This is a genomic window from Pseudomonas bijieensis (assembly GCF_013347965.1).
GTDB lineage: Bacteria > Pseudomonadota > Gammaproteobacteria > Pseudomonadales > Pseudomonadaceae > Aquipseudomonas > Aquipseudomonas bijieensis.
Window position 1 is genome coordinate 5,592,718 of the sequence record NZ_CP048810.1, and the last position, 114,148, is coordinate 5,706,865.

Annotated in this window: 102 protein-coding genes, 1 tRNA gene and 9 pseudogenes (2 of these 112 running past the window's edge); 54 read left to right on the forward strand and 58 right to left on the reverse strand. The window is 60.7% G+C overall.

Annotation, left to right across the window (positions count from 1 at the left end):
• A protein-coding gene (locus GN234_RS24660) for a hypothetical protein (RefSeq protein WP_176689206.1) crosses the window boundary here: on the forward strand, positions 1-292 show its 3' portion. 65 nt of this gene lie to the left of the window's left edge; only the last 292 of its 357 coding nucleotides appear in the window; the start codon falls outside the window, past its left edge; its stop codon occupies positions 290-292.
• Positions 293-501: 209 nt separating this feature from the next.
• Here the strand turns inward: GN234_RS24660 and GN234_RS24665 are convergent, their stop codons facing one another.
• The 7 genes from GN234_RS24665 to GN234_RS24695 form a co-directional block, all read right to left on the reverse strand.
• On the reverse strand, positions 502-870 hold the full coding sequence (locus tag GN234_RS24665; protein ID WP_109753781.1) for a DUF6124 family protein: 369 nt from the start codon (positions 868-870) through the stop codon (positions 502-504).
• Positions 871-1,213: 343 nt separating this feature from the next.
• A complete protein-coding gene (locus tag GN234_RS24670; protein ID WP_109753782.1) occupies positions 1,214-2,545 on the reverse strand; it encodes a DUF58 domain-containing protein in 1,332 nt (443 codons plus the stop codon).
• A gap of 169 nt (positions 2,546-2,714) precedes the next feature.
• Positions 2,715-3,719 (reverse strand): AAA family ATPase, encoded by a 1,005-nt coding sequence (locus GN234_RS24675; protein WP_109753783.1) that lies wholly within the window; start codon positions 3,717-3,719, stop codon positions 2,715-2,717.
• Positions 3,716-4,879 (reverse strand): DUF4350 domain-containing protein, encoded by a 1,164-nt coding sequence (locus tag GN234_RS24680; protein WP_109753784.1) that lies wholly within the window; start codon positions 4,877-4,879, stop codon positions 3,716-3,718. Before GN234_RS24680 ends, GN234_RS24675 begins: the two co-directional genes overlap by 4 nt.
• Positions 4,876-6,426: a DUF4129 domain-containing protein gene (locus GN234_RS24685; RefSeq protein WP_176689207.1), complete on the reverse strand. Its 1,551-nt coding sequence runs from the start codon at positions 6,424-6,426 to the stop codon at positions 4,876-4,878. The genes GN234_RS24680 and GN234_RS24685 overlap by 4 nt, the downstream gene beginning before the upstream one ends.
• Positions 6,413-7,387, reverse strand: coding sequence for a stage II sporulation protein M (locus tag GN234_RS24690; protein ID WP_109753786.1), 975 nt, complete (start codon positions 7,385-7,387; stop codon positions 6,413-6,415). Before GN234_RS24690 ends, GN234_RS24685 begins: the two co-directional genes overlap by 14 nt.
• Entirely contained in the window at positions 7,384-8,109 is a 726-nt protein-coding gene (locus GN234_RS24695) for an RDD family protein (protein ID WP_109753787.1), read from the reverse strand. Before GN234_RS24695 ends, GN234_RS24690 begins: the two co-directional genes overlap by 4 nt.
• A gap of 406 nt (positions 8,110-8,515) precedes the next feature.
• Here GN234_RS24695 and sbcB point away from each other — a divergent pair, with 406 nt between their 5' ends.
• On the forward strand, positions 8,516-9,952 hold the full coding sequence (sbcB, locus tag GN234_RS24700; RefSeq protein WP_176689208.1) for an exodeoxyribonuclease I: 1,437 nt from the start codon (positions 8,516-8,518) through the stop codon (positions 9,950-9,952).
• An 81-nt stretch (positions 9,953-10,033) separates the two neighbouring features.
• Here the strand turns inward: sbcB and mvaT are convergent, their stop codons facing one another.
• Entirely contained in the window at positions 10,034-10,411 is a 378-nt protein-coding gene (gene mvaT, locus GN234_RS24705) for a histone-like nucleoid-structuring protein MvaT (RefSeq protein ID WP_003205091.1), read from the reverse strand.
• Positions 10,412-10,718: 307 nt separating this feature from the next.
• Between mvaT and purU the strand changes: the two genes are divergently transcribed.
• Both purU and GN234_RS24715 read left to right on the forward strand, forming a co-directional pair.
• On the forward strand, positions 10,719-11,567 hold the full coding sequence (gene purU / locus GN234_RS24710) for a formyltetrahydrofolate deformylase (RefSeq protein ID WP_003178545.1): 849 nt from the start codon (positions 10,719-10,721) through the stop codon (positions 11,565-11,567).
• Between the two features lie 227 nt (positions 11,568-11,794).
• Positions 11,795-11,968 (forward strand): hypothetical protein, encoded by a 174-nt coding sequence (locus GN234_RS24715; protein ID WP_176689209.1) that lies wholly within the window; start codon positions 11,795-11,797, stop codon positions 11,966-11,968.
• 4 nt (positions 11,969-11,972) lie between these two features.
• Here the strand turns inward: GN234_RS24715 and GN234_RS24720 are convergent, their stop codons facing one another.
• Genes GN234_RS24720 through GN234_RS24730 form a run of 3 tightly spaced genes read right to left on the reverse strand, consistent with a single transcriptional unit; the run spans position 11,973 to position 14,852 of the window.
• A complete protein-coding gene (locus tag GN234_RS24720; protein ID WP_176689210.1) occupies positions 11,973-12,980 on the reverse strand; it encodes a lysylphosphatidylglycerol synthase transmembrane domain-containing protein in 1,008 nt (335 codons plus the stop codon).
• Positions 12,977-13,744 carry a DUF2334 domain-containing protein gene (locus GN234_RS24725; RefSeq protein WP_109753791.1) on the reverse strand — a complete coding sequence of 256 codons (768 nt, stop codon included), beginning with the start codon at positions 13,742-13,744 and terminating at the stop codon, positions 12,977-12,979. Before GN234_RS24725 ends, GN234_RS24720 begins: the two co-directional genes overlap by 4 nt.
• Before the next feature lie 16 nt (positions 13,745-13,760).
• Entirely contained in the window at positions 13,761-14,852 is a 1,092-nt protein-coding gene (locus GN234_RS24730) for a glycosyltransferase family 4 protein (RefSeq protein WP_176689211.1), read from the reverse strand.
• Between the two features lie 263 nt (positions 14,853-15,115).
• Here GN234_RS24730 and GN234_RS24735 point away from each other — a divergent pair, with 263 nt between their 5' ends.
• Positions 15,116-16,603: a helicase HerA-like domain-containing protein gene (locus tag GN234_RS24735; protein ID WP_116833334.1), complete on the forward strand. Its 1,488-nt coding sequence runs from the start codon at positions 15,116-15,118 to the stop codon at positions 16,601-16,603.
• Between the two features lie 272 nt (positions 16,604-16,875).
• Here the strand turns inward: GN234_RS24735 and GN234_RS24740 are convergent, their stop codons facing one another.
• Complete coding sequence (locus GN234_RS24740) at positions 16,876-17,331, reverse strand: DUF721 domain-containing protein (protein WP_064107032.1); 456 nt, start codon at positions 17,329-17,331, stop codon at positions 16,876-16,878.
• A 307-nt stretch (positions 17,332-17,638) separates the two neighbouring features.
• On the opposite strand from GN234_RS24740, the gene secA reads away from it, so the two are divergent.
• The 4 genes from secA (at position 17,639) to GN234_RS24760 (ending at position 23,450) form a co-directional block, all read left to right on the forward strand.
• Positions 17,639-20,374, forward strand: a complete 2,736-nt coding sequence (gene secA, locus GN234_RS24745; protein WP_109753794.1) for a preprotein translocase subunit SecA — start codon at positions 17,639-17,641, stop codon at positions 20,372-20,374.
• 122 nt (positions 20,375-20,496) lie between these two features.
• Positions 20,497-21,714, forward strand: a complete 1,218-nt coding sequence (argJ, locus tag GN234_RS24750; protein WP_109753795.1) for a bifunctional glutamate N-acetyltransferase/amino-acid acetyltransferase ArgJ — start codon at positions 20,497-20,499, stop codon at positions 21,712-21,714.
• Positions 21,715-21,876: 162 nt separating this feature from the next.
• Positions 21,877-22,509, forward strand: coding sequence for a glutathione S-transferase family protein (locus GN234_RS24755; protein ID WP_176689212.1), 633 nt, complete (start codon positions 21,877-21,879; stop codon positions 22,507-22,509).
• Complete coding sequence (locus GN234_RS24760; protein WP_176689213.1) at positions 22,506-23,450, forward strand: Nudix family hydrolase; 945 nt, start codon at positions 22,506-22,508, stop codon at positions 23,448-23,450. Before GN234_RS24755 ends, GN234_RS24760 begins: the two co-directional genes overlap by 4 nt.
• Positions 23,451-23,565: 115 nt before the next feature.
• Here GN234_RS24760 and GN234_RS24765 read toward each other — a convergent pair whose 3' ends face one another.
• Genes GN234_RS24765 through GN234_RS24775 form a run of 3 tightly spaced genes read right to left on the reverse strand, consistent with a single transcriptional unit; the run spans position 23,566 to position 27,150 of the window.
• Positions 23,566-24,147: a cob(I)yrinic acid a,c-diamide adenosyltransferase gene (locus tag GN234_RS24765; RefSeq protein ID WP_109753798.1), complete on the reverse strand. Its 582-nt coding sequence runs from the start codon at positions 24,145-24,147 to the stop codon at positions 23,566-23,568.
• 2 nt (positions 24,148-24,149) lie between these two features.
• Positions 24,150-26,186, reverse strand: coding sequence for a sensor histidine kinase (locus GN234_RS24770; RefSeq protein ID WP_109753799.1), 2,037 nt, complete (start codon positions 26,184-26,186; stop codon positions 24,150-24,152).
• Positions 26,187-26,232: 46 nt separating this feature from the next.
• Positions 26,233-27,150, reverse strand: coding sequence for a putative 2-dehydropantoate 2-reductase (locus tag GN234_RS24775; protein ID WP_116833330.1), 918 nt, complete (start codon positions 27,148-27,150; stop codon positions 26,233-26,235).
• A gap of 142 nt (positions 27,151-27,292) precedes the next feature.
• Between GN234_RS24775 and GN234_RS24780 the strand changes: the two genes are divergently transcribed.
• Complete coding sequence (locus GN234_RS24780; protein WP_060740892.1) at positions 27,293-27,778, forward strand: YajQ family cyclic di-GMP-binding protein; 486 nt, start codon at positions 27,293-27,295, stop codon at positions 27,776-27,778.
• 205 nt (positions 27,779-27,983) lie between these two features.
• A complete protein-coding gene (locus GN234_RS24785) occupies positions 27,984-28,826 on the forward strand; it encodes a mechanosensitive ion channel family protein (protein WP_109753801.1) in 843 nt (280 codons plus the stop codon).
• Positions 28,827-28,944: 118 nt separating this feature from the next.
• Here the strand turns inward: GN234_RS24785 and GN234_RS24790 are convergent, their stop codons facing one another.
• Positions 28,945-30,288, reverse strand: a complete 1,344-nt coding sequence (locus tag GN234_RS24790) for an OprD family porin (protein ID WP_176689214.1) — start codon at positions 30,286-30,288, stop codon at positions 28,945-28,947.
• An 882-nt stretch (positions 30,289-31,170) separates the two neighbouring features.
• Between GN234_RS24790 and GN234_RS24795 the strand changes: the two genes are divergently transcribed.
• Both GN234_RS24795 and GN234_RS24800 read left to right on the forward strand, forming a co-directional pair.
• Positions 31,171-31,596 carry an HIT domain-containing protein gene (locus GN234_RS24795; RefSeq protein WP_109753803.1) on the forward strand — a complete coding sequence of 142 codons (426 nt, stop codon included), beginning with the start codon at positions 31,171-31,173 and terminating at the stop codon, positions 31,594-31,596.
• A gap of 3 nt (positions 31,597-31,599) precedes the next feature.
• Positions 31,600-31,806, forward strand: a complete 207-nt coding sequence (locus tag GN234_RS24800) for a SlyX family protein (RefSeq protein WP_030140808.1) — start codon at positions 31,600-31,602, stop codon at positions 31,804-31,806.
• 69 nt (positions 31,807-31,875) lie between these two features.
• Here GN234_RS24800 and GN234_RS30205 read toward each other — a convergent pair whose 3' ends face one another.
• Complete coding sequence (locus GN234_RS30205; protein WP_003205048.1) at positions 31,876-32,481, reverse strand: cold-shock protein; 606 nt, start codon at positions 32,479-32,481, stop codon at positions 31,876-31,878.
• Between the two features lie 394 nt (positions 32,482-32,875).
• Between GN234_RS30205 and GN234_RS24810 the strand changes: the two genes are divergently transcribed.
• The 19 genes and pseudogenes from GN234_RS24810 to GN234_RS24900 all read left to right on the forward strand — a co-directional run bounded on the left by GN234_RS24810 (position 32,876) and on the right by GN234_RS24900 (position 47,604).
• Positions 32,876-33,346, forward strand: a complete 471-nt coding sequence (locus GN234_RS24810) for a Dps family protein (protein ID WP_003205047.1) — start codon at positions 32,876-32,878, stop codon at positions 33,344-33,346.
• A 209-nt stretch (positions 33,347-33,555) separates the two neighbouring features.
• On the forward strand, positions 33,556-33,900 hold the full coding sequence (locus tag GN234_RS24815) for a ribbon-helix-helix domain-containing protein (RefSeq protein WP_163856987.1): 345 nt from the start codon (positions 33,556-33,558) through the stop codon (positions 33,898-33,900).
• A gap of 147 nt (positions 33,901-34,047) precedes the next feature.
• Positions 34,048-34,269: an FmdB family zinc ribbon protein gene (locus GN234_RS24820; protein ID WP_003178589.1), complete on the forward strand. Its 222-nt coding sequence runs from the start codon at positions 34,048-34,050 to the stop codon at positions 34,267-34,269.
• Between the two features lie 75 nt (positions 34,270-34,344).
• A complete protein-coding gene (aspS, locus tag GN234_RS24825; RefSeq protein WP_109753805.1) occupies positions 34,345-36,120 on the forward strand; it encodes an aspartate--tRNA ligase in 1,776 nt (591 codons plus the stop codon).
• A 122-nt stretch (positions 36,121-36,242) separates the two neighbouring features.
• Positions 36,243-36,989, forward strand: a complete 747-nt coding sequence (locus GN234_RS24830) for a YebC/PmpR family DNA-binding transcriptional regulator (RefSeq protein ID WP_134925567.1) — start codon at positions 36,243-36,245, stop codon at positions 36,987-36,989.
• Between the two features lie 196 nt (positions 36,990-37,185).
• Positions 37,186-37,711: pseudogene (gene ruvC / locus GN234_RS24835) on the forward strand (crossover junction endodeoxyribonuclease RuvC).
• A gap of 114 nt (positions 37,712-37,825) precedes the next feature.
• The gene (ruvA, locus tag GN234_RS24840) at positions 37,826-38,434 is read left to right on the forward strand and encodes a Holliday junction branch migration protein RuvA (protein WP_116833326.1); all 609 of its coding nucleotides are present in this window, start codon (positions 37,826-37,828) and stop codon (positions 38,432-38,434) included.
• The gene (gene ruvB, locus GN234_RS24845; protein ID WP_109753807.1) at positions 38,435-39,496 is read left to right on the forward strand and encodes a Holliday junction branch migration DNA helicase RuvB; all 1,062 of its coding nucleotides are present in this window, start codon (positions 38,435-38,437) and stop codon (positions 39,494-39,496) included.
• A gap of 127 nt (positions 39,497-39,623) precedes the next feature.
• Positions 39,624-40,091 (forward strand): tol-pal system-associated acyl-CoA thioesterase, encoded by a 468-nt coding sequence (ybgC, locus tag GN234_RS24850; protein WP_003205037.1) that lies wholly within the window; start codon positions 39,624-39,626, stop codon positions 40,089-40,091.
• Entirely contained in the window at positions 40,081-40,776 is a 696-nt protein-coding gene (gene tolQ, locus GN234_RS24855) for a protein TolQ (RefSeq protein WP_014339916.1), read from the forward strand. The genes ybgC and tolQ overlap by 11 nt, the downstream gene beginning before the upstream one ends.
• A 23-nt stretch (positions 40,777-40,799) precedes the next feature.
• The gene (gene tolR, locus GN234_RS24860; RefSeq protein ID WP_161798348.1) at positions 40,800-41,252 is read left to right on the forward strand and encodes a protein TolR; all 453 of its coding nucleotides are present in this window, start codon (positions 40,800-40,802) and stop codon (positions 41,250-41,252) included.
• Entirely contained in the window at positions 41,252-42,331 is a 1,080-nt protein-coding gene (gene tolA / locus GN234_RS24865; RefSeq protein WP_109753808.1) for a cell envelope integrity protein TolA, read from the forward strand. Before tolR ends, tolA begins: the two co-directional genes overlap by 1 nt.
• Positions 42,328-43,629, forward strand: a complete 1,302-nt coding sequence (tolB, locus tag GN234_RS24870; protein WP_109753809.1) for a Tol-Pal system beta propeller repeat protein TolB — start codon at positions 42,328-42,330, stop codon at positions 43,627-43,629. Before tolA ends, tolB begins: the two co-directional genes overlap by 4 nt.
• Positions 43,630-43,681: 52 nt before the next feature.
• Positions 43,682-44,179: a peptidoglycan-associated lipoprotein Pal gene (gene pal / locus GN234_RS24875; RefSeq protein WP_003178634.1), complete on the forward strand. Its 498-nt coding sequence runs from the start codon at positions 43,682-43,684 to the stop codon at positions 44,177-44,179.
• A gap of 6 nt (positions 44,180-44,185) precedes the next feature.
• Positions 44,186-45,031 (forward strand): tol-pal system protein YbgF, encoded by an 846-nt coding sequence (gene ybgF / locus GN234_RS24880; RefSeq protein ID WP_176689215.1) that lies wholly within the window; start codon positions 44,186-44,188, stop codon positions 45,029-45,031.
• A 167-nt stretch (positions 45,032-45,198) separates the two neighbouring features.
• A complete protein-coding gene (gene queE / locus GN234_RS24885) occupies positions 45,199-45,846 on the forward strand; it encodes a 7-carboxy-7-deazaguanine synthase QueE (protein WP_109753811.1) in 648 nt (215 codons plus the stop codon).
• Between the two features lie 16 nt (positions 45,847-45,862).
• Positions 45,863-46,537 carry a 7-cyano-7-deazaguanine synthase QueC gene (gene queC / locus GN234_RS24890; protein WP_176689633.1) on the forward strand — a complete coding sequence of 225 codons (675 nt, stop codon included), beginning with the start codon at positions 45,863-45,865 and terminating at the stop codon, positions 46,535-46,537.
• A 63-nt stretch (positions 46,538-46,600) separates the two neighbouring features.
• A tRNA-Lys gene (locus tag GN234_RS24895) sits at positions 46,601-46,676 on the forward strand.
• 100 nt (positions 46,677-46,776) lie between these two features.
• Entirely contained in the window at positions 46,777-47,604 is an 828-nt protein-coding gene (locus GN234_RS24900; protein WP_176689216.1) for a hypothetical protein, read from the forward strand.
• 5 nt (positions 47,605-47,609) lie between these two features.
• Here the strand turns inward: GN234_RS24900 and GN234_RS24905 are convergent, their stop codons facing one another.
• From GN234_RS24905 to GN234_RS24925, 5 genes are all read right to left on the reverse strand, one after another.
• Complete coding sequence (locus GN234_RS24905) at positions 47,610-48,797, reverse strand: cyanate transporter (RefSeq protein ID WP_176689217.1); 1,188 nt, start codon at positions 48,795-48,797, stop codon at positions 47,610-47,612.
• Between the two features lie 103 nt (positions 48,798-48,900).
• A complete protein-coding gene (gene copD / locus GN234_RS24910) occupies positions 48,901-49,812 on the reverse strand; it encodes a copper homeostasis membrane protein CopD (protein ID WP_176689218.1) in 912 nt (303 codons plus the stop codon).
• Positions 49,813-49,816: 4 nt separating this feature from the next.
• Entirely contained in the window at positions 49,817-50,203 is a 387-nt protein-coding gene (copC, locus tag GN234_RS24915) for a copper homeostasis periplasmic binding protein CopC (protein WP_109753816.1), read from the reverse strand.
• Positions 50,204-50,255: 52 nt separating this feature from the next.
• Entirely contained in the window at positions 50,256-51,125 is an 870-nt protein-coding gene (locus tag GN234_RS24920) for a copper resistance protein B (protein WP_411828794.1), read from the reverse strand.
• Between the two features lie 43 nt (positions 51,126-51,168).
• Entirely contained in the window at positions 51,169-52,977 is a 1,809-nt protein-coding gene (locus tag GN234_RS24925; RefSeq protein ID WP_109753818.1) for a copper resistance system multicopper oxidase, read from the reverse strand.
• 496 nt (positions 52,978-53,473) lie between these two features.
• Here GN234_RS24925 and nadA point away from each other — a divergent pair, with 496 nt between their 5' ends.
• Positions 53,474-54,532 (forward strand): quinolinate synthase NadA, encoded by a 1,059-nt coding sequence (gene nadA / locus GN234_RS24930; RefSeq protein WP_109753819.1) that lies wholly within the window; start codon positions 53,474-53,476, stop codon positions 54,530-54,532.
• 185 nt (positions 54,533-54,717) lie between these two features.
• On the opposite strand, the gene GN234_RS24935 is transcribed toward nadA, so the two are convergent.
• The 8 genes and pseudogenes from GN234_RS24935 to GN234_RS24970 all read right to left on the reverse strand — a co-directional run bounded on the left by GN234_RS24935 (position 54,718) and on the right by GN234_RS24970 (position 64,941).
• A complete protein-coding gene (locus GN234_RS24935; protein ID WP_109753820.1) occupies positions 54,718-55,206 on the reverse strand; it encodes an RDD family protein in 489 nt (162 codons plus the stop codon).
• Positions 55,207-55,300: 94 nt separating this feature from the next.
• Positions 55,301-55,513, reverse strand: coding sequence for a cold-shock protein (locus GN234_RS24940; RefSeq protein WP_011335634.1), 213 nt, complete (start codon positions 55,511-55,513; stop codon positions 55,301-55,303).
• A gap of 395 nt (positions 55,514-55,908) precedes the next feature.
• Positions 55,909-57,033, reverse strand: coding sequence for a glycine cleavage system aminomethyltransferase GcvT (gene gcvT / locus GN234_RS24945; RefSeq protein WP_176689220.1), 1,125 nt, complete (start codon positions 57,031-57,033; stop codon positions 55,909-55,911).
• Between the two features lie 40 nt (positions 57,034-57,073).
• Positions 57,074-58,450, reverse strand: coding sequence for an L-serine ammonia-lyase (locus tag GN234_RS24950; protein WP_176689221.1), 1,377 nt, complete (start codon positions 58,448-58,450; stop codon positions 57,074-57,076).
• Positions 58,451-58,635: 185 nt separating this feature from the next.
• Positions 58,636-61,485, reverse strand: a complete 2,850-nt coding sequence (gcvP, locus tag GN234_RS24955; protein WP_176689222.1) for an aminomethyl-transferring glycine dehydrogenase — start codon at positions 61,483-61,485, stop codon at positions 58,636-58,638.
• A gap of 10 nt (positions 61,486-61,495) precedes the next feature.
• Positions 61,496-61,879, reverse strand: coding sequence for a glycine cleavage system protein GcvH (gcvH, locus tag GN234_RS24960; RefSeq protein ID WP_163857015.1), 384 nt, complete (start codon positions 61,877-61,879; stop codon positions 61,496-61,498).
• Positions 61,880-62,309: 430 nt separating this feature from the next.
• Positions 62,310-63,818: a sigma-54-dependent transcriptional regulator gene (locus GN234_RS24965; protein WP_176689223.1), complete on the reverse strand. Its 1,509-nt coding sequence runs from the start codon at positions 63,816-63,818 to the stop codon at positions 62,310-62,312.
• A 216-nt stretch (positions 63,819-64,034) separates the two neighbouring features.
• Positions 64,035-64,941: pseudogene (locus tag GN234_RS24970) on the reverse strand (LysR family transcriptional regulator).
• A 111-nt stretch (positions 64,942-65,052) separates the two neighbouring features.
• Between GN234_RS24970 and GN234_RS24975 the strand changes: the two are divergent.
• Together GN234_RS24975 and GN234_RS24980 are read left to right on the forward strand one after the other, a co-directional pair.
• Positions 65,053-65,932, forward strand: a pseudogene (locus GN234_RS24975) (MBL fold metallo-hydrolase).
• A gap of 189 nt (positions 65,933-66,121) precedes the next feature.
• Positions 66,122-66,736 carry an NAD(P)-dependent oxidoreductase gene (locus GN234_RS24980; protein WP_163857024.1) on the forward strand — a complete coding sequence of 205 codons (615 nt, stop codon included), beginning with the start codon at positions 66,122-66,124 and terminating at the stop codon, positions 66,734-66,736.
• A gap of 10 nt (positions 66,737-66,746) precedes the next feature.
• Here the strand turns inward: GN234_RS24980 and GN234_RS24985 are convergent, their stop codons facing one another.
• The 11 genes and pseudogenes from GN234_RS24985 to GN234_RS25035 all read right to left on the reverse strand — a co-directional run bounded on the left by GN234_RS24985 (position 66,747) and on the right by GN234_RS25035 (position 79,337).
• Complete coding sequence (locus GN234_RS24985; RefSeq protein ID WP_162893920.1) at positions 66,747-67,076, reverse strand: GlpM family protein; 330 nt, start codon at positions 67,074-67,076, stop codon at positions 66,747-66,749.
• A 24-nt stretch (positions 67,077-67,100) separates the two neighbouring features.
• On the reverse strand, positions 67,101-68,381 hold the full coding sequence (gene aauR / locus GN234_RS24990; RefSeq protein WP_233459560.1) for a two-component response regulator AauR: 1,281 nt from the start codon (positions 68,379-68,381) through the stop codon (positions 67,101-67,103).
• Between the two features lie 44 nt (positions 68,382-68,425).
• Positions 68,426-70,327 (reverse strand): two-component sensor histidine kinase AauS, encoded by a 1,902-nt coding sequence (gene aauS, locus GN234_RS24995; RefSeq protein WP_109753831.1) that lies wholly within the window; start codon positions 70,325-70,327, stop codon positions 68,426-68,428.
• 166 nt (positions 70,328-70,493) lie between these two features.
• Positions 70,494-71,228, reverse strand: coding sequence for an amino acid ABC transporter ATP-binding protein (locus GN234_RS25000; RefSeq protein ID WP_003204983.1), 735 nt, complete (start codon positions 71,226-71,228; stop codon positions 70,494-70,496).
• On the reverse strand, positions 71,225-71,896 hold the full coding sequence (locus tag GN234_RS25005; protein ID WP_109753832.1) for an amino acid ABC transporter permease: 672 nt from the start codon (positions 71,894-71,896) through the stop codon (positions 71,225-71,227). The genes GN234_RS25000 and GN234_RS25005 overlap by 4 nt, the downstream gene beginning before the upstream one ends.
• Positions 71,896-72,642, reverse strand: coding sequence for an amino acid ABC transporter permease (locus GN234_RS25010; RefSeq protein WP_018614191.1), 747 nt, complete (start codon positions 72,640-72,642; stop codon positions 71,896-71,898). The genes GN234_RS25005 and GN234_RS25010 overlap by 1 nt, the downstream gene beginning before the upstream one ends.
• A gap of 190 nt (positions 72,643-72,832) precedes the next feature.
• A complete protein-coding gene (locus GN234_RS25015; RefSeq protein WP_109753833.1) occupies positions 72,833-73,747 on the reverse strand; it encodes a glutamate/aspartate ABC transporter substrate-binding protein in 915 nt (304 codons plus the stop codon).
• Positions 73,748-74,197: 450 nt separating this feature from the next.
• Positions 74,198-75,737: pseudogene (gene glpD / locus GN234_RS25020) on the reverse strand (glycerol-3-phosphate dehydrogenase).
• A 324-nt stretch (positions 75,738-76,061) separates the two neighbouring features.
• Positions 76,062-76,817 (reverse strand): DeoR/GlpR family transcriptional regulator, encoded by a 756-nt coding sequence (locus GN234_RS25025; protein WP_109753835.1) that lies wholly within the window; start codon positions 76,815-76,817, stop codon positions 76,062-76,064.
• 85 nt (positions 76,818-76,902) lie between these two features.
• Positions 76,903-78,408 (reverse strand): glycerol kinase GlpK, encoded by a 1,506-nt coding sequence (glpK, locus tag GN234_RS25030; protein ID WP_109753836.1) that lies wholly within the window; start codon positions 78,406-78,408, stop codon positions 76,903-76,905.
• Between the two features lie 77 nt (positions 78,409-78,485).
• Positions 78,486-79,337, reverse strand: coding sequence for an MIP/aquaporin family protein (locus GN234_RS25035; RefSeq protein ID WP_163857031.1), 852 nt, complete (start codon positions 79,335-79,337; stop codon positions 78,486-78,488).
• A gap of 321 nt (positions 79,338-79,658) precedes the next feature.
• On the opposite strand from GN234_RS25035, the gene ybaK reads away from it, so the two are divergent.
• Together ybaK and GN234_RS25045 are read left to right on the forward strand one after the other, a co-directional pair.
• A complete protein-coding gene (gene ybaK, locus GN234_RS25040; protein WP_109753838.1) occupies positions 79,659-80,129 on the forward strand; it encodes a Cys-tRNA(Pro) deacylase in 471 nt (156 codons plus the stop codon).
• 182 nt (positions 80,130-80,311) lie between these two features.
• Positions 80,312-81,094: a PhzF family phenazine biosynthesis protein gene (locus GN234_RS25045; RefSeq protein ID WP_163857034.1), complete on the forward strand. Its 783-nt coding sequence runs from the start codon at positions 80,312-80,314 to the stop codon at positions 81,092-81,094.
• Between the two features lie 139 nt (positions 81,095-81,233).
• Here the strand turns inward: GN234_RS25045 and GN234_RS25050 are convergent, their stop codons facing one another.
• Positions 81,234-82,343: an ABC transporter ATP-binding protein gene (locus GN234_RS25050; protein ID WP_109753840.1), complete on the reverse strand. Its 1,110-nt coding sequence runs from the start codon at positions 82,341-82,343 to the stop codon at positions 81,234-81,236.
• Positions 82,340-83,260 (reverse strand): ornithine carbamoyltransferase, encoded by a 921-nt coding sequence (argF, locus tag GN234_RS25055; RefSeq protein ID WP_109753841.1) that lies wholly within the window; start codon positions 83,258-83,260, stop codon positions 82,340-82,342. The genes GN234_RS25050 and argF overlap by 4 nt, the downstream gene beginning before the upstream one ends.
• A 402-nt stretch (positions 83,261-83,662) precedes the next feature.
• On the opposite strand from argF, the gene GN234_RS25060 reads away from it, so the two are divergent.
• The 3 genes from GN234_RS25060 (at position 83,663) to grxD (ending at position 86,620) form a co-directional block, all read left to right on the forward strand.
• A complete protein-coding gene (locus tag GN234_RS25060; RefSeq protein WP_014339882.1) occupies positions 83,663-83,950 on the forward strand; it encodes a hypothetical protein in 288 nt (95 codons plus the stop codon).
• A gap of 131 nt (positions 83,951-84,081) precedes the next feature.
• Positions 84,082-86,190: a molybdopterin oxidoreductase family protein gene (locus tag GN234_RS25065; RefSeq protein ID WP_176689224.1), complete on the forward strand. Its 2,109-nt coding sequence runs from the start codon at positions 84,082-84,084 to the stop codon at positions 86,188-86,190.
• A gap of 88 nt (positions 86,191-86,278) precedes the next feature.
• The gene (gene grxD / locus GN234_RS25070; RefSeq protein ID WP_003204956.1) at positions 86,279-86,620 is read left to right on the forward strand and encodes a Grx4 family monothiol glutaredoxin; all 342 of its coding nucleotides are present in this window, start codon (positions 86,279-86,281) and stop codon (positions 86,618-86,620) included.
• A gap of 228 nt (positions 86,621-86,848) precedes the next feature.
• On the opposite strand, the gene bfr is transcribed toward grxD, so the two are convergent.
• Entirely contained in the window at positions 86,849-87,322 is a 474-nt protein-coding gene (gene bfr, locus GN234_RS25075; protein WP_109753843.1) for a bacterioferritin, read from the reverse strand.
• Positions 87,323-87,520: 198 nt separating this feature from the next.
• The gene (locus GN234_RS25080) at positions 87,521-87,739 is read right to left on the reverse strand and encodes a bacterioferritin-associated ferredoxin (protein ID WP_003178704.1); all 219 of its coding nucleotides are present in this window, start codon (positions 87,737-87,739) and stop codon (positions 87,521-87,523) included.
• Between the two features lie 314 nt (positions 87,740-88,053).
• Between GN234_RS25080 and GN234_RS25085 the strand changes: the two are divergent.
• Positions 88,054-88,657: pseudogene (locus GN234_RS25085) on the forward strand (peroxiredoxin C).
• 199 nt (positions 88,658-88,856) lie between these two features.
• On the opposite strand, the gene rnt reads toward GN234_RS25085, so the two are convergent.
• Both rnt and pyrC read right to left on the reverse strand, forming a co-directional pair.
• Entirely contained in the window at positions 88,857-89,534 is a 678-nt protein-coding gene (gene rnt / locus GN234_RS25090; RefSeq protein WP_109753844.1) for a ribonuclease T, read from the reverse strand.
• Complete coding sequence (pyrC, locus tag GN234_RS25095; RefSeq protein WP_109753845.1) at positions 89,531-90,577, reverse strand: dihydroorotase; 1,047 nt, start codon at positions 90,575-90,577, stop codon at positions 89,531-89,533. The genes rnt and pyrC overlap by 4 nt, the downstream gene beginning before the upstream one ends.
• Positions 90,578-90,768: 191 nt before the next feature.
• On the opposite strand from pyrC, the gene GN234_RS25100 reads away from it, so the two are divergent.
• Both GN234_RS25100 and GN234_RS25105 read left to right on the forward strand, forming a co-directional pair.
• Complete coding sequence (locus tag GN234_RS25100) at positions 90,769-91,746, forward strand: flagellar protein MotY (protein ID WP_109753846.1); 978 nt, start codon at positions 90,769-90,771, stop codon at positions 91,744-91,746.
• A gap of 128 nt (positions 91,747-91,874) precedes the next feature.
• Positions 91,875-93,092, forward strand: a complete 1,218-nt coding sequence (locus GN234_RS25105; RefSeq protein ID WP_053124536.1) for an argininosuccinate synthase — start codon at positions 91,875-91,877, stop codon at positions 93,090-93,092.
• 328 nt (positions 93,093-93,420) lie between these two features.
• On the opposite strand, the pseudogene GN234_RS30455 reads toward GN234_RS25105, so the two are convergent.
• A pseudogene (locus GN234_RS30455) lies at positions 93,421-93,669 on the reverse strand (hypothetical protein); the annotation flags it as partial.
• 458 nt (positions 93,670-94,127) lie between these two features.
• Between GN234_RS30455 and GN234_RS25115 the strand changes: the two are divergent.
• Complete coding sequence (locus GN234_RS25115; protein WP_109753848.1) at positions 94,128-94,754, forward strand: response regulator transcription factor; 627 nt, start codon at positions 94,128-94,130, stop codon at positions 94,752-94,754.
• 55 nt (positions 94,755-94,809) lie between these two features.
• On the opposite strand, the gene GN234_RS25120 is transcribed toward GN234_RS25115, so the two are convergent.
• The 8 genes from GN234_RS25120 to metG form a co-directional block, all read right to left on the reverse strand.
• Entirely contained in the window at positions 94,810-94,992 is a 183-nt protein-coding gene (locus GN234_RS25120; RefSeq protein ID WP_109753849.1) for a PA3496 family putative envelope integrity protein, read from the reverse strand.
• A 107-nt stretch (positions 94,993-95,099) separates the two neighbouring features.
• A complete protein-coding gene (gene nth / locus GN234_RS25125; RefSeq protein WP_109753850.1) occupies positions 95,100-95,738 on the reverse strand; it encodes an endonuclease III in 639 nt (212 codons plus the stop codon).
• Positions 95,735-96,268, reverse strand: a complete 534-nt coding sequence (locus tag GN234_RS25130; protein WP_109753851.1) for an Rnf-Nqr domain containing protein — start codon at positions 96,266-96,268, stop codon at positions 95,735-95,737. The genes nth and GN234_RS25130 overlap by 4 nt, the downstream gene beginning before the upstream one ends.
• Positions 96,261-96,872, reverse strand: a complete 612-nt coding sequence (locus GN234_RS25135) for an RnfABCDGE type electron transport complex subunit G (protein ID WP_176689225.1) — start codon at positions 96,870-96,872, stop codon at positions 96,261-96,263. Before GN234_RS25135 ends, GN234_RS25130 begins: the two co-directional genes overlap by 8 nt.
• A complete protein-coding gene (locus GN234_RS25140) occupies positions 96,869-97,855 on the reverse strand; it encodes an RnfABCDGE type electron transport complex subunit D (RefSeq protein ID WP_176689226.1) in 987 nt (328 codons plus the stop codon). The genes GN234_RS25135 and GN234_RS25140 overlap by 4 nt, the downstream gene beginning before the upstream one ends.
• Positions 97,842-98,858, reverse strand: a complete 1,017-nt coding sequence (gene rsxB / locus GN234_RS25145) for an electron transport complex subunit RsxB (protein WP_109753854.1) — start codon at positions 98,856-98,858, stop codon at positions 97,842-97,844. The genes GN234_RS25140 and rsxB overlap by 14 nt, the downstream gene beginning before the upstream one ends.
• Positions 98,855-99,427, reverse strand: coding sequence for an Rnf-Nqr domain containing protein (locus tag GN234_RS25150; protein WP_109753855.1), 573 nt, complete (start codon positions 99,425-99,427; stop codon positions 98,855-98,857). The genes rsxB and GN234_RS25150 overlap by 4 nt, the downstream gene beginning before the upstream one ends.
• A 130-nt stretch (positions 99,428-99,557) precedes the next feature.
• Positions 99,558-101,603 carry a methionine--tRNA ligase gene (gene metG / locus GN234_RS25155; RefSeq protein ID WP_109753856.1) on the reverse strand — a complete coding sequence of 682 codons (2,046 nt, stop codon included), beginning with the start codon at positions 101,601-101,603 and terminating at the stop codon, positions 99,558-99,560.
• Positions 101,604-101,943: 340 nt separating this feature from the next.
• Here metG and apbC point away from each other — a divergent pair.
• Positions 101,944-103,039 (forward strand): annotated as a pseudogene (apbC, locus tag GN234_RS25160) (iron-sulfur cluster carrier protein ApbC).
• Between the two features lie 175 nt (positions 103,040-103,214).
• Here the strand turns inward: apbC and GN234_RS25165 are convergent.
• Positions 103,215-103,974: pseudogene (locus GN234_RS25165) on the reverse strand (SDR family oxidoreductase).
• 164 nt (positions 103,975-104,138) lie between these two features.
• On the opposite strand from GN234_RS25165, the gene GN234_RS25170 reads away from it, so the two are divergent.
• From GN234_RS25170 to ltrA, 5 genes and pseudogenes are all read left to right on the forward strand, one after another.
• The gene (locus tag GN234_RS25170) at positions 104,139-104,870 is read left to right on the forward strand and encodes a HugZ family pyridoxamine 5'-phosphate oxidase (RefSeq protein WP_109753859.1); all 732 of its coding nucleotides are present in this window, start codon (positions 104,139-104,141) and stop codon (positions 104,868-104,870) included.
• 66 nt (positions 104,871-104,936) lie between these two features.
• Complete coding sequence (locus GN234_RS25175) at positions 104,937-105,413, forward strand: FxsA family protein (RefSeq protein ID WP_109753860.1); 477 nt, start codon at positions 104,937-104,939, stop codon at positions 105,411-105,413.
• Between the two features lie 243 nt (positions 105,414-105,656).
• Positions 105,657-105,950, forward strand: a complete 294-nt coding sequence (locus GN234_RS25180; RefSeq protein WP_003178744.1) for a co-chaperone GroES — start codon at positions 105,657-105,659, stop codon at positions 105,948-105,950.
• Positions 105,951-105,999: 49 nt separating this feature from the next.
• On the forward strand, positions 106,000-107,643 hold the full coding sequence (gene groL / locus GN234_RS25185) for a chaperonin GroEL (RefSeq protein WP_109753861.1): 1,644 nt from the start codon (positions 106,000-106,002) through the stop codon (positions 107,641-107,643).
• A 485-nt stretch (positions 107,644-108,128) separates the two neighbouring features.
• Positions 108,129-109,549: pseudogene (gene ltrA, locus GN234_RS25190) on the forward strand (group II intron reverse transcriptase/maturase).
• 223 nt (positions 109,550-109,772) lie between these two features.
• Here ltrA and GN234_RS25195 read toward each other — a convergent pair.
• Positions 109,773-110,516, reverse strand: a complete 744-nt coding sequence (locus tag GN234_RS25195; RefSeq protein ID WP_163857051.1) for a phosphatase PAP2 family protein — start codon at positions 110,514-110,516, stop codon at positions 109,773-109,775.
• A gap of 247 nt (positions 110,517-110,763) precedes the next feature.
• On the opposite strand from GN234_RS25195, the gene colR reads away from it, so the two are divergent.
• From colR to GN234_RS25215, 4 genes are all read left to right on the forward strand, one after another.
• Positions 110,764-111,447 (forward strand): two-component system response regulator ColR, encoded by a 684-nt coding sequence (colR, locus tag GN234_RS25200; protein ID WP_025215158.1) that lies wholly within the window; start codon positions 110,764-110,766, stop codon positions 111,445-111,447.
• On the forward strand, positions 111,437-112,711 hold the full coding sequence (locus GN234_RS25205) for a sensor histidine kinase (RefSeq protein ID WP_163857054.1): 1,275 nt from the start codon (positions 111,437-111,439) through the stop codon (positions 112,709-112,711). Before colR ends, GN234_RS25205 begins: the two co-directional genes overlap by 11 nt.
• 114 nt (positions 112,712-112,825) lie before the next feature.
• A complete protein-coding gene (locus tag GN234_RS25210) occupies positions 112,826-113,494 on the forward strand; it encodes a class I SAM-dependent methyltransferase (RefSeq protein WP_163857057.1) in 669 nt (222 codons plus the stop codon).
• Positions 113,495-113,498: 4 nt separating this feature from the next.
• Positions 113,499-114,148, forward strand: partial view of a lipopolysaccharide kinase InaA family protein gene (locus GN234_RS25215; protein WP_163857060.1) — the 5' portion only. Its footprint extends 61 nt past the window's final position; 650 of the gene's 711 nt are visible here — the first part of the coding sequence; the start codon lies at positions 113,499-113,501; its stop codon lies beyond the right edge, outside the window.

The window sequence follows — 114,148 nt, forward strand, 5'->3', positions numbered from 1 at the left end:
GGAGTACAGGTGGACTGGTAACCGATTTTATGTGGATACAAAACGCTACCGGGCAGCCAAAAACGATCGCACATCCGGCGATCTGAAAGTAGGGCTCGTTTCAGGGACTGGAAATACCGGGTGGATGGCGTTAATTAGTAACGGTAATCAAAATGGTGAGTGGCACGCTTTCGTCAGGAACCTGTCTGTGGAGGGAGATGGTCGCTCTGGAACGATACATTTCAATTGGATATACGACAGGCCTAAGGAAGACGATGTCAATATGACGGGGGAAGTAAACGTTTCCGCCTAATCCCATCAGGATTAACGACGAATTCGAAAGAAGCGTAGCCGAAGTGGCGCCACAAGAGATTAGGGATGGACTTGTGACCACCCCAATCCACTGTGGGAGCGAGCCTGCTCGCGATGGCGATTTCAAGTGTGCCTTCGCGAGCAGGCTCGCTCCCACAGGTTCTGCATTAGCTTCTAGATATTATTCAGTCGCCTATGCTTGCGCAGCCTTCAGCGCTGAACCCTCGCTTCGTTATCCAGCATCTTCTCCAGCAACAACACTCCCATCTCGCCCATCTGGTGAATCGCCAGCGCCAGGTTGCGCGGGGCGCCTTCCAGGCCTTCGGATAAATCCAGGATGAGCGTGCTCACCGAGCAGAAGGTTTCGTAGGTATGCGCGAGCATGCCTTCGGGGTCAGCGTTTGGCGCGACGATGAAGTAATCCGGTTGTTTGTAAGGTTTTTTGTCGGGTTGGCCGTGGTTGGGCTTGAGGTAGTAGTCCAGGGCTCTTTGGGCGGCTTCGTCGAGCTTTTCGGAGTCGAGGGTTTCGTGGGGGGATAGCGGGTCGGTGTGGGGCGGGTTAGGTGTAGCTTTGAACATGATTAGGTCTCCTTAATGGGCCACCAACCGGTTCGCGACTAAACGAATGTAGGGTGGCGGCTGGACGCAGGTTAGTCGACCGGCGGAGACACGAAATCCGGCGCGCCCGAGGGCGCCCTGCGTACAGCCACCATCAAGTAAGGGATAGGGAAACCCCACTGGATGACGCCTGTGCACATCGTGTCGAACCGCCGGGCGACTAAACCCGATCACTGGATATCAGCGACGCGAATCAAGTTACGGGGCAGAACCAAGGCGCACAAGCCGGCGGATTCTGGCGGATCTGTAGTCCATTGCGCAAGGCGCTGTAGTCACCCGGACCTTTGCTGGCTCGCTGTAGGACCTAGGCGGTCCCGGCCTTTTTCCAGGCCAGGTATTGGGTCACCAGGTCCGCGCCCAACTCACTGGGGCGCGAGTCCAGGGCCGGGACGCCGTGGGCGGCCAACTGCTTGTGCAGCTCGGCCCGTGCATTCAAATAATCCACCGTCCCGCAGTAGGCCAAGGCCTCGGGCACGGTTTGCACGGGTTCCTGGCGCAAGCGGTCGAGGGCCTCTTCCCGCAGGCTGGCCACCAGCACCCGATGCTGTTGGCCCAGACGTTTCACCGCGGCGAGCAGGTCCGCGTCGTCCTCATCCCGCAGGTTGGTCACCAGCACCACCAGGGCCCGGCGTTTTTGCCGGGCCAGCAGTTGGGTCACGGCCGCCTGGTAATCGGCGGGGCGTTGGCTGCTGTCGAGGTCGTACACGGTGTTGAGCAACACGTTGAGCTGGCCCGTGCCTTTGACCGGGGCGAGGTAGCGGGTTTGCTCGCTGGCGAAAGTGCTCAGACCCACGGCATCGCCCTGGCGCAGTGCGGTGTAGCTGAGCAGCAGGCAGGCGTTGAGGGCGTGGTCGAAGTGCGACAACTCGCCGTCCTGGCTGCGCATGCGCCGGCCGCAATCGAGCATGAAGATGATCTGCTGGTCGCGTTCGTCTTCGTACTCCCGGGCAATCGGCGTGCGATGACGGGCGGTGGCCTTCCAGTCGATCTGGCGCAGGCTGTCGCCCTCGCGAAATTCGCGCAGTTGATGAAATTCCTGCCCCTGGCCGCGCCGTTGCCGCTGGCGAATGCCGAGCTGGCTGAGCCAGTTGTCCACCGCCAATAGCTGGCCTTCGTAGAGCCTGGCGAAATCCGGGTAGACCCGAGTCTCATCGACCACGTCCAGCCGGCGCTTGCCGGTCCACAGGCCCAATGGGCTCGGCAGGTTGGTTTCGCACTGGGCGAAGGTGAAGTGGCCGCGCTTGAGCGGGCGCACGCGGTAGCCGACCTGGCTGTGCTGGCCGGGTTGAAGCTCGACCGACAGCGGCAGGTTTTCGAAGTCCAGGCCCTGGGGGATGTGGTCGAACATTTCGATGCTCAAGGGCTGGGCGAATTCATGCTGGATTTGCAGGTGCACTTCGCTCCAGCGCCCCAGGGCCAGGCTTCCCGGCATCTGCCGTTGCACCCGGGGCGAGGGCAAGCGCCTGAGGCGCGCCGCGTCGAGTATGGCCAGGACCAACAGGGCCAGCAGCAAGCCCCAGTTGATCGACAGCAACGTCGATGGCACCGCGATGCCCAATGCCCGCAGTGCGCCGAGCGCGATACTCACGGCCAGCAACAGGGCGAGCCAGGTCAGTAGCAGGCGTGAGGGTTTCATCGCAACATTCCCTTTGGAGGAAATGCAGAGCGAGCTTTTGTGCAGAGGGGACTCATGTGGGAGCAAAGCTTGCTCGCGAAACAGGCACCTCGATTTCTGCGAGACCGCGTCGCTTCCATCGCGGGCAAGCCTTGCTCCCACATAAATCCCCTTATCATGCTGGTGTTATTCACAACCGCGGCGCCGGCACTTGATCGAGCAGTTGCCCCAGCACCTGGTCCACCGTCAGCCCTTCGATGTCCAGCTCCGGCGCCAGTCGCACCCGATGGCGCAGCACGGCCAGGGCGCAGCCCTTGATGTCATCCGGCACGACGAACTCGCCGCCGCGCAACAACGCCCGTGCCCGGGCGCAACGCACCAGGGCAATCGAGGCACGCGGGCCGGCGCCGAGGGTCAAGCCCGGCCAACTGCGGGTGGTGCGGGCCAGGCGCACGGCGTAGTCGAGCACCTGGTCGTCCATCGGCAGATCGCTGGCGATGCGTTGCAGCGCTTGCACGTCCTTGGCTTGCAACACCGTGCGCAACGGCTGCACGTCGAGCATGTCGGCGCGGGTCGAGCGACTGACCTGGCGCACCATGTCCAGCTCCTGGTCGGCGTCGGGGTAGTCCATGCGCACCTTGAGCATGAAGCGGTCGAGCTCGGCTTCCGGCAGCGGGTAGGTGCCTTCCTGTTCGATGGGGTTCTGGGTGGCGAGGACCATGAACGGCTGGCTGATGGGCAGGGCCCGGCCTTCGAGGGTGACCTGGCGTTCCTGCATGGCTTCGAGCAGCGCGGCCTGGGTCTTGGCCGGTGCGCGGTTGATCTCGTCGGCCAGCAGCAGGTTGGTGAACACCGGGCCTTTGCGCAGCTTGAACTGCTCGGTCTGCAAGTCGTACACCGCATGCCCGGTGACGTCGCTGGGCATCAGGTCGGGGGTGAACTGGATGCGCGCGAACTCGCCGTTGAAACAGCGAGCCAGGGCCCGCACCAGCAAGGTCTTGCCCAACCCGGGAACACCTTCGAGCAGCACGTGCCCGCCGGCGATCAGTGCTGTGAGCACATCGTCGATCACGCTGGCCTGACCGACCACCGCCTTGCCAAGCTCGGTGCGGATGGCCTGGGCCAACTGACTGGCGCGCTGGCGCTGTTGGGCGGCATGGGCCTGGGCGTCGACAGGTTCGTTCTGTTCAGTCATAAGGCATTCCTGAGAGTTTGCAAATGGGCGACCTGGCGGCAGAACTCTGCGCTGGACATACGCTGTTTCGGTCGTGGGCTCAACGCCTGGCTGATGGCTCGGGTGGGTTGCCGGGTCAGGCGGGCGAGGACCTGCCATTGTTCGGCGACGGCCAGTTGTTCGAAGCCTGGATGAAGGTAGCGCGCCCGGCGCAGCAGGTCTTGTTGCAAGGCGTGCAACAAGTGTTGCTGGCCGTTGTGGCGCAGGTGGAAACCGGCGCTGGCCTGCACGTGTTCTTCCAACTGACGTCGCGCCTTGGGGGCCGGTTGTTGCAGTGGGCCATGACGCACCGCCGAACGCCAGAACCACAGGGCAATCAAGGCGAGTAGCGCCACCAGCGCCTGGGGAAAGTAGCGCAGCAGCAGGGTCAGCAGGTTGTCATGGTCGGTGTTGTACAGCAGCGTGACGTCGGTGTCGGCACTCAAATACCAGAGCAACCAGGCGTTGTCGTACTGCTCGATGTTCTCGTTCTTCCACAGCTCGGCGTCGGTAATCACGGTGATCGAGCCCAGGCCGAGGTTCAGTTGCATCATGTGGGTCGACAGCGCGCTGTTGGCCCAGGCCTGGGCCAGGTTATGCGGGTCTTCGAGGTGAAAGTCGGTGTCGAAGCCGACATACGCCGGCGCCTCTTCGTCCTCCAGGTAGAGCTTGGTCAGCTCGGGATAACGGTCCTTGATCAGTTCGGGCGCCGGCTCCTTGAGGTCCTTGCTCAACAGTTGATGCAGGCGCACGCGGTCGAGCAGCAAGTCGCCGCTGCTACCGGTGGTCTCGTCCCACAAGGCTTCGGCAACGAAGAGCAAGCGCCCGCCGGCCCGGGTCCAGTTCATCAACTGTTCGACCTCCCGTGGCGTCATGTGGGTTCGCTCGCCCAGCAATAGCAGGCTGTGCTGGCGAGGCTCCAGGGTGGGCAGTACGTTCAGGTTGTTGGCGTGCTCGACGTTGATACCCTGCTGGCGCAGGAAAAGCTCGGCGGCCAGGTAAGGATTGGCCTGGGCTTGCGGGGAGGGGCCGTGCTCGATGGTTTCCTCGTAGGGGACGGCCTTGGCGTAGAGATAGAAGGCCAATGCGCCCACCAGCGCGGCGAGCACGGCGCCGATCAGCCAGCCTGCGTGCCGACTCATCGGGCCGCTCCCGGACCGAACAGTCCGCGCCAGCCGTCACACAGTTCCTGTTGCAGGTGTGCCGGCGGAGGGCGATGCCCGTAGGCAATGTTCTGCCAATGCAAGGTCAGGTTTTTGCTGAAGCCCAGCAGGTTTTCCTGCTTGAGCTGTTCGACGCGTTGCAGCACCTGGCCTTCGGTGTCGGCCGGTTTCAGGGGGATCTTGAAGTCGTGATGCAATCGGCTGAGCAGCGCCCGGTACAGCAGGCCCAGGGCTTCACGGGGCTCTGTGGCCCACAGTTGTTCGACGCTGGCGGCCACGTCGGCGGGCAGGCTCTCTTCGCGAATATCCAGGCCGAACATGCGCGCAGGTGTTGCTCGTTCCGTTGGCGGGCGCTTCGTCGGTCGGCGATTGGCCAGGGTCTTGAATCTTTCACGGTAACGCCAGGCCAGCCAGGCGATAGCCCCCACCAGGCAAGCCCACAGCACCACCTGGATCAGTGCCGCGGCGATGTCGAAGCGTTGGCTGCCGAGCCATTTGAACAGGGCCTTGAGCCAGCTCGGTTTGGCCTCGTTCTCGGTCTCGGTCTCTGGGGATTCGGCGGTTTCTTCGCCGAAACGATAGCGGGTGACGGTCTCGGGGTTCTTGAACGGCGGGGCGTCAAGGATCGCCTTGATGCCGTCCCGGGAGGCTGCGCTGGTGAGGGGCTGGTTGAGCAGTCGTGGGCTGTCGGGGCCGCTGCTGTCCTCGGCGGCAAACGCCGGGGGCGCCAGCGGCAGTAGCATGAGCGCCAGCAGCATCAACACCGTGGCCACGCCGTTCAGGCGCTGACGCAGGCGCCGGAACACCAGCTCGATGTCCCACGCTTCGAGGATCGTGCGTCGGTTCAGGTAGAGGCTGAAGCCGCAGGCGACATACACCGGCTCCCACAGGATCAGCAGCAGCGGGTAGAGGAAGTTGACCAGGTGTTCGAACCACAACCAGTCCCGCTCCGCCGCCGACACCAACATCTCCCAATCCCATTGCAGTTCGACTTGTTGCGGCACGAACAGATAGAACAAGGCCATCAGGCCGAACCACAAGGCGGTTTCCAGATGCGCGCCGATGATGGTCAACCATTGCGCCGCGCCGCGGTTGCGTTGCAGCAATACCCGCAAGCGCTGCGTCCGCGCTTCGCCGGAAAGCCCCTCGAGTTGCACCACCGGCATCAGGAAGCTGCGGCTCAGGCTCAGCCTGCGCCAGGTCAGGCTGGCCAGCAACTGGGGCTTGAGCAGCGCCGGCCACTGGAGCAAGGCCTGCCTCAAGGTGGGGGTTTCGCCGAACAGCGCCTTGGACAGGATGTACAGCGGCAGACGCTCAAAGGCCGGCTTCAACCACCAGAACAGCATCACCACCAGCGACGGTGAATCCCACAGCAGCAGGGATAACAACAGGTACACCGGCAGCGTGATGATCGCCCAACTGGTCATCAGCAGACGTCGATGCTGCTGGCTCATCAGCACGCCCAGGTCCATGGCTTCCCAGGTGGTGCGGGGGCGGATAACGACGGTGGCGTCACTCAGGCGCATGGCGCACCCGTCCGGCAAACGACAGATAACTGATCACCAACAGCCACAACAAGGCGCCCACCGTATATTTGGTGGCGGGCGTCACGGCGCTGGAAGACCAGTAGGCCTCGATGAACGCGGCAATCAGCAGGAACAGCATCACGCCGCCGATCATCAGCACGCTTTTGCCCGCGGCGAGCCGCAAGGCCTCGCCCCGGGTCAGGCGCCCCGGCGCGATCAAGGCCCAGCCCAATTGCAGGCCCGCGGCCCCGGCCAGGGCGATGGCGGTGAGTTCGAAGGCGCCGTGGCCGATCACGAACGACCAGAACGTTCCCCCGGAGCCGATCTGGGTCAGGTGCCCGGCCACCGCGCCGATGGTCAGCCCATTGAAAAACAGGAAGAACGCGCTGCCCAGCCCAAACATCAAGCCACTGGCAAAGGTCTGAAAGGCAATGCCGATGTTGTGCATGATGTAGTAGCCGAACATGACCCAGTCCTCGCTGGCGGCCCGTTCGACCGAGCGACCCAGGTGCCCGGAGGCCGGGTCATACATGCTGCGGATCTGGCTGATTTCGTCGGCGCCGAGCACGCTGTAGACCAGTTCCGGGAACAGATAGACCAGTAGCCCGATGCCGACCAGGCTGCCCAGGAACATCAGGCTGGCAGCCAGCACGAATCGCCATTGTTCACGCACCAGGCGGGGGAAACCAACCAGGATAAAGGCCGAGAGGCTGGCCGATGGCCGGCTGCGGTCCCGGTAGAGTTGCTGGTGACCGCGCAGCGCCAGTTGTTGCAACGTGTCGACCAGCAAGCTGCTGTAGCCCCGGGCCTGGGCCAGTGCCAAGTGATGGCAAAGCCGTCGGTAGGTGGCAGGGAAGTCGCTGCTCTGGGGCACGCTGCGGCTGCGCTCCAGTTGGTCAAGTTGCCGGGACAGCTGCGCCCATTCCCCTTGGTAACGGCTTTCGAACAGGCTTTGTTTCATGTTGGCCCCAACAAGCCGCGGGCGACGCCATTGAGTTCGGCGACGGCGTGCGGCACCTGGACGTTCAGTGGCGCGGCCAGGATGGCCGCCAGCTCGTTGACCCGCGCCTGGGACAGTTCTGCCTGGCGTTCGGCGAAGCCCAGCACCGCGCGTTGTTCCTGCAGGCTCAGGGTGAAAGGCGTTCGTATCGGGGCCGCCATTGGCAATGCGGGGCGTTTGACCGGCTGCTCGCGATACACCACCAGCGTGCCGGCCGCGAGGTCGCCCAGGCGCTTGAATGCCGGGTGTTGCAGGCAACTGATGGCGCCGAAGGTGTAGCCGAAGGGCAGCATGTCGACGAAACGCAGGAGGTTGCGGATCAACGACGCCGACCAACCGATGGGCCGACCGTCGTCCTGTACCACGCGCAGGCCCATGATCTGTTTGCCGGGAGAGCGCCCCTGGTTGAGCACCTCGAACAGCACCATGTACCACCAACTGACGACAAACAGCAGGATCGATCCCAGGCCGATCCCCAGCTCGCCGAAAAACGCCAGCACCAGGAAGAAAAGCCCCAGGACCAACCCGCGTATGCCCAGGTCGATGGCGAAGGCGATTGCACGCGGCATCAATCCCGCCGGGCGCAGCGGCAGGTCGATGCCTTCGGGCGTTTCAACCTGATAGCGCGTGTCCAGGGGCGCGGGCAGCGTCGCGTTCCTTTGCAGTGCTGGTGTCTCGAGCATGGGCAACCTGTGATGGGCCAGACCGAATGTTCAATCTCGGCCCAGATGCTAGCAGTCTTCGTGCGGGCAAACGATACAACTGTGTATGTCATTTCATGGTTAGCAACGGAATTGAGAGGGCGAACACTGTCTGTTCCTGACCTACCGCCATCGCGAGCAGGCTCGCTCCCATAGGGGGGCGGTGGGCAGTGCATTCGAGGGCGCCATAGATCAACTGTGGGAGCGAGCCTGCTCGCGATGACGGCGTTACATTCAACATCAATACAAGCTGACCCACCGCCATTGCGAGCAGGCTCGCTCCCACAAGGGGGGGGGCCGCGCATTGGCATTCAAAAGTTACAGGACTGCTGGTCGCCGGCGGGTTCGAACGCCTAGACTTCGCCAGTCTTCAGTTCAGGAACAGCCCGTGACTTCCATTTTCTGGTACGACTACGAAACCACCGGCATCAACCCGCGTTGTGACCGGCCCTTGCAGGTGGCGGGTATCCGAACCGATTTCGAGCTCAATGAAATCGACGAGCCGGTGAACCTGTATTGCCGGCCTAGCGATGACATCCTGCCCCATCCGGCAGCCTGTGCGATTACCGGTATCACCCCGGCATGCCTGGTCGAGAAAGGCTTGAGCGAAGCCGATTTCATGACCCGTGTCCACGGACAACTGGCAGCGCCCGGCACCTGTGGCGCCGGCTACAACACCCTGCGCTTCGACGATGAAATGACCCGCTACAGCCTCTATCGGAATTTCTTCGACCCGTACGCGCGGGAATGGCAGGGCGGCAACAGTCGTTGGGACCTGATCGATGTGGTGCGCGCCGCTTATGCGCTGCGCCCCGATGGCATTGTCTGGCCGCAAGAGGATGGTCGCGTGACCCTCAAGCTCGAGCGCCTGACCGCCGCCAATGGCATCGATCATGGCCAGGCCCACGACGCATTGTCGGACGTGCGCGCGACCATCGCCCTGGCGCGCCTGATCCGGCAGAAGCAGCCCAGGCTCTACGATTGGTTGTTCCAGTTGCGCAGTAAACAGAAGGTGATGGACCAGATCCGCCTGTTGCAGCCCATGGTGCATATTTCCGGTCGCTTCTCGGCGGCGCGCAACTACATCGGTGTGGTCTTGCCGTTGGCCTGGCATCCGAAAAACCGCAACGCCCTGATTGTCTGTGACCTGCACCTGGACCCCCAGGGCCTGCTGGACCTCGATGCCGAAAGCCTGCGCCAGCGCTTGTATACCCGCCGGGAAGCATTGCTCGAAGGAGAGTTGCCGGTGCCGCTCAAGCTTATCCATATCAACAAGTGTCCGGTGATCGCGCCGTTGTCGGTGCTGCGTGCCGAGGACCAGCAGCGATTGGAACTGGACATGGAGGGCTATCAGCAGCGGGCATTGCGGCTAACTGACGCACAGAAAGTTTGGCAGGATAAACTTCAGGCTATTTATGCTCGCGAGGATTTCAGCGCCAGCGAGGATCCCGAGCAACAGTTATACGCAGGCTTCTTGGGCGATCGTGATCGGCGTTTATGTGAACAAGTGCGCATGGCTGATCCGGCGCAATTGGCTCAAGAACGCTGGCCGTTCGATGATGAGCGTTTGCCGGAACTATTGTTCCGATATCGCGCACGCAACTTTCCGGACACGTTGAATCCTGAAGAGCAGGGGCGTTGGAGACTTTTCTGCCAACAACGTCTGTCATCCCCGGAATGGGGCGCGCCTAATACCTTGGAAAGTTTTGATGAAGCGATGGCAGAGTGGATGACGCTGTCTACACCAATGCAGCGAGAAGTACTCGCGGAGTGGCAGGGCTATAGCCAGCAATTGCGCAAACGTTTAAGCCTTGAGCCGCGATGAAATAAAAAGATGGCAGGCATAAAAAAAGCCAGCAATCGCTGGCGTTTTTTGTTCGCAAAGAATGGTGCGAAGCGCTAAGGCTTAGCCCAGCAGGGTTGCCCAGCCTTCAACCACGTCACCGCCCCACTTGGCTTTCCACTCTTTCAGAGTCTTGTGGTTGCCACCTTTGGTTTCGATGACTTCACCGTTGTGCGGGTTCTTGTATTGCTTAACTTTGCGAGCGCGTTTGGTGCCGGTAGTTTTGACGGCACCACGTGGTGCTTTGCTCGACTTGGCTTCTGGATCCAGCAGGGCAATGATGTCGCGCAGCGACTTGGAGTATTCGCCCATCAGAGTGCGCAGTTTGCCTTCGAATTCAAGCTCGGTTTGCAGTTTGTCGTCTTGGGACAGATTTTTCAGGCGAGCTTGCAGTTCTTTGATGGCTTCTTCTGTGGCGCGGTATTCATTGATCAAGGACATGTGGACTACCTTATGTAGGACGCGGGTGACAAGGAGACAGTGCGGCAATAGTAATCAGACAGTTTCATCAAGTAAACATTTAACCGGTGTTTTATTTAATTAATTAGTGCTGTGCCACAAAAATGCCTGTTGCAGTTAAATACCGCGACAGATGCCTTCACATCTGTTCACACATATAGCCTGCTTGCCCCGACCGCGCAGGTCGTGGCCCGGGGGCGTCGCTGAGAAGGTGGCGTGTCATCGATACTGCAGTTTTGCCGCGCAATGGCTAGAATGGCCGCCTTTGCGAAGTTCTGGAGTTTCCCTAATGCGCACTTTTCGTCTGGTGATTGCTTGCCCGGACCGCGTCGGTATCGTTGCTAAAGTCAGTAACTTTCTGGCGTCCCATAACGGCTGGATCACCGAAGCGAGCCATCACTCGGACAATCAAAGTGGTTGGTTTTTCATGCGTCACGAGATTCGTGCCGACTCGCTGCCCTTCGGTATCGAAGCCTTTCGTGAGGCGTTCGCCCCCATTGCCGAAGAGTTCTCGATGGACTGGCGTATCACCGACACCGCGCAGAAAAAACGCGTGGTGTTGATGGCCAGCCGTGAGTCTCACTGCCTGGCCGACCTGCTGCACCGCTGGCACAGCGATGAGCTCGATTGCGACATCGCCTGTGTGATTTCCAACCATGACGACTTGCGCAGCATGGTGGAATGGCACGGTATCCCGTACTACCACGTACCGGTCAACCCGCAGGACAAGCAGCCGGCGTTTGCCGAGGTTTCGCGGCTGGTCAAGCAGCACGATGCCGAGGTGGTGGTGCTGGCGCGCTACATGCAAATCCTGCCGCCAGCCTTATGCAGCGAATATGCCCATAAGGTGATTAACATCCACCACAGCTTCCTGCCGTCATTCGTCGGTGCCAAGCCGTACCACCAGGCGTCGATGCGCGGTGTGAAGCTGATTGGCGCCACCTGCCACTACGTGACCGAAGAGCTGGATGCCGGCCCGATCATCGAGCAGGATGTAGTGCGCGTCAGCCACAGCGACAGCATCGAAGACATGGTGCGTTTCGGCCGTGACGTAGAGAAGATGGTGTTGGCCCGTGGCCTGCGTTATCACCTGGAAGACCGGGTGCTGGTGCACGGCAACAAGACCGTGGTCTTCTGACTACACTGCAAAGGGCCTGGACGAGCGATCGCCAGGCCTTTTTACTGAAGAACAACGATGTCCGTGGCAGGGAGCTTGCTCCTGCTGGGCTGCGAAGCAGACCAAAAAATTCAACACCGTGCATCGGGAAAGTAGAGTAGGCAGGTTTTACGACTGCTGCGCAGCCGAGCGGGAGCAAGCTCCCTCGCCACGGTGATTTTCATGCCACCTCAAGGGAGGAACGCGCCATGACCGATCCATTGGACAAAGCCACTTCCAACGCGCCGGCGACCTTGGGCGAGGGCTGCCTCAGCCGCTACGACCCCGACGCGTTGAGCCCGGAGGACGGCACTGAGTTTCCCGATGCCGCGCAATTGTGGGAGCAGTTGCATCCCCAGGACGATTCTGAACAGAAACCTTGATCTGTCAGGCTTGCCTGAGCCGAATCAGTTTCTTGATCAACGGCCGCCCGACCATCAGGAAGAACACCGGCCCACCGGCCACCAGATAAAAGTAATAGGTCACCGCCCGCCAGATCAGAATCGCCGCCGCCGCGGTGGATTTGCCCACCATGGGCGCCAGCAGCGCCGCCGAGGTCAACTCCGCCGCTCCGGCACCGCCCGGCAACAGGCTGAACTGCCCCGCGCTCAAGGACAGCATCTGGATCAGGAAACACCAGGCCCATTGCAAATCCGCCCCCAGCCCCCTCAATGCCAGGTACAACACGCTGTAGCGCAACGCCCAGTGCAGGCAGGTCAGGCCGAAGACCTGGAACAGTGTCTGTCGTGGCAACTTCAAGGTGTCGGTGAACGCCGCCAGAAAGCTCAGGATCTTGCGTGCCCAGCGTCGGCGGGTGAGGGGCTTCACACGCAAGTGACGCAGCAATCGAGCGCCCAGCAGAATCAGCTTGCGGTGATAACGGGCCACCAGTACGCAGCCGAACAGCCCGCCGAACAATGAAATCGCGCTCAACACCAGCATCCATTCCATGCGCTGGCTGAGGTTCTGGAACAGCGCGTAAAACAGAATGCCCACCAGGGCGCAGAGGAAGAACAGCAAGTCGCTCAACTGATCCATGGCAAACACCGCGCTGCCATGGGCCGGGCGCACGCCGTTGCGCGCCAGCAGGGCCATCAGCGTCAGCGGGCCGCCACTGCCTCCGGGCGTCGCGCACATGGCGAACTCGGTGGACATCACCACGCCGACGCTTTTCAGTCCGCTGATGCGACCACGATGTTCGCCTAGCAACAGGCGCAAGCGCACGGAGTTCAAGCCCCAGCACAGCACGATCATGCCGAGCATGGCCAGCAGCAGCGACAAGGGAAAACGCTGCACCCGCGACCACATTTCCCCGCCGCCCACCAGCAGCGGAACCAGCAGCGGAACCAGCAGCGCCGTGAGCAGCGCGGCGCCCAGCCAGATCAGCCGTTTCATGCGGCGCTGCGGGCCCGCAGCCCCTGGGTCGCCAGCCAGTCGAGCTTGGTCATCGGCACGCGGCCGTCGTTGAGCAGGCGTTCGAGGGTGCGCAGCCAATAGTCCCGGGAAAACGTGTGGCGCATGTCCACCGGGTGCAGGCCCAGGCGAATTACCGGTGCCTGGCGCCAGCGTTGTTCACGCTGGTCGCTGATGACTTTCGACAGGCCACGGCGCCAGGCGCTGCGAGCACTCCAGACCAGCCCCGGCGCGTCGATGGCGGTGAAATCGGGCAAGCGATAAAGGTGTTGGGTGTCGCTGGTGTAGCTCAGCGGTAACTGACGCAAGGCCTGGCGCGTACCTTCGCTCATCAGCCAGGCCGGGGCGACGAAACCTTCCAGCGGCCAGTGGTAGCGCTCGAAGGTTTGGATACCGGCGCGCAGGCGGGCGAGGGCCTGCGCCTCGGACAGATGGTAGAACTCCCCCTCATGGGTATAGACCCGGCGCATGAACCAGTCCTTGGGATGAAGGGCGACAGGGCCGTCGTCGCAATGGTAGTAGCCATGCAACACCAGTTCGTCGCCGCGCTCGACCCGGCTGTCGAGCAGGCGCCGAAAGCCGGGGTGAGCCTCCAGGTCATTGGTGCGGTGAAAGTCCGGCACTACCAGCCAGGTCATTGGCACTTGGCCGAGGGCATCAACGGCCTCGACGAAGGGCTGGTAGTCGGGCCAGGTTTGCGGTGCTACGTCGTGCAGCACCAATAGCACGCTGGGCGGTTGATTCATCGACACGGACCTCGCCTCAACCATTGGCCAGCAGCGGCATCTGTTCGCCGAGCACGGCGTAGTAATGCCCCAGCAAGCTGTTGACCACGGAGTCCCAGGCGTAACGGCGCTCCACATGCTGACGCGCCAGAACCCCACGGCGTTGGCAACCTTCGGAGAAAAGCTGCCGCACGGCGTTGGCCATGGCCTGCGGGTTGTTGGGCGTGCACAGCAGCCCGCAGTCTTCATGGACGATTTCGGTGAAGGCCCCGGCCGCCACCGCCACCACGGGAATACCGCTGGCCATGGCTTCGAGGATCACCAGGCCGAAGGTCTCCTGGTCGCCAGCGTGCAACAGGGCGTCGGCGCTGGCCATGAGCCGGGCGACTTGCGGCGCCGGGCAGAACTCATCGATTACCGTGACGTTGTCCGGCACCACGGCGGGCATCGACGAGCCCACCAACAACAGGTGGTAGCGTTCGCCCAGGCGCTTCATGCACTTGAGCAGCACCGGCAGGTTTTTTTCCTTGGAGCCACGACCGGCGAAAATCAGCAGGCGCGTGTCTTCGGCGATACCCAGCTCAGCCCGCAGCTCCGGGTCGCGGGCGGCCGGGTTGAAGGTCTGCAGGTCGACGCCCAGCGGTTGCACGTAGACGTTCTTGACCCCCAACCCGGTCAGTTTGTCGGCCATGACCTGGCTGGGTGCCAGGACCCGGTCGAAATTGCCGTACAACTTGCTGACATAGGCTTCGATGTTGGGGGTGAACCAGTTGCCCATGCGATTGCTCACCAACAGTGGCAGGTCGGAGTGATAAAAGCCGATAACGGGCACGTCGAGCTGGCGCCGTGCGTCCAGGGCCGCCCATGCGGTGAGGTAGGGGTCGCCGACTTCAATCAGATCCGGTTGCAGATCATGCAGGACATTGCGCCAGGGGGCCAGGCGAAGTGGGAAACGATAGCCCTTGCCGAAAGGCAGGGCGGGGGCCGGAACCTTGTAGATCCCATCGTGCTCGCTCAAATGCGCGCCGGGGATCAGCAGGCTGTGGCGAATCCCGGGCCGATCGCCCAGGCGTCGGTGCTTGGCATCCAGATAAGTGCGCACGCCTCCGCTGGCGGGGGCGTAGAACATGGTGATGTCCGCTATGTGCACGATGAACGTCCCTCCGGTCTGTGTTCTCCTGTGTTGACCTTTAGTAAGAATAGATGTTCGGTTGGGGTTGTGGTGACGTAGTGGCTATGCCAATGAATATGTGGCGAGGGAGCAAGCTCCCTCGCCACATGAGTGCGGTCAAATGCGGTTTTTATTTCCAGTGCCAGGGCCTTGATGCGCCAGGCATGCTTTTATATAAGCGTGCAAAATGGCGTCATATCGCAAACACCACGGGTGACCATATGCCTGACTCATCGCAACTCATTATTGGCGCCGACCTCAGTGGCCAGCCCATCGCCCAGGCCATGCGCCTGGCGAACCGTCATGGTCTGGTGGCGGGTGCCACCGGTACCGGCAAGACCGTCACCTTGCAGCGCCTGGCCGAAATGTTCAGCGATGCCGGCGTGGCGGTGTTCGCCGCGGATATCAAAGGTGACCTGTGTGGCCTCGGCGCTGCCGGCAATCCCCAGGGCAAAATCGCCGAGCGCATCGCCGGCATGCCTTGGCTCAATCACCAACCCCAGGCTTATCCGGTGACCTTGTGGGATATCCACGGCCAGTCCGGTCATCCGCTGCGAACCACCCTGAGTGAAATGGGCCCGTTGTTGATCGGTAGCCTGCTGGAACTGACGGACAGCCAGCAGTCGGCACTCTACGCGGCGTTCAAGGTGGCCGACCGCGAAGGCCTGTTGCTGCTCGACCTCAAGGACCTCAAGGCGCTGCTCAATCACCTCAAGGACAACCCCGAGTTGCTGGGGGACGACGCGGCCCTGATGACCACCGGCTCCAGCCAGGCCTTGTTGCGACGCTTGTCCACCCTGGAACAGCAGGGCGCGGACGCGTTGTTCGGCGAGCCAGCCCTGCAATTGGAAGACATCCTGCAACCGGCCAGCGATGGCCGCGGTCGCATCCACTTGCTGGACGCCAGCCGCCTGGTCCATGAAGCGCCGAAGGTCTACGCGACGTTCCTGCTGTGGCTGCTGGCCGAGCTGTTCGAGCAGTTGCCCGAGCGCGGTGATGCGGACAAGCCGCTGTTGGCGCTGTTCTTCGATGAAGCGCACTTGCTGTTTGCCGGCACCCCCAAGGCGTTGCAGGAACGTTTGGAGCAAGTGGTACGGCTGATCCGTTCCAAAGGCGTTGGGGTGTATTTCGTGACCCAGTCACCGGGGGATCTACCAGACGACGTGTTGGCGCAGTTGGGGTTGCGCATCCAGCATGGCCTGCGGGCCTTTACCGCCAAGGAACAGAAGTCGTTGCGGGCGGTGGCGGACGGTTTCCGGCCGAATCCGCAATTCGATGCCCTGGCGGTGCTCACTGAGCTGGGCATCGGTGAAGCCCTGGTGGGCACCTTGCAGGAAAAAGGTACGCCGGAAATGGTCCAGCGTGTGTTGGTGGCTCCACCGCAGTCGCGCATCGGGCCGCTGAGCGAGGCCGAACGCGCCGGGCTGATCGCCAGCTCGCCGTTGCAAGGGCGTTATGACAAACCTATTGATCGCGAATCGGCCTATGAAGTGCTGATGGGGCGCAAGGGGCTGGAGCCGCAGGCCGAAGTGGCCCCGGGCAAGCCGACGGCCGAAGAGCCGAGCTTCACGGAAAAGGCCGGGGAGTTTCTCGGTACGGCGGCCGGCCAGGCGCTTAAATCGGCGATGCGCCAGGCGGCCAATCAACTGGGCCGGCAGTTGGTGCGCGGATTGATGGGGTCGTTACTGGGGGGCAGCAAGCGCCGGTAGTCAAGACCGAGTCGCCCCCTTCGCGAGCAAGCCCGCTCCCACAGGGGATTTGTGTCAGACACAAAATTTGTGTCCGCCGCAGATCCCTTGTGGGAGCGGGCTTGCTCGCGAAGGCGTCGGCACAGGCAACATCTTCATCCGCTGGCCCACCGCTTTCGCGAGCAGGCTCGCTCCCACAAGGGATCTGTGTGGTACACAAATTTAGTGTTCACTGAAGAACCACTGTGGGAGCGAGCCTGCTCGCGATAGCGATTGAACAGGCGACGAAAATCTCAGCCCTTGGGCCGCGCATGGGCCGCCAATCGCTCCAGCGCCGCTCGCAGGTTGGGGTCGGTGATGCCGTCCGCCGTGGCCTGAATGGTCGCGGCGGCATCGGTGGACAAATCCAGCGTATGCCCCTTGGCGCCGACCTGGACGGTGGGCGGCTGGACCTTGAACAGGATTCGCGTCAGGTTGGCGAACTCTTCGAATGCCTGCAATTGGCGCAGCAGGCGTTTTTGCTGGTAGCGCAGGCGGGTGGCCCAGTGGCCGTCGGTGACGATCAGCAGCAGGCTGCCTTCGCGCCAGGACGCCACGTGGCAATGCTCGCGGGCGGCCGGCTGCAACTGGCTGTCCAGCAGGCGCTGCAAGTGACCCAGGCGTCTGGCGTGGCCAAAGATGGCTTTCAGCGGCTTGGCTTCGCGCAGCAGAACGGCGGGCGCCTTGGCTGGAAGAGGGCGAAAGGCCATGAATGAATACCGCAAGTGACAGAGGCGCCATGGTAGCAGAAAGCGCCGGATGCGCCTCGACCCTCTCGCCCTGCGGCTTTTGGCTGCACAATCAATGAGTAACTTCTGCGCTTTGTGGGTTGAAGTTCGTGCAAAAGCCCTTATTTTAGGGAGGCCCCGTCACAGCGCTGTGCCAGCATCGTGGAATAACGCCACTTTCCTCTCCATCGTTTCCGGGTAGAATGCTCGTTCGCATGCGGCCATGAGGGCTGCACGGGCGACTCACGGGGCCGCCCTCCATCCCTTTAGTGTGGAAGATCCTGCCGATATGTTTGCGCCTTTGTTAAAGAAACTTTTTGGAAGCAAGAACGAGCGTGAAATCAAGCGCATGCTCAAGACGGTACAGACTGTCAATGCCTTCGAAGAGCAAATGGTGGCCCTTTCGGACGATCAGTTACGCGCCAAGACTGCCGAATTCAAGGACCGCATCGCCAAGGGGGAAACCCTTGACCAGATCCTGCCCGAAGCCTTTGCGGTTGCCCGTGAAGCCGGCAAGCGGATCATGGGCATGCGCCACTTCGACGTTCAGTTGATTGGTGGCATGACCTTGCACGAAGGCAAGATCGCCGAAATGCGTACCGGTGAGGGCAAGACCCTCGTGGCGACCCTGGGCGTGTACCTCAATGCACTGTCCGGCAAGGGCGTGCACGTGGTGACGGTCAACGACTACCTGGCCCGCCGCGACGCCAACTGGATGCGCCCGCTCTACGAATTCCTCGGCCTGACCGTCGGCGTCGTCACGCCGTTCCAGCCGCCGGAAGAGAAGCGCGCCGCCTACGCTGCCGACATTACCTACGGCACCAACAACGAATTCGGTTTCGACTACCTGCGCGACAACATGGCGTTCAGCATGGAAGAAAAATTCCAGCGTGAACTCAACTTTGCCGTGATCGACGAAGTCGACTCCATCCTCATCGACGAAGCCCGCACCCCGCTGATCATTTCCGGTCAGGCCGAGGACAGCTCCAAGCTGTACATCGAGATCAACAAGCTGATCCCGCAGCTCAAGTTGCACGTCGAGGAAGTCGAAGGCGAAGTGACCCAGCCGGGGCACTACACCATCGACGAGAAGACCCGCCAGGTCGAGCTCAACGAGGCCGGTCACCAGTTCATCGAGGAAATGCTCACCCGCGTCGGCTTGCTGGCCGAAGGCGAGAGCCTCTACTCGGCCCATAACCTGGGCCTGCTGACCCACGTCTACGCTGGCCTGCGCGCCCACAAGCTGTTCCATCGCAACGTCGAATACATCGTCCAGGACGGCCAGGTCGTGCTGGTGGACGAACACACCGGCCGTACCATGCCGGGTCGTCGCTTGTCCGAAGGCCTGCACCAGGCCATCGAAGCCAAGGAAAACCTGAACATCCAGGCCGAGAGCCAGACCCTGGCTTCCACCACCTTCCAGAACTACTTCCGCCTGTACAACAAGCTGTCCGGCATGACCGGTACCGCTGACACCGAAGCGTTCGAATTCCACCAGATCTACGGCCTGCAAGTGGTGGTGATTCCACCGAACAAGCCGCTGGCTCGTAAAGACTACAACGACCTGGTGTTCCTGACCGCCGAAGAGAAGTACGCGGCGATCATCAACGACATCAAGGAAGGCATGGCCCAGGGCCGGCCGATCCTGGTGGGTACCGCCACCATCGAGACCTCCGAGCACATGTCCGCCTTGCTCAACAAGGAAGGCATCGAGCACAAGGTCCTCAACGCCAAGTTCCACGAGAAGGAAGCCGAGATCATCGCCCAGGCCGGTCGCCCGGGTGCGCTGACCATCGCCACCAACATGGCCGGTCGTGGTACCGATATCCTGCTGGGCGGCAACTGGGAAGTGGAAGTCGCCAGCCTGGAAAACCCGACCCCCGAGCAGATCGCGCAGATCAAGGCCGATTGGCAGAAGCGTCACCAGCAGGTACTGGAGTCCGGTGGCTTGCAGGTGATCGCTTCCGAGCGTCACGAATCGCGGCGTATCGACAACCAGCTGCGTGGCCGTGCCGGTCGCCAGGGTGACGCCGGTTCGAGCCGCTTCTACCTGTCCCTGGAAGACAGCCTGATGCGCATCTTCGCCTCTGACCGGGTGAAGAACTTCATGAAGGCCCTGGGCATGCAGCCAGGCGAGGCGATCGAGCACCGCATGGTGACCAACGCCATCGAGAAGGCCCAGCGCAAGGTCGAGGGCCGCAACTTCGATATCCGCAAGCAATTGCTCGAGTTCGACGACGTCAACAACGAACAGCGTAAAGTGATCTATCACATGCGTAACAGTTTGTTGGCCGCCGACAACATTGGCGAAACCATCGCCGATTTCCGCCAGGACGTGCTCAACGCCACCGTCAGCGCCCACATCCCGCCGCAGTCACTGCCGGAACAGTGGGACGTCGCCGGCCTGGAAGCCGCCTTGCAGAGCGATTTCGGCGTGGCATTGCCGATCCAGCAGTGGCTCGACGAAGACGATCATCTGTACGAAGAAACCCTGCGCGAGAAGCTGCTGGCCGAGCTGATCGCCGCGTACAACGAGAAAGAAGACCAGGCCGGCGAAGAAGCGCTGCGCTCCTTCGAGAAGCAGATTGTATTGCGCGTACTGGACGACTTGTGGAAAGACCACCTGTCGACCATGGACCACCTGCGTCATGGTATCCATTTGCGCGGTTATGCCCAGAAGAACCCGAAGCAGGAGTACAAGCGCGAGTCCTACACGCTGTTCTCCGAATTGCTCGATTCGATCAAGCGCGATTCGATCCGCGTGCTGTCCCACGTTCAGGTTCGCCGCGAAGACCCGGCCGAAGAAGAAGCTCGCCTGCGCCAGGAAGCCGAAGCCCTGGCTGCGCGCATGCAGTTCGAACACGCCGAAGCCCCGGGCCTGGAAGTGGTCGCCGAAGAGGGGGTCGATGTCGATGTCGCCCTGGCCACCGCGCCGGTGCGCAACGAGCAGAAGCTGGGCCGTAACGAACTGTGCTACTGCGGTTCGGGCAAGAAATACAAGCATTGCCACGGGCAGATCCAATAAACCCGTTTCAACGCTGAACCACCCGCGCCGCGACCGGCTTCCAGCCGTCGCGGCGTTTTGCCATTTGATTCGCCGTTTCGATGAGGACGGCGTCGATATACATCTAATTTAGGAGCGCATTCATGGCTGTTGGTCTTGGTCCGTTGCCAACGTTGCACCCGGTTGCCGGTTTTGAACTCGGTATCGCTTCGGCGGGCATCAAGCGCCCCGGGCGCAAGGACGTCGTGGTCATGCGTTGCGCCGAAGGTTCGACGGTCGCTGGGGTGTTCACCCTCAACGCCTTTTGCGCAGCTCCAGTCATCCTGGCCAAGCAACGCGTGCAGGGGCCGGTGCGTTACTTGCTGACCAACACCGGTAACGCCAACGCCGGCACCGGCGCGCCAGGCCTGGCCGCCGCCGAGCGCACCTGCGCCAAGCTGGCGGAGCTGACCGGCGTCGATGCCAGCCAGGTGCTGCCGTATTCCACCGGCGTGATCGGCGAACCGCTGCCGGTCGAGAAGATCGAGGGCGCGCTGCAGGCGGCGCTCGATGACCTGTCGGAAAACAACTGGGCCGCGGCCGCCACTGGCATCATGACCACCGACACTCTGCCCAAGGGCGCGAGCCGTCAGTTCCAGCACGACGGCGTGACCGTCACCGTCACCGGCATCAGCAAAGGCGCCGGCATGATCCGCCCGAACATGGCGACCATGCTCGGCTACATCGCCACCGACGCCAAGGTTTCCCGGCAGGTGCTGCAAGACCTGATGCTCGACGGCGCCAACAAGTCGTTCAACCGCATCACCATCGACGGCGACACCTCCACCAACGACTGCTGCATGCTGATCGCCACCGGCAAGGCCAACCTGCCGGAGATCACCGAGGCCAGTGGGCCGCTGTTCGCCGCCCTGAAGCAGGCAGTGTTCGAAGTGTGCATGGAAGTGGCCCAGGCCATCGTGCGTGACGGCGAAGGCGCGACCAAGTTCGTGACCGTGCAGGTCAATGGTGGTGGCAATCACCAGGAATGCCTGGATGTCGGCTACACCGTGGCCCACTCGCCGCTGATCAAGACCGCGCTGTTCGCCTCTGACCCGAACTGGGGCCGGATCCTCGCCGCCGTTGGCCGTGCCGGCGTGCCGGAGCTGGACGTGAGCAAGATCGACGTGTTCCTCGGTGAAGTCTGTATCGCCAGCCAGGGTGCTCGCGCTGCGACCTATACCGAAGCCCAGGGGGCGGCGGTGATGCAACAGGAAGAGATCACCATCCGTATCGAGCTGGGGCGTGGTGCTTGCAGCGAAACGATCTGGACTACCGACCTGTCCCACGAGTATGTGAAGATCAACGCTGAGTACCGGACTTAATACGCTCGGGTCTGAGTCGCTCCTATCGCGAGCAGGCTCGCTCCCACAGGGGAATTGTTGGGTGACATAGAAAGTGTTCACACCACCAATCTACCTGTGGGAGCGAGCCTGCTCGCGATGGCGCCATTACAGACACCCCAGAACCATAAGAAAGGAATCCACATGAGCCTGCACCTGATCATCGGCGATAAAGATCTATCCTCCTGGTCCATGCGCGGCGCGCTCGCCCTGGCACTGACCGGCGCGAAGTACACCGAAGAGCTGGTCAGGCTCGACCAACCCGACACCCGTGAGAAACTGCTCAAGTATTCGGCCACGGCCAAGGTCCCGTTGCTCAAGACCGAATTTGGCGTGATCGCCGATTCCCTGGCGATTGCCGAATACCTGGCCGAGCAGTTTCCGGATGCCGGTCTCTGGCCCAAGGATGTGGCCGCCCGGGCCCAGGCACGCTCGGCCTGTGCGCAAATGCACAGCGGTTTTTTCGCTATCCGCAGCAACATGCCGTTTGACCTGTTGCGCGATGCGCCATTGTCGCCCGTGCCGGCTGACGTCCAGGCGGAAATCGAGCGGCTGCTGGCGCTGTGGGCCGAATGCCGTGCCGCGGCAACCGAAACCGGCCCCTACCTGTTTGGTCGCGTCAGCCTGGCCGATGCGTTTTTTGGCCCTGTTGCCGTGCGCTTGCGCACTTATCAGGTGGCCCTGTCGGAGGTCGATGCGGCCTACGTCGAAACCCTTTATCAATGGCCGGCGTTCAAGGCGTGGCAACAGGCTGGCCTGGAGGAAACTGCGCGGTGAAACGAGTTCATGTGGCGGCGGCGGTCATTCGCGATGCCGCCGGCAAAATCCTGATCGCCCGACGGGCCGACACCCAGCACCAGGGCGGCCTGTGGGAATTCCCTGGTGGCAAGGTCGAGGCCGATGAGTCCGTCGAAACCGCCCTGGCCCGTGAACTTCATGAGGAGCTGGGCATTGTCGTCGATGCCGCCCGGCCGTTGATCAAGGTGCGCCACGATTACCCGGACAAACAGGTGTTGCTGGATGTCTGGGAAGTCTCGGCGTTCACCGGCCAGCCCCACGGCGCCGAAGGGCAGCCGTTGGCCTGGGTGACGGCCCGCGACCTGCCGAACCATGAGTTTCCAGCGGCCAATCAGCCGATTGTCGCGGCGGCTCGTTTACCGGGTGAATACCTGATTACCCCTGATGGCCTGGAGACGCCGGCCTTGCTGCGCGGCATGCAGAAGGCGATCGCTGGCGGGATCAAGTTGGTCCAGCTACGTGCCCCCAACGGCTACGACCCGCAATACCGCGACCTGGCGGTGGATGCGGCGGGGTTGTGCGCCGGCAAGGCCCAACTGATGCTCAAGGGGCCGTTCGAATGGCTGGGGGACTTTCCCTCCGCAGGTTGGCATATCACCGCAGCACAATTGCGCAAGCATGCAGCGGCCGGTCGAACGTTCGGCAAGGATCGCTGGCTGGCGGCCTCCTGTCATAACGCCGAGGAATTGGCTTTGGCGCAGCAGATGGACGTGGATTTCGTGACGCTCTCGCCGGTGCAACCGACCCAGACTCACCCTGATGCCCAGCCCTTGGGATGGGCAGAAGCCGCTCGGTTGATCGACGGTTTCAACAAGCCGGTCTATCTGTTGGGTGGGGTAGGGCCTGGCGAACGGCAAAAAGCCTGGGAAGCCGGGGCGCAGGGTGTGGCGGGGATTCGGGCGTTTTGGCCTGAAGCTTGATTCTGTGGTGAATGGGCAGGCCTCATCGCGAGCAGGCTCGCTCCCACAGGGGGAACTCCGCAGAGCCAGTGTGGGAGCGAGCCTGCTCGCGATGGGGCCCTGACAGGCGACTCATTCAGCTCCCAGGCTTGACCGCCGCCTCCCACAACACCTCCGCCACTCCCTGGCGCCGGGCAATCACCCGCGCCGCGACAAACAGCAGGTCCGACAAGCGATTGATATAGGCCAACCCCGGTCCAGCCAATGGCTCCACGGCGTTCAAGTGCTGGCAACGGCGCTCGGCGCTGCGGGCCAGGCTGCGGCAGACGTGGGCCTGGGCTATCAACGTCGAGCCACCGGGCAGGATGAAGTTTTCCAGGGGGCCCAGTTCCTCGTTCCACACATCGATCGCCGCTTCCAGCCGCTCGATTTCCGCCGCGTTCAACGCCTGGTACGCCGGCATCGCCAGTTCGCCACCCAAGTCGAACAGTCGATGCTGGCAAGGCCCCAGCACATCGCTGACCTCCTTCAGGCCCGGGTACCGGGCCGTTTCAGCGGCGAGCCCGGCCAGCAACAACCCCAGCTGACTGTTCAGCGTATCCACTTCGCCGATGGCCTCGACCCGTGGGTGGTCCTTTGCCACGCGGCGACCATCGCCCAACCCGGTTTCACCTTTGTCGCCGGTGCGGGTGTAAATCTTCGACAGGCGAAAGCCCATGCTCAGCGCTCCAGTTGTTTGTTTTCCTGCGCCACCATCGAGGTGCCCGCCAGGGGTAGGCGCAAGGTAAAGCAGGTGCCTTGGCCCGGCGCCGACTGCACTTCCATCTGGCCCTTGTGGTTATTGGTGATGATGAAGTACGAGACCGACAACCCAAGGCCGGTGCCCTGGCCGATCTCCTTGGTGGTGAAGAAGGGTTCGAAGGTGCGCTTGCGCACGTTCTCGCTCATGCCGATGCCGTTGTCCTCGACCTGGATTTCCGCCCACGGCGGATTCAACCGCGTACGCAGGATGATGCGCCCTGGCTCGCTGTCGTCCTGGCGTTGGTGGATCGCCTGGGCGGCGTTTTTCAGCAGGTTGAGCAGCACCTGTTCCAGCTCGTTGGCGGTGCCGGGCACCGGGCCCAGGTTCGGATCGAACTGACGGATGATCGCCTGGCCCTTGAAGTCGAAGCCGATCGCCAGGTCGAAGTCGTTACCGGCGATTTCCACCGCCTGGTCGATCAGCGCCGGTAGGTCACAGGGCGCCATCTGCCGTGTGCTGCGGCGGCTGAAGCTGAGCATGTGGGTGACGATTTTCGCGGCCCGGGCGCCGGCCTGCTGGATGCCGTCGAGCAACTGCGGGATCTCCCGGCTTTCCAGGTAGCGGTTGACCACCGGCAGTTCGATCCCCAGTTGCTCGGCCTGTTCGAGGTTCTTCGGCAATTCCGGCGACAGGCGCCGGCGGATGTTCTGCACGTTGTGCAGGATGGCGCCCAGAGGGTTATTGATCTCATGGGCCATGCCCGCCGCGAGGCCGCCGACCGAGAGCATTTTCTCCGATTGCACCATCATTTCTTCCAGCGACAGGCGTTGGGTGATGTCATCGATGCGGATCACCACGCCCCGCCCGGCGCCGCCCATCAGTGGGTAGAACGTGAGGGCGTAATGCCGGGCTTCGTCGTCCTTGGTCCAGGTGACGCGCTCGATCTTGGCGACCGTATGTTGCTCGACGGTCTGTTTGAGCTGGGGCAAATACGGCTTGAGCGGTTCGAAGGCGAGGAAGATCGGCTGGTTCAGGGCCTCGTCCAGGCGCGTGCCGGAGAGGGCGCTGGCCTCCTGGTTCCATTGGGTGACGTAGAGCTGTTCGTCGAGGGCGATCAGCGCTGACGGCATGGAGTCGATGATGCTGTTGAGGTAATTCTGAAAGCCCGTGAGTTTTTTCTCGATCTTGCTGCGCACCTGGACTTCCAGTTCCAGCTTGCGATTGGTATGGCGGGTTTCTTCCGCCAGGCCCTGGGCCTGGTCGTAGGCGGCCTGGGAGTCGTCTCGCGCGCGCTTGAGTTGCTGCTCGCGGGCTTCGATCCGCGACAACATGGTGTTGAACGCCTCGGCCAGGCTACCGATCTCATCGTGATTGCCGCGTGCGGCGCGCAGGGAATAGTTCTCCTCGCGAGTGACCTGGCGCGAGAGTTCTTCGAGTTGATGAATCGGCTGGGTGATCAGGCGTTTGATCTGCTGGGCAATGATCAGCCACAGCAATACGCTGAAAATCAGGATGCCGAGGCTGGCGGTCAGGGTGCCGGTGTAGAACGCGGTTGGCAGTTCGCTGCTGGCCACCAGTAACAGATGGCCCGGCAGCGTGCCGGGACGGGGCAGGGTGATGACCTGGTTGCTGCGAAATTCGTTCGCCTGCCAGGCTTGTATATTGCGGTAATGCTCCGGCAGCTTGAGCTTTTCGCCCTGTTGCAGTTGGGCCAGGCGTTCACCTTGGCCGTCGTACAGCGCCGCCGCCCGTAGCGGTGCGTAGCTGTTGAGCTCATCGAGCAGGCGCTGGGCACTTTGCGGCGATTGCAGGGCGTCGGAGATCAGGCTCGGGTTGGCCACCAGCCGGCCAATGGTCTGCAGGGCCTGGGGCGCCATGCTTTCCTGGGATATGTAGTAGGCGGCGCTGATAAAGGTCAGGTTGGCCACCAACAGGACAGTGGTCAACAACACCAACAGAGCGGCCAGCAGTTTCTGGCCGACCGGGAGGTTTTCAAGGCGCTGGCGCAATGGCATCAGACTCGTCGCTTAGAAGGAACACGAGGGCCAGCGTAGCCGCTGCTCAGTCGCTGGGCAATCCGAGGTTGTGCAAGTGGACAATCAGTCGCTGGCGCAGTTGTTCCAGGTGCGGCACGGTCAGCTCGTGGCGTTGGGCGACCTTGCAGGCGTAACCGAGCAGGTAGCTGATTTCGGTGCGACGCCGATTGCTGACGTCCTGGTACATCGATGAGTAGTTGGCGGCGGTGGCCTGGATCACCCGTTCGACTTCCGGCTGCAAGTCTTCGGCTGCCGCGGGCTGGCCGCAACGTTCGAGCAGGTCCGTGAGCTCCGCGCACAGGGTCGCCACTTCGCAGCGGTGTTCCTGCAAGCCGCCGTTCTTGCAGTGGTGCAGCACGGTCAGCGGATTGATTGCACAGTTGAGCGCCAGTTTGCGCCAGAGCCGGGTGAGGATGTCGGCGCTCCATGCGTGGGGAATGCCGGCGGCGGCCAGGTCGTCCAGCCAGAACGGCGCCACTGGATGGGCAGGGTCGCCGAGCCAGGTGTAGCCGTGGCCGGCGAATACCACGCGCCAGTCACCGTCGCGGAACGCGCCTTCGGTGCTGGAGGCGCTGATGCACCGGGCCTGGGGCATACAATTGGCCACTGCGTCCTGGCTGCCGAGGCCATTCTGCAACAGGATCAGTTCCGATTCGTCGCCCAGGCGATGGGCCACCGAGCTCACGGCCGCTTCCGCGTCGTAGGCCTTGCAGGCCAGCAGCAGGCGCTTGATCGGCTCCGGGCTGTCTGCCGTTTCACCGGGTATCGGGTAACACTGCGCCTGTCCCTGTTCCACCAGCGTCAGGCCACCGGCGTTTCGGTACGCCTGCAAGCGGGCGTCGTTGCGCAGCACCAGCCGTACCGGCAACCCGGCCCGGGCCAGGCGCGTGGCCCACAATGTGCCGAGACTGCCGGCACCCAGGACATGCCAGGTGGTGGACATCAGTTTTTTACTCGGATTGGCGCAGGCATCTGAGGGCTCGCAGTGTCGGCAGGAAAAGAGCCGTTATAATGAGCCCGATTTTAACCACAAGCCAAGCGCGCGCCGTTGTCACTGGCGCGCCTTTTTATTTGGAGAACACTACATGCCGTCATTCGACGTGGTATCCGAACTGGACAAACACGAAGTCACCAACGCGGTTGAAAACGCCGTCAAGGAACTCGACCGTCGTTATGACCTCAAGGGTAAGGGCAGTTTCGAGTTCAAGGAAAAGGACCTGACCGTGAACCTGACCGCCGAGGCCGAGTTCCAGCTGGAGGCGATGATCGAAATCCTCAAACTGGCGCTGGTCAAGCGCAAGATCGACGTGCAGTGCCTTGAGGTCAAGGACGCCTACGCCTCGGGCAAGCTGATGAAGCAGGAAGCCGTACTCAAGGAAGGCATCGACAAGGAGCTGGCGAAGAAAATCGTCGCTCACATCAAAGATGCCAAGCTCAAGGTGCAAGCCGCCATCCAGGGCGAGCAGGTGCGCGTTACGGGCAAGAAGCGTGACGACTTGCAGGAAGCCATCGCGGCACTGCGCGGCAAGGAATTCGGCATGCCACTGCAGTTCAATAACTTCCGCGATTGACCCACATTTGTTGTGTATAGCCGTGGCGAGGGGGGATTTATCCCCGCTGGGCTGCGTAGCAGTCCCAGAACAGTCACCTCAATTTGTCTGATCCAACGAGTTGTCTGGTTTCAGGGCTGCTACGCAGCCCGGCGGGGATAAATCCCCTCGCCACAATGTGTTTCGATTGGTCTTTTTTCGCGGTAACAGGAATAAGGAGAGGTAGATGGACTTGAACGCTGAAGTGGACAACCTGGTCAAGGCTTCCCAGACCTGGATCCCCATGATCATGGAATATGGCAGCCGTGTGCTGCTGGCGGTCATCACCCTGGCCATCGGCTGGTGGTTGATCAACAAGGTGACGCAGAAACTGGGTGCGTTGCTGGCCTTGCGTAACGCCGACCTGGCACTGCAAGGGTTTATCAGTACCCTGGCCAACATCATCCTGAAGATATTGCTGATCGTCAGTGTCGCCTCGATGATCGGTGTGGAAACCACTTCGTTCGTCGCGGCCATTGGTGCGGCCGGCCTGGCGATTGGCCTGGCCTTGCAAGGCAGCCTGGCGAACTTCGCCGGCGGCGTGCTGATCCTGCTGTTCCGCCCGTTCCGTATCGGTGACTGGATCGAAGCCCAGGGTGTGGCCGGTACAGTCGACAGCATCCAGATCTTCCATACGGTATTGCGTACCGGTGACAACAAGACCGTCATTGTGCCGAACGGCAATCTGTCGAACGGCATCATCACCAACACCAATCGCCAGCCGACCCGCAAGGTCGTGTTCGATGTAGGCGTGGATTACCAGGCCGACCTGCAAAAGGCCCGGGAGGTGTTGCTGGAATTGGCCAAGGATGAGCGCGTGCTGACTGATCCGGCACCTGAAGCGGTGATTTCCACCTTGGGTGACAGTTCCATCACGGTGTCGCTGCGCATTTGGGTCAAGACCGCGGACTACTGGAACGTAATGTTCATGCTCAATGAGCAGGCGCGAGATCGTTTGAAGGATGCGGGGATTGATATTCCGTTTCCACAACGAGTGATTCGGGTAGTTCAGGAATCGACCTCGGCGTAATGCTCGAATGGTTGTTGTTTGACCTTTAGGTCAGGCCTTGCGTAAAAAGTTGATCCAATAAAAAAGGCCCATCCGAAGATGGGCCTTTTTTTGATTACCGCAAACTGACTTTCGGCAATTACAGAACCGAAATCGGGTAGTCGACGATCAGGCGGAACTCTTTGACGTCGCCTTCAGTTTCGTCGGCGTTAGCGTAGTGCCAAGCTTGACGAATGCGGAAGGAAAGATCTTTGGCCGGGCCAGACTGAACAACGTACTTGGCTTCGAAGTTGGTTTCGTTATGTTTGCCATTGTCGCCGTAACCCAAAGCGGCGTATGGGCTGCTGGCGTCCACTTTGCTACCGTCGATATCCCAACCTTTAACGTAACGGGTCATGAAGCTCAGACCAGGAACGCCGTACTCAGCCATCTTCAGGTCGTAACGGATCTGGGCAGATTTCTCGTTAGGTGCGTTGAAGTCGGAGTACTGGATGGAGTTGGCGAGGAAGATCGAGTCGCCACCGCGGTTGGTGGAACCGCTGTGACCACCTACGCCGATGTAGTCGAACGGCGTGTCACCGTTGATTTTCTGGAAGGCGACGGTGATGGTGTGCGCTTTCAGGAACGAGAAAGCAGCGGCCAGGGAGAACGCGGTGTTGCTGATGTCACCGGCTTTGGAACTGCCGGTGTCGGTGGTACGGTAGATGTTACCGTCCAGGTTCAGCGACTGATCGCCACCCATTGGGATGGTGTAGTTCAGGTTACCGTAGTACTGGTTCCAGATGTCTTCCAGCTGGGCACCGTAGAGCGATGCGCTCAGGTTTTCGGTGATGGCGTATTTACCACCAGCGTAGTCGATGGTGTTGGCTTCTACGCCGGCATAGGTTGCATACAGGCCGCCGTTACGAGCATTTTTGTCCTGGCTGGTTGCCGAGTAGAAGTGACCGGCTTCGAGGTCCAGGTCTTTGACTTCGCTGCTCTGCAGTTGGAAACCGCTGGCAGTTTGAGGCAGGACGCGGGAACCACCTACAGCGAACACTGGAGCAGTGCTTGGCTGCATGTCACCGACTTTCAGCTCGGTCTTGGAAACGCGGAATTTGACTGCTGCACCCGCTTTACCCTGGCTGTCGTTGACGTCGCCATCGGCATCGCGGCTCATGTTGCCAGTGCCGCCAGTGCCGTCGCCACCGTCCAGCTTGACTGCCAGGTAGCCAAACGCATCAACGCCGACGCCTACGGTACCTTGGGTGTAGCCGGAGCTGAAGTTGCCCCAGATACCTTGGGTCCAGTCTTTCTGGTCGGTTGAGCCGTCTTTGCGATCACGGTTGAAATAGTAGTTGCGAAGCAGCAAGTCGAACTTGGCGTCTTCAACAAAACCTTTGGCTTCAGCCTGGTCACTTACGAAAGGTGCGGCCGAGGCCATTTGAGTACTGGCTGCTGCTGCAACGGCCAGTGCGATCATGCTCCACTTCATCACGCGCATCGTGATTTGCTCCTTTGGTTTTAGAAGAGTACTGCCGTCCCACCTGTTTTATTATCTGGGCGGCTCTTTCTTTTTGTGTCGGCGCAAACTTATATCACGCCGACCCTATTGGCGATACTTGCCCATGTAACCTTTCAGCTTCTTTACGACCATGTCGCCAATGGCTCGATCCATGTCGCATTTCAGCTGATCCGACGCAACCGTATTCACAACTTTAATGTTGTTTTTCTTTTCCGGCATCGGTGTAAAGAGTCCGTCATTACCGCGCTTGAAGCTCCTGAGGGCAGCCTTGCCACTTTAATTTGTATGTCTGAAAGGTCTCGCTTCCGGCGAGGCCTTTCAGGCGATATGGGGATGAATGCAACAAGCATGCTCAAACCCGAATTTCGTTTACATTTTTTTCACATTTTACCGCTTGTCGTGGTGAAACCTCATGAAACCGGGCTCCAAAGGCCTTGTTTTAAATAGGGTTGACTGCCGTGCGGCTCTCGTGTTTGGCATCGGCAAACGTCGCGAGACAACCCAAAACGTTACCGGTTCACCCTACCCAGTGAGTAAATCACGGATACTTTGTGCACTGAGCGTAGACGCACTGTGCTGTTTTGGTGCAAAAATTTTTCAAGCTGTACGAAAATCTTACAGCTGCGCCGCTTTGCCCGAGCCCTGGCGCGGTCCTGTCAGGGCTGTGTCGTGCCGCTTGCGCTGTGTTGGTGCGCCAGCTTGCACGGGTTGATGCCAGGCGTTGAAAAAAACATTCGAAGTGCGCCATCGAGGCGCTACGCAGTGATCGATCCGGCGTTCGGGGTTATGCTGCTAGCCTGTGTCCGGTACAGGCCTGCGGGTCGTTGCGCCGGGCAGAATCAATAACGAGGAGTACGCGCGGTGTTTGCCTTAGATCCACGACTGCAACAAGACACATTGCCCATCGGCGATTTCCCGTTGTGCCGGTTGCTCTTGTCCAATGACTCCAACTACCCGTGGTTCATCCTCGTACCGCGGCGAGAAAATATCAGTGAATTGTTTCAGTTGGATGACGCCGATCAATTGCAGTTGTGGAAAGAAACCACGGCATTGGCCGAAACCCTCAAGGATTCGTTCGATGCCGACAAGATGAACGTTGCAACCTTGGGTAACGTCGTCAGTCAATTGCATATGCATGTCATCGTGCGCAAGCGTGATGATGCCGCCTGGCCTGCGCCGGTCTGGGGCAAGCACCCGGCCCAGCCTTATAATGAAGAGCAGGTGATTGCCATTCGTGAGCGCTTGCGCGTGGCCCTGGCCGATGATTTCAAGTTTCTGGAGGGCTGAACCATGAACCTCGAAGAACGAGTAACCGATCTGGAAAGCCGCCTGGCCTTTCAGGATGACACCATCCAGGCGTTGAATGACGTGCTGGTGGAGCAACAGCGAATTGTCGAGCGTTTGCAACTGCAAATGGCGGCGTTGCTCAAGCGTCAGGAAGAAATGGCCGGGCAGTTCGAGTCTTTCGAAGAAGAGGCGCCGCCCCCTCATTACTGACCTGGCCGATTGGCAGGCAATAAAAAACCGCGAGCAGCCAGGCTGCATCGCGGTTTTTTTACGCTTGGATCAGCGGCGCGGCAGCGCGGCGATCACATCTTCGGCCTGCAGGCCCTTGTCACGGTTCATGACGGAGAACTCCACGCGCTGGCCTTCCACCAGGACGCGATGGCCTTCGCCACGAATGGCCCGGAAATGCACGAAAATGTCATCGCCGGAGTCGCGGGAGATGAAGCCGAACCCTTTGGAGGTGTTGAACCACTTCACCGTACCGGTATCGCGGTTGGACATGTCGTAGTTCTGCGCTGCGGCGGCCGGCGAGGACTTCTTGTAGAAGCTGACGGCCAGGTGCAGTGCCACGGCGAGCAGTGCTGCGCCCAGGCTGAACAGAATGGCCGGTTGACCGCCGATTTCCGGCATAGGCGCCAGCAGGGCCAGGGTTTGCAGGGCAACGGCCAGCACCAGCAGGGCGCTGACCAGATTTTGCAGTTGATGACGTGGACCTTTGTTCCAGTAAGGGATAACCGGTGCGAGGGTCAGGTTGAGCAGGCCGAAGAAGGCCAGGTACAGTGCGTCGGGGTGTTGCAGGTAAGGTGTGGCTTCGGAACCCAGGCTAGGGATGAAGGACAGCAGCAGGGCAGCTGCGCCCATTAGCAAGTGGACGATTTTCAACATTTTGATTGGCTCACGGTTAAGACAGATCACAAGGAAGAGCTGGTCGGGGGCGGTTCGCTTCGAAACAATGAGAGGCGTTGGACACGTACCCGAATCAGCCTATGCGCTACGCCCGGGAAAATAAGCGTAGCGACACACTGCCTATTTAACAGCAAAGCCCCGGCCTTCTCAAACTCGTTACGGGCGCGTACCGCGCTGTTCGTCGGCCAGGAAAGACCGCAGGTGCTTGAAGGTGCCAGGCAAACGGCGTTGAATTCCCTGGGGGGGGCGGAACCGCCCGCTGTCCCTGCTTGTCGGTTCAGGAGGGCTGGCGATCTGTCGCAGGCCATAGGCGGCCAAAACCACTAGAGTTTGGGGCGTTGTCGAATTCATCACCGTCAGGAGATCAACCAACATGGCAATTGATATCGGTATCAGTGAAGAAGACCGCAAATCCATCGTCGACGGGCTTTCGCGCCTGCTGTCGGACACCTATGTGCTGTATCTCAAGACCCACAATTTCCACTGGAACGTCACGGGGCCGATGTTTCGGACGCTGCACCTGATGTTCGAGGAGCAATACAACGAGCTGGCCCTGGCGGTGGACCTGATCGCCGAGCGAATCCGCGCCCTGGGCTTTCCGGCCCCGGGTGCCTACTCGGTGTACGCGCGCTTGTCTTCCATCAAGGAAGAGGAAGGCGTGCCTGGCGCCGAAGACATGATCCGGCAACTGGTCGAGGGCCAGGAAGCGGTGACGCGTACGGCCCGTGGCATCTTTCCTTTATTGGACAAGGTCAGTGATGAGCCCACCGCCGACCTGCTGACCCAGCGTATGCAGGTTCACGAAAAGACCGCGTGGATGTTGCGCGCGCTGCTGGAGGGCTAATAAACCCCAGGCAGGTGATGACGCGGTGTGGGCAGTATTCCCTGCCCGTGGCGTGTAGGACGGCGTAATTCGTCGCCTGCCTGCTGTTGGCTTGTCCTACGTCCATGGTCATAAAGTCGTCTGGAACTGGCCATGCCGTTGAGCTTCCATAGAGCCACAGATGGGTTGTCCCAACTGAAAGGCTCGTATGGCAAAGGAGTGTCAACGGTATGATTCAAGGAAAAGAACCGGGGGAAGGTGTGCATGGACGATTGCAGTCCATCAGCGTCGATCCATTCGTCAGGGGATTCGATATGCAGTTGGCCCGTCCCCTGGCCCGATCCATTCGTCTGAACGGGTTCGCCACCTGTCTGCGGCTGGAGCAGGTCTATTGGGATATCCTCGGCGACATGGCCCAGCTCAACAGCTGTTCCATCAGTGCGTTGCTGTCCCATGTGGACAGGGAGGTGCACCTGCGCCATGGCGGCGTGCGCAATTTCAGCGCGCTGGTGCGTGTGGTTTGCGTGGTGCACAGTTTGAAGGACACCGCGTTGGAGGTCGCGGGCAATCATTGACGGGGTACCTGCCCGGTTGATGGCTGGGCCGGACCGCAAACGGCCTGTGCGCTTACGGCTGCACAGGCCGCATTTAATGGATATAATCCCGCTCTTTGCCGCAAAGCCCAGCCTTTGCGCGAGTAACCTGATCGCCGAGACAACCCCATGCCGATGTACGACTATCAATGTGCTTCCTGTGGTCATCAGATGGAAGCCATTCAAAAGATCAGCGCGGCACCGCTGGTCGACTGCCCTGCCTGCCAGGCGCCGGAACTGAAAAAGATGCTGTCCATGCCTGGTTTCCGCCTCGGTGGCACGGGCTGGTACGAAACCGACTTCAAGACCGGCGCCAAGAAAAACCTGGCCGGTGGCGACAAAGCTGATTGAGTTGAACACGCGCGAGTTCTTGCACGGGCAGGGCCTCCAACCGAATTTCGAATTACGAGAAGTGAAACCACTACCATGATGCGCAGCCATTATTGCGGCCAACTGAACGAAAGCCTGGAAGGTCAGGAAGTTACTCTTTGCGGATGGGTCCATCGTCGCCGTGACCATGGCGGGGTGATTTTCCTCGATATCCGTGATCGTGAAGGCCTGGCCCAGGTGGTGTTCGATCCGGATCGCGCTGAAACCTTCGCCGTCGCCGACCGCGTGCGCAGCGAATACGTGGTCAAGATCACCGGCAAGGTGCGCCTGCGCCCGGCCGGCGCCAGCAACGCCAACATGGCGTCTGGCATGATCGAAGTGCTGGGCTACGAGCTGGAAGTACTCAACGAAGCGGAAACCCCGCCGTTCCCACTCAACGAATACTCCGATGTAGGCGAAGAAACCCGCCTGCGCTACCGCTTCATCGACCTGCGTCGCCCGGAAATGGCCGAGAAGCTGCGTCTGCGTTCGCGCATGACCACCAGCATCCGCCGCTACCTGGACGAGAACGGCTTCCTCGACGTCGAGACGCCGATCCTGACCCGCGCCACGCCGGAAGGCGCCCGCGACTACCTGGTGCCGAGCCGTACCCACCCCGGCAGCTTCTTTGCCTTGCCGCAATCGCCACAGCTGTTCAAGCAACTGCTGATGGTGGCCGGGTTCGATCGCTACTACCAGATCGCCAAGTGCTTCCGCGACGAGGACCTGCGTGCCGACCGTCAGCCTGAGTTCACTCAGATCGACATCGAGACCAGCTTCCTCGACGAAAAAGACATCATGGGCCTGACCGAAGGCATGATCCGCAACCTGTTCAAGGAAGTGCTGGGCCTGGAATTCGGCGAGTTCCCGCACATGACCTTCGAAGAGGCCATGCGCCGCTACGGTTCCGACAAGCCGGACCTGCGTAACCCGCTGGAACTGGTGGACGTGGCCGATCAGCTCAAGGACGTCGAGTTCAAGGTGTTCAGCGGCCCGGCCAACGACCCGAAATGCCGTATCGCGGCCCTGCGTGTTCCAGGCGGCGCCAGCATGCCGCGCAAGCAGATCGACGACTACACCAAGTTCGTCGGCATCTACGGTGCCAAGGGCCTGGCGTACATCAAGGTCAACGAGCGCGCCGCCGGTGTGGATGGCCTGCAATCGCCAATCGTGAAGAACATCCCTGAAGCCAACCTCAATGTGATCCTCGATCGCGTGGGCGCGGTTGACGGCGACATCGTGTTCTTCGGTGCCGACAAGGCCAAGATCGTCAGCGAAGCCCTGGGCGCGCTGCGTATCAAGCTGGGTCACGACCTGAAGCTGCTGACCTGCGAGTGGGCGCCGATGTGGGTCGTTGACTTCCCGATGTTCGAAGAAAACGACGACGGCAGCTTCTCCGCGCTGCACCACCCGTTCACCGCGCCGAAGTGCTCGCCGCAAGAGTTGGAGGCCAACCCGGCTACCGCTCTGTCGCGCGCCTACGACATGGTCCTGAACGGCACTGAATTGGGTGGCGGTTCGATCCGCATCCATCGCAAGGAAATGCAGCAGGCAGTGTTCCGCCTGCTGGGCATCAGCGAAGCGGAACAGGAAGAAAAGTTCGGCTTCCTGCTCGATGCCCTGAAGTACGGTGCGCCGCCCCATGGTGGCCTGGCCTTCGGCCTGGACCGCCTGGTGATGCTGATGACCGGCGCCCAGTCGATCCGTGAAGTGATCGCATTCCCGAAAACCCAGAGCGCGGCCGATGTCATGACCCAGGCGCCGGGTGTAGTGGATGCCAAGGCGCTGCGCGAGTTGCACATCCGTCTGCGTGAACAGCCAAAGGCTGAGTAAGGCTGGCACCTGAGAGGGCGCATCTTCGGATGCGCCTTTTCATTGGGGTCGATATTTCTGATTGTCGGCCACTGCGTACGCGCAGGGGCGGGCAATGTTCCAAAGAGAAACCGGAGCGAGTTATGGCAGGTCATTCCAAGTGGGCGAATATCAAGCACCGCAAAGAACGTCAGGATGCCAAGAGAGGCAAGATCTTCACCAAGTGGATCCGTGAGCTGACGGTCGCGGCCCGCCAGGGCGGCGGCGATCCGGGCTCCAACCCGCGCTTGCGCCTGGCCCTGGACAAGGCGCTGGGTGCGAACATGAGCCGCGACATCATCGACCGTGCCATCGCCCGTGGCGCCGGTGCGACCGAGGCCGACAACGTTGAAGAGCTGACCTACGAAGGTTATGGCCCAGGCGGCGTGGCGGTGATGGTCGAATGCATGACCGACAATCGCAACCGTACTGCGGCCGCTGTGCGTCACGCCTTCAGCAAATGCGGCGGCAACCTGGGTACCGATGGCTCGGTGGCCTATCTGTTCGAGCGCAAGGGGCAAATCAGCTTCGCGCCAGGCATCGATGAAGACGCCCTGACGGAGGCGGCCCTGGAGGCCGACGCCGATGATGTGGTCAGCCATGAAGACGGTTCGTTCGACGTGTTCACTTCGTTCGCCAGCTTCTACGCCGTGCGTAATGCCCTGGAAGCGGCTGGGTTCAAGCCGGCCGACGCGGAAATCGTCATGCAACCGACCACCAGCGCCGAGCTGGACCTGGAAGGTGCCGAGAAGGTGCTCAAGCTGATCGATATGCTTGAAGACCTGGACGATGTGCAGAACGTTTATTCCAACGCCGATATTCCGGAGTCGGTGGCTGAACAGCTGGGCTGATAGGTGTAATGCTGCTCACTTAAGGTTTGGTTTGAAATCATCGTGGCGAGGGGAGCTTGCTCCCGCTGGAGTGCGAAGCGCTCCCAAAAAAGGTCTGCTGCGCAGCCCAGCGGGAGCAAGCTCCCTCGCCACGGATTCACTGCAAGCCTTTGATGAGCTGTATCCTCTTGCAACCGCATTACCTTTCGCAGGCGCTATGACTTTAATCCTTGGCATCGACCCCCGGTTCGCGCATCACCGGCTACGGCGTGGTTCGCGACACCGGGCGCGGCTGCGTGTATGTGGCGTCTGGCTGCATCCGCACCGGTGCGGGTGAGCTGCACGAGCGCCTGCAGATTGTTTATCGCGGCGTGCGTGAGGTTATCCAGACCTACGGCCCAGTCACCATGGGCATCGAAAAGGTCTTCATGGCGCGCAACGCCGACTCGGCCTTGAAGCTGGGACAGGCCCGGGGCGCGGCAATCGTGGCCGGTGCCGAGGAGGCCCTGGAGATTGCCGAATACACCGCGACCCAGGTCAAGCAGGCGGTCGTTGGAACAGGGGCGGCGAACAAGGAACAGGTGCAAATGATGGTCATGCATCTGCTGAAGCTGGTCAGCAAGCCGCAGATCGATGCCTCCGACGCCCTGGCCATCGCCATTTGCCATGCCCATACCCGTTCCAGTCTGTTGCCTCACGGCCTGGGAGCCGCACGCAGTCGTGGCGGGCGCCTGCGTCTCTGATAGCATCAGCGCTTCATTCATGAACCCGAGTAAGTTGTGCCTGTGTCGTCGGCCTTTATGCTCGTGTTGATATTCGCCAGCCTGCGGGCTGGCCAGCACCCAAGGATCTGAAACGTGATTGGACGCTTGCGCGGCACCCTGGCTGAAAAACAGCCGCCGCACCTGATTCTGGATGTAAACGGCCTGGGCTATGAGCTGGAAGTGCCCATGACCACGCTGTATCGCTTGCCGTCGGTCGGCGAGCCACTGACCCTGCACACCCATTTGGTCGTGCGCGAGGATGCGCAGTTACTCTATGGCTTCGTCGGCAAGCGCGAGCGGGATTTCTTCCGCGAGCTGATCCGTCTCAATGGCGTCGGCCCGAAACTGGCCCTGGCCTTGATGTCGAGTCTGGAAGTCGACGAACTGGTGCGCTGCGTGCAGTCCCAGGACACCTCGGCCCTGACCAAGGTGCCGGGTGTGGGCAAGAAAACCGCCGAGCGCCTGCTGGTTGAACTCAAGGATCGCTTCAAGGCCTGGGAGGCCGTGCCGGCGATGTTCGCCCTGGTGCCGAACCAGCCCGACGCGCCTATGCCTGCGGTCAGCGCCGAAAACGATGCGGTCACCGCACTGATCTCCCTGGGTTACAAGCCGCAGGAAGCCAGCAAGGCGATTTCCGCCATCAAGGAAAAAGGCCTGAGTACGGAAGACATGATTCGTCGTGCCCTGAAGGGAATGATTTAAGTGATTGAAGCTGACCGTCTGATCGCCGCCACGGGCGCCCCCCGTGACCGCGAGGAAATCCAGGACCGCGCGATTCGTCCTGTCAGCCTGGCCGATTACATCGGTCAACCGACTGTGCGCGAACAGATGGAGCTGTTCATCCAGGCGGCCCGGGGGCGCAGCGAGTCCCTGGACCACACCTTGATCTTCGGCCCGCCGGGCCTGGGCAAGACCACCCTGGCCAACATCATTGCCCAGGAAATGGGGGTGTCGATCAAGAGCACGTCCGGGCCGGTCCTTGAACGGCCGGGTGACCTGGCGGCGCTGCTGACCAATCTCGAACCCCATGACGTGCTGTTCATCGACGAAATCCATCGGCTGTCGCCCATCGTCGAGGAAGTGCTGTACCCGGCCATGGAAGACTTCCAGCTCGACATCATGATCGGCGAGGGGCCGGCCGCGCGCTCCATCAAGCTCGACCTGCCGCCTTTTACCCTGGTGGGTGCCACCACCCGTGCCGGCATGCTGACCAATCCGCTGCGCGACCGTTTCGGTATCGTCCAGCGCCTGGAGTTCTACAGCAACGCCGACCTGGCGACGATTGTCAGCCGCTCGGCGGGTATCCTCGGGCTGCCGCTGGACCCGGACGGTGCCTATGAAATCGCCCGGCGTGCCCGGGGAACGCCGCGGATCGCCAACCGGCTGTTGCGTCGGGTCCGGGATTTTGCCGAAGTCCGGGCCAAGGGCCACATCACCAAGCCGATTGCCGACCTGGCGCTGAACCTGCTGGACATCGACGAGCGTGGCTTCGATCACCAGGACCGGCGCCTGCTGCTGACCATGATCGAGAAGTTCGACGGTGGCCCGGTAGGCGTGGACAGCCTGGCGGCGGCCATCAGCGAAGAGCGCCACACCATTGAAGATGTGCTGGAGCCGTACCTGATCCAGCAGGGCTACATCATGCGTACCCCTCGTGGGCGCGTGGTGACCCGTCATGCTTATCTGCATTTTGGCTTAAACATCCCGACACGAATGGGTGAGATGCCGGTGGTAGACGAATTCCTCGATGCCGTGGACGATTGAACGAGCTCTGTACGCCGACTTTTTTCCGGTTCGTGCTGTCCCAGACGACGCCTGGAGCGTCAATGCGTTCGAGAATGAAAAAACAGTTGCCTGGCCGATTGGCAACCTGAGGAGTAAGCACTAGAGTATGCGCGCGCAAAACGGGCTGGAGTCGTTCGCACATCGCTGTCGCGTTTATTACGAGGACACCGATGCTGGCGGCATCGTCTACTACGTCAATTACCTCAAGTTTATGGAACGGGCTCGAACCGAACGGCTGCGGGAACTGGGTTTCGCCCAATCCGCGCTGGCAGGGGAGGACCTGTTATTCGTCGTGCATTCCAGCGAAGCGCGCTACCACGCGCCGGCGCGACTGGACGACGAACTGGTGGTAAGTGCCGATGTCATCGAATTGAACCGTGTCAGCCTGCGCTTCAAGCAGCAGGTCAGGCGGGCTACGGATAACGTGCTGCTCTGTGAAGGGCAGTTTTTGGTGGCCTGTGTGCGCACCCATAGTTTGAAACCCCGGGCCATTCCCGAAGCTCTACGTGCGGCCTTTGCCGGCGTGAGCGGCGCGGGTACACACTCAGAGCAGGAGATAAAGCGTGGAAGCTAACGTCGTCGACCATTCCTCCATGTGGAGCCTGGTCAGCAATGCCAGCGTCGTGGTGCAACTGGTAATGCTGACCCTGGTAGCCGCATCGGTGACCTCATGGATCATGATCTTTCAGCGCAGCAACATGCTGCGCGCCGGTCGCCGTGCCCTGGAGAGCTTCGAAGAGCGCTTCTGGTCCGGTATCGACCTGTCCAAGCTCTATCGCCAGGCCGGCAGCAACCCGGACCCGGATTCAGGCGTCGAGCAGATCTTCCGTGCCGGCTTCAAGGAGTTCTCCCGCTTGCGCCAGCAGCCGGGCGTCGATCCTGAAGCGGTGATGGAAGGCGTGGCCCGTGCCATGCGCGTGGCCATTTCCCGCGAAGAAGAAAAGCTCGAGCAGGGCCTGTCGTTCCTCGCCACCGTCGGTTCGGTCAGCCCGTACATCGGTCTGTTCGGTACCGTGTGGGGGATCATGAACTCCTTCCGTGGCCTGGCTTCCGCCCAGCAAGCGACCCTGGCCACCGTGGCCCCGGGCATCGCCGAGGCACTGATCGCCACCGCCATCGGCCTGTTCGCGGCCATCCCGGCCGTTATCGCCTACAACCGCTTCGCTGCCCGCAGCGAAATGCTGACCGGCCGTTACTACACCTTCGCCGATGAATTCCAGGCGATCCTGCACCGCAAAGTGCACACCAGCGAAGAATAAGCAGGTATTTCCCAATGGCTTTAATCGCTCGAGCCCGAAAAAAGCGCAAGCCGGTTGCCGAGATGAACGTGGTGCCCTACATCGACGTGATGTTGGTGCTGCTGGTCATCTTCATGGTGACCGCGCCGATGCTCAATCAGGGCGTGAAGGTCGATCTGCCCAAGGTTTCCAGCGAAGCCTTGCCGCAGGACAACAACACCCAGGTACTGACCATTTCGATCAAGGCTGACAAGACCTACTACTGGAACCTTGGCAGCGAAGTCGATACCGAGAAGCAGCAGGACCGCGCCATGACCTTGCCGCAGATGACTGATGCGGTGACCAAGATCATTCGTGTCGGCAACGATGCCGGCAAGCGCACCCAGGTTTTCATTCGCGGCGACAAGACCGTCGACTACGGTGCGGTGATGGGCGCCATGGGCGGTTTGCAGAAAGCCGGGGTCGGTAACGTTGGCTTGATCACTGAGGCGCCCTGATGCAGCAACAGCGAGAGCCGTCCGCCTCGGAAAGCTACTTCTGGCCCAGTGTCCTGGCAATCGGCCTGCATGTGCTGGTGTTCGGCATGCTGTTCGTCAGTTTTGCCATGACTCCGGAGCTGCCGCCGGCCAAGCCGATCGTGCAGGCGACGTTGTACCAGCTCAAATCGAAAAGCCAGGCTACGACCCAGACGAACCAGAAGCTTGCGGGTGAGGCGAAGAAGTCCGCCGCGCGCCAGACTGAAGTCGAGCAGATGGAACAGAAGAAGGTCGAGCAGGAAGCGATAAAGGCAGCGGAACAAAAGAAAGAGGAAGCGGCTCAAAAGGCCGAGGAAGCCAAGAAGGCCGATGAGGCGAAGAAAGCGGAAGAGGCGAAAAAGGCTGACGAAGCCAAGAAAGCCGATGACGCCAAGAAAGCCGCCGAGGCGAAAAAGGCAGAAGAGAAACAATTGGCTGATATAGCCAAGAAGAAAGCCGAAGAAGAAGCCAAGAAAGCCGCTGAAGAAGAGGCCAAGAAAGCGGCCGCTGAAGAAGCGAAGAAAAAGATCGTCGAGGACGCGAAGAAAAAAGCGGCCGAAGACGCCAAGAAGAAAGCTGAAGCCGAAGAGGCGAAAAAGAAAGTCGCCGAAGACGCGAAGAAGAAAGCCGCCGCCGACGCCGCCAAGAAAAAGGCCCAGGACGCAGCGCGTAAATCCGCCGAAGACAAAAAGGCCCAGGCCTTGGCAGATTTGCTTTCCGACACGCCGGAGCGCCAGCAGGCATTGGCTGACGAGCAGGGCGATGAAGTCGCCGGCAGTTTCGATGATTTGATTCGCGCACGAGCGGCAGAAGGCTGGGCTCGTCCACCTTCGGCGCGCAAAGGCATGACGGTAGTATTGCAAATCGGCATGTTGCCCGACGGTACGGTTACCTCGGTCAGCGTCGCCAAGTCCAGTGGTGACGGTCCGTTCGACGCTTCGGCGGTCGCAGCGGTCAAGAACATTGGGCGATTGACGGAAATGCAAGGAATGAAACCGAGCGACTTCGCTCCCTATCGTTCATTCAAGATGACATTCACACCTGAGGATCTAGCCTTGTGAGAAACCTTCTTCGAGGAATGCTTGTCGTTATCTGCTGCCTGGCAGGGATAGCGGTAGCAGAGGAAAAGAACATCCTGGTCACCAGCGGCAGCGACCGGGCGACCCCGATCGCCGTCGTACCGTTCGGCTGGCAGGGCGGTAGCGTCCTGCCGGATGACATGGCGGAGATCATCGGCAACGACCTGCGCAACTCGGGTTACTACGCGCCGATCCCCAAGCAGAACATGATCAGCCTGCCGACCCAGGCCAGCGAAGTCATCTACCGTGACTGGAAGGCCCTGGGCGCCCAGTACATCATGGTCGGCAGCATCGTTCCGGCCGGCGGTCGCCTGCAGGTGCAGTACGCCCTGTTCAACGTCGCCACCGAGCAGCAAGTGCTGACCGGCAGCGTGTCGGGCAGCGTCGATCAGTTGCGCGACATGGCGCACTACATCTCCGACCAGTCGTTCGAGAAACTCACCGGCATCAAGGGCGCATTCTCTACCCGCATGCTCTACGTGACGGCCGAGCGCTTCTCCGAGAACAACACCCGCTACACCCTGCAGCGCTCCGACTATGACGGCGCCCGTGCGGTGACCCTGCTTCAATCGCGCGAGCCGATCCTGTCGCCGCGTTTCGCTCCAGATGGCAAGCGCATCGCCTATGTCTCGTTCGAGCAGAAGCGTCCACGTATCTTCATGCAGCACATCGACACCGGTCGCCGCGAGCAGATCACCAACTTCGAAGGCCTGAACGGCGCGCCAGCCTGGTCGCCGGACGGCTCGCGCCTGGCGTTCGTGCTGTCCAAGGACGGTAACCCGGACGTCTACGTGATGAACCTGGCTTCGCGTTCGATCTCCCGCGTCACCAATGGCCCAGGCATCAACACCGAACCGTTCTGGGGCAAGGATGGCTCGACCATCTACTTTACCTCCGACCGTGGCGGCAAGCCGCAGATCTACAAGACCAGTGCTGGTGGTGGCGGTGCCGAACGCGTGACGTTCGTGGGTAACTACAACGCCAACCCTAAACTGTCGGCGGACGAAAAGACCCTGGTGATGATCCATCGCCAGGACGGTTTCACTAATTTCAAGGTGGCGGCCCAGGATTTGCAGCGCGGAAGTGTAAAAATCCTCACTGATAGCACTCTGGACGAGTCACCTACTGTTGCGCCCAACGGCACCATGGTAATCTACGCCACCCGCCAGCAGGGCCGGGGAGTCTTGATGCTCGTGTCCATTAATGGACGCGTGAGGCTCCCGCTTCCTACCGCTCAAGGCGAAGTCAGAGAACCGTCCTGGTCCCCTTACCTGAACTGACGCGGCGCTATACGTTTTACTTAACACACTGGGGTTCATTAGGAGTTTCACGATGGAAATGCTGAAGTTTGGTAAATTTGCTGCGCTGGCTCTGGCCATGGCTGTAGCTGTAGGTTGCTCGTCCAAAGGCGGCGACAATGCCGGTGAAGGCGCTGTTGATCCAAACGCTGGTTACGGCGCTAACACTGGTGCAGTTGACGGCTCCCTGAGCGAAGAAGCTGCTCTGCGCGCAATCACCACCTTCTACTTCGAATACGACAGCTCGGACCTGAAGCCAGAAGCCATGCGCGCTCTGGACGTTCACGCCAAGGACCTGAAAGCAAACGGCGCTCGCGTTGTTCTGGAAGGCAACACCGACGAACGTGGTACTCGTGAGTACAACATGGCACTGGGCGAGCGTCGTGCGAAAGCCGTTCAACGCTACCTGGTACTGCAAGGTGTTTCCCCAGCTCAGCTGGAACTGGTTTCCTACGGCGAAGAGCGTCCAGTTGCTACCGGCAACGACGAGCAGTCCTGGGCTCAAAACCGTCGCGTCGAACTGCGTAAGTAATTCGTCATGCGAACGTGCCGTCGTGCTGTAACTGTTCTGGCTCTCAGCCTCGCGCCGCTTGCGGCGTGGGCTGCGGTTCCTGTGGTCGATAACGATGCCGGCTATAACAATAGCGGGAGCAGTTATCCGCCTGCAGGTTACGGTACGAACGGCGCCTATGCCGGGGGAAGGGTTTCGGCCCCTGTCTCGGCACAGGGCCAGCTGTTCAACCAACTGCAGCAAATGCAGGATCAGATATCGCGCCAACAGGGTGTGATCGAAGAACTGCAAAATGATATTTCGCGCATGAAGCAGGAAAACCTGGAGCGATACCAGGATCTTGATCGGCGCATAGGATCCGGCGTTGCACCTGCCGCGACTCCCGAGAATTCTCCTGCCGGTGGCGACTTGAACGCCCCCGGTGCAGCCGCTGGCGCTGGCGCTGGCGCGGGGGCTGCTGCTCCAGCAGCACCTGCCGCCGGTGGCGAGCCCGCTGATCCGGCGAAGGAAAAGCTCTATTACGACGCGGCCTTCGACCTGATCAAGGCCAAGGATTTCGACAAGGCCAGCCAGGCCTTTGCCGCTTTCCTGCGCAAATACCCAAACAGCCAGTACGCGGGCAATGCCCAATATTGGCTGGGCGAAGTGAACCTGGCCAAGGGCGACCTGCAAGGCGCTGGCCAGGCGTTCGCCAAGGTTTCGCAGTTGTATCCCAAGCACGCCAAGGTGCCGGATTCGCTGTACAAGCTGGCTGACGTAGAGCGCCGCCTTGGTCATACCGACAAGGTGAAAGGCATTCTGCAGCAGGTGGTGGCCCAATATCCGGGTACGTCGGCTGCCCAGTTGGCCCAGCGTGATCTGCAACGCATGTAAGCCAGCTTGACCTGTTTTTGAAGAAACCCGCGCCTGTCGCGGGTTTTTTCGTTAGAATTCACGCCCTTTTTATGAAACACGCTTTTTGGGATCTGCGCGTTGGCGGGGTTCCTTGAAGTGCCTGACGGAGGCGGACAGCCTGTTTAGCTGTTACGCCCGTGGCGACTATGCAAGACACATTGAGAATCACCGAAGTTTTTTACTCGTTGCAGGGTGAAACGCGCACGGCTGGGCTGCCCACGGTATTTGTGCGCCTCACCGGTTGCCCGTTGCGTTGCCAATACTGTGACAGCGCCTACGCTTTCAGCGGCGGCACCTTGCGAACCCTCGACGATATCTTGGAACAAGTGGCCAGTTATCGTCCGCGTTATGTCTGTGTCACGGGCGGTGAGCCATTGGCGCAACCCAATGCCATCCCTTTGCTCAAGCAGTTGTGTGATGCCGGTTACGAGGTTTCGCTGGAGACCAGCGGCGCCCTGGATATCTCGGCCGTCGACCCGCGCGTCAGTCGCGTCGTGGACCTGAAGACTCCAGGCTCCAAGGAAGCGCACCGCAACCGTTACGAGAATATCGAACTGCTGACACCCAACGATCAGGTCAAGTTCGTGATCTGTTCGCGGGAAGATTATGACTGGGCCGTGTCCAAGCTGATCCAGTACGGACTCGACCAGCGGGCCGGCGAAGTGTTGTTGTCGCCGAGCCATCACGATTTGAGTGCCCGGGAGCTGGCGGACTGGGTGGTGGCGGATAACCTGCCGGTGCGCCTGCAATTGCAGTTGCATAAATATCTTTGGAACGACGAGCCGGGGCGCTGATATGACTGATTCGAACATTGCGGAAAAACGTGCGGTCATCCTGCTGTCCGGTGGCCTGGATTCGGCCACTGTCGTGGCCGTGGCCCGTGCCGAGGGTTACCGCTGCTACACCATGAGTTTCGACTATGGCCAGCGCCACCGAGCTGAACTGCACGCCGCCGAACGAGTTGCCCGGGACCAGGGTGTGGTGGAGCACAAAGTGATCGGCCTGAACCTCAATGGCATCGGCGGCTCGGCCTTGACCGACAGTTCCATCGACGTGCCCGAGGCGCCTGGCGAAGGTATTCCGGTGACGTATGTGCCAGCGCGCAACACCGTGTTCCTGTCATTGGCATTGGGCTGGGCCGAAGTGCTGGGTGCCCGTGACATTTTCATTGGCGTCAATGCCGTGGATTATTCCGGTTACCCGGATTGCCGTCCGGAGTTCGTCGAAGCCTTCGAGCGCATGGCCAACCTGGCGACCAAGGCCGGCGTGGAAGGGCAGGGCTTTCGCATCCAGGCGCCGCTGCAGAATCTCAGCAAGGCCGACATCGTCAAGGCCGGTGTGAAGCTTGGCGTGGACTACGGGCTCACTGTTTCCTGCTACCAGGCCGACGATCAGGGCCGTGCTTGCGGCAAGTGCGACAGCTGCCGCCTGCGTGCGGAAGGCTTCGCGGCCGCGGGTGTAAGCGATCCAACTCGTTATTTTTGATTTATTTCAAATTAAGTGTTGAATAGTCCTTAGAAATCAGTATTATACGCGCCACCACACAGCGGGTCGTTAGCTCAGTTGGTAGAGCAGTTGGCTTTTAACCAATTGGTCGTAGGTTCGAATCCCACACGACCCACCATTTTTTGCAGTTTTAAAAGTCTGGAAGGCCCACGAAAGTGAGGATTTCCGGATTTTTTTTGCCTGCGAGAAAGTGGCCGGACGAATCCCGAATCTGGCCGGTGTCATGGCAGTCCTTGGGGGACTACGCCATTAACCTGGAAAAAATGGTCTCAGCTCCTAGACTGTTGAAGCCCGCTCCCTGTTCAAGCGCAGCGCGCATCTCGTTCATAAAGTGCGCGAGGTTCGATCAAGGAGGATTCGACATGAAGCTGCGAATTACCCAGTTTGCTCCCTTCGATCAGGTCAAGGATATCAAGGCTGATATCAAGGGCGGATGGTGCGCCGGGGTAACCGCCATGGTCGGCGCTGCCGTGGGTGCCTATGACGTGGAAGGCCAACCCGATTTTGGGCATTGGGTCGAACATGTCGCTTTTGTAAGAGCCAAGGCGGCGTTGCTGAAGATCAATTCCAGCCTCAACACGGCCGAAACGCTGCAGGCCGTCCTGGGCCGATACCAGAAAACCCGCGACGTCTGCGGTGACCTGCATAAACCCGAATATGAAGCGCGAGGTTGCAAAGTTCTCCTGAGCTTATCGGGATGGTTTCCAGTGCTGGGTTATGCGTCCTACCTGAAAAATTCCAAATGGCTGACCAATCATATCGGCTACATCATCCGAGGCGGGGACAAGCTGGTGTTGTTCGACCCCAATTACGGTATCGGTTTGTTCACCATTGAGGATGCGCTGCCGCTGAACCTGAACGAGCTGACCAAGGCGATCGGCATCCTCGCCTGGAAGAGTGGCCTTTCCAGTTACCTGCTGTCCTACACGGCGGCCACTTCCGTTGTTGACGAAGATCCCTTGCAACTGCGCTTGTCGAACGATATCGAGGAGAAAGCCCGGGCCTTGAGAGAGCTCAGCGGTCGTTTTTTTACCGGGACAAAGTAGCAGCGTTAGCGGATGTGTCGCCCATAACCCTTTGGGTCAAACCGCAATACCATCACCATCATCAACGCCATGATCGCCGTGAGCGACCACCAGGCCCACTCGAAACTGCCCAATTGATCGCGGATCATCCCGGCAATCAAAGGCGAGAGCCCGGCGATGAGATAGCCCACACCCTGCACGAACGCCGTAAGACCGCCGGCCCGGCGTGGGTTGTCCAGGTGGTCGAGGGACACGATCAGGCTCATGGGGAACAGGCCGCCGATACCCAGTCCCAGCAGGCAGGGCCAGAGCAGGCTGAAGTGTTCCGGGCTGAGGATCAGGCCGCAGAAGCAGCCGATGATCAGGGCCAGCAGGACGCCCAGGACCAGGCGTTTATCCCGGCTGCTGTTGGCTATCGCCGGAACGACCAGGCCGGACAACACTTCCATTGCCGTAAGCAATCCCAGCAGCAGGCCCGCGTGCTGTTCGCTCCAGCCCTTTTCCACGTAGTACGGCGCCAGCCAGGCCAGCACGCAAGTGTAGGAGGCGGTGCCCAGGCCAAAGAAAATCGCCAGCAGCCAGGCCCGCGCGTTGCTGGAAAACGTTTCGTGATGCCGGGACGCTTCTTCGGGCAAGGAGGTGATGCTCGAGCGTTGGCCGTACCAGCTGCCGAGGGCGATCAGCGCCAGCAATGCCCAGATTGCCAGGCCGAGGCGCCAGCTACCGGTCTGTGCCAGGACAAAAGGTGAAAACGAAGCGGCAATCGCCGCACCGCCCATGATGGACGTGACGTACAAGCCCATGAGCAGCGAGACGTTGTCGGCGAAGCGCGACTTGATCAGTGCCGGCATCACGGCCTGGATCAAGGCGATCCCGAGCCCGGCCACGATCGCACTGGCAATCAGTCCGGCGGCGCTGTCCAGATACAAGCGCGACGCCGTGGCGAGCCCAATGATCAACAGCGACAGCACGATGGTGCGGTGTTCACCGATGCGCAGGGCGATGCGCATGCCCAGGAACATTGCCAGGCCCATCGACATGACGGGCAACATGGTCAACAGCGAGGCGGTGCTGAAATTCAGGGGGACCTCGCCGCGAATGGCGGACAGCAGCGGTCCGACCGCCGCCATCGAGGGCCGTAGGTTCAGCGCCACCAACGCGATGCTGACCAGCAGCCAGGCGGCGTGGGTGCTTGAGGTTCGAACGTTTTCCATGACAGGGCCTTGGTTGGACAAGGCCCCATTTAGGCCTGGGCGTCTTGCGGCGGGCAAACTGAAAACTGGCTGGTGGTATTGAAAAATTAAATACCGCCCTCGGTTATTCCATCTCCGGGCTCAGCGTCCCCAACCACGCCACGAAGCCGAGAATGACCACTGCCACAGAGAACTCCAGGACCATGCTGCGCCGCAGGGCATTCACCGCGACCCGGTGCTCACCGGTCTGTCGGGCGTTCTCCAGGAGTGGGCTCAGGTGAAAACGGTTCAGCGCGGCGAACACCAGCATGACCGCGAACAAGGTGAGTTTGAGCGCCAGCAACTGACCATAGGTGCTGTCGAGTAGCCCCGTGATACTTGGGCCGACGATGAACAGGTAATTGATCACCCCTGTCACGCTGATGACCACCACGATCACCGCCCCGGCGGTTTCAAACCCGGTCAATGTCCGGGCCAGTACCGCCAAGCGAGGCTCGGACTGGCGAAGCAGCAGGGCGAACGCGGCCAAGGCGCCGACCCAGCCACCCGCCGCCCATAGGTGCAGGAAGTCGGTGATGAAGTGCCAACTGCGGCGTGCGCCTTCGTCCATCGCACCGTGCCCTGCCCAGGCCAGCGTCGCCAAAGCCACGGCTCCGCCCAGCAGGACCAGGCCCAGGCTGGCGGTCGGCCAGCGTTTATTGAGCGTCACGGCGAAACCGGCCAGCAGCAGCGCCACCATGCGCAGGGTCCAACTCAAGCCGACGTCGGTTTCCCATACCATCATTTCAATGTGCGGCCACAGCTCGATCCAGTCCGAAACGCCGCTCATGGCCCAGGTCATGCACACCATGGCGGCGAGGGAGAGCAACCCACCCAGCACCGCCGTGGTCGCCAGCAGCGGCGCGAAAGGCAACTGCGCACCCGACACCCGCTCCTGGCCTCGCAGGCTATAAAGACCGAACGCGGCCAGGCCGAACAGCAACATCAAATCCAGGTACAGGGCAAAGCGCAGCACAATGTTGATCGAATCGCTCATCAACTCACTTCACCTTGAACGTGACGTTGCCGGTGATCGGGTGAGTGTCGGACGATACCGCGCGCCACTGGACCTGATAGGTGCCAGCGGTGAGAGGCGTATTCGGGGTAATGACCATGGTTTTCGGGTCATCGCTGCCGGAGACCTTGGCTGGCATGGGCATCGGCGCATGGGCCGCCATGCCGGGCATCTCGGTCATCATCAGCTTGGCACCGGAGAGTTTGGTCATCAGGTTCTCGGAGAAGTGCAGTTCTATTTTTGCCGGCGCCGCCCCATCGGCGCCTTCGGCGGGGGTGGAGGACAGCAGTTTCGGATGGGCCTGGGCCAGGCCACTGAGCAACAGGCCAGTGGACAAGGCGACGGCAACGACAGCGTTTTTGATGAGTGACATGCAAGGACTCCTACAGCTCGGTTTTTAGTTTTTAGTGAAAAAGGTCAGCGGGTCAGAACCACATGCGCAGGCCCAGTACCAGGCGTGCCTCGCTGCGGTCTTCGCCTTCTTCCCGGGCGTAATCGGCGGTGTTGCCGTAGACGCGGTTCCAGGTGACGCCAATGTAGGGCGCGAATTCGCGGCGTATTTCATAACGCAGCCGCACGCCGAGTTCGCTGTCTGACAACCCTGAGCCGATGCCTCGGGCGGGATCGTTCTTGCCATAGAAGTTGACCTCGGCGGTGGGCTGAAGGATCAACCGATTGGTCAGCAAGATGTCGTAGTCGCCTTCCAGGCGCGCCGCGCTCTGGCCGCCTTCACCGATGAACGCGGTGGCCTCGGCTTCGAAGTTGTACAGCGCCATGCCTTGCACGCCCAGGGCGGCCCAGGTTTGCGGATCGCCTGGCTTGAAGTCCTGGCGCACGCCGGCCACCACGTCCCACCAGGGACTGATGGCGTGGCCCCACAAGGCCTGGAGTTCGGCTTCTTCAGTCTTGCCGTTGAGGCGTTCGCCTTCGGAACGCAGCCACAGACGGTCGATGTCACCGCCGATCCAGCCCGAGGCATCCCAACTCAGGGCGCTGCCATCGTCGGCGTCCTGCCACTCCAGTTGGTCGATGAGAAAGAACGAGTTGATGGCGCTGTCATGTACCGCGTGTCCACCGTGATCCTCGTAGACGGCGGCGCGGTCGGCGGCGGTCAGTTCCGGGATCGGCGTGCGACTGGTGGCAGGGGGCGATTGCATGGACTCCATGCCCTGCATCGAGTCCATGCCTTGCATCTGGCTATGGTCCATTCCCGGCATCTGGCTGTGATCCATGCCCGGCATGTCGTTGCTCGCTGCCCAGGCCGAGATGCTGCTGCCAAGGGCAAGGATGGCCATGGGCAGGGCGGGGTACTTCACAATCATGGTCATGGTCGCTTCCTCATTCCTGCACCCGAACTTCACGAAACATCCCCATTTCCATGTGAAACAGCAGATGGCAGTGATACGCCCAGCGCCCGAGGGCATCGGCGGTGACCCGGTAGCTGCGCCGGGAGCCCGGTGGCACGTCGATGGTGTGCTTGCGGACCATGAACTGGCCGTTCTCATCCTCCAGGTCGCTCCACATGCCGTGCAGGTGGATGGGGTGTGTCATCATGGTGTCGTTGATCAACACGATGCGCAGTCGTTCGCCGTACTTGAGCAGCAGCGGTGCGGCGTCGGCAAACTTCACGCCGTTGAACGACCAGACGAATTTCTCCATGTGCCCGGTCAGGTGCAGCTCGATCGTGCGGCCAGGCTCGCGGCCGTCGGGGTCAGGAAAAGTGCTGCGCAGGTCTGAGTAGGTCAGCACTTTGCGGCCGTTGTTGCGCAGCCCCATGCCCGGGTCGTCGAGCTTGGGCTTGACGCTCATGGCCTGCATGTCCACCAGGGGGTTGTCTTTCTCGGTGTCGGGGTGCGAGAGCATGCCGTCCATGCCCTGCATGGCACCGTGATCCATACCGGCCATGTCACCCATACCCTGCATCTGGCTGTGATCCATGCCTTGCATCGGGCTGTCGTCCATCCCCGCCATGCCCTGCATCGAGCCATGGTCCATGCCACTCATTTGCCCCATGCTGCCGTGGTCCATGCCTCCCATGCCCATGTCGTCCATGGTCACCAATGGCCGCGGGTCCAGTGGCGGCACTGGCGCTGACAGCCCGGCCCTGGCCGCGAGGGTGCCACGGGCGTACCCGGTGCGGTCCATGGACTGGGCGAACAGGGTGTAGGCCTCTTGGGTCGGTTCGATGATGACGTCATAGGTCTCCGCCACGGCGATCCGGAACTCATCGACGCTCACCGGTTTGACGTATTGGCCGTCAGACGCCACCACCGTCATCTTCAAGCCGGGAATGCGCACATCGAAATAGCTCATGGACGAGCCGTTGATAAAGCGCAGGCGAAGACGTTCGCCTGGCTTGAACAGGCCGGTCCAGTTCATGTCCGGCGCCTGTCCGTTCATGAGGTAGGTGTAGGTGGCGCCGCTGACGTCGGCCAGGTCAGTGGGATTCATCTTCATCTCGGCCCACATCTTGCGATCGGCCACGGTGCTGGCCCAGCCGTTCTTGCCCACATCGTCTATGAAGTCGCCGACGGTGCGCTTGTTGTAGTTGTAGTAGTCCGACTGTTTCTTGAGCTTGCGAAGGATGTCGCCGGGCTCTTCATCGGTCCAGTCGGTGAGCATCACGACGTAATCGCGTTCGTACTGGAAAGGCTCGGGTTCCCTGGCGTCAATCACCAGCGGGCCGTAGACCCCGGACTGTTCCTGGAAACCGGAATGGCTGTGGTACCAGTAGGTGCCGTTCTGTCGGACCTTGAACTGATACACGTACATGCCGTCGGGTTCGATGCCTTTGAAGCTCAGTCCCGGAACGCCATCCATGTTGGCCGGCAGCAAAATACCGTGCCAGTGGATGGAGGTGGTGTCCTTCAAGCGGTTGCGCACCCGCAGGGTCACGGTGTCGCCTTCACGCCAGCGCAGCAGGGGGCCGGGGATGCCGCCGTTGATGGTCTGGGCGGTGCGTGGGCTACCGGTGAAGTTGACCGGGCTTTCGCCGATGAACAGGTCGAATTCGGTGCCTGTCAGCACGTTGGGCTGGCCGGGGCTGGTGACTGCCCAGACGGGCGCGCGCCATAACCCCAGGCCACCCAGGATGCCACCGGCGGTCAGGCCTTTGACGAAGGTTCGCCGGGAAGTTTTTGTTTGCATCGATGGAAGTCCGTCAGTCGATTCGCAGCGAGCACAGGAACAGTTCCCTGTGCAGGTTTGAAAAGAAGATGACATAAGCCAGCGCGACAAGTGATTACATTTCAGTCAGCTTGGCAGGGGCAGAAGTCAGCCATTGCCTTGGTGAATACAAAACTTGTGGCGAGGGGATTTATCCCCGTCGGGCTGCGAAGCAGCCCCGGAAAAAGGTGAATGCAACTGCCCTGATACAGCGCGCTGATTGGGTTTAGGACCGCTTCGCGGCCCAGCGGGGATAAATCCCCTCGCCACAGATTTTGTGTTCGACCTTATAGCCTTGATGCGTCTGCCAGGACGCAGGTCAGAATGATCTTTTGCAACGGCGGGATATTCTGTAGCCTTGCCGGCTTCACGCTGTCCCGTGCCTGATTGATACCCACTTTCCCGGCGGTACCCGAGTGGTCCGGAGCCGGGTGTATACTCGACTTTCGCGCTAAACGCGCTTGCAGGTCTTGCGAACATGACGCAAATTTCCGAACGCCTTCTGGTCCAGGCCCATCTCGACGCCAAGCAGCCCAAGCCGCTGAGCGCCGAGCAAGAGGCCTGGTACCGCGCCGCCATCGCTGCCGAGCTCAAGGCTCAGGACGCAGTGCTGGTCGCGCACTTCTATTGCGACCCGGTCATCCAGGCCCTGGCCGAAGAGACCGGTGGTTGTGTGTCCGACTCCCTGGAAATGGCCCGCTTCGGCAATGCTCACCCGGCCAAGACCGTGGTGGTGGCGGGGGTCAAGTTCATGGGCGAGACCGCCAAGATCCTCAACCCCGAAAAACGTGTGCTGATGCCGACCCTGGAAGCCACCTGCTCCCTGGACCTGGGCTGCCCGGTGGACGAGTTCTCGGCGTTCTGCGACCAGCATCCGGAGCGCACCGTGGTGGTGTATGCCAATACCTCGGCGGCAGTCAAAGCCCGGGCCGACTGGGTAGTGACCTCCAGTTGTGCGCTGGAAATCGTCGAGAGCCTGATGGACAACGGCGAAACCATCATCTGGGGCCCGGACAAGCATCTGGGGACTTACATCCAGCGCAAGACCGGTGCCGACATGCTGCTCTGGGACGGTGCCTGTATCGTCCACGAAGAGTTCAAGTCCAAGCAGTTGGAGGACATGAAGGCGCTATACCCGGATGCCGCGATCCTGGTGCACCCGGAGTCGCCGACATCGGTGATTGAACTGGCCGATGCCGTGGGCTCCACCAGCCAGTTGATCGCCGCGGCCCAGACCCTGCCGAACAAGACGCTGATCGTCGCCACCGACCGGGGTATCTTCTACAAGATGCAGCAGCTGTGCCCGGACAAGGTCTTCATCGAGGCTCCTACCGCTGGCAACGGCGCGGCGTGCCGCAGTTGCGCACACTGCCCGTGGATGGCGATGAACACCCTGGAGCGCACGCTCAAGAGCCTGCAGGAAGGCGCCAATGAGATATTCGTCGACCCGGCTTTGATTCCCCAGGCCATTCGCCCGCTCAAGCGCATGCTGGACTTTACCCAGGCGGCGCGGATGAAGCTGGCGGGGAATGCTTGAGGCTGAATAAGATTTTCAGGCGCGTAGGGCTTTCTGTGGCGAGGGGATTTATCCCCGCTGGGCTGCGAAGCGGCCCTAAAACCTGACACCGCGGAGTGTCAGAATGAACAAATGGGGCCGCTACGCGCCCCAACGGGGATAAATCCCCTCGCCACAATGTAATCCGCTTACCTGCTTTGGCGGTATCACTTGGTCTTCTTGGGAATCCGCACCAACTGCGTTTCCGAGTAGATGTCATGCCAGCTGCGTTTGCGCTTGTCGAACAGCGCCCAGATGAAGCCCAGCCCCACCAGCAGCAATGACGCAATCGACACCACGAACCGCAACAGCGCCTGCCACAGGCTGATGGCTGTGCCATCGGCGTTCTGTACACGGATGCACCACACCTGCATGCCCAGGGTCTGGCCGTTGTGGGTCCAGAACTTGGCGAAAAAACCGAACAACACGAACAGCAGCACAGTGGACAGCAGCGGGTCACCGTCCAGTGCCCCGGCTTCGGTCAGGGCGCGCATTTTTTCTTCGCCGATGATCGCCATCTGGATCATCTTGTAGGCGCCGCTGGTGACGATCAGCAGCGCCGTGCACAGCAGGAAGTCATAAAACATCGCAGCCAGGCGACGACCCAGGCCGGCGGGAGGAAAGTCCCCCTGGGGAGTGAGCAGGTGTTTCGGCATGACGGCCTCGGACAGAAAAAGAAGCCATTTTACGGATTTACGCCCATAAAAAAGCCCCTGATATCAATCAGGGGCTTTTTCGTGTGGGAAAGCTTCAGGCTTCGGCGATAACTTCGTCAGCCTGCATGCCTTTCTGGCCTTGGACGGCAACGAAAGTGACCTTCTGGCCTTCTTTCAGGCTCTTGAAGCCGTTGCCCTGGATGGCGCGGAAATGCACGAACAGATCCGGACCGCTTTCAGGCGTGATAAAACCAAAACCCTTCTCGTCGTTGAACCACTTGACGGTACCGCTCTGACGTTGAGACATTTTCTTATTTCCTTTGACGCTAAAATTGATGACAGCCTCTTTCGCATGAAAGAGTACTGGGGCTGGGTTGCAGGAAAGTAAGAGACGTCGAACGGGATGTAGCGAACTTCATAAGCTACTGCCCAGGTCACGATTCCAAGCGACCCATGCAAACACAGTGACCAAACTCTACGCCAACTACGAATGAAAAAACAACCCCCCGGGGAAGCCCGTATTTACTCAGCTTGCAGGCATTTACATGCCCCGTCGGGGGCGCTTATTCGATAGGCTAGTTCAATTGTTTGCCGCCGTTATAAGCGCTGTTGAGTGCCTAAAAGATATGCACCTTTTTATGGCGGTTGCGTTACACATTAGTGCACGTATAACGCAATCGCGTTACTTATAGAAACAGTCAATCAACCGCGGTAGTAGCGTTGTGGAACAAATGGCATTTTGCTTACAAGCAAAGGCACTTTTTTCCCACGCACGATGGCCCAGACTGGCGTATCCAGTGCGACATAGGCGCTATCCAGGTAACCCATTGCCAACGGCCCGCCCAGGGTCGGGCCGAAACCGCCGCTGCACACCGTACCGATAATCTCGCCCGCCTCGTTGACGATCTCTGCACCTTCGCGCACGGGTGTGCGTTCCTGGGGCAGCAGGCCCACGCGTTTGCGCTTCACGCCGCCCTGTTGTTGGGCGAACACGGTTTCAGCCCCGGGGAAACCACCGGCCCGGGCGCCATCGGCGCGGCGGACCTTGGAGATCGCCCACAGCAGGCTGGCTTCGACCGGCGTCGTCCCGGTGTTCATGTCATGGCCATAAAGACACAGGCCGGCTTCCAGTCGCAGGGAGTCGCGGGCGCCGAGGCCGATGGCCGCGACTTCCGGTTCGGCCAGCAGGGCGCGGGCGAGTTTTTCCGCGTCGGTGGCGGGTACCGAGATTTCGAAACCGTCTTCACCGGTGTAGCCAGAACGACTGACGAAGCAATCCACGCCCAGCAGTGTGACGCGCTGGAACTGCATGAAGGTCATTTTCGCCACCTCAGGTGCCAGGCGGGCGAGCACGGTGACGGCTGCCGGGCCTTGCAGGGCGAGCAGGGCCCGGGCTTCGAACAGCGGCTCGATGTCGCACTGCGCACCAATGTGGGCCCGCAGGTGGGCCAGGTCCTGGTCCTTGCAGGCGGCGTTGACCACCAGGAACAGTTCGTCGTTGCCCAGGTTGGCGACCATCAGGTCGTCGAGGATGCCGCCGTTGTCGTTGGTGAACATGGCGTAGCGCTGCATGCCCACCGGCAGGTCGATGATGTCCACCGGCACCAGGGTTTCCAGGGCCTTGGCGGCACCTGCGCCAGTGAGGCGGATCTGGCCCATGTGGGACACGTCGAACAGCCCGGCCTGATCGCGAGTGTGCTGGTGTTCCTTCATCACGCCCAGTGGGTATTGCACCGGCATGTCGTACCCGGCGAACGGCACCATGCGGGCGCCGAGTTCGAGGTGCAGCGCATGCAGCGGGGTTTTCAGCAGTTGTTCGGTGGACATATCAGCTCCTGGAAAAATGTAGAGGGCAGGCAAGTGCGCGTCAGCATTCGATGATGTTGACCGCCAGACCGCCGCGGGCGGTCTCCTTGTATTTGCTTTTCATGTCGGCGCCCGTCTGGCGCATGGTGCGGATGACTTTGTCGAGGGAGACGAAGTGATGCCCATCGCCGCGCATGGCCATGCGCACCGCGTTGATGGCTTTCACCGAGCCCATGGCGTTGCGTTCGATGCACGGCACCTGCACCAGGCCGCCGATCGGGTCGCAGGTCAGGCCGAGGTTGTGTTCCATGCCGATCTCGGCGGCGTTTTCCACTTGCTGCACGCTGCCACCGAGCACTTCGCACAGGGCTCCGGCGGCCATGGAGCAGGCCACGCCGACTTCACCCTGGCAGCCGACTTCGGCACCGGAGATGGAGGCGTTTTCCTTGTACAGGATGCCGATGGCGGCGGCAGTCAGCAGGAACCGCACCACGCCATCTTCGCTGGCACCAGGGATAAAGCGCATGTAGTAATGCAGCACGGCCGGGATGATGCCTGCCGCCCCATTGGTAGGGGCGGTGACAACGCGCCCGCCATAGGCGTTTTCTTCGTTGACTGCCAAGGCGTACAGGTTGACCCAGTCCAGTACCGACAGCGGGTCGCGCAGGGCGGCTTCGGGGTTCTTGCACAATTGGCGATGCAGCGCCGCGGCCCGGCGCTTGACCTTCAGCCCGCCCGGCAGAATCCCTTCGTTGCGACAGCCCGCCGCCACGCAGTCCTGCATCACCTGCCAGATCTTCAGCAGGCCAGCGCGGGTTTCGGCTTCGGGGCGCCAGGCGCTTTCGTTGGTCAGCATCACCTGGCTGATGGACAAGCCATAGGTGGTGCAATGGCCCAGCAGGTCCTTGGCGCTCTTGAACGGGAAGGTCAGGGGCGTGGCGTCTTCGACGATACGGTCGGCGCCGGCCGCGCCTTCGTCGACGACAAAACCGCCACCCACCGAGTAGTACTCGCGGCTGCGCACTTGCAGGCCTGCGGCATCGAAGGCGCGGAAGATCATGCCATTGGGGTGAAAGGCCAGCGGCTTGCGGATCATCGCCAGGTGCAGTTTTTCATTGAATTCGATGGAGTGCTCGCCGAGCAGGTTCAGGCGACCGCTGCTGCGGATCGCTTGCAGGCGACTGTCGACGGTCTCGGTGTCCACGGTATCGGGGTGTTCACCTTCCAGGCCCAGCAGCACGGCCTTGTCACTGCCGTGACCCTTGCCGGTGGCGCCGAGCGAGCCGTAGAGCTCGACTTTGACGCTGGCGGTGACATTGAGCAGGTCATCACGACGCAACCCTTCGGCGAAACGGGCGGCGGCACGCATCGGGCCGACCGTATGGGAGCTGGAAGGGCCGATGCCGATCTTGAACAGGTCGAACACGCTTAACGACATGGTGTTTCTCCGGTTTCTTTTTTATGGGGATCGACGGTTTAAGGTCTGACATGGATCCTGTGGGAGCGAGCCTGCTCGCGATAGCGGATTGTCAGGCAACATCTATTGGCTGTTACGCCGCTATCGCGAGCAGGCTCGCTCCCCACAGGAGATTTGGAGGGCTGGTAGATCGCCCTCCATTCAGGTCAAGCGTAGCTTTCGATCGACGGGCAGGCGCAGACCAGGTTGCGGTCGCCGAACACGTTGTCGACCCGGCCCACCGGCGGCCAGTATTTGCCATCGACCAACGACGCCACTGGGTACACCGCCTGTTCGCGGGTGTAAGGGTGGGGCCACTCGCCGACGATTTCCGCCGCAGTGTGCGGGGCGTTTTTCAGCGGGTTGTCGTCTTTGTCCAGGCTGCCGTTTTCCACCGCGCGGATTTCTTCGCGGATGCAGATCATGGCCTCGCAGAAGCGGTCCAGTTCTTCCTTGGATTCGCTTTCGGTCGGCTCGATCATCAGCGTGCCGGCCACCGGGAACGACATGGTCGGGGCGTGGAAACCGAAGTCGATCAGGCGCTTGGCCACGTCATCGACGCTGATGCCGCTGCTGTCCTTGAGCGGGCGCAGGTCGAGGATGCATTCGTGGGCGACCAGGCCGTTGCTGCCGGAGTAGAGCACCGGGTAATGCTCTTCCAGGCGTCGGGCGATGTAGTTGGCGTTGAGGATCGCCAGTTGCGAGGCGCGCTTGAGGCCCGCGCCGCCCATCATGCGGATGTACATCCAGGTGATCGGCAGGATGCTCGCGCTGCCGAACGGCGCCGCGCACACCGCGCCTTCCTTGCGCTCCATGTTGGCATGGCCCGGCAGGAACGGTGCCAGGTGCGATTTGACGCCAATCGGGCCAACGCCCGGACCGCCACCGCCATGGGGGATGCAGAAGGTCTTGTGCAGGTTCAGGTGCGACACGTCGCCGCCGAACTTGCCCGGGGCGCAGAGGCCGACCATGGCGTTCATGTTGGCACCGTCGATGTACACCTGGCCGCCGTTGTCATGGATGATGCCGCAGATTTCGCGGATGCCTTCTTCGAACACACCGTGGGTGGACGGGTAGGTGATCATCAGCGCCGCGAGGTGTTCGCGGTGCTCGATGGCCTTGGCCCGCAGGTCTTCGATGTCGACGTTGCCGCGGGCATCGCAGGCGGTCACGACCACGCGCATGCCGGCCATGTTGGCGGTGGCCGGGTTGGTGCCGTGGGCCGAGGACGGGATCAGGCAGATGTCGCGACGTTCTTCGCCACGGCTCTGGTGATAGGCGCGGATCGCCAGCAAACCGGCGTATTCGCCCTGGGAACCAGCGTTGGGCTGCAGCGACACCGCGTCATAGCCGGTGGCGGCGCAGAGCATGGCTTCCAGCTCGTCGGTCAGTTGCTGGTAGCCGGCGCTTTGCTCGGCTGGAGCGAACGGGTGCAGGGCGCCGAACTCGGCCCAGGTCACCGGGATCATTTCGCTGGCGGCGTTGAGTTTCATGGTGCAGGAACCCAGCGGGATCATGGTGCGATCCAGGGCCAGGTCCTTGTCGGCGAGCTTGCGCAGGTAGCGCATCAGCTCGGTTTCGGAGTGGTAGCGATTGAACACCGGGTGGCTGAGGATCGCCGACTGGCGCACCAGTTCGGCCGGGATGCAGCTTTGCACGCTGGAGGCCAGTGCGGCGAAGTCTGGCAGCGGCTTGCCGTCGGCCAACAGGTTCCACAGCGCTTCGACGTCGGCCTGGCTGGTGGTCTCGTCCAGGGACAGGCCCAGGCGTTCAGCGTCTACTACGCGCAGGTTGATGCGTTGGGCGCGGGCCTTGTCGTGCAGGGCGGCGGTTTGCGCACCAGTGCGCAAGGTGAGGGTGTCGAAGAAGCTCACTTGCTCGACGCTCAGGCCCAGCGCGCCGAGGCCCTTGGCGAGGATCGCGGTCAGGTGATGGATGCGGTTGGCAATTTGCACCAGGCCCTTGGGACCGTGGTACACGGCGTACATGCTGGCGATGTTGGCCAGCAGCACCTGGGCGGTGCAGATGTTGCTCGTGGCTTTCTCGCGGCGGATGTGTTGCTCGCGGGTCTGCATCGCCAGGCGCAGGGCCGGCTTGCCGAAACGGTCCACGGAAACACCGACCAGACGGCCCGGCATGTCGCGCTTGAAGGCGTCCTTGGTGGAGAAATACGCCGCGTGCGGGCCACCGAAGCCCAGTGGTACGCCGAAGCGCTGGGCGCTGCCGATGGCGACGTCGGCACCGAACTCACCGGGTGGGGTCAACAGGGTCAGGGCTAGCAGGTCAGCGGCAACGGCCACCAGGGCGTTGGCGGCGTGGAAGCGCTCGGTCAGTTCGCGGTAGTCGAACAGGTCGCCGTTACTGGCCGGGTACTGCAACAGTGCGCCGAAGAAACCGCTGACATCGCTCAGTTCGCGCTCATCGCCCACCACCACGTCGATGCCCAGGGGCTCGGCACGGGTGCGCAGCACGTCGAGGGTTTGCGGGTGGCTGTGTACGGAGGCGAAGAAGGCGTTGCTGCCCTTGTTCTTGCTCAGGCGCTTGCAGAAGGTCATGGCTTCGGCGGCGGCGGTGGCTTCGTCGAGCAAGGAAGCGTTGGCGATCGGCAGGCCAGTGAGGTCGCTGATCAGGGTCTGGAAGTTCAGCAGCGCTTCGAGACGGCCCTGGGAGATTTCCGGCTGATACGGCGTGTAGGCGGTGTACCAGGCCGGGTTTTCCAGCAGGTTGCGCAGGATCGGTGCCGGCGTGTGGCAGTTGTAGTAGCCCTGGCCGATGTAGGTCTTGAACAGTTGGTTCTTGGCGGCAATGGCTTTGATCGAGGCCAGTGCATCGGCTTCACTCTGGCCGTCGCCCATGTCCAGTACGCTGGTGCCCTTGATGCTTTCCGGGATGACGCTGGCGCTCAGGGCTTCCAGGGAGTCGTAGCCCAGGCGCTCGAGCATGGCTTGCTCGTCGCTGGCACGCGGGCCGATGTGGCGGGCGATGAATTCGTTGGCGGTGCCGAGATTAACGGTCATGTTGCGCTCCTCAGGCTTCGGCGTTGGCTTTGATCAGACGGTCGTAGGCGTCCTGGTCCAGCAGTTGGCCAACTTGAGCGGGGTCGGCGGGCTTGAAGCGGAAAAACCAGCCTTCGCCCAGCGGATCTTCGTTGACCAGTTCCGGATTGCTTTCCAGGGCCGGGTTCACTTCGAGCACTTCACCGTCCAATGGCATGTAGACGCCGCTGGCCGCTTTCACCGATTCCACGGTGGAGGCCTCGGCACCCTTGTCGTAGCTTTGCAGTTCCGGTAACTGAACATAGACCACATCGCCCAAGGCGTTCTGCGCAAACGCGGTAATACCGACGGTAACGCTGCCGTCGGCTTCGGTGCGCAGCCATTCGTGATCTTCAGTGAAACGCAACTCGCTCATGGAAACTCCTGGGGCCAGATTCGTCTGGTGGACGCGAAGAAGGCACGGGACTTGGCCCGGCCGAATGGCAATACCCATAGCAAGAATGCGGCCAATGTTGCTAATGGCTTATAGATCAATGAGTTGAGTCGTTTCGTTGAGGCCTGGATCGACTTGACTGTAGCGAAATCGCTACAGCTGAGCGCCTGGAAAAAATCGTTGTGGGATCAAAGCCTTAGTTTGCGCTGTTTGGCAGCGGCTGTAGCGATATCGTTCCGCTGTAGCGCTTTCAGTACAGGTGGAGGTCGTTTTTGGCTCGGTTTCAAATATGCCGCTGGCCAAATGTGGGAGCGAGCCTGCTCGCGATAGCGGTGTGTCAGTCAACATTGATGCTGGCTGATACTCCGCTATCGCGAGCGGGCTCGCTCCCACAGGAATGTGGTGGGTGGGCTTATGGCTTGTTGGAAATGCCGTACTTGCGCAACCGATGGGCAATCGCAGTGTGGGAGGTTTGCAGGCGGCTGGCGAGTTGGCGGGTGGAGGGGTAGTTGACGTAGAGGCTTTCGAGCAGGTGCTTCTCGAAGCTTTCCACGGCCTGCTCCAGGCTTTCGACTTCCACATCGCCCTGGCGCGCCACGGAGGTGCCGGCAATGTCCAGGTCGCCGATATCCACCAGGCTGCTTTCGCAGATGGCGGCGGCGCGGAAGATCACGTTCTGCAATTGCCGCACGTTACCCGGCCAGCGGTTGCCCAGCAGCGCCGGGTAAGTGCCTGGGGCCAGGCGGCAGACCGGGCGCTGGATCTGCGCGCAGGCCTGTTGCATGAAGTAACGCGCCAGCAGCAGGATGTCCTGGCCGCGTTCACGCAGCGGCGGGACTTCGACATTGAGCACGTTCAGCCGATAGAACAAGTCCTCGCGAAACGAGCCTTCGCTGACCATTTTCTCCAGGTTGCGATGGGTGGCGCTGAGGATGCGCACGTTGACCTTGATCTCCCGGTCGCCGCCGACCCGACGGAAGCTGCCATCGTTCAGGAAGCGCAGCAGCTTGGCTTGCAGGTACGGCGACATCTCGCCGATTTCATCGAGAAACACCGTGCCCTGGTTCGCCAGCTCCATCAGCCCTGGCTTGCCGCCCCGTTGTGCGCCGGTGAAGGCGCCGGGGGCGTAGCCGAACAGTTCACTTTCGGCCAGGTTCTCCGGCAACGCCGCGCAGTTCAGGGCCAGGAACGGCGCGCTGTGACGGGCGCTGATGGCGTGGCAGGCCCGGGCCACCAGTTCCTTGCCAGTGCCGGTCTCGCCCTGGATCAGCAGCGGTGCATCCAGGGCCGCGACCCGCTGGGCCCGGGTCTTGAGGGTACGGATCGCCGGAGATTCGCCCAACAGCGCGTCGAAGCCCTCGGCGTGGTCGTGGTGCAGCGCCGACAGGCGTTCGCCGATGCGGTTCGGCTGATAAAGCGTCAGCAAAGCGCCAGCGTCGGTGATGGGCGTGGCATCGAGCAGCAAGGTCTGGCCGTTGAGGGTGACCTCCCGCAACGGCAGGCGGAAGCCGTTCTCCAGCAGGGCGCCGAGCAATGCCTCGTCACTGAACAGCTCGGCGACGCTTTCCCCGGCTGGTTCGCGGCCGTACAGGGCGATCAGCGCCGGGTTGGCCAGCAACACCTTGCCCACGCTGTCCAGGGCCAGCACCGGGTCGGTCATGGCGGCGAGCAAGGCATCGAGCTGCAAGTGCCGACGCTGGCCCGGCAGGATGTCCACCACGGTGACCGCCTGCACGCCTTGCACGCTGAACAGCGCCTCGCGCAGTTCGTCGAGCACTTGCGGGCTGAGGGTCGGGGCGTCGATGTAGACGTTGGGTGGCACCATCTCCACCGCATCCAGATTGAGATTGCGCCCACCGAGCAGGGCCAGGACTTCCTGGGTGATGCCGACGCGGTCGATGAAACTGACGTGGATACGCATGGGGCGGTTTTGGGTTCTGGGATGCGGAGGGTGGCAAGTATGCCTTGGGGCGGGCTATTGGTGAAATCCTGGCGCAAAGCTTGAGGCCATAACAGATTCCCTGATGTGGGAGCGAGCCTGCTCGCGATAGCGGAGGTTCGGTCACCTTTTTATTGATTGAGACACCGCTATCGCGAGCAGGCTCGCTCCCACAGGGGGCATTGTGGCAAATATCGGTTACAACCCCACATCCCACTCCGGCGTCTCGGGAAACTTCAGCACCAAAAAAATCCAGCAGGCTACGCAGCGCCGAGGGCATGTGCTTGCGTGACGCATACACCGCGTACATGTTCATCCGACGGGGTTCGGCGTGGGCCAGCAGGCGGATCAGTTCACCGTTCTTGATGTGGGCGCCGGCCTGATAGCTGGGCAGCATCGCCACGCCGGCACCGGCCATGGTGGCCCGCAGCAGCGTGCTGGCCTCGTTGGCGCTGATGTTGCCCTGCACCGGCACCGAAACCTGCTCGCCGTCCTGCTCGAAATGCCACAGGCTCTTGCCAACGTAGGAATGAGTCAGGCAGTTGTGCCGGCTCAACTCCTCGACCCGCTGCGGTGCAGGGTGGTCGCGCAGGTAACCGGGCGAGGCACAGATCACCGAACGGCAGACCGTGAGGCGGCGGGCGATCAGGTTCGGGTCCAGGTCGTTGCTCATGCGGATCGCCAGGTCGATGCGCTCGTCCACCAGGTTCACGGTGCGGTCGAGCATCTGCAGGTCGACGCTCACCCCAGGGTAGCGCTTGACGTATTCGGCCATGGCACTGGCCAGTTGGGCCTGGCCGAACGAGGTGCTGGCACTGATGCGCAGCATGCCTCGTGGCGCGTCGTCCGGGGTGCTGACCGCCGCTTGCATGTCACCGCACAGCTCCAGCATCTGTCGGCAACGTGGCAGGGTTTCCAGGCCGGCGGCGGTCAGGCTCAGCTTGCGGGTGGTGCGGTGCATCAGCCGGGCGCCGACCCAGTCTTCCAGCTCCGCCAGGTACCGCGATACCACCGGCCGCGACAGGTCCAGGTGGTCAGCGGCCGCCGACTGGCTGCCCAGGTCCACCACCGTGACGAATACCCGCATTGCTTGTAGACGATCCATGATTTGCCCGATTTCAGAAACAAACTATGTTGGATCATCGCATTTTTCGAAATGAACCGGGTCACTAAGCTCCGTCTCATGCCCTTCCGGGCTTTGGACAATGGAGCAAGCATGACCGTATTCACCCCATTCAAGCACCTGCTGCTGGCGACTGCATCGATGGCATTCGCTGCCCACAGCTGGGCAGCCGGCTTGACGCTGGATGTCTACAACCCTGGCGCGGCGGCGATCTTCCCAGTGACCTCGGTACTGGTCAGCGGTGAGAAAGAAGCGATCCTGGTGGATGCCCAGTTCGGCAAGTCCCAGGCGGCCCAAGTCGTGGAAAAAATTCGCGCCAGTGGTAAACGACTGACCACTATCTACATCAGCCACGGCGATCCAGACTACTATTTTGGTCTGGAAACCCTCACCGCCGCGTTCCCTGAGGCCAAGGTGCTGGCGTCCGCGCCGACCGTCGAGCACATCAAGCAAACCGTCGACGGCAAGCTGAAATATTGGGGGCCGATCCTGAAGGCCGATGCACCGGCCAAGGCTGTCGTGCCACAGGTACTCAAGGGCGACAGCCTCACCCTGGAAGGCCAGCGCTTGCAGATCGTCGGCCTCGATGGCCCGCAGCCGGACCGCAGTTTCGTGTGGATTCCATCGATCAAGGCGGTGGTTGGCGGCGTGGTGGTGGCCGAGAACATTCATGTCTGGATGGCCGACACCCAGACGCCACAGTCCCATAAGGATTGGCTGACGACGCTGGCAGGCATTGAAAAGCTGCAACCGGACACTGTGATCCCCGGCCATTACCTGGGTGAAAGTGCCCGGTCCCTGTCCCCGGTGAGATTCACCGCCGATTACATCAAGGCCTTCGACGAAGAATCCGCCAAGGCCAAGGATTCCGCAGCGCTGATCACTGCTATGAAACTACGCTATCCGGACTTGGGTGAAGACAGCTCCCCTGGCGCTCAGTGCCAAGGTGGCGAAGGGGGAGATGAAGTGGTGAGACCTAACACCGTTGTGGCGAGGGGATTTATCCCCGCTGGGTTGCGAAGCAGCCCCAAAAAAGGCTGACCGGGCTACATCAGGTCTATCGCATATGACGCATTGGGACTGCTTCGCAGTCCAGCGGGGATAAATCCCCCCTCGCCACAAGAGCATGCATTTCAAACATCGCTAACCAATGGAGAACATCATGAGCAAAATCGCAATCATCGGCGCCACCGGGCGGGCCGGTAGCCAACTGTTGGAAGAGGCCCTGCGCCGTGGCCACAGCGTGACAGCCATCGCTCGCAATACCGCGAAAATCGGCGAAAGGGCCGGGGTGGTCAGCAAGCAACTGGACGTATTGGACAGCGAGGCGTTGATCGCGGCCATCGATGGGCATGATGTGGTGATCAGTGCCGCTCACTTTGCCAGCGTACCGGCCGACAAGCTCATCGCGCCGGTGAAGGCCGCCGGGGTCAAGCGTTTGCTGGTGGTCGGCGGGGCCGGCTCGTTGCTGCTGCCGGACGGCACTCGTGTGATCGACAGCGATGGCTTCCCGGAAGAATACCTGGCAGAAGCCAGCGCCGGTGCGTTGTTCCTGGATGTACTGCGCCAGGAACAGGATCTGGATTGGACCTTTCTTTCGCCTTCGGCGGAATTCGTCGAAACCGCACGCACCGGCCAATTCCGCCTCGGCAAGGACCACCTGCTGTTCGACGATGCCGGGCGCAGCTGGATCAGCTTTGCCGACTACGCCATTGCGATGATCGATGAAGTGGAAACGCCACAGTTTTCGCGCACGCGGTTTACTGTCGGTTATTGAGCCACAGGCATCAGCCGTGAACCCGCACCCAAACGGTGACCAGCACTGTCGCCGCCATCAGCCAGGCGACGGCGGCGACGGCCAATGAGGCTTCGAGGCGCATGCGGTCGACCATCACGTACAGCGTTGCGAGATAGACGAAATACGGAATGATCGACCACATGCCGAACACAATGGTGGTCTTCAGGTCGTCCACCGAGCGGCCCTTGCCGACGATGTAGTGGGCGATCAGGGCAAAGGTCGGGAACAGCGGCACCAGCCCGGCGATGTAATAGTTCCTGGTCTTGGCCAGCATCGCCAGAATGACCACCACGGCTGCGCCCAGCGCCGCCTTGAAAATCAGGTCCACACGTTCACCGTTAGGTTAATGGCTCAGGCCATATTTTTTGACTTTGTCGAACAGCGTGGTCTTGGCCATGCCCAGTTCCTGGCTGGCCTGGGTCAGGTTGCCACCGCTGCGTTGCAGGGCGTCCACCAGCAGGTTGCGCTCGAAGGCTTCCACTGCTTCGGCAAAGGCCAGGCCCTGGCTGGCGCCACTGGCGCCGGACCTCTTGAACGCCGGCAGGCCCAGGGCATAGCGCTCGGCGACGTTGCGCAGCTCGCGCACGTTGCCCGGCCAGTCGTGGCTCATCAGGTTCGACAGGGTCTGGTTGTCCAGCTCCGGCACCGTACGGTCGAAGCGCAGGGACGACTGCTGGAGGAAGTGTTCGAACAGTTGCAGGATGTCTTCGCGCCGCTCGCGCAGGGGCGGCAGTTCCAGGGTCACTACGTTTAGGCGGTAATACAGGTCGCTGCGAAACTGCCCATTCCGGCCCATTTCGTCCAGGTCGGACTTGGTGGCGGCGATCACCCGGCAATCCACGGCCACGCTCTGGTTCGAACCCAGGCGCTCGAGGGTGCGTTCCTGCAACACGCGCAGCAACTTGATCTGCAAGGGCAGGGGCATGCTTTCCACTTCGTCGAGAAACAGCGTGCCGCCATCGGCGTGCTCGATCTTGCCGATCCGGCGTTTGCCGGCGCCGGTGAAGGCATTGGCTTCGTGGCCGAAAATCTCGCTTTCGAACAGGTTCTCCGGCAGACCGCCGCAGTTCAGCGCGACGAACTGTTTGTCGTGGCGGCGGCTGAAGTCATGCAGGCAGCGGGCGACCAGTTCCTTGCCGGTGCCGGTTTCGCCTTCGATCAGCACGTTGGCCGAGGTGTCGGCGACGTTGGCGATCAGCGCCCGCAGGTGCTGCATGGCCGGCGAGCGGCCAATGATCCGGCCTTCCAGGGAGTCGCGCTCGGCCAATTGCCGACGCAGCGATGACACCTCTCGGGCCAGGCTGCGCTGCTCCAGGGCGCGGCGAGCGACGTCCACCAGGCGTTCCGGAGAGAAGGGTTTCTCCATGAAGTCATAGGCGCCTTTTTGCATGGCGCCCACGGCCATGGAGATGTCGCCGTGGCCGGTGATCAGCACCACCGGCAGGCTGCGGTCCCGCGCCTTGAGGCGGGTCAGCAGCTCCAGGCCGTCGATGCCCGGCAGGCGAATGTCGCTGATGACGATACCGGCAAAGTTATCGTCGACGCGCTCCAGGGCCTCTTCGGCGCTGCCCACGCCGATGCAGGGAATGTCTTCCAGGCTCAGGGCCTGCTGGCAGCCCAGCAGGACGTGGGGGTCGTCTTCGACGATCAGTACGCTCAGGTCGTGGTTCATAGCGGCTCGGCAGGTGAAAGGCTTACCAACGGTAAACTGAGGACAAATGTGGTGCCACGTTCAAGCGGATACTCGACGCCCAGGTGCCCGCCAGCAGCGGCGGCCAGGCTCGCCGAGAGCGTCAGGCCCAGGCCCAGCCCCTGTTCGCCAGGTTTGGTGGTGAAGAACGGTTCGAACAAATGCTTGCGGGCCTCTGGATCGATGCCGTGGCCATTGTCCCGCACCCGCAGGCGATATTTGCCATCGGCGGCCTGGCCTTCGAGCCACAGTTTCGGCTCGGGTTGCGTCTGCATGGCGTCCAGGGCATTGCCGATCAGGTTCACCAGGATCTGCTCCAGGCGGGTCTGGTCGATTTGCAATTGGACGTCATCGAAGCCGCTGTGGATTTGGATGTCCAGGCTTTCCAGGCGCCCGCCCAGCAGTTGCAGCGCCGCCTCGACGGCCTTGCCCAGGCTCGCCCGGCCCTGGTCATCGCCGCGCCGGGCGAAGGCGCGCAGGCTGGCGGTGATCCGGCCCATGCGGTCGATCAAATCGTTGATGGTATTGAGGTTGGTGCTGGCGATGTCCAACTGACCGCGCTCCAGGAAGCGCACGGTATTGCCGGACAAGGTGCGCAGCGCCGCCAGCGGCTGGTTGAGTTCATGGGCAATGCTGGTGGACATCTGGCCGATGGCCGCCAGTTTGCCGGCCTGGACCAGTTCGTCCTGGGCTCGGCGCAATGTCTCTTCGGCCTGGCGCCGCTCGCGGATCTGGCCCTTGAGTCGTTCGTTGCTGGCACGCAGGTCGGTGGTGCGTTCGGTAATCCGACGTTCGAGCTGGTTGTTGGCTTCCTGCAAGGCTTCCCGGGCGGCGAGCCGGGTTGCGATGACCTTGCGCCGTTCATTCCAGGCGATCAGCAAGAACGCCACCAGGGCGAACGCCACGGCCACCAGGATGCCTTGATTGATCGCCTGGCGCCGCAGGTCTTCGAGAGGCGTGAGCAGAGTGAAATTCCACGGGGTATCGCTCAAGGGCCGGGTCTGCGACAAATAGCTGATGGCGCGCTCGTCGGACACCAGTTCGCTGTTGGCGGGGAAGGTCAGCTTCTCCATGCCTTCGGCCAGGCGTTCCCGGGCCAGGGGCACCAGTTCATTGAGCGGAAACCAGTAATATTGCAGGCTTCGGGCCAGGCGTTCCTTGGTGTCGTCGCTCAGCGGGCGTACCGACTTGAGCCGTCGCGCCGGGTCGCTGGACAGGATGATGATGCCGTTCTCATCACTGACGAAGGCCTCCAGCCGTGCTCGTTGCCAGCGCTCTTCCATGGCTTCGAGGCGCACCTTGACCACGGCTACGCCGATGATCTTGCCTTGTTGTTCCAGGCCATGGGCCAGGTAATAGCCGGGTTCGCCATTGGTGCTGCCGATGCCGTAGAACCGCCCCGGCTGGCCGCGTACGGCGTTCTGGAAATAGGCGCGAAACGACAGGTCCTCGCCCAGGTAACTGTCGACGTCGCGCCAGTTGCTGGTGGCCATCACCCGGCCGGTGGTGTCCATCACGTAGATAGCTCGGCTGCGGCTGCGGCGGTTCAGGCCTTCGAGGTATTCGTTGACGGTCTTGCGATGTTCGGGCGTAGGGTCGTCGAGCAGTTGCGAGACGCTCGATTCAAGCTCCAGCAGGCTGGGCAGGTAGGTGTACTTGCTGATCTCGCTCTCGACCGCACGGGCGTGCAGCTCCAACTGGCGCTCGCCATTCTCGGCGAGGCCACGTACGCCATAGTGTTCGCTGATCCAGAAGCCGAGGTAACCCAGGCCGATCATCAGTGCAATGACCAGGGGCGGCAGGAACAGATGGCGAATCAGGCGGGGTTTCACGGCGAGTGATGGCGGCGCGGCGCGATAGAGGGTGGGGTCGCATTTCATCACAGATGCCTTGGGTCAACCACAACACAAATCCTTATGCCGACATCGATCCCCTTGTGGGAGCGAGCCTGCTCGCGATAGCGGACTTACATTCAACATTGATGTTGACTGTGCCGGCGTCATCGCGAGCAGGCTCGCTCCCACAGGGTTTTGCGCAAACGTGCTTTTAGTGCTGCAGGATTTTCTCGAGGAAATGCTGCGCGCGTTCGGAGCGGGCGCTGATGTCGCCGAAGAACTCTTCTTTCTTGCAGTCTTCGATGATCTGGCCCTGGTCCATGAAGATCACCCGGTTCGCCACTTTGCGGGCGAAGCCCATTTCGTGGGTCACGCACATCATGGTCATGCCTTCGTGAGCCAGTTGCACCATCACGTCGAGCACTTCGTTGACCATTTCCGGGTCAAGGGCCGAGGTCGGTTCGTCGAACAGCATCACCACCGGGTCCATCGCCAGCGCACGGGCAATCGCCACGCGCTGTTGCTGGCCGCCGGAGAGCTGGCCCGGGTGCTTGTGGGCGTGGGCCGAGAGACCGACTCGCTCAAGCAGTTGCAGGCCTTTCTTGGTGGCTTCTTCCTTGCTGCGCCCCAACACCTTGATCTGCGCGATGGTCAGGTTTTCGGTGATGGTCAGGTGCGGGAACAGTTCGAAATGCTGGAACACCATGCCCACCCGCGAACGCAGTTTCGGCAGGTTGGTCTTCGGGTCGGCGATGGACGTGCCATCGACCACGATGTCGCCTTTCTGGAACGGTTCCAGGGCGTTCACGCATTTGATCAGCGTGGATTTGCCCGAGCCCGATGGCCCGCACACCACCACAACCTCACCCTTGCTGACCTCGGTGCTGCAATTGGTCAGTACCTGGAAGTCCCCATACCACTTGTTGATGTTCTTGATAGAGATCATACGGCGAACCTTTTTTGCAGACGCTTGACCAGCAGCGAGGCGGCAAAGCTGATTGTGAAGTACACGAGACCTGCGATGATCAGGAACTCATTGGAGCGGCCGATGATGTCGCCATTGGCCCGCGAAGCATTGAGGAAGTCCACCAGGCCGACCGTGTAGACCAGCGAGGTGTCCTGAAACAGGATGATGCTCTGTTGCAGCAGCAGCGGGGTCATCTTGCGAAACGCCTGGGGCAGGATGATCAGGCGCATGGTCTGGCCGTAATTCATCCCCAGCGCCTGGGCGGCACCCATCTGGCCCTTGGGGATCGACTGCACGCCGGCCCGGACGATTTCGCAGAAGTACGCCGCCTCGAACATCATGAATGCCACGACGCAGGAGCCGAACGCGCCGATGGGCGTGTCTTCGCCGGTGATCCAGCGCAGCACGAACGGCACCGCCAGGTAGAACCAGGTGATGACCAGCAGCAGCGGAATCGAGCGGAAATAGTTGACGTAGGCGCCCGCGATATTGGAGACCAGCTTGTTGTGGGACAGGCGCATCAGCGCCAGGATCGTCCCCAGAATGATCCCGCCGACGACGCCCAGGGCCATCAGCTTGAGGGTCATCACCATGCCGTTCCACAAACCGGGAATGGCCGGGATGATGCCAGTGAAGTCGAATTCCATTATTTACCCCCCACGGAGATCAGGCCGGGCACCGCGACTTTCTTCTCGACCATGCGCATGAGCAGCATCAGGCTCATGTTCAAGGTGAAATAGATCAGCGTCGCCAGGGTAAAGGCTTCGAACAGGTTGGCGGAGAACTCGGCGGTCTGCTTGGTCTGCGCGAGCAGTTCCATGAGGCCGATCAGCGAGGCCACGGAGGAGTTCTTGAAGACGTTGAGGAATTCCGAGGTAAGCGGCGGAATGATGATCCGGTAGGCCTGGGGCAGCAGCACGTTCCAGTAGATCTGCGGCAGCTTGAAGCCCATGGCGCGGGCGGCGGATTCCTGGCCGCGCGGCAGCGCCTGGATGCCGGTACGCACCTGTTCGCAGACCCGGGCGGCGGTGAACAGGCCCAGGCACACGACGACGCTCAGGTAGGCCGAGGTGGTCGGGTTCAGGTCCTGTTTGTACCACTCCTGCATATCGGCGGGCAGCAGGTCCGGCACCAGGAAGTACCAGATGAACAGCTGAACCAGCAGCGGCACGTTACGGAAAAGCTCCACGTAGCACGTGGCGATACCCGACACCAGCCGGTTCGGCACGGTACGCATCACACCCAGAATCGAGCCCAGCAGCAGGGCTATGATCCAGGCCACGACGGCGATGGCGATGGTCCAGCCCAGGCCGGCCACGTACCAGTCGAGATAGGTCTCGCTGCCCACGCCGGTGGACTTGAAGAACACGCCCCAGTCCCAGTTGTAATTCATTAGGGTCTCCCCTCAGATCGTTCGATGTACAAGTGCCCGCCTGGGGAAACTCCGTTCCCGCCCGGCTTGGAGGCCAGGCACACGCGATCGGCTCGACAGCCACCGGTTCGAGTGTTTCCAGATTTGCCAGCAGGGAGTGACCATCCCCCGAAAGGGCCGGGCCCCTTCAGGAGATAAGGTTAGTCAGAAATCAGGACTTCTTGTCGTCAGCCGCTTTGTCGGTCGGGTTGGCGATCAACTTCTTGAGCTCTTCGCTCATCGGGAAGTTCAGGTTCAGGCCTTTTGGCGGGATAGGTTGCATGAACCACTTCTCGTAGATCTTGTTGATCTCGCCCGAAGCGTAGGTGGCCTTGATGGCATCATCGACAGCTTTTTTGAACGGCTCGTCGCCCTTGCGCATCATGCAGCCGTAGATTTCGTAGGACTGTGGCGTACCGGTGACGGCCCAGTCGTCGGCTTTCTTGGCCTTGGCGGCTTCGCCAGCCAGCAGGGCGTCGTCCATCATGAACGCGACGGCACGGCCCGATTCCAGCATCTGGAAGGATTCGCCATGGTCCTTGGCGGAGATGACGTTCATGCCCATCTGCTTGTCGGCGTTCATCGCCTTGAGCAGGCGCTCGGACGTGGTGCCGGCGGTGGTCACGACGTTCTTGCCCTTGAGGTCGTCGAAATCCTTGTACTTGGAATCTTTCTTGGACAGCAGCTTGGTGCCGATCTCGAAGATGCCAACGGAGAAGTCAACCTGCTGCTGACGCTCGACGTTGTTGGTGGTGGAGCCGCATTCCAGGTCCACGGTGCCGTTTTGCACCAGCGGGATACGGGTTTGCGAGGTGACCAGGTTGTACTTGACCTGCAGGTTGGGCAGGTCCAGGTCTTTCTTGATCGCTTCGACGACTTTGAGCTGGATGTCGTGGGAGTAGCCGACAGGCTTGCCGGAAGCGTCTGCGATGTAGGAGAACGGAATGGAAGCGTCGCGATGGCCAAGCGTGATAACGCCGGACTCTTTGATCTTTTTCAGTGTGCCGGTCAGTTCGGCTGCGAAAACCGGAGTGCTGATCAGAGCGGCAGCAATGGCTGCGCCCAGGAGATGGGGAACGATACGCATCGATGTTTCCTCGACATTGTTTTTTTTATTTCGGCCGGTTCGTCGGCCCTGAGTACTTCGAAGTGCCTGGTAGCTCCTGTTGTGTTGGCGAACAGGCATTCGTCTCCAGGAGTGTAGAGCATGACTCGTGCCAGGCCAGGGCGGTCTGTTTAACTTGTTGTTTTATTTGGTAATTAATGTTTTGTTTCAGGTTTCATGCGGGCTGCTTCATCCGGTTAGCCGAACTGACTGGCGGGTCGTGTTCGGAAAACCGAATGGCTCTGGCACCCAACATCAAACCACTGTGGGAGCGAGCCTGCTCGCGATGAGGCATTAGCATCTACATCTAAGGGGCTGACATACCGCTATCGCGAGCAGGCTCGCTCCCACAAGGGATAAGTGATGTATGCCAGAGAGCAAAAAGCCCCTGAATCGCAGGATTCAGGGGCTTTTGGTATCGCGGTCTATTGTTCAGGCCGCTTCGATCTTGCGACGGTTGTGCTCGACCTTGTCCAGGTACTGTTGCAGCTTCTCCTGTTCGACCGCAGTGGTGAACAAGCCCAGCTTGCTACGGCGCCACAGGATGTCCTGGGCATCGACGGCCCACTCGTCGCTGCACAGATAATCGACTTCGCGGGTATAGAGGCCGGCGCCGATGTGTTCGCCCAGGTCGCCCAGGTTGTGCACGCCTTCGAGCATGCGCCAGGTGCGGCTACCGTAGGTGGTGGCCCAGCGGCGGGCAATCTCGGTTGGCAACCAGTCGAACTTGTCGCGGATCGCCGAGCACAGTGCCTGCGGGGTGGTCATGTTTTCGCCGCCGGGGAGGGCTTCCACGGCGGTCCAGCTCGGACGCATTTGCGTGAAATAGGGGCTCAGTTGCGCCATCGCCGATTCGGCCAGTTTGCGGTAGGTGGTCAGCTTGCCACCGAATACCGACAACAAGGGGGCCTCTTCACCACCACCCGACAGCGCCAGGGTGTAGTCCCGGGTCACGGCCGACGGGTTGTCGGATTCGTCGTTGCACAGCGGACGCACGCCGGAATAGCTGTGCAGGATATCGTCGCGGCTGATCTGTTTCTTGAAGTGGGCGTTGACCACCTTCAGCAGGTAATCGGTTTCGCCTTCGGTGATCGCCACTTTGGCCGGGTCACCGGTGTATTCGCGATCAGTCGTGCCGATCAGGGTGAACTGGTTCAGGTACGGAATGGTGAATACGATGCGCTGGTCTTCGTTTTGAAGAATGTGCGCATGCTCGCCTTCGTAGAGTTTCGGCACGATCAGGTGGCTGCCCTGGATCAGGCGAATGCCGTAGGGCGATTCCAGCTTCAGGTCATCGCGAATGAACTTGGCGACCCACGGGCCGGCGGCGTTGACCAGTGCCTTGGCGCGGATCGAAAACAGGCTGCCGTCGGCGCGCTCCAGGTGCAAGTGCCACAGGCCTTTGCTGCGGCGGGCGTTCACGCAGCGGGTGCGGGTGTGGACATGCGCACCTTTTTCCCGGGCGGCCATGGCATTGAGCACCACCAGCCGCGCATCGTCGACCCAGCAGTCGGAGTATTCGAAACCTTTGGTGATCTCGCTTTTCAGCGCACTGTCGGCACCGAATTTCAAACTCTTGGAGCCAGCGAGCTGTTCGCGTTTGCCCAGGTGATCGTAGAGAAACAGGCCTGCGCGAATCATCCACGCCGGACGCAGGTGCGGACGGTGAGGCAGCACGAAGCGCATTTGCTTGACGATATGCGGAGCCTTGGCCAGCAGCACTTCGCGCTCGGCTAGCGCTTCACGCACCAGGCGAAATTCATAATGTTCGAGGTAGCGCAGACCGCCGTGGATCAGCTTGCTACTGGCCGATGAGGTGTGGCTGGCCAGGTCGTCCTTTTCGCAAAGGAACACCGAAAGACCGCGACCGGCAGCGTCCGCGGCAATCCCCACGCCGTTGATACCACCGCCAATGACGGCGATGTCGTAGATCTCGGCGAGAGGGGGGCGTAGGCAAGGTAGAAGTGGGCATCGGCTGGCCTCGGGCTCTTTTCGTAATATTTGAATTCGAACATAAATGTTCATTTGCGAAAATACTAGCCCATAAGCACAGCCACAGCCAGTCGAATTCGATTGAAATTACTGATCGAAGGAAGCTGAAAGGAAAATTTTCGAACATGAGGCCGGGCGAGGGGTGTGAGCGGGATGCTTTTGTGGCGAGGGGATTTATCCCCGCTGGGCTGCGTAGCAGCCCCAATAGTCACTCAATTCGCCTGATACACCGAGTCGCCGGGATTTAGGGCTGCTTCGCAGCTCAGCGGGATAAATCCCCTCGCCACAGGGGGCGGGGGTGAACTCAGACCACCTCCAACCGAATCTTGTGTTGGCTCAGCAATTGCGCCAAAGCCGGCACCGGTTGCTGGTCGGTCACCAGGCAATCGATCAGGCTGATGGGGCCCAAGCGGACCATGGCGTTGCGCCCGAATTTGCTGGAATCCGCGGCCAATATAACTTGCCGGGCGTTGGCGATGATGGCTTGGGAGACTCGTACTTCCTGATAGTCGAAGTCCAGCAGGCTGCCATCTTCATCGATCCCGCTGATGCCCACCAGGGCGAAGTCGACCTTGAACTGGTTGATGAAGTCGACGCTGGCCTGGCCCACCACGCCGCCGTCACGCCGTACGTTGCCGCCGGCGATCAGGACTTCGAAGTCGTCCTTGGCACTGAGGATCGAAGCCACGTGCAGGTTATTGGTGATGACTTTCAGATGGTTGTGATTCAGCAGCGCACGGGCGATGGATTCGGTGGTGGTACCGATGTTGATGAACAGCGAGGCATGATCGGGGATCTGGGCGGCGATGGCTTCGGCGATGCGTTGCTTTTCATCGCGCATCTGATCGGCGCGCATGGCGTAGGCGGTGTTTTCCACGCTTGAGTCGTAGGCGGCGCCGCCGTGGTAGCGGCGCAGCAGGTTCACTTCCGCCAGTTGGTTGATATCACGGCGGATGGTTTGCGGGGTAACGACGAATAGCTGCGCCATTTCCTCGATGCTGACATAGCCGCGTTCGCGGACCAGTTCGAGAATTTGCTGCTGGCGGGGAGGCAGATTCATGGGGCTTCCTTTGGGCTGCCGTACAAAATTTGCCCATGATGCCGCAGGAATCCACTCCCGACCAGTTTCAGAACCTTATCGGGTTTTATTCAGCGTCTTCATGGGGCTCCCAATCACGGGTGCGACTGACCGCCTTCTGCCAGCCGGCGTAGAGTTTTTCCTTCGCCTGTTCGTCCAGTTGCGGTTCGAATTCGCGCTCGATCACCGCTTTGCCGCGCAGTTCTTCCAGGCTGCCCCAGAAGCCACATGCCAGGCCGGCCAGGTAGGCAGCACCCAAGGCCGTGGTTTCACGCATTTTCGGCCGCTCGACCTGAGTGCCCAGGATGTCGGCCTGGAATTGCATCAGGAAGTTGTTCGCCACCGCGCCGCCGTCGACGCGCAGGGCCCTGAGGCGTTCACCCGAATCCTGCTGCATGGCGTCGAGTACGTCGCGGGTCTGGTAGGCAATCGACTCCAGTGCCGCGCGAATGATGTGATCGACCCGTACGCCGCGGGTCAGGCCAAACAACGCGCCGCGGGCATAAGGGTCCCAATACGGCGCGCCGAGGCCGGTGAAGGCGGGCACCAGGTACACGCCGTTGCTGTCCTTGACCTTGTTGGCAAAGTATTCGGTATCCAGCGCGTCGTTGATGATCTTCAGTTCATCGCGCAGCCATTGGACCGTGGAGCCGCCATTGAATACCGCGCCTTCCAAGGCATAGGCCACTTCGCCGCGCGGGCCGCAGGCGATGGTGGTGAGCATGCCGTGATTGGATTTGACGGCTTTTTCGCCGGTGTTCATCAGCAGGAAGCAGCCGGTGCCGTAGGTGTTTTTCGCTTGGCCCGGCTCCACGCACATCTGGCCGAAAAGAGCGGCCTGCTGGTCACCAGCGATGCCGCCAATAGCGATGCCGCTTTTGGTGCGGCCGTAAATCTCCGAGGACGATTTCACTTCCGGGAGCATTTCGCGGGGGATGTCGAGGATGTCGAGCATCTTCGCGTCCCACTCCAGTGAGTGAATGTTGAAGAGCATGGTGCGCGAGGCGTTGGTGTAGTCGGTGACGTGGACCTTGCCGCCGGTGAATTTCCAGATCAGCCAGCTGTCGACGGTGCCGAACAGCAGTTCTCCGTTGCGTGCACGCTCGCGGCTGCCTTCGACGTTGTCCAGGATCCATTTGAGCTTGGTGCCGGAGAAGTATGGGTCGGTGACCAGGCCGGTGGTTTCGCTGATGTATTGCTCGTGGCCGTCGCGCTTGAGCTGTTGGCAGATCTCGGTACTGCGGCGGCATTGCCAGACGATGGCGTTGTAGATCGGCCGGCCGGTGGTCTTGTCCCAGACGACGGTGGTTTCGCGCTGGTTGGTGATACCGATGGCGGCCACCTGGTCATGGTGCAGGCCAGCCTGGGCCAGGGCTTCGACCATGACCGCGCTCTGGGTGGCGAAGATTTCCATCGGGTCGTGTTCGACCCAGCCGGCCTGCGGATAATGCTGGGCGAATTCGCGCTGGGCGGTGCAGACCACGTTGGCGTCACGGTCGAAAATGATCGCGCGCGAGCTGGTCGTACCCTGGTCGAGGGCAATGATGTAGTTCTTGTTCTGTATGTCGGTCATGTCGATTGCCTTGGGACGTAAAAAAAGGGAGAGACCATGGCGCACGCTTGAAGGGCAGGAGCATGCGCCCACTGTATTCAGGACGTTCTGGGCTTACCGTCAATGGAAGGTGTTGCATCCTTTGTAGCAGTTATGGCGCTGGGCAGGTGGCGGGCAATCAAGCCGCGATAGGCCGCGGCACCGAGGCACGCACCCACGATCGGTGCAAAAATCGGAACCAGGAAATACGGGATGTCGCGTCCACCCGTGAGGGAAATTTCACCCCAGCCTGCGAAGAAAGTCATCAGTTTAGGACCGAAGTCCCGCGCCGGGTTCATCGCAAAGCCTGTCAGTGGTCCCATGGAGCTGCCGATCACCGCGATCAGCAGGCCGATCAGCAGCGGCGCCAATGGGCCACGGGGCAAGCCATTGTTGTCATCGGTCAGGGACATGATTACCCCCATCAGGATGGCCGTGATGATCACTTCCACGAGAAAGGCTTGGCCGGTGGACAGCGCTGCGTGTGGGTAGGTGGAAAACACCGAGGCCAGTTCGAGGCTCGCTTCAGTGCCGCGAATCATGTGGCGGGACTGTTCGAAATCGAAGAATAGATTGCTGTACAGCGTGTAGACCAAGAGGGCGCCGCAAAAAGCGCCGGCCACTTGGGAAACCATGTAGAGAGGCAGTTTGCGCTTCTCGAAGTCAGTGAAAATGCACAGGGCAATGCTGACCGCAGGGTTGAGATGGGCGCCGGAAATGCCTGCGCTCAGATAGATCGCCATGCTGACGCCGACGCCCCAGATGATGCTGATTTCCCACAGGCCGAAACTCGCACCCGCGACCTTGAGCGCCGCGACGCAGCCGGTGCCGAAAAAAATCAGCAGGGCAGTGCCCAGGAATTCGGCCAGGCATTGGCTGGGCAGGGACGGCTGTTGTAAAGCAATTGTCATTCAAACCTCGGTTTTTTGTTGTTTTGCTGCGCCTTCGACAAAGCTCGATTGCGCCATCTGCGCCGAGGCAGGATCCCCATCCTGATCTCGGGTTGCTGCTTGAGACATGCGTTATCGCTTTCAGTTTCGAAAAAATATAGACAAGAAACGCTGGTGTCAAAGGTCGAAAGTGAACCGCCGGTCACATTTCAACTATTCGCGGCGTGAATGACTCTCCCACTGGCGGCGTGTCACCGAGACGGCCGCGGCGTGCCAAGCCTTTTCGTGGGCGATGGCTTAGAATCCGGCCACTCTTTTTTGATTTCCTTGTCAGGAGCGGCCATGACACCCGCGTTGGATTTGCTTAAGAAAGTGCGCGCCGAACATCGCATCCACAGTTATGAGCACGATCCCAAGGCCGCGTCGTACGGCTTGGAAGCGGCGGAAAAGCTCGGCCTGGATCCGGCGCAAGTGTTCAAGACGTTGTTGGCGGCGAGCGAAAAAGGTGAATTGCTGGTGGCGGTGGTGCCAGTGGCCGGGACCCTGGATTTGAAAGGCCTGGCCCATGCCGCCGGGGTGAAGAAAGTCGAAATGGCCGACCCGGCCGCCGCGCAGCGTTCGACCGGTTATCTGCTCGGCGGTATCAGTCCGCTGGGGCAGAAGAAGCGCCTGCGCACTTTTATCGACAGCTCCGCACAGCCGCTCGCCACTATGTTTGTCAGTGCGGGGAGGCGCGGGTTGGAAGTCGAGTTGGCGCCTTCGGTATTGAAGGAGCACACCGGGGCGGCATTCGCTGATATCGGGCGTGCTTGAATAGAGTCGGTGCCTGCTGCGCAGCCAGGCGCAAACAAGTGCCCTCGCCACAAGGGTGTGAAAGGCTAAGCTTGGCGTCAGATCTTCTATCCCCAGGCTGTAGGGTGAAAATTCTGCTGATCTGTCACTGGATAAGCCGTGCCGCTGCGTCGCATGCTGGCGCATAAAAAAGGAGAAGTGCCATGCAGCTTGCGTTTCATCAGGTCGATGCGTTCAGTGATCGGCCGTTCGGCGGTAACCCGGCGATGGTCTATCGGCTCGACGGCTGGCTGGCCGACGACTTGATGCAGAAGATCGCCGCCGAACACAACCTGGCTGAAACCGCGTTTCTGGTGCGTGAAGGCCAGCATTGGCATATTCGCTGGTTCACTCCCACCACCGAAGTGCCGCTGTGTGGGCACGCCACGTTGGCCAGCGCTTATGTGCTGTTCGAGGTCTATCACGAAACGGTCGAGCGCCTGGATTTCATCTGCCGGTCCGGTTCGTTGAGCGTGACGCGTGAGGGTGATCGGCTGTGGCTGGATTTTCCGGCCATCGTGCCTGCCGAATTGGGCGCCTCCCTGGCCGTGCAGAGTGCCTTGGGCGTCGAAGCGGTGGATGTGCTGAGTTCCAACGAACTGTTCGTGGTGCTGGAATCGGAGCAAGCGGTGCTCGATTGCAAACCGGACATGGCGGCCCTGGCGAAACTGCCCTGGCCTGGCGCTATCGTCACCGCACCGGGGAGCAAGCATGATTTTGTCTCGCGCTACTTTGCCCCGGCGATTGGCATCAACGAAGACCCGGTGACGGGTTCGACCCACTGCAGCCTGATTCCATACTGGTCCAAGCGTTTGGGTAAGCACGGGCTGACGGCTTATCAGTGCTCGGCCAGGGGTGGGGCTTTGTTTTGCCGGCTGGAAGGTGAGCGGGTGAAGATTGGCGGGAATGCGACGTTGGTGGCCAGTGGAACGTTGATGCTGGGTTGACTCTGCACTCCAGCCAATGAGATCGAATGTGTGAGCGAGCCTGCTCGCGATGGCGGCGGCTCAGCTTGCATCGATGCTGAATGTGCCTACGTCATCGCGAGCAGGCTCGCTCACACAGAATTTTGCATTTCTTCAGGTTTTAGCTGGAGGTGCTGTGACGCCGCACGCCGCTTTCCACCGGTGGTAGATGCGCCGCCGTGCTGCCCGAGGCCTGGAACAACACCAGGTGTTCAGCCGCGACGCGGATGCCCACACTGGCCTCGACCTGATGGTCGGCATGGCTGGGGAAGATCGATTCCAATTGCGCGCCTGTCGGTAATTGCAGGCGATACAAGGTTGACGCACCCAGGAAAGTCTTGCCGACGATTTTGGCGGTGAGCGGGCTGTCCGGTGCGTAGACGATATCGTCCGGGCGCAGCAACACATCCACCGCACCGCCGATGGGCCAGGTGTAGGCACGGTTGCCACGCAGGATGCCCAGCTCGGTCTGCACCGATTCCGGGCTCTCGAGTCGGCCGCGAATGAAGTAGCCCTGGCCAATGAAACTGGCGACGAACGGTGTCAGTGGTTCGTGATACAGGTTGTAGGGCGTGTCCCACTGTTCCAGTCGACCTTCCTTGAACACCCCGACATGGTCACTTACGGCGAAGGCTTCTTCCTGGTCGTGGGTGACCAGGATCGCGCTGGTGCCGCGGGCCTTGAGAATGTCCCGCACTTCATGGCTGAGCTTGCGGCGCAGCTCGCCATCGAGATTGGAAAACGGTTCATCGAGCAACAGCAGCTGTGGTGCTGGTGCCAGCGCGCGGGCCAGGGCCACGCGCTGTTGCTGGCCACCGGAAAGTTCATGGGGAAAACGCTTGCCCAGGTGCTTGAGGTTGACCAGTTCCAGCAATTCTTCGACGACACGATCCTTGTCCGGATGTTTGCGAATGCCAAAGGCAATGTTCTCGGCCACGCTCAGGTGGGGAAACAGGGCGTAGTCCTGGAACACCATGCCGATGCGGCGTTTCTCCGGGGCGAGGGTGAAGCCGGCGCGGGAAATGGTTTCCCCGGCCAGTTGGATTTCACCCTCGTGCACCGGTTCGAAGCCGGCGATGGCGCGCAACGTCGTGGTCTTGCCGCACCCGGACGAACCGAGCAGGCAACCGATATCACCGGCATTGAGGTGCAAGTTGAGGTTCTGGACCACCCGTTGGTCTTGATAACCGCAGGCCAGGTTGTGCAAGTTCAGCAGCAGGGGGTGGCTCATGCGTGGTGATACGCCGGCTCGACCAGGAACTCGAGCAGGGCCTTTTGCGCATGGAGGCGATTCTCTGCCTGGTCCCATGCCACCGAGCGTGGATCATCCAGCAGGTCGAAGCTGATTTCCTCGCCACGGTGGGCAGGCAGGCAGTGCATGAACAACACGTCGGCATCCGCCAGGTCGAGCAATGCCCGGTTGACCTGGAGCGGTGCGAACAGCTTGAGGCGCTTGGCGGTTTCCTCTTCCTGGCCCATGGAGGTCCAGACGTCGGTGCTTACCAGATGCGCGCCGGCCACGGCCTGTTTCGGATCGCGGACGATGGACACCCGGTCCGCGGCCTTGGCGAGCAGTTCGGCATTGGGGTCATAACCTTCAGGGCAGGCAATGCGCAGCTGGAAGTCGAATTGAAGCGCCGCTTCTATATAGCTGTTGCACATGTTGTTGCCGTCGCCGATCCAGGCCACGGTCTTGCCCTGGATCGAGCCACGGTGTTCGAGGAAGGTCTGCATGTCGGCCAGTAACTGGCAGGGGTGCAGGTCATCGGACAGGCCATTGATGACGGGTACGCGGGAGTGGGCCGCGAACTCGGTCAGGGTGCTGTGGGCAAAGGTACGGATCATCATCGCGTCCAACATGCTCGACATGACGATGGCGCAATCGCTGATGGGTTCGCCACGGCCCAGCTGGGTGTCGCGCGGCGACAGGAAGATCGCCTGGCCGCCCAGTTGGATCATGCCGGCTTCGAAAGAGATGCGCGTGCGGGTCGATGATTTCTCGAAGATCATCCCCAACACACGGTTTTTCAAGGGCTCGAACAGTACGCCGCGGTTACGCAGGTCCTTGAGCTCCACGCCTCGACGGATCACACCGAGCAACTCATCGGGCGTGAAATCCATCAGGGAGAGAAAGTGCCTTGCGCTCATGATTGACTACCTTTTTGTAACTGACCGCAGATGCTCAAAGCCTTGTTTATTCAAAAAACGGGCGAGACCTGCGGCAAAAGCCGCACGGGGCGACGAAATAGGGGAAGGCGCGATCTTATAATTAAATGTCGCGTCTTACCAATAGGGCTACGGTTTTTGGGGATTTCAGCGAGGCCATCGCAAGACTGCGATGGCGAATTTGTGGCCGGTTTCCTGACAGCAGCGACCCATTTGTACACTGGCGTTGCTCGGCTTGGCAATCAAGCACGGCGGGCGCGCCATGGATGAGGGGCGGTTTGCGCCGTGGCATCCCATCTTTCGCCTGTCTGCCGCTGGTTGTGAAACATTTCCTAATGCAAAGGCCTGGGTTATAAATGAACCACAGCGGCACAGGAGCCCGAAATGGATTCGAAAGAGCAACAATTGATGGAATTGCTAGGGCTGACTGCACGCTCGCTGACGCACCTGACGGCTTCGGTGACCTCGATGTCATTCGAATTGCTGCGCAGCGACGATGAGGTGACCAAGGCCGCGGGTCGTCGAATGATCGATCGCATGGCCACTATCAGTAACGGGCTCGACGAGCATTGGCGGCTGATCGGCGAGCTGACAGGTGTGCCCATCGCCCAGGAGCAGGTGGAAACCGTCGAAGAAATCCAACTGCTGGCGCCGCCTCCCGACCAGCCTTGACGCCATGTCATCGGTTGGCCTGATGCCCGGCAATTCACAGGACGAACGTCGCTGGCGCTGCCGGGAATCACGCGCCATAGTTTTGTTCCCGCGGCCGAAAGCGCCCGCCACGAATAAAACAGAGACTGGCCATGACCAAGACTCTCCACCACCGTGCGTGCCATCTGTGTGAAGCCATCTGTGGCTTGACCCTCGAAACCATCGAGACCGACGGCCAGGGCCTGGCGATCACTTCGATCAAGGGCGATGCGCTGGACACCTTCAGCCGGGGTCACATCTGTCCCAAGGCCGTGGCCCTGCAAGATATCCAGAACGATCCGGATCGGCTGCGCCAGCCCATGCAGCGCATCGGCAATGAATGGCACCCCATCGCCTGGGACGATGCCTTCGCGTTGGTGGCCGAACGTCTGGCGGATATCCAGGCGCGCCACGGCCAGAACGCGGTGGCGGTCTATCAGGGCAACCCCAGTGTGCATAACTATGGGTTGATGACCCACAGCAACTATTTCCTGGGCCTGTTGAAAACCCGCAGCCGTTTCTCGGCGACCTCGGTGGATCAACTGCCCCATCACCTGACCAGTCACCTGATGTACGGCCATGGCCTGTTGCTACCGATTCCGGACATCGATCACACGGACTTCATGTTGATCCTGGGCGGCAATCCGCTGGCCTCAAACGGCAGCATCATGACCGTGCCGGACGTGGAAAAGCGCCTCAAGGCGATCCAGGCCCGTGGCGGCAAAGTGGTGGTGGTCGATCCGCGCCGCAGCGAAACGGCGGCCATTGCCAACCAGCATGTCTTCGTCCGCCCTGGCGGCGATGCCGCGCTGCTGTTTGGCTTGCTCAATACATTGTTCAGCGAAGGCCTGACCCGTGACAGCCATTTGCCTGTGGATGGTCTGGACGAGGTGCGTGAGGCTGTCGCTACTTTTACGGCTGAAGCGATGAGCCCGCTCTGTGCGGTGCCGGCAGCGCAGATCCGCCAGTTGGCGCGGGACTTCGCCGCCGCGCCGTCAGCGGTGTGTTACGGGCGGATGGGGGTTTCGACCCAAGCGTTCGGTACGTTGTGCCATTGGTTGATCCAGGTGATCAACCTGGTCACCGGCAATCTCGATCGGGTGGGCGGGGCGCTGTGCACCGAGCCGGCGGTGGATCTGGTGGCCACCACTTCGGGCGGGCATTTCAATCGTTGGCAGAGCCGGGTGTCCGGGCGCCCCGAATATGCGGGGGAGTTGCCGGTATCGGCCCTGGCCGAGGAAATGCTCACCGAGGGCGAGGGCCAGATCCGTGCGTTGGTCACTGTGGCCGGCAACCCGGTGCTGTCCACGCCCAACGGGCGGCAACTGGAGCAGGCCCTGGACGGGTTGGAGTTCATGGTCAGCGTCGATTTGTACGTCAACGAAACCACGCGCTACGCCGATCTGATCCTGCCCTCGACCTCGGCCCTGGAAAACGATCATTACGACACCACGTTCAACCTGTTCGCGGTGCGCAACGTGACCCGTTTCAACCGGGCCATCCTGCCCAAGCCCGAGGGGGCGCTGCACGACTGGGAAATCTTTGTCGGCCTGGCCAAGGCCTTTGCTGCCCGGACCGGCAAAGAGCTCAAGCCGACCATGCCGCCGGCGCAGATGATCGATTTTGGCCTGCGCAACGGGGCGTATGGCGACGCCTCGCCGCACAAGTTGTCCCTGGCGACCCTGTTCGACCATCCCCATGGCATCGATCTTGGCGCACTCAAGCCTAACCTGGCCCCGCGCTTGAAAACCGAAAACCAGCGGGTGCAGGCCGCGCCGGCGGTGATTCTCGCCGACCTTGCACGCTTTGCCGCGTTGCAGGCGCCAGAACCGGATGAGTTGCTGATGATTGGCCGCCGCCATGTGCGCAGCAACAACTCCTGGATGCATAACTTCCATCGACTGGTGAAGGGCAAGCCGCGTCATCAATTGCTGATGCACCCGGATGACCTCGCCTCTCGCGGCCTTGCCGACGGGCAGCGCGTGACGGTCAGTTCGCGGGTGGGGGCCATCGAAGTCGAGGTGCTGGGCAGCCTGGACATGATGAAAGGTGTGGTCAGCCTGCCTCACGGCTGGGGCCATGCCCGGCCGGGCGTGCAGATGACCATTGCCAGCGCACAGCCAGGCTCCAGCGCCAATGACCTGACCGATGATTGCCAGCTCGATGAGTTGTCCGGCAACGCGGCGCTCAACGGTGTACCGGTGAAGGTGGCGGCTGCGTAAAATTGTCTCTGGAGCACGTTCGGCTTTCCGTTACAATGCGTCACCGTGTCGACAACTTACGTCGCAAAGTTTTAAGCCGAGGTGCTCCATGGATATCATCGAAACGATTAAAGACCAGATTGCCAACAACACCATCCTGCTTTACATGAAAGGCTCGCCGAACGCGCCACAGTGCGGTTTCTCGGCCAAGGCCGCTCAGGCTGTGATGGCGTGTGGCGAGAAGTTTGCCTACGTGGACATCCTGCAGAACCCGGAAATCCGCGCCAACCTGCCCAAGTACGCCAACTGGCCAACCTTCCCACAACTATGGGTTGGCGGTGAGCTGATCGGCGGTAGCGACATCATGACCGAGATGGCCGCTGATGGCTCGTTGCAAGCCACGATCAAGGAAGCGGTAGAAAAAGCGGCGGCGAACAAGACCGAAGCCTGATCCATGGAAGTCGGTTCACCACACCGGTTGTGATGAACACGAAACCTTGTGGGAGCGAGCCTGCTCGCGATAGCGGTGTGTCAGTCAGCAGTTTTTTACCTGAACCACCGCTATCGCGAGCAGGCTCGCTCCCACAGTGGTTTTGGGTAGGCCTGGAATCCAGGCAATAAAAAGCCCCGCCTCTCGAAAGAGGGCGGGGCTTTTTAGTGGTTTGCTTTCGGGGGAAGCTTATTCTTCACCCATCTGCGATTGCAGGTAATTCTCAAGACCGACTTTGTCGATCAGGCCCAGTTGGGTTTCCAGCCAGTCGATATGCTCTTCCTCGGATTCGAGGATATCTTCCAGCAGTTCACGGCTACCGAAATCGCCAACGCTTTCGCAATGGGCGATGGCAGCCTTCAGGTCGGCGTGGCCGGTGCGCTCGATACGCAGGTCGCACTCCAGCATTTCCCGGGTGTGTTCGCCGATGTGCAACTTGCCCAGATCCTGGACGTTCGGCAGGCCTTCGAGGAACAGGATGCGCTTGATCAGTTTGTCCGCGTGTTTCATCTCGTCGATGGATTCGTGGTACTCGTGCTTGCCCAGCTTGTTCAGGCCCCAATCCTCGTACATGCGCGCATGCAGGAAGTACTGGTTGATCGCGACCAGCTCATTGCCGAGGATCTTGTTGAGATGCTGGATGACTGTAATGTCGCCTTTCATGATGAGACCTGCCCTGTAATAGCTGTATATAGGGCAGAGTTTGAGCCGCACATTTACGGGTGTCAAACCTAAGTTATTGAATAATAAATGAAAATTAATCGGAATAAGAATGTTTGTGTTCCGCGTCTGGACGCTAAGCAATTGATTTACAGGCATAAAAAAACCGGACATTGAGTCCGGTTCCTTGAAAACTGTTTTTTACGCGGCGGTAAATTCTACCGGGTAGGGGATCGAGGCCTGTGCCGTTTGCACCTTGGCGAGGGTTTCGCGAACCACTTCCTTGGCCAGGCACGCACATTTACCGCATTGGCTGGCTACGCCGGTGGCCTGACGGACTTCGCGATAGCTGCAGCAACCTTCGTAGATCGCTTCGCGGATTTGTCCGTCGGTGACGCCAGTGCAGAGGCATACATACATAAGTTAGAACCGTCGCTGGTTGTGACTCAATTGAGACGGATCTTAATGTTAACGAGAATGATTGTCAAAGTGGTTTCTGAAAACCTTTTGCCAGAGCGACGCCTGGCTGACGAACGGTTTGTACCCCGGCCAGTGACGTGTCATGAAATGCTACAGCGATTTTTCAATACCGCCGAAAAACCGTTGAAGACAGCCCAAATTCGCGGTGTATGATGGTCGGCCCTTGCAAGCGGGTTCGTGTCACAGGGCTGTCGCCTGAGGGTGGCAGGCTGGCCCGGACCTTGTTTTCACGCTATTACATCAGGAGATATCCAATGAGCGTACTCGTAGGCAAACAAGCCCCAGACTTTACCGTTCCAGCCGTGCTCGGCAACGGCGAAATCGTCGACAGCTTCACCCTGTCCTCGGCCATCAAAGGCAAATACGGCCTGGTGTTCTTCTATCCGCTGGACTTCACCTTCGTCTGCCCGTCCGAACTGATCGCACTGGATCACCGCATGGACGACTTCAAGGCCCGCAACGTTGAAGTGGTTGCCGTTTCGATCGACTCGCACTTCACCCACAACGCCTGGCGCAACACCCCGATCAACAATGGCGGTATCGGCCAGGTGAAATACACCATGGCTGCCGACATGAAGCACGAAATCGCCAAGGCCTACGACGTTGAGTCCGAAGGTGGCGTGGCTTTCCGTGGCGCGTTCCTGATTGACGACAAAGGTGTTGTCCGTTCGCAGATCATCAACGACCTGCCGCTGGGCCGTAACATGGAAGAGCTGATCCGTCTGGTCGACGCGCTGCAATTCCACGAAGAGCACGGCGAAGTCTGCCCGGCCAACTGGAAAAAAAGGCGACAAGGGCATGAACGCATCGCCTGAAGGCGTGGCTGCTTACCTGAGCGAGAACGGCGACAAGCTGTAAGCGCACCCAGGCATAAAAAAACCGGCCCTCGATAGGGCCGGTTTTTTTATGGGTGTTTCTAGTTGGAGCACGGATCCCGTGGCGAGGGAGCTTGCTCCCGCTCGATTGCGCAGCAATCGCAAAAAAGGGCCGTTTCGCAGCCCAGCGGGAGCAAGCTCCCCTCGCCACAAGAGCCACAAGCTTGGATCTGGCGCCGATGTCAGTCGTCGAAATCCTGCCAGCCACCCATCTGTTTCCAGCGGTTGACGATGCCGCAGAACAGCTCGGCGGTCTTCTCGGTGTCATAGCGGGCCGAGTGGGCTTCGCGGCCATCGAAATCGATGTCGGCCGCCTGGCACGCCTTGGCCAGGACGGTCTGGCCGTATGCCAGGCCAGCCAGGGTCGCGGTGTCGAAGCTGGAGAACGGGTGGAACGGGTTGCGCTTCATGTCCAGGCGCGCGACAGCGGCGTTGAGGAAGCCCAGGTCGAAGCTGCTGTTGTGGCCGACCAGGATCGCTCGCTTGCAACCGTTGGCCTTCAGCGCCTTGCGCACGCCACGGAAGATGTCGGTCAGGGCCGTTTCTTCGCTGACCGCCATGCGCAGCGGGTGATCGAGCTTGATCCCGGTAAACTCCAGGGCCGCCGCTTCGATGTTGGCGCCTTCGAACGGTTCGACACGGAAGAAATAGGTGTGGTCAGGGAACACGAAGCCTTTTTCGTCCATGCCAATGGTGGTCGCGGCGATTTCCAGCAAGGCGTCGGTGGCGGAGTTGAAACCGCCGGTTTCTACATCGACGACGACCGGCAGATAACCCCGGAAGCGGGCTGCCATGGGATGACGGGCGCCGCCCGAACCACCATTGCCGTCCAGTTCGTCGTCGAAATGATCTTCACTCACGCGTTTTCCTCCAGCAGGCGCCAGCGCAGTTTTTCACCGGCGCGCAGCGGGATGACAGTCAGCTCGCCGAAAGGCAGGCTGGCGGGGGCGGTCCATTCGTCGCGGACCAGGGTAATACTGTCGGTGTTCACCGGCAGGCCATAGAAACGCGGGCCATGCAGGCTGGCGAAGCCTTCGAGTTTGTCCAGCGCATTGCGCTGTTCGAACGCCTCGGCATACATCTCGATGGCGGCATAGGCGGTGTAGCAGCCGGCGCAACCGCAGGCCGCTTCCTTGGCGTGACGGGCGTGGGGCGCCGAGTCGGTGCCGAGGAAAAACTTGGTGCTGCCGCTGGTGGCGGCGTCGAGCAAGGCTTCCTGGTGGGTATTGCGCTTGAGGATCGGCAGGCAATAGAAGTGCGGCCGGATCCCGCCCACCAGCATGTGGTTGCGGTTGTACAGCAGGTGATGGGCAGTAATGGTCGCGCCAACGTTGGCCGGAGCCTCGTTGACGAACTGCACGGCATCGCCGGTGGTGATGTGTTCGAACACCACCTTGAGGGTCGGGAAGCGCTCCACGACGCGGCGCATGTGCTCGTCGATGAAGATTTTCTCGCGGTCGAACACGTCGACGTCGCCCCGGGTGACTTCACCGTGGATCAACAACGGCATGCCGACTTCGGCCATGGCCTCCAGCGCCGGGAAGATCTTGTCGATGCTGGTGACGCCGGAATCGGAGTTGGTGGTCGCGCCGGCAGGGTACAGCTTGGCGGCGTGGACGAAGCCGCTGGCCTTGGCGTCGCGAATCTCTTCGGGCTGGGTGCGGTCGGTGAGGTACAGCACCATCAGCGGTTCGAAGCGGCTGCCAGCCGGGCGTGCGTCGAGGATGCGCTGGCGATAGCCGTCGGCCTCGGCGGCGTTGCGCACGGGCGGAACCAGGTTCGGCATGATGATTGCGCGCCCGAAGGTGCGCGCGACATCGGCGACGGTATGGGTCAACACAGCACCATCGCGAAGATGAATATGCCAGTCGTCGGGACGCAGCAGGGTCAGGCGGTCAGACATTGGGGGGCTTCCAGGCGGGTCAAACTCTGGGGAATGCTACCGGAAAAGACCGATTCAGGCACCCGCTATCAAGTTCTGCCGCAACTTACCGATAGCTCCTACAGGTGTGCCACGAATCCGTGCAGTGCCCCGGACAGGCGTCATGCCCCAGGCATGCGTCGATCTTTGTATAAAAGTCAGTGGAGCCTCCCGTGCGCCAGCGTTATCTAGCCTTGCTCAGTGTGTTTGCCAGCCTTCCCGCCATGGCGCTCACTTTCCAGACCCGTCTGGAGAGCATTGAGTGGACGGTCGAAGGCGACAAGTTCGAGTGCCGGCTGAGCCAGCCGATCACCGATTTCGGCAGCGGCGAGTTCGTGCGTCGGGCGGGCGAGCAGGCCACGTTCCGCCTCAAGACCTACAACCCGATGCTTGGCGGCGGTTCGGCAACCTTGCTGGCGGCCGCCGCGCCGTGGCAACCGGGGCGAGGCGATATCAACCTGGGTTCGGTCAGGATCGGCAGCGGCGATGTGCTGTTCAACAGCTCCCAGGTCCAGGCCGGCCGGTTGATCAGTGGCCTGATGGAAGGTCGCAGCCCCGTGGTGCGCCGCAACACCGAGGACGGACGGGTCTCGGAAGTGCGCCTGCTGCCGGTGCGTTTCAGCAAGGCTTTCAATGACTATCAAGGTTGCGTGGCGAAACTGTTGCCAAAGAATTTCGAGCAGGTGAAGCAGACCCAGATCGGCTTCCCCGGCGAAGAAGTCGAACTCGATGCCCATGCCAAGGCACAGTTGCAGGTGATGCTCGACTTCATCAAGGCTGATCCAAGCGTTAATCATGTAGAGCTTGACGGCCACTCCGACAACAGCGGCAATCGCCTGACCAACCGTGAGCTGTCGCGCCGCCGCGCCCTGGCAGTTCAGGATTTCTTCAAGGCCAATGGCTTCCAGGAATCGCAGATTACCCTGCGCTTCCACGGCGAGCGTTATCCCCTGGTACCCAATACCAACGCCGCCAACCGCGCCAAGAATCGTCGCGTGGTCGTGCGCCTGGAGCGTGTGGCGCCGACTGAAGTACCGGCCCCCCAGGCCCCGGCGGCGCAGCCGGCGGCTCCTGCGGCGCCCGCCAAGGTTCCGGCGCCGGTCGCCGCACCAGCCAAGGCGCCCGCTCCGGCGACTGCGCGCACGTCCTGATTCGATTTTGACCGTCGCGCTCTCGACATAATCTGTCGCTTCGTCGTCATAAGCTGTCGCGCCTCTGTAAATTATCCGCGCTGGACGTTAGACTTCCCGGCTTTCCGTACAACCCGTGGAGTGATGGCATGGCGGACGTAAACAAGGTCGTTCTGGCGTATTCCGGCGGCCTGGACACTTCGGTGATCCTCAAGTGGCTGCAGGACACTTATAACTGCGAAGTGGTGACCTTCACCGCTGACCTGGGACAGGGCGAGGAAGTCGAGCCTGCACGCGCCAAGGCCCAGGCCATGGGCGTCAAAGAGATCTACATCGATGACCTGCGCGAAGAGTTCGTCCGCGACTTCGTGTTCCCGATGTTCCGCGCCAATACCGTTTACGAAGGTGAGTACCTGCTGGGTACCTCCATCGCCCGTCCGTTGATCGCCAAGCGCCTGATCGAAATCGCCAACGAAACCGGCGCCGACGCCATTTCCCATGGCGCCACCGGCAAGGGCAACGACCAGGTGCGTTTCGAGCTGGGTGCCTATGCCCTCAAGCCTGGCGTTAAAGTCATTGCCCCATGGCGTGAGTGGGACTTGCTGTCCCGTGAAAAACTGATGGACTACGCCGAGAAGCACGCGATTCCGATCGAGCGCCACGGCAAGAAGAAATCCCCGTACTCGATGGACGCCAACCTGCTGCACATCTCCTATGAAGGCGGCGTGCTGGAAGACACCTGGACCGAGCACGAAGAAGACATGTGGCGCTGGACCGTCTCCCCGGAGAAGGCCCCCGATACCCCGCAGTACCTGGAGCTGACCTATCGCAACGGCGATATCGTCGCACTGGACGGCGTTGAGATGAGCCCGGCCACCGTGCTGGCGACCCTGAACCGCATCGGTGGCGAACACGGCATCGGTCGCCTGGACATCGTCGAGAACCGCTATGTGGGCATGAAGTCCCGTGGCTGCTACGAAACTCCCGGCGGCACCATCATGCTGCGCGCCCACCGGGCGATCGAATCGATCACCCTGGACCGCGAAGTGGCTCACCTCAAAGACGAGTTGATGCCCAAGTATGCCAGCCTGATCTACACCGGCTACTGGTGGAGCCCTGAGCGTCTGATGCTGCAACAGATGATCGACGCCTCCCAGACCAACGTGAACGGTGTCGTGCGCCTGAAGTTGTACAAGGGCAACGTGATCGTGACCGGGCGCAAGTCCGACGACTCGCTGTTCGATGCCAACATCGCGACCTTCGAAGAAGACGGCGGTGCCTACAACCAGGCCGACGCGGCCGGCTTCATCAAGCTCAACGCCCTGCGCATGCGCATCGCGGCGAACAAGGGTCGCAAGCTGTTCTGACCCTGGCGAGATGAAAAAGCGGCCTGCCATGAGCAGGCCGTTTTTTTTGCCCCTTTTTTGCGTGTGCGGGCTTTGCTGCTGCGCGGCCCTTGATCGTTCATTCATCCTGTCCGTGGGCTGCCGGGTCTGCGTTGCTGTAGATGACGTATACGACGATGCGGGTGTGCTTCAAATGTCTTGATCGACAGGTCTCGCTCAGGCGTTCCGATTGGCCGCATAGGAGACAAGGGGAGGCTGGTTCGCGCCTGCGTCGATGAAGGCGTTTTAGCAGCTCTTTGATTTTATCCGCCCGACGTAGCAGTCGTTTGTGCCGGCAGGGCGAGTCAACCATGGTCTTTAAAAAGTGCTTGTTCTTGCGAAAATCCGAGGGTGAATACAGGGAGCGATAATTGAAGTTGAGCGTTATGAAAAAAAGCAGCAATAGATAAAAAGGGAAGCTGATCAGGAACCAGAGGTAATACTCACGATCCTGGTCATCCAGGAATGGCAAGGAAATCGCCGCGGAAGTTTCGGACAAAGTTGCGAATATGGCGATGAGGGTCATAGGGTTGGTTATGGTCTTCGAAGGTTTGTTCATGGTTAATGCTCATGGAATATTTATGCTCGGTGAATAGGCTGGAAAGTGGTTATTAAGATATAGGCGCAATCGCAGCGGCTGCCGATGATGGATGTCGGATGCCAAGCTATTTTATATATGAATTTTTCTTCTTGAAGTGAGCGAGAGGCAGTTTTAACAGTAAATAATTCAGTTACTCTTTATGATTGAAAAGCTTTTTAATGGGCTGCCTGTCGGTGGGCGTAACGGTAAAAGAGCGAATTGTTCACAGGGTTACCGGATTGTTAAGAAAGGTCCATTCTTCTCTGTAGAAAAATTCACGACACATTTTTTCCTGGAGAATTTGTAGGATTTTTCTGTATAGCTTGTAGGTTCTGTCTCTCGGTGCGAGCGTTCAGGGGGGGGCGGCATGCCAAGGTAGAAATGACTAGGCTATTGTGCGTGCTCTAAAAATTCGAACAGCGAAGTTGGATTTGCCCATGAATAAAGTGCTGATCGTGGATGATCATCCCGTCATTCGTCTTGCTGTACGTTTGCTGATGGAGCGTCATGGTTATGAAGTCGTTGCCGAAACCGATAATGGCGTCGATGCGTTACAACTTGCTCGCGAACTTATGCCTGATATCGTCATTCTCGATATCGGTATTCCCAAGCTGGACGGATTGGAGGTCATTGCCCGTCTGGCGGCTATTCCTTCATCGATGAAGGTGCTGGTGCTGACTTCCCAGGCACCGGGACATTTTTCGATGCGCTGCATGCAGACGGGGGCGGCCGGGTATGTATGCAAGCAACAGGATCTTACTGAGTTACTGAGTGCAATCAAGGCAGTACTGTCCGGTTACAGTTACTTCCCCAACCAGGCCTTGCATACGGTACGGTCGAGTCTGGGCAATGCCAGTGAGTCGGATATGGTCGACCGATTATCGGGGCGGGAAATGATGGTCTTGCAACAACTGGCTCGCGGTAAGACCAACAAGGAGATCGCCGATGGAATGTTCTTGAGCAACAAGACCGTCAGTACCTACAAGACACGCTTATTGTTGAAGCTCAATGCCCGTTCCCTGGTCGACCTGATCGAACTGGCGCAGCGTAATGGGTTGGTGTGAGTTTTCGGGTCACGCGTACTCAGTAAAAAGCCTCCATCAGGGAGGCTTTTACGTGTCAGAGGTCAAAGTCGTAATCGGCCAGTTGCTTCTGCAGACGGCGCTCTTCCAGCAGGTTATCAATGGTGCGGCGCTTGCTCAGGTTGGTTTTCGCCACTTCCACGACCACAGGTTCAACGTCGTCGGCCTCAACGGCGATGAATTCGTCTTCTACATCCAGTTGTTCTTTGCCAGTACTCATGGGTTCGACTCCAGGCTAAGACTGCCATTGGCGCTCCTTATATCGATAAACCACGGGCGGGTAAAAAAGATTTTTTCAATCGGTTGATCGATAAAATCAATAGCGCCTCAATCGTCGGAGGTCTTGTGCTTGTATTCGCATAAGTCTTCGATTCGACAGCTGCCACAGCGGGGCTTGCGCGCCAGGCAGACGTAGCGTCCGTGAAGGATGAGCCAGTGATGGGAGTCCAGCAGGAATTCCTTGGGGACGAATTTCATCAATTTCTTCTCGACCTCCACCACGTTTTTGCCGGGGGCCAGCCCGGTGCGGTTGCTGACACGGAAAATGTGGGTGTCGACCGCCATGGTCAACTGCCGAAACGCGGTGTTGAGTACGACGTTGGCGGTTTTGCGGCCCACGCCCGGAAGGGCTTCCAGCGCTTCACGGGTCTGTGGGACCTCACTGGCGTGGCGCTCGATCAACAGGCGGCAGGTCTCGATTACGTTTTTGGCCTTGCTGTTGAATAGCCCGATGGTCTTGATGTACTCGGACAGTCCCTCGACGCCCAGGGCATAGATCGCCTCTGGCGTATTGGCCACCGGGAAAAGTTTGGCCGTGGCTTTGTTGACGCCGACGTCGGTGGACTGGGCCGAGAGGATGACCGCGATCAGCAACTCGAACGGCGAGGAATAGGCCAGTTCGGTCTTTGGTTCCGGGTTGTCCTCGTGAAAGCGACGAAATATTTCCAGGCGTTTTGCGGCGTTCATGGGCGCGGCGTTTCCTCGATAGTTGAAGGGGGAGTGTCAGCCGTCCAAGCCTGTCGGGCCGCCAACAGCAGCCCAAGCAGAATGAACCCGCCTGGGGCGAGCAAGGCCAGGGGAAGGCTGCTGCCGATCAGCCCACGCACGGCGCCCAGGCTGATCATCAAGAGACCGAACAGCCCAACCAGCCTCAGGCGCCCAAGCCAGCGAGACTCAACGAAGAATCCCTCATGCTCCAGCGCCACGCAGCTCAGGGCGATCCAGCCAACGTAAAGGCTCAACGGACGGTACAGTTCCAGCGCCCAGGCCTGGACGATAAAGCCCGTGCAGGTGGTCAGGGTCGCGGCCAGCACGATGGAGGCGAGCAGCCGTTGACGGGTTGTCAGGCGCTGCCGGACAAGCCCCATCGTCAAACCATGGCTGAAGAGAATCAAGGCCCAGGCCAGCCACAACCCCAGCGCGCCGACCAGCGAATGACTCGCGCCGATCAATGGGACGAGCAGCAGGCCGTGTGTCAGCCCCCATGGTTTATTCATTCGCCGCCACCCCCGTCAACTGAGCCTTGTGCTCGTCGAAGTAACGCAGCGCATCGTGCACAGCCTGCAGGACCGCCCGGGATGTCACTGTCGCGCCTGCCAGTTGATCAAATTGCCCCTGGTCCTTTTTCAAGGCCCAGCCGCTGTCTTCAGGCGCTTGACGTGATTTACCGGTGAAAGTCTGCAGCCAGGCGTTCGGCCAACCGGCAATCGCCGCGCCCAACCCGCGTGTTTCGGATTGGCGCAGGGTCTTGACGCCCAGCAACCGGCCCTGTGGATCGATGGCGATCAGCAATTCGATGCTGCCTTCATAGCCCTGCGCCTGGCTACGTAGCAGCACGGCGCTGGGCTGGCCGCTGCGGGTCGCCAGGTAGCCGCCCAGCAGCGTGCTGTGAGCCAAGGTCACCGAGGCTGGGACAATGGGGTGCGCCAACGGCTGGTTGTCATAGCGTTCAGTGGGCAGCACCTCGAGCAAGGCTCTGTTCGCCAACGCTTGCCGCTGGGCCTCGATGCGCCCGGCCGTGCCGAGGTGAGTGAGGTAAGTGGCACCAACGCCCAGGCCGATCACCAGGATCAGGATTGCCACGCCGCCGCGATTATTCATGTCAGTGGCCGCCGTTGTCGCGCTTCGGCAAACCGGTCCAGTGCCGGTACTCCGAGGTTCATCAGCAACACCGCGAACGCCACGCCGTCCGGGTAACCAGCCCAGGTACGGATCAGATAGACCAGCAACCCCATACCTGCGCCAAACAGCAGGCGAGCGAGAGGGGCCTTGGCCCCCGAGACCGGTTCGGTCGCGATAAAAAACGCGCCGAGCATGGTTGCGCCGGTGAACAGGTGAAACAGCGGCGAGCCATGGGAGTCGGAACCCGAACCGTTCCAGCACAACAGGCTGACGATGGACAGGATCGCCAGCATGCCCACCGGGGCATGCCAACTGAACACCCGCTGTTGCAGCAGAAACAGACCGCCCGCCAGGAAGGCCAGGTTGATCCATTCGACACCACTGCCACCGAAACGCCCGAAGGCCGGATCGTTGGCGAACAGTTCATCGATGGTCAGGCTCGTGTTGGTCCGCAGGCTGTCCAGCGCGGTTGCTCCGGCCCAGGCATCGGGCGTCGGGTGAGTGCCGAATACCTGCTGCAAGCCTTCAAGCAGGCCCATGGCATGGAGCGCCGGCCATTGGCTCATATGGGAGGGAAACGCCACCAGCACCAAGGCGTACCCAAGCATCGCCGGGTTGAACGGGTTGCTGCCGACGCCGCCCCACAGGTGCTTGCCGAACAGCAAGGCGCAGGCGGCCGCAGTCACGGTCAGCCACCAGGGGCAATAGGCCGGCAAGGCCAGGGCCAGCAGTGTGGCGCTAACCAGCGCGCTGCCATCGTTCAGCTCAGGTTTGAAGGGTCTGCCCCGTAAACGCAGTACCAACGCTTCGACTGCCAGCGCAGTGAGACCGGACAACAGCAGGTTGAGCAGCACGCCCCAGCCATGGAACCACAGCAATGCCAGCAGGCCGGGCAGTGTCGCCAGCAACACACGCGTCATCGCTTGGCGCAGCCGTTCATCCACGGGCTCAGGAAGCGGCATGGGCGTCCACCTGGCGTTCGGCATCCTTCACCGCTTGTTCCAATGCCCGCAGTTGTTCATCCGATACCGTAGCCGCCCGGGCCTTGCTGAGTTCGGCGCGGCGCATCGCCAGTTGGATCTTGGCTCGCTTCAGCTCGGCGCTGTTCGCCGGTGCAGGAGCTGGAGCGGTCGAGGGGGTGGCGTTTTCCAGTTGGCTCAGGGCCTGCTCGGCTGCTTCGAACTGGCGTTGCAGCACGATCAGTTGCGACTGTTGCTCGAAGGTTGGCGGATGGCCGAACGCTTTCAAGGATTTGTTCAATTGCGCCCGGCTCATGGCCAGGTCGACCTTGGCTTTTTTCAAGGCAGCATCGGCGGTGGCGGCTTTTTGCGCGCGCACGCGCTCCAGTGCGGCTTGTACGGGGTCGAGTGCCTGGCCCTGTTCCTGGGGTTGAGTCTGGGCTGCGCGTTGGTTGCGAGCCAGGCGTTCGGCCTGGCGCTGTTCTTCTTCGCGGCGTAGGCGCGTATTGCGCTGTTCGAAGCGGCGCCGGGCGTGGTTGCGCTTGGCGGTTCGCGCCTGTTGCTCTGCGGCGCTGAAGGCCAGGCCGCCGACGATCGGCAGGGTCGCCGTCGGCAGAGGACGCATTTCAATGCAATCGACCGGACAGGGCGCCACGCAAAGATCGCAGCCGGTGCATTCGTCGATGAGGACGGTGTGCATCAGCTTCGCCGCGCCGACAATCGCGTCCACCGGGCAGGCCTGGATGCACTTGGTACAACCGATGCATTCGGCTTCGCGGATAAAGGCAATCTGCGCCGGGGCACTGCCGCGGCTGGTGTCCAGTTCCAATACTGGCACTTTCATCAGCTCGGCCAGGGCGGCGATGGTTTCGCGTCCACCGGGCGGGCATTTGTTGATCGGCTCACCCTGGGCGATGCCTTCGGCGTAGGGCTTGCACCCGGGATGGCCGCACTTGCCGCACTGAGTCTGCGGCAGCAAGGCGTCGATACGTTGAATCAGGCTCATGTTTTGACCAGCCCGCGCAATCCGAGAAAGGCCACCGCCATCAGTCCGGCACTGATCAACTGAATCGGCAGGCCCCGAAAGGGCAGGGGAATATCGTTATTGAAGACGCGTTGGCGCAAATCATCGAACAGGCTCAGCACCAGCCAGAATCCCAGCCCGGCGCCCAGGCTCGTGGCGATGGCATGGCCCAGGCCCCGATCATCCTGGCTGTTGAGTAGCGTGAGGCCGAGGATACCGGCATTTGCGAGCAACAGCGGCCACAGCCCCTCGAACGGCAATGCCGGCAGCCAGCGCGCCAGCCAGTGCAGCAATGGGCCGATCAACAGCACGCTCAAGGACAACCAGGCAAACAGGCGCAGCGATGTCAGGTTTGCCGGGACCAGCAGCCAGTGGTCCAGCAGATAGCCCAAGGCGCCAACCATCAGCATCAGGAACGCCGTCGCCAGGCCCAAGGCGTGCACCTGCTTTCGACCATTGGCCGCCAGCAGCGGATCGACGCCCAGCGGCCAATGCAACACGAGGTTGTTGATCAGGGCAGCGCTGAACAGCGTGAGGACGATTTCGGTCATGGGCGTGTTGGCAACAAAGGGCCTGTTACAAGATTAGGCATTATCCGGCACGCCGGGAGGGCGGGCCAGATATGAAAATCCCACAGCCGCCTGCGAAGCGACTGTGGGATCGGTGCAACAAGCGGTCGCGTTACTTGATCCGCTGGCCCGGCTTGGCGCCGCTGTCGGGGCTCAACAGGTAGATTTCCTCACCACCGGGGCCTGCCGCCATCACCATGCCTTCGGAGATACCGAAGCGCATTTTGCGTGGCTTGAGGTTGGCGATCATCATCGTCAAGCGGCCTTCAAGCTTGGCGGGGTCCGGGTAGGCACTTTTGATGCCGGAGAACACGTTGCGTTGCTCATCGCCAATGTCCAGGGTCAGGCGCAACAGCTTGTCGGCGCCTTCGACGGCCTCGGCCTTGACGATCAGCGCCACGCGCAGGTCAACGGCGGCGAAGGCGTCGAAGTCGATTTCCGGCGACAGCGGGTCCTTGGCCAGTTCGCCGTTCCCGGCCGGCGCGCCGGTATCGGTCTGGCTGGCGGCCAGGTCTTCCTTGGAGGCGTCGGTCATGGCTTGCACCTTGGTGGCGTCGATGCGAGTCATCAACGGCTTGAACTCGTTCAGCTGATGGTTGCTCAGCAGCGTCTGGTGATCGTTCCAGGTCAGCGGCGCGACGTTGAGGAACGCCTCGGCATCGGCGGCCAGCAGCGGCAGCACCGGCTTGAGGAAAATCACCAGCTGGCGGAACAGGTTGATGCCCAGGGCGCAGATCGCCTGGACTTCGTCCTGCTTGCCTTCCTGCTTGGCCAGCGACCAGGGCGCCTTGTCGGCGATCCAGGCATTGGCGCGATCGGCCAGGGCCATGATTTCGCGCATGGCGCGGGCAAAGTCGCGGCTCTCATAGGCTTCGGCGATGCTTGGCGCGGCGGCGAGGAAGGCGTCGGTCAACTCCGGCGCGGCATTGCCCGCAACCAGGACACCGGCGTTGCCTTTGTGGATAAAACCGGCGCAACGGCTGGCAATGTTGACTACCTTGCCTACCAGGTCGGAGTTGACCTTCTGCACGAAGTCTTCGAGGTTCAGGTCCAGGTCATCGACGCCACGGCCGAGCTTGGCCGCGTAGTAGTAGCGCAGGTATTCCGGCGACAGGTGGTCCAGGTAGGTCCGGGCCTTGATGAAGGTGCCGCGGGACTTGGACATTTTCTGGCCGTTGACGGTCAGGTAGCCGTGGACATTGATGCCGGTCGGTTTACGGAAGCCCGCGCCTTCGAGCATGGCGGGCCAGAACAGCGCATGGAAGTTGACGATGTCCTTGCCGATGAAGTGGTACAGCTCTGCGGTGGAGTCCTTGCCCCAGAACGCATCGAAGTCCAGCTCCGGCGTGCGGTTGCAGAGGTTCTTGAAACTCGCCATGTAGCCGATCGGTGCGTCCAGCCACACGTAGAAATACTTGCCGGGCTCGTCGGGGATCTCGAAACCGAAGTACGGCGCATCGCGGGAGATGTCCCACTGTTGCAGGCCGGCGTCGAGCCATTCGGCGATCTTGTTGGCCACGGCGTCCTGCAGGGTGCCGCTGCGGGTCCAGGCTTGCAGCATCTGCTGGAAGTCCGGCAGCTTGAAGAAGAAATGCTGGGAGTCCTTGAGCACCGGTGTGGCCCCGGAAATCGCCGATTTCGGGTCCTTCAGGTCGGTCGGTGCGTAGGTGGCGCCACATTTTTCGCAGTTGTCGCCGTACTGGTCCTCGGTGCCGCATTTCGGGCAGGTGCCCTTGATGAAGCGGTCGGCCAGGAACATTTTCTTTTCCGGGTCGAAATACTGGGTGATCGAACGGGTGGCAATGTGCCCGGCGTCACGCAGCTTCAGGTAGATCTGGCTCGACAGCTCGCGGTTTTCTTCGGCGTGGGTGGAGTGGAAGTTGTCGAAATCCACCAGGAACTCGGCAAAGTCGGCGCTGTGTTCAGCCTGGACGTTGGCGATCAGTTGTTCCGGGGTGATGCCTTCCTTTTCCGCGCGCAGCATGATGGCCGAACCGTGGGCGTCGTCGGCGCAGACATAAATGCATTGGTTGCCGCGATGCTTCTGGAAGCGCACCCACATATCGGTCTGGATGTATTCCAGCATATGGCCGAGGTGAATCGAACCATTGGCATAGGGCAGGGCGCTGGTGACGAGGATCTTGCGTGGCTCGGACATGGGGCTCGGCTACTTGATGAAACGGAGGTCGGCCACTATAAAGCGCCGGGAAATATATTTCACCCCACTGGCCTGTTTCCGGATGCGTTGTTGGGAGCGGTATAGACACAACCTGTGGCGAGGGGGATTTATCCCCGCTGGACTGCGCAGCAGTCCCAAAACATTCGAACCTGACCAGTCTGATTCACCGAAGCGCCAGGTTTTGGGGGCGCTTCGCAACCCAGCGGGGATAAATCCCCTCGCCACAAAAGGTGTTCGCACCGCGGTAATCGGGTCGCCACAACAGCATGCGCGGCGTAGGATAGCGGCCTGTTTTCAAGTCTTGCTATCGGAGTTGCCCATGAGCGCCGTCAATCGCGCAGCGGTGGAAGCCGTCCTTCGCCAGTACACCGACCCCCTACCTGAATCAGGACCCGGTCAGCGCCGGATGCGTGCGCACCATCGACATTCAGGGCGATCGCGTCAGCGTCCAGCTGGAAATCGGCTACGCCGCCGATCTGTTCAAGAGCGGTTGGGCGCAAATGCTGCAAATGGCGATCGAGTCCCTGGACGGTGTAGCCAGCTCCAAAGTCGACATCACCAGCGTGATCGCTGCTCACAAGGCCCAGGCGCAGGTACCGGGGCTGGCGAACGTCAAGAATGTCATCGCCGTGGCCTCGGGCAAGGGCGGCGTGGGCAAGTCCACCACCGCCGCCAACCTGGCCCTGGCCCTGGCCCGTGAAGGGGCCAAGGTCGGGATTCTCGACGCGGACATCTACGGCCCGAGCCAGGGCATCATGTTCGGCGTGGCCGAGGGCACCCGGCCCCAGGTCAAGGACCAGAAGTGGTTCGTGCCGATCCAGTCCCATGGCGTGGAAGTCATGTCCATGGCCTTCCTGACCGACGACAACACGCCGATGGTCTGGCGCGGGCCGATGGTTTCCGGTGCCCTGCTGCAACTGGTGACGCAAACCGCCTGGGGTGACCTGGATTACCTGGTGATCGACATGCCGCCAGGAACTGGCGATATCCAGCTGACGCTGGCGCAGAAAGTCCCGGTGGCCGGGGCGGTGATCGTCACCACCCCTCAAGACCTGGCCCTGCTGGACGCGCGCAAGGGCGTGGAAATGTTCCGCAAAGTGAACATCCCGGTGCTGGGCGTGGTGGAAAACATGGCCGTGCACATCTGCTCGAACTGCGGGCATGCCGAGCATCTGTTCGGCGAAGGTGGCGGGGAAAAACTGGCGAGCCAGTACGGCGTCGAACTGCTGGCCTCGCTGCCGTTGTCGATGCTGATCCGCGAACAGGCCGACGGCGGCAAGCCCACGGTCATCGCCGAGCCGGACAGCCAGATCGCCATGGTCTATCAGGAGCTGGCCCGCCATGTGGGCGCGCGGATCGTGTTGCAAGAGGCCGCATCACCGGCGATGCCGAACATCACTGTCAGCGACGATTGATGCTGCACAGCAATTTGAGCAGCTAACCAGGCTGCTCCTTTGAAATGCAATCCCTTGTGGGAGCGAGCCTGCTCGCGATAGCGGTATATCAGCCACATCAAGGCTGACTGACCTGACGCGATCGCGAGCAGGCTCGCTCCCACCACATTGTCCCACATTGATTGTGTGCAGGTTCTTAGATCCGCAACCCGCCATCCATCTCCAGGATCCGACCGGTGTAATAGTCGTTCTCGAAGATGTACGCCGCCGAATGAGCAATCTCCTCGGGCTTGCCCATGCGCTTGAGCGGAATCCCCGAGGTCATTTTTTTCCAGGGCTTCGGGCTTCATGCCCAGGGTCATCTCGGTTTCAATGAAGCCCGGTGCGATACCGGCGACACGGATGCCGTAGCGTGCCAGCTCCTTGGCCCAGGTCACGGTGGCGGCGGCCACGCCGGCCTTGGCGGCCGAGTAGTTGGTCTGGCCGACATTGCCGGCGCGGGAAATCGACGAGATATTGATGATGGCGCCACTGTTTTTCAGCTCGACCATTTTCGCCGCCACTTCACGGGTGCACAGGAATACACCGGTCAGGTTGACGTCGATCACGGCCTGCCACTGGGCCAGGCTCATCTTGGTCATTTCGCCGTCCTTGACCTTGAGCAGCAGGCCGTCGCGCAGGATCCCGGCGTTGTTGATCAGGCCGTGGATCGCGCCGAAATCCTCGGCCACCCGAGCAACCATGTCGGTCACTTGTTCTTCATTGGCGACGTTGCACAGGTAGGCACGCGCCTCGACACCCTTGGCTGTGCAGGCGGCAACGGCCTGGTCGAGTTTTTCCTGGTTGAGGTCCACCAAGGCGAGTTTCGCGCCTTTCCCCGCCAGATACTCGGCCATGGAGCGGCCCAAACCCTGGCAACCGCCGGTGATAATGATTACTTTGTCGGTGAGTTGCATTCTCATGTCCAGATGGCGCAGCGGTGAAGGGGACCTTTTGGGAGGCCTCTCGATTTGCGACGGTGTAGCCCGGCTGCACACGAGAACTGTCCCATAGGCGTACCGGAACATTACTCCAGTCGCCTGACCGTTTTCTAGACGGATTTCATAAAAGGAGTCATAAATTGAGCGTTGAAGCTGCCAAGAATGCCCGGGAACTGCTGCTCAAGGAATACCGTGGAGTGCTCGCCACTCATTCCAAATCCATGCCCGGCTTTCCGTTCGGTTCCGTCGTGCCCTATTGCCTGGACGAACAAGGCCGGCCCCTGATCCTGATCAGCCGCATCGCCCAGCACACGCACAATCTGCAAAAAGACCCCAAGTGTTCGATGCTGGTAGGCGAGCGCGGTGCCGAGGATGTGCAGGCCGTGGGGCGCCTGACCTATCTGGCCGAGGCCCGGAAACTCGAAGACGGCGCCGCCATCGAGGCTGCCGCCGAGCGTTACTACCGCTATTTCCCTGACTCGCAGAACTACCACAAGGCCCATGATTTCGATTTCTGGGTGCTCGACCCGGTGCGCCATCGCTACATCGGCGGCTTTGGTGCCATCCACTGGATCGACCAGCTCACCCTGGCCAATCCCTTCGCCGGCAAAGCCGAAGCCAGCATGATCGAGCACATGAACGCCGATCACGCCAAGGCCATTGCTCATTACGTGGAGTTGGCCGGCCTGCCGAAAAGCGAACCGGCGCAATTGGTAGGCATCGACAGCGAAGGCATGCACCTGCGTATCGGCCAGGGCCTGCATTGGCTGGCGTTTGCGACGCCTTGCAACACGCCGACACAAGTGCGCGAAGCCTTGGTTTATCTGGCTCACGCCGAGCAATGGCCGAAAAATGCGCAAGTCGACGCTTGAATTCACGAAAGAACGACGTCATTTAGGTTTTCATAGCAAGGCATTCTTGCGTTGAGGAACCATTTGATGCGCCCTTTTTTGTTGCTCTTTCTGCTGTTCCCGGTGTTGGAGCTGTTCGTATTCGTCAAGGTCAGCGGTGCGATCGGGTTTTTCCCGGCGCTGCTGCTGGTCATTCTCGGCTCGATGCTCGGCGTGTTCGTGCTGCGCATTGCCGGCCTCGCCACAGCGTTGCGGGCTCGTGAAAGCCTGAACCGTGGCGAGCTGCCAGCCCAGACCATGCTCGAAGGCCTGATGCTGGCCTTGGGTGGCGGCCTGTTGATCCTGCCAGGCTTTATCAGCGACGTAGTGGGCCTGGTCATGCTGTTGCCATTCACCCGTCGGATGCTGGCCAATAAAATGCGTCAGCGCGCCGAAGAGCAGGCGATGCGTCAGCGGGCCTTTGCCGATGACCTGCAACCCCGTGGTGGTCCGGCCCCGCGCCAGCCTGTAGGGCGCGAGCCCAATGTGATCGAAGGCGAGTTCGAACACCGGGATTCCAAGTAAAACCCTCGATACGGCGCCTTCGGGCGCCGTGTTCGTTTTGGCTGCGCGAAGTAAAAAAATTTCTCCCCCCGCCCTTGTAATCCACTTGTACGCCCTTATGTAACGGTCACCGCAAGGTTTCCGGTGGTGACACCGGACAGACTTCCGCGGTTCGACTGACGAACCGCACCCGGCTCTGCCGGCTTTGTTAAACCCGCCGGGACTACACCGGCCGATGAAAACCACAATTAGGAGAGATCGACAATGAAGCTTCGTCCTCTGCATGACCGCGTCGTCGTCCGTCGCAGCGAAGAAGAAAAGAAAACCGCTGGCGGTATCGTCCTGCCAGGTTCGGCTGCTGAAAAGCCAAACCAGGGTGAAGTCCTCGCTGTAGGCCCAGGCAAAGCACTGGAAAACGGTGAAGTACGTGCGCTGTCCGTGAAAGTGGGTGACAAGGTTGTTTTCGGCCCTTACTCCGGTAGCAACACTGTGAAAGTTGATGGCGAAGACCTGCTGGTTATCGGCGAGAGCGAAATCCTCGCTGTTATCGAAGGCTGATTCCCCGCTCATTTTTCCGCGACTACAAAGTATTTAAGGAATATCGATCATGGCTGCTAAAGAAGTTAAATTCGGCGATTCCGCCCGCAAGAAAATGCTCGCCGGTGTCAACGTCCTGGCTGACGCAGTAAAAGCGACCCTGGGCCCGAAAGGCCGTAACGTGATCATCGAGAAGAGCTTCGGCGCTCCGACCATCACCAAGGACGGCGTTTCCGTAGCCAAGGAAATCGAGCTCAAGGACCGCTTCGAAAACATGGGCGCGCAACTGGTCAAGGACGTTGCCTCCCGTGCCAACGACGACGCCGGTGACGGCACCACCACCGCTACCGTCCTGGCTCAATCGATCGTCAACGAAGGCCTGAAAGCCGTCGCTGCCGGCATGAACCCGATGGACCTCAAGCGCGGCATCGACAAGGCGACCATCGCCATCGTCAAGGAACTCAAAGGCCTGTCCAAGCCGTGCGCTGACACCAAGGCAATCGCTCAGGTCGGCACCATCTCCGCCAACTCCGACAGCTCCATCGGCGACATCATTGCCGAAGCCATGGAAAAAGTCGGTAAAGAAGGCGTGATCACCGTTGAAGAAGGCTCGGGCCTGGAAAACGAACTGTCGGTTGTAGAAGGCATGCAGTTCGACCGTGGCTACCTGTCCCCGTACTTCGTCAACAAGCCGGACACCATGACCGCCGAGCTCGACGGCCCGCTGATCCTGCTGGTCGACAAGAAGATCTCCAACATCCGCGAAATGCTGCCAGTGCTGGAAGCCGTTGCCAAAGCCGGCCGCCCACTGCTGATCGTGGCCGAAGACGTCGAAGGCGAAGCCTTGGCGACTCTGGTTGTGAACAACATGCGTGGCATCGTTAAAGTCGCAGCCGTCAAGGCTCCTGGCTTCGGCGATCGTCGCAAGGCCATGCTGCAGGACATCGCCGTACTGACCGGCGGTACCGTTATCTCCGAAGAGATCGGCCTGAGCCTGGAAAGCACCACCCTGGAGCACCTGGGTAACGCCAAGCGCGTGATCCTGTCCAAGGAAAACACCACCGTGATCGACGGTGCCGGCGTCGAGGCTGACATCCAGGCTCGCGTTACCCAGATCCGCGCCCAAGTGGCCGAAACTTCGTCCGACTACGACCGTGAAAAACTGCAAGAGCGCCTGGCCAAGCTGTCCGGCGGCGTTGCAGTGATCAAGGTTGGCGCCGGTTCCGAAGTTGAAATGAAAGAGAAGAAAGCCCGCGTTGAAGACGCCCTGCACGCTACTCGCGCAGCCGTTGAAGAAGGCGTGGTACCTGGCGGCGGCGTGGCACTGGTTCGTGCCCTGCAAGCCATCAGCGAACTCAAGGGCGACAACGATGACCAGAACGTGGGCATCCAGTTGCTGCGTCGCGCTGTAGAAGCTCCACTGCGCCAGATCGTTGCCAACTCCGGCGACGAGCCAAGCGTTGTGGTCGACAAGGTCAAGCAGGGTTCGGGTAACTACGGTTACAACGCTGCCACCGGCGAATACGGCGACATGATCGAAATGGGTATCCTGGACCCAGCCAAAGTGACTCGTTCGGCTCTGCAAGCGGCTTCGTCGATTGCCAGCCTGATGATCACCACCGAGGCGATGATCGCTGAAATCAAGGAAGACGCTCCAGCTGGCGGCGGCATGCCAGACATGGGCGGCATGGGTGGCATGGGCGGCATGATGTAAGCCAGCCTTACCCCTGTAGCGAAAAGCCCCGCCTGCGAAAGCAAGCGGGGTTTTTTATTGGTGCGCCAGGCATGGCGCGTTGCGCGAAGCGCAACCAGTTTGGCTATGGTGGCCACGCTGGTGACTTGGAGGTGAAAGTCCTCTACACACCCGGCAAGGGGAAGTGTTAGCCAGAGGCAAGGGTGTCGCGGGTGACCGCGAATCTGAAGGAAGCCCGAGGCAAAATGCTGGCCTGACGAACAGGAAGCGGATAGAGGCGGCGCAGCGGGTAAGAAGGCCAATATCTTCAAAGCCCAATACTTGCACGGAACGCTGTGACGTAGATCCGACAGGCATAAGCAGGAAGGTCGCGCGAATTACCCTGGGAGATCTGCACGTTTGCCACTGTGCTACCGGGCGTCGAGAGGCGACGGGATGAGCGTGCAGAAGTCAGCCGAGGCCGTAGTAAGTGACGAGTAACCCAGTCACCAAGGGCCGAACAGGTTATGCCGCCAGTAGGCGTCAGAGTCTCGTCGAATGTCGAAAAAGCAGAAATCTCTCCACAAGAGGGCTGTAACCCCAAGTCCCGGACGGAATCCGGGGTTTGTGGCTGGCAGTGCGCAGACATCGGCGGCGTCTGTGGTGTGGACGAACGCGGAGCTGGACACGCTGATGGAACGGGTGCTCGCACCCGCCAACCTCAGACGTGCGTATCAACGCGTGGTCAGTAACAAGGGCGCGCCGGGTGCCGATGGCATGACGGTCGCCGAATTGGCAGGCTACGTGAAACAGTATTGGCCGATCCTCAAAGCCCGACTGCTGGCCGGTGAGTACCAGCCGCAAGGTGTGCGCGCCGTTGACATCCCCAAACCCAAAGGTGGAACTCGGCAGTTGAGTATTCCCAACGTCGTGGATCGTCTGATCCAACAAGCCTTGCTGCAACAGCTCACGCCGATTTTCGACCCCCTGTTTTCGGACTACAGCTACGGTTTTCGTCCGGGCAGAAGCGCTCATCAAGCCATCGAAACAGCCCGTGCCCACGTGGCGGCGGGTCAGCGTTGGTGCGTGGAACTTGATCTTGAGAAGTTCTTTGATCGTGTTAACCACGACGTTCTGATGGCCCATATAGAGCGCCAAGTCGAAGACAAGCGAGTGCTCAGGCTAATCCGCCGTTACCTCGAAGCCGGGATCATGTCGGGTGGCATCGCCAGCCGACGGCAGGAAGGGACTCCGCAAGGCGGCCCGCTCTCGCCGTTGCTGTCGAACATCCTGCTTAATGAACTCGACCGCGAGCTGGAACGGCGGGGCCATCGCTTCGTGCGCTATGCAGACGATGCGAACATTTATGTACGCAGTCATCGTGCAGGCGAACGGGTCATGACCAGTGTTGAGCGTTTCCTGAATCAGCGTCTTAAACTGACGGTGAACCGGGAAAAGAGCCGTGGCACGGCCTTGGACCTGTGATTACTTGGGCTATGGGATGAGCTGGCACAAACAGCCGAAGCTGAAAGTGGCAACGATGAGTCTGGGTCGCTTGCGCGACCGACTCAGAGAGCTGCTGCGCGGAGTACGGGGTCACAAGATGGCGAACGTCATCGAGCGGATAAACCCCGTAGTGCGAGGTTGGGCTGGCTACTTCAAGCTCAGTCAGAGCAAACGACCACTTGAGGAGTTGGATGGTTGGGTGAGACGCAAACTTCGTTGTGTCATCTGGCGGCAATGGAAGCAGCCCTCTACGAGGGCGCGCAACCTGATGCGCCTGGGGCTCGACGAAGGACGCGCCTGTAAATCAGCGTTCAATGGCCGAGGCCCGTGGTGGAACTCCGGAGCGCCACATGTGAATCAGGCGCTACCGAAGAAGCTGTGGAATCGACTCGGACTGGTCTCGATACTGGATACGATAAACTGGCTTAACCGCATAGCCTGAACCGCCGTATACGGAACCGTATGTACGGTGGTGTGAGAGGACGGCGGATGTAAATCCGTCTCCTACTCGATCCTTGGATTTATCTCAGGCTTGAAGTTGCACCCATCTGTCTCTGTGGGAGCAAAGCTTGCTCGCGATCGCAGTGGGTCAGCTTGCCAGGATGCTGACGCTGCCCTCGCAATCGCGAGCAAGCTTTGCTCCCACAGGGTTTGTCCGGGGGCTTTCAGGCATTGACCGGATGAGTGACGGCCACACGCTCAGATGTAGAGGCCGGTCGGTACAGGATGTAGTAGTAACACCCCAGGCAAATCAGCCAACAGAACACCGCAGTCCACACGTTGTGGGAAAAGAAATGCGCCCCTTGCATCATCCGACCCAGGGAAAACACCGTTCCCAGCGTGAAGGCGAGTACCAGGGCCCGGCGGGCCAGGCGCGGGCGGCGGTCGCGCAGCACGAAAAACAGCGCAAACAAGGTGAACCCGGTGGCGGCATGACCGCCGGGCCAGCATCGGCCGGGTTTGTCCGTGGCCGGGCGTGGGCTTAGCAGCTCACTGTAGGTTTCCTTGCCTCCGAACTCCTTCAAACTCCAGGGGCATTGCACCGCCGTCACCGCTTTCATCGGTGTGACGAAGGACGTCGCCAGGGCCAGGGACAGCACCAGGCAACCCAGTTCGCGTTTGAATGGCTTGAGCCGAGCGATGAAAAACGTACCGATGAACCCGAGGATCGCCACCATGGAGAATGCGATAACCACCTCTTTGGCTCGGTCGTGCAGGATGTCCTCCAGAAAATAACTGTGCCGACCGATAAATCCACCCGCCATCGGGTCGTAAAACAGTTTGGCCAGGTCCATGTCCAACGTGGTCAGTTCCAGCAACACCAGAATCGCTGCGACAACGGCTGGCAGGCCCAGGGCAATCCAGAAATTCAGGGGCCTGGAAGCGGGGCGGATGGCGGTGGAGACCATGGCAGTACCTTTGATGGGAGTTTTCGTAAGCAGCGCGTTGCGCAGTCTGGCCCGCGTGGCGTCGGGACGGTGTGAATGTTGGGTGAAAAACTCGTCAATGCCCACACAATGCTGCCGTGGGCTCACTCGATCTTTGTGGGAGCGGACTTACTCGCTAGCGCCACCTATACAACTCTAGCCGTGAGCCAGACTTGGCCGTAAGCTGCGCGGGCCAAGATGGCCGTTAACTGTGTACGCAGAGGTGCCCATGCGAATTCTACTGGTCGAAGACAACCGCGATATTCTCGCAAACCTGGCCGATTACCTGGGGCTCAAGGGTTATACCGTCGATTGTGCCCAGGACGGTCTGTCGGGCTTGCACCTGGCCGCTACCGAACACTACGACCTGATCGTGCTCGACATCATGCTGCCGGGCATCGACGGCTACACCTTGTGCAAGCGCCTGCGCGAAGACGCCCGGCGCGACACCCCGGTGATCATGCTCACCGCCCGGGATCAGTTGGACGATCGTTTGCAGGGCTTCAAGTCCGGGGCCGATGACTACCTGATCAAACCGTTTGCCCTGTCAGAGCTGGCCGCGCGGATCGAAGCCGTCATGCGTAGAGCCCAAGGCGGTGGCCGCCGTGCCTTGCAGGTTGGCGACCTGAGCTACGACCTTGACACCCTGGAAGTGACCCGCGAAGGCAAGCTGCTCAAGCTCAACCCCGTAGGCCTCAAGCTGCTGGCGGTACTGATGCAGAAAAGCCCCCACGTGCTGCGCCGCGAAATCCTCGAAGAAGCCTTGTGGGGCGATGACTGCCCGGACAGCGACAGCCTGCGCAGCCACGTCCATCAACTGCGCCAGGTGATCGACAAACCGTTCGACAAACCGCTGTTGCACACCGTACACGGCGTCGGCTATCGCTTGGCCGAGGGCCGCGATGGAGTTTAAGCAAAGCCTTGCCCAACGGATCATCATCGCCTTTGCGCTGATGAGCGCGTTGGTGGCTGGCGCTTTCGCCATGGGCATCGTGGCGACAGTCCATCTGGTCGAAGAGAAACTGATTTCTGCCGGGCTTGGCGGCGATCTGCAACGCTTGCTGTTGATGGACAGTGTCTCGGACTGGAACCATCGGCCGGAACCGGACCAACTGTTTTATTTCAGCGGCGGCCCAGGTGATTTCGAGCTGCCCAAGGACCTGCGCCATCTGGAGCGTGGTTTCCACGAGGTGTTTCGCGAACAGTTGTCGTATCACGCCATGGTCGAGATCGTGGACGGTCGGCACTACGTGTTGCTGCAAGACCAGAGCGACTTCGAAGAGCGCGAACGGGTGTTGTTCGCCGTGGTGCTGGTGGGCTTTGTGCTCAGCCTGGCACTAGCGGTATTTCTGGGCTGGGTCCTGGCACGCCGGGTGATGGCGCCGGTGGTTCGCCTGGCCCGGCAAGTGCGTCATCGCGATCAGCTCCTCGGCCTCGCTCCGCCGCTGGCCCCGGATTATGCCGCCGATGAAGTGGGTGAACTGGCCGTGGCGTTCGACGCAACCCTGGGGCGCTTGCGCCAGGCCCTGACTCGCGAACGATTGTTTACCAGCGATGTGAGCCACGAATTGCGCACACCGCTGATGGTCCTGGCGACCTCCTGTGAGTTGCTGCTGGAAAACCCGGCACTGGACCAGCGCGGTCGGACCCAGGTCGAGCGTATCAACAGGGCCAGTGAAGAGATGCGCGAACTGGTGCAGACCTTCCTGATGCTCGCCAGGGCCCAGCGCGAAGACGGCGGGTCGCCTCGGCTGACCCTGGGGCAGGTGGCCGAGAACCTCCTTGGAGTATGGCGCGGGCCCATCGAGTCCAAAGGCCTGACGCTGATTTTCGAGCCCGGGCAAACCGCCGATACCCTGTACAACGCCACGTTCCTGACTGCCGTGATGGGCAATTTGCTACGCAACGCCCTGCACTACACCGATCAGGGGTTCATTCGCCTTTCGCTGAGCGCTACCGGGTTTGTGGTCGAGGACAGCGGTGTGGGCATCCCGGAGGAGAAGCGCGAGGCGATGTTCGAGCCGTTCGTGCGTGGTAATGAAAAGCGCGGCGAGGGATTGGGATTGGGCTTGTCCCTGGTGCAGCGCATTTGCGAGAACCAGGGCTGGACAGTGAGCCTCAGTACGATGGAGCCCAACGGTTGCCACTTCGAGGTGCAATTGAATCCAAAGGGCTAAGCGTATGCCTTGAAAAGTCTTGTAAACATTGGGGCGCTTATGTGACTTTATTTTCACAAAGGCATGACATTCCGATTCATAAGGTGGGGTCGATCAGTCATGGAGACCCCCTTTATGTCCAAACCTATCAAGCTGGACTTTTCCGAAAAATACGACGAGCAGCACGCCCAGCAATATTTTCACAAGCATCGCAGTGGTTTGAGTCGCCGTCTTTCCAACCAGCGAGACCAGCAACTGGCCCGGCGCGCGTTGGCGCTGGTCGGTGACCCCGGCCTGGTGTTGGACCTACCCTGCGGTGCCGGACGCTTCTGGTCCCTGTTGGCCGAAAAACCGAACCGGGTCATCATCGGTGCGGACAACTCCGAGGCCATGCTCAAGACCGCATTGAAGTCTCAACCGGCCGATGTCGTAAAACGGGTACGACCCTTGCACACTTCTGCGTTCGACATCGCCTTGCCTGATAACGCCGTCGACAGCATTTTTTGCATGCGTTTGCTGCATCACATCGGCGAACCCGCGCATCGACTGGCGATTCTGAAGGAATTCGAGCGTGTCAGCCGTGACAGCGTGATCGTTTCATTGTGGGTCGATGGCAATTTCAAGGCCTGGAAACGCAAGCGTCTGGAGCGTACTCGTGGGCAGAAAGACTACCAGAATCGATTTGTGTTACCGACTGATACAGTAGAAGAGGAGTTTCGGCAGGCTGGGTTTCGCATTCAGGAACGACTGGATTTCCTACCGCTCTATGCCATGTGGCGAGTTTATGTATTACGCAAGAGGTAACAGCATGGTTGTGCAGGCAGTAGAGACAACTGGCATTTCCCGCAACAGCTTCGAACACTTCTGGAACCAGCAAGGTGAGTGGGTAGAAGAACCCAATGTACGACGTGGTGGTGAAAGCGGCGTGCAGCGGATCAACAGCAAGGACGGCGAGCTGCTTTATGCCAAGCGTCAGACCGGACACATTTATCGCAGTTGGCTGCATCCGTTCGGTCGACCGACCGTGTTGCGCGAGCAAGACGCACTGCTGGCCTTGACTCGGCTGGATGTCCGCGTTCCCCAGCTCATTTTTTGTGGTGCCCAGCGTGACCCCGTCCACAAGTGGCGTGCGCTGTTGGTGACCCATGCCCTGGAAGGCTTTGAGGAAATCGAGCACTGGTATGCCGAAGGCGGACGTGAGCGCCATGGCGAAGCGGTGCATGATCGAATCCTCCAGGCATTGGCCGAGAATCTGGCGCGCATGCACAAAGGCCGTTGGCAACACGGCTGCCTCTACATCAAGCATGTCTTTGTGCGTGTGACGGGGGAGGGCGAAGCGGCCAAGGTCGAAGTGGCCCTGCTGGACCTGGAGAAGTGTCGCCAGCGCCTGACTACCCGGCGTGCGGCCGCCCATGACATGAAACAGCTGCGGCGCCATTCGTCGTTCAGCGATGCCGA

What these genes read in the sequence shown, in the direction of transcription:
- GN234_RS24665 (WP_109753781.1), bottom strand. Translation starts at nt 870, where the DNA reads ATGTTCAAAGCTACACCTAACCCGCCCCACACCGACCCGCTATCCCCC.
- GN234_RS24670 (WP_109753782.1), bottom strand. Translation starts at nt 2,545, where the DNA reads ATGAAACCCTCACGCCTGCTACTGACCTGGCTCGCCCTGTTGCTGGCC.
- GN234_RS24675 (WP_109753783.1), bottom strand. Translation starts at nt 3,719, where the DNA reads ATGACTGAACAGAACGAACCTGTCGACGCCCAGGCCCATGCCGCCCAA.
- GN234_RS24680 (WP_109753784.1), bottom strand. Translation starts at nt 4,879, where the DNA reads ATGAGTCGGCACGCAGGCTGGCTGATCGGCGCCGTGCTCGCCGCGCTG.
- GN234_RS24685 (WP_176689207.1), bottom strand. Translation starts at nt 6,426, where the DNA reads ATGCGCCTGAGTGACGCCACCGTCGTTATCCGCCCCCGCACCACCTGG.
- GN234_RS24690 (WP_109753786.1), bottom strand. Translation starts at nt 7,387, where the DNA reads ATGAAACAAAGCCTGTTCGAAAGCCGTTACCAAGGGGAATGGGCGCAG.
- GN234_RS24695 (WP_109753787.1), bottom strand. Translation starts at nt 8,109, where the DNA reads ATGCTCGAGACACCAGCACTGCAAAGGAACGCGACGCTGCCCGCGCCC.
- mvaT (WP_003205091.1), bottom strand. Translation starts at nt 10,411, where the DNA reads ATGTCCTTGATCAATGAATACCGCGCCACAGAAGAAGCCATCAAAGAA.
- purU (WP_003178545.1), top strand. Translation starts at nt 10,719, where the DNA reads ATGCGCACTTTTCGTCTGGTGATTGCTTGCCCGGACCGCGTCGGTATC.
- GN234_RS24715 (WP_176689209.1), top strand. Translation starts at nt 11,795, where the DNA reads ATGACCGATCCATTGGACAAAGCCACTTCCAACGCGCCGGCGACCTTG.
- GN234_RS24720 (WP_176689210.1), bottom strand. Translation starts at nt 12,980, where the DNA reads ATGAAACGGCTGATCTGGCTGGGCGCCGCGCTGCTCACGGCGCTGCTG.
- GN234_RS24725 (WP_109753791.1), bottom strand. Translation starts at nt 13,744, where the DNA reads ATGAATCAACCGCCCAGCGTGCTATTGGTGCTGCACGACGTAGCACCG.
- GN234_RS24730 (WP_176689211.1), bottom strand. Translation starts at nt 14,852, where the DNA reads ATGTTCTACGCCCCCGCCAGCGGAGGCGTGCGCACTTATCTGGATGCC.
- GN234_RS24735 (WP_116833334.1), top strand. Translation starts at nt 15,116, where the DNA reads ATGCCTGACTCATCGCAACTCATTATTGGCGCCGACCTCAGTGGCCAG.
- GN234_RS24740 (WP_064107032.1), bottom strand. Translation starts at nt 17,331, where the DNA reads ATGGCCTTTCGCCCTCTTCCAGCCAAGGCGCCCGCCGTTCTGCTGCGC.
- secA (WP_109753794.1), top strand. Translation starts at nt 17,639, where the DNA reads ATGTTTGCGCCTTTGTTAAAGAAACTTTTTGGAAGCAAGAACGAGCGT.
- argJ (WP_109753795.1), top strand. Translation starts at nt 20,497, where the DNA reads ATGGCTGTTGGTCTTGGTCCGTTGCCAACGTTGCACCCGGTTGCCGGT.
- GN234_RS24755 (WP_176689212.1), top strand. Translation starts at nt 21,877, where the DNA reads ATGAGCCTGCACCTGATCATCGGCGATAAAGATCTATCCTCCTGGTCC.
- GN234_RS24765 (WP_109753798.1), bottom strand. Translation starts at nt 24,147, where the DNA reads ATGGGCTTTCGCCTGTCGAAGATTTACACCCGCACCGGCGACAAAGGT.
- GN234_RS24770 (WP_109753799.1), bottom strand. Translation starts at nt 26,186, where the DNA reads ATGCCATTGCGCCAGCGCCTTGAAAACCTCCCGGTCGGCCAGAAACTG.
- GN234_RS24775 (WP_116833330.1), bottom strand. Translation starts at nt 27,150, where the DNA reads ATGTCCACCACCTGGCATGTCCTGGGTGCCGGCAGTCTCGGCACATTG.
- GN234_RS24780 (WP_060740892.1), top strand. Translation starts at nt 27,293, where the DNA reads ATGCCGTCATTCGACGTGGTATCCGAACTGGACAAACACGAAGTCACC.
- GN234_RS24785 (WP_109753801.1), top strand. Translation starts at nt 27,984, where the DNA reads ATGGACTTGAACGCTGAAGTGGACAACCTGGTCAAGGCTTCCCAGACC.
- GN234_RS24790 (WP_176689214.1), bottom strand. Translation starts at nt 30,288, where the DNA reads ATGCGCGTGATGAAGTGGAGCATGATCGCACTGGCCGTTGCAGCAGCA.
- GN234_RS24800 (WP_030140808.1), top strand. Translation starts at nt 31,600, where the DNA reads ATGAACCTCGAAGAACGAGTAACCGATCTGGAAAGCCGCCTGGCCTTT.
- GN234_RS30205 (WP_003205048.1), bottom strand. Translation starts at nt 32,481, where the DNA reads ATGTTGAAAATCGTCCACTTGCTAATGGGCGCAGCTGCCCTGCTGCTG.
- GN234_RS24810 (WP_003205047.1), top strand. Translation starts at nt 32,876, where the DNA reads ATGGCAATTGATATCGGTATCAGTGAAGAAGACCGCAAATCCATCGTC.
- GN234_RS24815 (WP_163856987.1), top strand. Translation starts at nt 33,556, where the DNA reads ATGATTCAAGGAAAAGAACCGGGGGAAGGTGTGCATGGACGATTGCAG.
- GN234_RS24820 (WP_003178589.1), top strand. Translation starts at nt 34,048, where the DNA reads ATGCCGATGTACGACTATCAATGTGCTTCCTGTGGTCATCAGATGGAA.
- aspS (WP_109753805.1), top strand. Translation starts at nt 34,345, where the DNA reads ATGATGCGCAGCCATTATTGCGGCCAACTGAACGAAAGCCTGGAAGGT.
- GN234_RS24830 (WP_134925567.1), top strand. Translation starts at nt 36,243, where the DNA reads ATGGCAGGTCATTCCAAGTGGGCGAATATCAAGCACCGCAAAGAACGT.
- ybgC (WP_003205037.1), top strand. Translation starts at nt 39,624, where the DNA reads ATGCGCGCGCAAAACGGGCTGGAGTCGTTCGCACATCGCTGTCGCGTT.
- tolA (WP_109753808.1), top strand. Translation starts at nt 41,252, where the DNA reads ATGCAGCAACAGCGAGAGCCGTCCGCCTCGGAAAGCTACTTCTGGCCC.
- pal (WP_003178634.1), top strand. Translation starts at nt 43,682, where the DNA reads ATGGAAATGCTGAAGTTTGGTAAATTTGCTGCGCTGGCTCTGGCCATG.
- ybgF (WP_176689215.1), top strand. Translation starts at nt 44,186, where the DNA reads ATGCGAACGTGCCGTCGTGCTGTAACTGTTCTGGCTCTCAGCCTCGCG.
- queE (WP_109753811.1), top strand. Translation starts at nt 45,199, where the DNA reads ATGCAAGACACATTGAGAATCACCGAAGTTTTTTACTCGTTGCAGGGT.
- GN234_RS24905 (WP_176689217.1), bottom strand. Translation starts at nt 48,797, where the DNA reads ATGGAAAACGTTCGAACCTCAAGCACCCACGCCGCCTGGCTGCTGGTC.
- copD (WP_176689218.1), bottom strand. Translation starts at nt 49,812, where the DNA reads ATGAGCGATTCGATCAACATTGTGCTGCGCTTTGCCCTGTACCTGGAT.
- copC (WP_109753816.1), bottom strand. Translation starts at nt 50,203, where the DNA reads ATGTCACTCATCAAAAACGCTGTCGTTGCCGTCGCCTTGTCCACTGGC.
- GN234_RS24920 (WP_411828794.1), bottom strand. Translation starts at nt 51,125, where the DNA reads ATGGCCATCCTTGCCCTTGGCAGCAGCATCTCGGCCTGGGCAGCGAGC.
- GN234_RS24925 (WP_109753818.1), bottom strand. Translation starts at nt 52,977, where the DNA reads ATGCAAACAAAAACTTCCCGGCGAACCTTCGTCAAAGGCCTGACCGCC.
- nadA (WP_109753819.1), top strand. Translation starts at nt 53,474, where the DNA reads ATGACGCAAATTTCCGAACGCCTTCTGGTCCAGGCCCATCTCGACGCC.
- GN234_RS24935 (WP_109753820.1), bottom strand. Translation starts at nt 55,206, where the DNA reads ATGCCGAAACACCTGCTCACTCCCCAGGGGGACTTTCCTCCCGCCGGC.
- GN234_RS24940 (WP_011335634.1), bottom strand. Translation starts at nt 55,513, where the DNA reads ATGTCTCAACGTCAGAGCGGTACCGTCAAGTGGTTCAACGACGAGAAG.
- gcvT (WP_176689220.1), bottom strand. Translation starts at nt 57,033, where the DNA reads ATGTCCACCGAACAACTGCTGAAAACCCCGCTGCATGCGCTGCACCTC.
- GN234_RS24950 (WP_176689221.1), bottom strand. Translation starts at nt 58,450, where the DNA reads ATGTCGTTAAGCGTGTTCGACCTGTTCAAGATCGGCATCGGCCCTTCC.
- gcvP (WP_176689222.1), bottom strand. Translation starts at nt 61,485, where the DNA reads ATGACCGTTAATCTCGGCACCGCCAACGAATTCATCGCCCGCCACATC.
- gcvH (WP_163857015.1), bottom strand. Translation starts at nt 61,879, where the DNA reads ATGAGCGAGTTGCGTTTCACTGAAGATCACGAATGGCTGCGCACCGAA.
- GN234_RS24965 (WP_176689223.1), bottom strand. Translation starts at nt 63,818, where the DNA reads ATGCGTATCCACGTCAGTTTCATCGACCGCGTCGGCATCACCCAGGAA.
- GN234_RS24980 (WP_163857024.1), top strand. Translation starts at nt 66,122, where the DNA reads ATGAGCAAAATCGCAATCATCGGCGCCACCGGGCGGGCCGGTAGCCAA.
- aauS (WP_109753831.1), bottom strand. Translation starts at nt 70,327, where the DNA reads ATGAAATGCGACCCCACCCTCTATCGCGCCGCGCCGCCATCACTCGCC.
- GN234_RS25000 (WP_003204983.1), bottom strand. Translation starts at nt 71,228, where the DNA reads ATGATCTCTATCAAGAACATCAACAAGTGGTATGGGGACTTCCAGGTA.
- GN234_RS25005 (WP_109753832.1), bottom strand. Translation starts at nt 71,896, where the DNA reads ATGGAATTCGACTTCACTGGCATCATCCCGGCCATTCCCGGTTTGTGG.
- GN234_RS25010 (WP_018614191.1), bottom strand. Translation starts at nt 72,642, where the DNA reads ATGAATTACAACTGGGACTGGGGCGTGTTCTTCAAGTCCACCGGCGTG.
- GN234_RS25015 (WP_109753833.1), bottom strand. Translation starts at nt 73,747, where the DNA reads ATGCGTATCGTTCCCCATCTCCTGGGCGCAGCCATTGCTGCCGCTCTG.
- GN234_RS25025 (WP_109753835.1), bottom strand. Translation starts at nt 76,817, where the DNA reads ATGAATCTGCCTCCCCGCCAGCAGCAAATTCTCGAACTGGTCCGCGAA.
- glpK (WP_109753836.1), bottom strand. Translation starts at nt 78,408, where the DNA reads ATGACCGACATACAGAACAAGAACTACATCATTGCCCTCGACCAGGGT.
- GN234_RS25035 (WP_163857031.1), bottom strand. Translation starts at nt 79,337, where the DNA reads ATGACAATTGCTTTACAACAGCCGTCCCTGCCCAGCCAATGCCTGGCC.
- ybaK (WP_109753838.1), top strand. Translation starts at nt 79,659, where the DNA reads ATGACACCCGCGTTGGATTTGCTTAAGAAAGTGCGCGCCGAACATCGC.
- GN234_RS25045 (WP_163857034.1), top strand. Translation starts at nt 80,312, where the DNA reads ATGCAGCTTGCGTTTCATCAGGTCGATGCGTTCAGTGATCGGCCGTTC.
- GN234_RS25050 (WP_109753840.1), bottom strand. Translation starts at nt 82,343, where the DNA reads ATGAGCCACCCCCTGCTGCTGAACTTGCACAACCTGGCCTGCGGTTAT.
- argF (WP_109753841.1), bottom strand. Translation starts at nt 83,260, where the DNA reads ATGAGCGCAAGGCACTTTCTCTCCCTGATGGATTTCACGCCCGATGAG.
- GN234_RS25060 (WP_014339882.1), top strand. Translation starts at nt 83,663, where the DNA reads ATGGATTCGAAAGAGCAACAATTGATGGAATTGCTAGGGCTGACTGCA.
- GN234_RS25065 (WP_176689224.1), top strand. Translation starts at nt 84,082, where the DNA reads ATGACCAAGACTCTCCACCACCGTGCGTGCCATCTGTGTGAAGCCATC.
- grxD (WP_003204956.1), top strand. Translation starts at nt 86,279, where the DNA reads ATGGATATCATCGAAACGATTAAAGACCAGATTGCCAACAACACCATC.
- bfr (WP_109753843.1), bottom strand. Translation starts at nt 87,322, where the DNA reads ATGAAAGGCGACATTACAGTCATCCAGCATCTCAACAAGATCCTCGGC.
- GN234_RS25080 (WP_003178704.1), bottom strand. Translation starts at nt 87,739, where the DNA reads ATGTATGTATGCCTCTGCACTGGCGTCACCGACGGACAAATCCGCGAA.
- pyrC (WP_109753845.1), bottom strand. Translation starts at nt 90,577, where the DNA reads ATGTCTGACCGCCTGACCCTGCTGCGTCCCGACGACTGGCATATTCAT.
- GN234_RS25105 (WP_053124536.1), top strand. Translation starts at nt 91,875, where the DNA reads ATGGCGGACGTAAACAAGGTCGTTCTGGCGTATTCCGGCGGCCTGGAC.
- GN234_RS25115 (WP_109753848.1), top strand. Translation starts at nt 94,128, where the DNA reads ATGAATAAAGTGCTGATCGTGGATGATCATCCCGTCATTCGTCTTGCT.
- GN234_RS25120 (WP_109753849.1), bottom strand. Translation starts at nt 94,992, where the DNA reads ATGAGTACTGGCAAAGAACAACTGGATGTAGAAGACGAATTCATCGCC.
- nth (WP_109753850.1), bottom strand. Translation starts at nt 95,738, where the DNA reads ATGAACGCCGCAAAACGCCTGGAAATATTTCGTCGCTTTCACGAGGAC.
- GN234_RS25130 (WP_109753851.1), bottom strand. Translation starts at nt 96,268, where the DNA reads ATGAATAAACCATGGGGGCTGACACACGGCCTGCTGCTCGTCCCATTG.
- GN234_RS25135 (WP_176689225.1), bottom strand. Translation starts at nt 96,872, where the DNA reads ATGAATAATCGCGGCGGCGTGGCAATCCTGATCCTGGTGATCGGCCTG.
- GN234_RS25140 (WP_176689226.1), bottom strand. Translation starts at nt 97,855, where the DNA reads ATGCCGCTTCCTGAGCCCGTGGATGAACGGCTGCGCCAAGCGATGACG.
- rsxB (WP_109753854.1), bottom strand. Translation starts at nt 98,858, where the DNA reads ATGAGCCTGATTCAACGTATCGACGCCTTGCTGCCGCAGACTCAGTGC.
- GN234_RS25150 (WP_109753855.1), bottom strand. Translation starts at nt 99,427, where the DNA reads ATGACCGAAATCGTCCTCACGCTGTTCAGCGCTGCCCTGATCAACAAC.
- metG (WP_109753856.1), bottom strand. Translation starts at nt 101,603, where the DNA reads ATGTCCGAGCCACGCAAGATCCTCGTCACCAGCGCCCTGCCCTATGCC.
- GN234_RS25175 (WP_109753860.1), top strand. Translation starts at nt 104,937, where the DNA reads ATGCGCCCTTTTTTGTTGCTCTTTCTGCTGTTCCCGGTGTTGGAGCTG.
- GN234_RS25180 (WP_003178744.1), top strand. Translation starts at nt 105,657, where the DNA reads ATGAAGCTTCGTCCTCTGCATGACCGCGTCGTCGTCCGTCGCAGCGAA.
- groL (WP_109753861.1), top strand. Translation starts at nt 106,000, where the DNA reads ATGGCTGCTAAAGAAGTTAAATTCGGCGATTCCGCCCGCAAGAAAATG.
- GN234_RS25195 (WP_163857051.1), bottom strand. Translation starts at nt 110,516, where the DNA reads ATGGTCTCCACCGCCATCCGCCCCGCTTCCAGGCCCCTGAATTTCTGG.
- colR (WP_025215158.1), top strand. Translation starts at nt 110,764, where the DNA reads ATGCGAATTCTACTGGTCGAAGACAACCGCGATATTCTCGCAAACCTG.
- GN234_RS25205 (WP_163857054.1), top strand. Translation starts at nt 111,437, where the DNA reads ATGGAGTTTAAGCAAAGCCTTGCCCAACGGATCATCATCGCCTTTGCG.
- GN234_RS25210 (WP_163857057.1), top strand. Translation starts at nt 112,826, where the DNA reads ATGTCCAAACCTATCAAGCTGGACTTTTCCGAAAAATACGACGAGCAG.